General features: G+C 63.0%; 108 protein-coding genes and 1 tRNA gene (2 of these 109 only partly in view). 54 read left to right on the forward strand and 55 right to left on the reverse strand.

Annotated features, from left to right (window positions below; genetic code table 11):
- A protein-coding gene (mutL, locus tag DKW65_RS01780; protein WP_111655641.1) for a DNA mismatch repair endonuclease MutL crosses the window boundary here: on the forward strand, positions 1–293 show its 3' end. Its footprint begins 1,585 nt before the window's first position; the window shows 293 of its 1,878 coding nt (coding positions 1,586–1,878); its start codon lies off the left edge, out of view; its stop codon occupies positions 291–293.
- Here mutL and DKW65_RS01785 read toward each other — a convergent pair.
- Positions 290–1,267 (reverse strand): NAD(P)-dependent alcohol dehydrogenase, encoded by a 978-nt coding sequence (locus tag DKW65_RS01785; RefSeq protein ID WP_111655642.1) that lies wholly within the window; start codon positions 1,265–1,267, stop codon positions 290–292. The two genes, mutL and DKW65_RS01785, sit on opposite strands and share 4 nt — an antisense overlap.
- A gap of 121 nt (positions 1,268–1,388) precedes the next feature.
- Positions 1,389–2,516 (reverse strand): fatty acid desaturase family protein, encoded by a 1,128-nt coding sequence (locus tag DKW65_RS01790; RefSeq protein WP_245932374.1) that lies wholly within the window; start codon positions 2,514–2,516, stop codon positions 1,389–1,391.
- A gap of 276 nt (positions 2,517–2,792) precedes the next feature.
- Between DKW65_RS01790 and DKW65_RS01795 the strand changes: the two genes are divergently transcribed.
- On the forward strand, positions 2,793–3,257 hold the full coding sequence (locus DKW65_RS01795; protein WP_111655644.1) for an AAC(3)-I family aminoglycoside N-acetyltransferase: 465 nt from the start codon (positions 2,793–2,795) through the stop codon (positions 3,255–3,257).
- 44 nt (positions 3,258–3,301) lie between these two features.
- Here DKW65_RS01795 and DKW65_RS01800 read toward each other — a convergent pair whose 3' ends face one another.
- The 4 genes from DKW65_RS01800 to DKW65_RS01815 all read right to left on the reverse strand — a co-directional run bounded on the left by DKW65_RS01800 (position 3,302) and on the right by DKW65_RS01815 (position 8,302).
- Positions 3,302–5,113, reverse strand: a complete 1,812-nt coding sequence (locus tag DKW65_RS01800) for a hypothetical protein (RefSeq protein WP_111655645.1) — start codon at positions 5,111–5,113, stop codon at positions 3,302–3,304.
- 32 nt (positions 5,114–5,145) lie between these two features.
- On the reverse strand, positions 5,146–6,459 hold the full coding sequence (gene traF / locus DKW65_RS01805) for a conjugal transfer protein TraF (RefSeq protein ID WP_111655646.1): 1,314 nt from the start codon (positions 6,457–6,459) through the stop codon (positions 5,146–5,148).
- A 134-nt stretch (positions 6,460–6,593) separates the two neighbouring features.
- Positions 6,594–7,121 carry a phosphatase PAP2 family protein gene (locus tag DKW65_RS01810; protein WP_111655647.1) on the reverse strand — a complete coding sequence of 176 codons (528 nt, stop codon included), beginning with the start codon at positions 7,119–7,121 and terminating at the stop codon, positions 6,594–6,596.
- Positions 7,097–8,302, reverse strand: coding sequence for a glycosyltransferase family 4 protein (locus DKW65_RS01815; protein WP_111655648.1), 1,206 nt, complete (start codon positions 8,300–8,302; stop codon positions 7,097–7,099). Before DKW65_RS01815 ends, DKW65_RS01810 begins: the two co-directional genes overlap by 25 nt.
- 133 nt (positions 8,303–8,435) lie before the next feature.
- On the opposite strand from DKW65_RS01815, the gene miaA reads away from it, so the two are divergent.
- The 10 genes from miaA (at position 8,436) to DKW65_RS01865 (ending at position 19,293) form a co-directional block, all read left to right on the forward strand.
- Entirely contained in the window at positions 8,436–9,419 is a 984-nt protein-coding gene (gene miaA, locus DKW65_RS01820; RefSeq protein ID WP_111655649.1) for a tRNA (adenosine(37)-N6)-dimethylallyltransferase MiaA, read from the forward strand.
- A gap of 237 nt (positions 9,420–9,656) precedes the next feature.
- Positions 9,657–9,935, forward strand: coding sequence for an RNA chaperone Hfq (hfq, locus tag DKW65_RS01825; RefSeq protein WP_111655650.1), 279 nt, complete (start codon positions 9,657–9,659; stop codon positions 9,933–9,935).
- 104 nt (positions 9,936–10,039) lie between these two features.
- Complete coding sequence (gene hflX, locus DKW65_RS01830) at positions 10,040–11,407, forward strand: ribosome rescue GTPase HflX (RefSeq protein ID WP_111657478.1); 1,368 nt, start codon at positions 10,040–10,042, stop codon at positions 11,405–11,407.
- Positions 11,408–11,418: 11 nt separating this feature from the next.
- Positions 11,419–12,606, forward strand: a complete 1,188-nt coding sequence (gene hflK, locus DKW65_RS01835; protein WP_111655651.1) for an FtsH protease activity modulator HflK — start codon at positions 11,419–11,421, stop codon at positions 12,604–12,606.
- The gene (gene hflC / locus DKW65_RS01840) at positions 12,606–13,658 is read left to right on the forward strand and encodes a protease modulator HflC (RefSeq protein WP_245932375.1); all 1,053 of its coding nucleotides are present in this window, start codon (positions 12,606–12,608) and stop codon (positions 13,656–13,658) included. The genes hflK and hflC overlap by 1 nt, the downstream gene beginning before the upstream one ends.
- A 141-nt stretch (positions 13,659–13,799) precedes the next feature.
- Positions 13,800–13,991 carry a DUF2065 domain-containing protein gene (locus tag DKW65_RS01845; protein ID WP_111655653.1) on the forward strand — a complete coding sequence of 64 codons (192 nt, stop codon included), beginning with the start codon at positions 13,800–13,802 and terminating at the stop codon, positions 13,989–13,991.
- Between the two features lie 6 nt (positions 13,992–13,997).
- Positions 13,998–15,194 carry an ATP phosphoribosyltransferase regulatory subunit gene (locus DKW65_RS01850; RefSeq protein ID WP_211315777.1) on the forward strand — a complete coding sequence of 399 codons (1,197 nt, stop codon included), beginning with the start codon at positions 13,998–14,000 and terminating at the stop codon, positions 15,192–15,194.
- Positions 15,194–16,486, forward strand: a complete 1,293-nt coding sequence (locus DKW65_RS01855; RefSeq protein WP_111655655.1) for an adenylosuccinate synthase — start codon at positions 15,194–15,196, stop codon at positions 16,484–16,486. Before DKW65_RS01850 ends, DKW65_RS01855 begins: the two co-directional genes overlap by 1 nt.
- A gap of 146 nt (positions 16,487–16,632) precedes the next feature.
- Entirely contained in the window at positions 16,633–16,791 is a 159-nt protein-coding gene (locus DKW65_RS01860) for a YqaE/Pmp3 family membrane protein (protein WP_111655656.1), read from the forward strand.
- Between the two features lie 54 nt (positions 16,792–16,845).
- Complete coding sequence (locus DKW65_RS01865; RefSeq protein ID WP_111655657.1) at positions 16,846–19,293, forward strand: response regulator; 2,448 nt, start codon at positions 16,846–16,848, stop codon at positions 19,291–19,293.
- 4 nt (positions 19,294–19,297) lie between these two features.
- Here DKW65_RS01865 and DKW65_RS01870 read toward each other — a convergent pair whose 3' ends face one another.
- Entirely contained in the window at positions 19,298–19,573 is a 276-nt protein-coding gene (locus tag DKW65_RS01870; protein ID WP_111655658.1) for a hypothetical protein, read from the reverse strand.
- 235 nt (positions 19,574–19,808) lie between these two features.
- Positions 19,809–19,895, reverse strand: a tRNA-Leu gene (locus tag DKW65_RS01875).
- A 224-nt stretch (positions 19,896–20,119) separates the two neighbouring features.
- Between DKW65_RS01875 and rnr the strand changes: the two genes are divergently transcribed.
- Complete coding sequence (rnr, locus tag DKW65_RS01880; RefSeq protein WP_111655659.1) at positions 20,120–22,612, forward strand: ribonuclease R; 2,493 nt, start codon at positions 20,120–20,122, stop codon at positions 22,610–22,612.
- A 30-nt stretch (positions 22,613–22,642) separates the two neighbouring features.
- A complete protein-coding gene (gene rlmB, locus DKW65_RS01885) occupies positions 22,643–23,398 on the forward strand; it encodes a 23S rRNA (guanosine(2251)-2'-O)-methyltransferase RlmB (protein WP_111655660.1) in 756 nt (251 codons plus the stop codon).
- 5 nt (positions 23,399–23,403) lie between these two features.
- On the opposite strand, the gene DKW65_RS01890 is transcribed toward rlmB, so the two are convergent.
- Both DKW65_RS01890 and DKW65_RS01895 read right to left on the reverse strand, forming a co-directional pair.
- Complete coding sequence (locus DKW65_RS01890; RefSeq protein ID WP_111655661.1) at positions 23,404–23,997, reverse strand: hypothetical protein; 594 nt, start codon at positions 23,995–23,997, stop codon at positions 23,404–23,406.
- Positions 23,972–24,670: a hypothetical protein gene (locus DKW65_RS01895; protein WP_162925648.1), complete on the reverse strand. Its 699-nt coding sequence runs from the start codon at positions 24,668–24,670 to the stop codon at positions 23,972–23,974. Before DKW65_RS01895 ends, DKW65_RS01890 begins: the two co-directional genes overlap by 26 nt.
- A 247-nt stretch (positions 24,671–24,917) precedes the next feature.
- On the opposite strand from DKW65_RS01895, the gene rpsF reads away from it, so the two are divergent.
- The 7 genes from rpsF (at position 24,918) to radA (ending at position 30,276) form a co-directional block, all read left to right on the forward strand.
- Positions 24,918–25,259 (forward strand): 30S ribosomal protein S6, encoded by a 342-nt coding sequence (gene rpsF / locus DKW65_RS01900; protein WP_111655663.1) that lies wholly within the window; start codon positions 24,918–24,920, stop codon positions 25,257–25,259.
- A 23-nt stretch (positions 25,260–25,282) separates the two neighbouring features.
- A complete protein-coding gene (gene priB, locus DKW65_RS01905) occupies positions 25,283–25,570 on the forward strand; it encodes a primosomal replication protein N (protein ID WP_281271666.1) in 288 nt (95 codons plus the stop codon).
- Positions 25,571–25,595: 25 nt separating this feature from the next.
- Positions 25,596–25,826, forward strand: a complete 231-nt coding sequence (gene rpsR, locus DKW65_RS01910; protein WP_111655665.1) for a 30S ribosomal protein S18 — start codon at positions 25,596–25,598, stop codon at positions 25,824–25,826.
- Between the two features lie 28 nt (positions 25,827–25,854).
- Positions 25,855–26,307 (forward strand): 50S ribosomal protein L9, encoded by a 453-nt coding sequence (rplI, locus tag DKW65_RS01915; protein ID WP_111655666.1) that lies wholly within the window; start codon positions 25,855–25,857, stop codon positions 26,305–26,307.
- Between the two features lie 115 nt (positions 26,308–26,422).
- A complete protein-coding gene (gene dnaB, locus DKW65_RS01920; RefSeq protein WP_111655667.1) occupies positions 26,423–27,808 on the forward strand; it encodes a replicative DNA helicase in 1,386 nt (461 codons plus the stop codon).
- Positions 27,809–27,829: 21 nt separating this feature from the next.
- Positions 27,830–28,906, forward strand: coding sequence for an alanine racemase (gene alr, locus DKW65_RS01925; protein ID WP_111655668.1), 1,077 nt, complete (start codon positions 27,830–27,832; stop codon positions 28,904–28,906).
- On the forward strand, positions 28,906–30,276 hold the full coding sequence (radA, locus tag DKW65_RS01930; RefSeq protein WP_111655669.1) for a DNA repair protein RadA: 1,371 nt from the start codon (positions 28,906–28,908) through the stop codon (positions 30,274–30,276). The genes alr and radA overlap by 1 nt, the downstream gene beginning before the upstream one ends.
- A 437-nt stretch (positions 30,277–30,713) precedes the next feature.
- On the opposite strand, the gene DKW65_RS01935 is transcribed toward radA, so the two are convergent.
- Positions 30,714–31,079 (reverse strand): PilZ domain-containing protein, encoded by a 366-nt coding sequence (locus DKW65_RS01935; RefSeq protein WP_111655670.1) that lies wholly within the window; start codon positions 31,077–31,079, stop codon positions 30,714–30,716.
- 7 nt (positions 31,080–31,086) lie between these two features.
- Positions 31,087–32,754 (reverse strand): energy-dependent translational throttle protein EttA, encoded by a 1,668-nt coding sequence (gene ettA / locus DKW65_RS01940; RefSeq protein ID WP_111655671.1) that lies wholly within the window; start codon positions 32,752–32,754, stop codon positions 31,087–31,089.
- Between the two features lie 274 nt (positions 32,755–33,028).
- Between ettA and DKW65_RS01945 the strand changes: the two genes are divergently transcribed.
- Complete coding sequence (locus tag DKW65_RS01945; RefSeq protein WP_111655672.1) at positions 33,029–35,308, forward strand: hypothetical protein; 2,280 nt, start codon at positions 33,029–33,031, stop codon at positions 35,306–35,308.
- 10 nt (positions 35,309–35,318) lie between these two features.
- Entirely contained in the window at positions 35,319–36,383 is a 1,065-nt protein-coding gene (locus tag DKW65_RS01950) for a hypothetical protein (RefSeq protein WP_111655673.1), read from the forward strand.
- 4 nt (positions 36,384–36,387) lie between these two features.
- Here the strand turns inward: DKW65_RS01950 and DKW65_RS01955 are convergent, their stop codons facing one another.
- Complete coding sequence (locus tag DKW65_RS01955; RefSeq protein WP_111655674.1) at positions 36,388–37,389, reverse strand: metal-dependent hydrolase; 1,002 nt, start codon at positions 37,387–37,389, stop codon at positions 36,388–36,390.
- 175 nt (positions 37,390–37,564) lie between these two features.
- Between DKW65_RS01955 and glyA the strand changes: the two genes are divergently transcribed.
- Genes glyA through ribBA form a run of 5 tightly spaced genes read left to right on the forward strand, consistent with a single transcriptional unit; the run spans position 37,565 to position 42,306 of the window.
- A complete protein-coding gene (glyA, locus tag DKW65_RS01960) occupies positions 37,565–38,815 on the forward strand; it encodes a serine hydroxymethyltransferase (protein ID WP_111655675.1) in 1,251 nt (416 codons plus the stop codon).
- Positions 38,816–38,845: 30 nt separating this feature from the next.
- On the forward strand, positions 38,846–39,346 hold the full coding sequence (gene nrdR, locus DKW65_RS01965; RefSeq protein WP_111655676.1) for a transcriptional regulator NrdR: 501 nt from the start codon (positions 38,846–38,848) through the stop codon (positions 39,344–39,346).
- A gap of 41 nt (positions 39,347–39,387) precedes the next feature.
- Complete coding sequence (gene ribD / locus DKW65_RS01970; protein WP_111655677.1) at positions 39,388–40,509, forward strand: bifunctional diaminohydroxyphosphoribosylaminopyrimidine deaminase/5-amino-6-(5-phosphoribosylamino)uracil reductase RibD; 1,122 nt, start codon at positions 39,388–39,390, stop codon at positions 40,507–40,509.
- 17 nt (positions 40,510–40,526) lie between these two features.
- Entirely contained in the window at positions 40,527–41,198 is a 672-nt protein-coding gene (locus tag DKW65_RS01975) for a riboflavin synthase (protein ID WP_111655678.1), read from the forward strand.
- 4 nt (positions 41,199–41,202) lie between these two features.
- Positions 41,203–42,306 carry a bifunctional 3,4-dihydroxy-2-butanone-4-phosphate synthase/GTP cyclohydrolase II gene (gene ribBA / locus DKW65_RS01980; RefSeq protein WP_111655679.1) on the forward strand — a complete coding sequence of 368 codons (1,104 nt, stop codon included), beginning with the start codon at positions 41,203–41,205 and terminating at the stop codon, positions 42,304–42,306.
- Between the two features lie 11 nt (positions 42,307–42,317).
- On the opposite strand, the gene DKW65_RS01985 is transcribed toward ribBA, so the two are convergent.
- The 3 genes from DKW65_RS01985 to DKW65_RS01995 form a co-directional block, all read right to left on the reverse strand.
- Positions 42,318–44,513 carry an Lcl C-terminal domain-containing protein gene (locus DKW65_RS01985; protein WP_111655680.1) on the reverse strand — a complete coding sequence of 732 codons (2,196 nt, stop codon included), beginning with the start codon at positions 44,511–44,513 and terminating at the stop codon, positions 42,318–42,320.
- A gap of 129 nt (positions 44,514–44,642) precedes the next feature.
- Complete coding sequence (locus tag DKW65_RS01990; RefSeq protein WP_162925649.1) at positions 44,643–45,422, reverse strand: hypothetical protein; 780 nt, start codon at positions 45,420–45,422, stop codon at positions 44,643–44,645.
- Positions 45,423–45,532: 110 nt separating this feature from the next.
- The gene (locus DKW65_RS01995) at positions 45,533–46,237 is read right to left on the reverse strand and encodes a hypothetical protein (RefSeq protein WP_111655682.1); all 705 of its coding nucleotides are present in this window, start codon (positions 46,235–46,237) and stop codon (positions 45,533–45,535) included.
- Positions 46,238–46,447: 210 nt separating this feature from the next.
- Between DKW65_RS01995 and ribH the strand changes: the two genes are divergently transcribed.
- From ribH to DKW65_RS02020, 5 genes are all read left to right on the forward strand, one after another.
- Complete coding sequence (gene ribH / locus DKW65_RS02000) at positions 46,448–46,918, forward strand: 6,7-dimethyl-8-ribityllumazine synthase (RefSeq protein ID WP_111655683.1); 471 nt, start codon at positions 46,448–46,450, stop codon at positions 46,916–46,918.
- Position 46,919: 1 nt separating this feature from the next.
- Positions 46,920–47,360 carry a transcription antitermination factor NusB gene (nusB, locus tag DKW65_RS02005; RefSeq protein ID WP_111655684.1) on the forward strand — a complete coding sequence of 147 codons (441 nt, stop codon included), beginning with the start codon at positions 46,920–46,922 and terminating at the stop codon, positions 47,358–47,360.
- A 33-nt stretch (positions 47,361–47,393) separates the two neighbouring features.
- Positions 47,394–48,317, forward strand: a complete 924-nt coding sequence (gene thiL, locus DKW65_RS02010) for a thiamine-phosphate kinase (RefSeq protein WP_111655685.1) — start codon at positions 47,394–47,396, stop codon at positions 48,315–48,317.
- A 12-nt stretch (positions 48,318–48,329) separates the two neighbouring features.
- Positions 48,330–48,830 (forward strand): phosphatidylglycerophosphatase A family protein, encoded by a 501-nt coding sequence (locus DKW65_RS02015; protein WP_111655686.1) that lies wholly within the window; start codon positions 48,330–48,332, stop codon positions 48,828–48,830.
- A gap of 112 nt (positions 48,831–48,942) precedes the next feature.
- Positions 48,943–50,214 (forward strand): GGDEF domain-containing protein, encoded by a 1,272-nt coding sequence (locus DKW65_RS02020; protein WP_162925650.1) that lies wholly within the window; start codon positions 48,943–48,945, stop codon positions 50,212–50,214.
- On the opposite strand, the gene dxs is transcribed toward DKW65_RS02020, so the two are convergent.
- The 4 genes from dxs to DKW65_RS02040 all read right to left on the reverse strand — a co-directional run bounded on the left by dxs (position 50,190) and on the right by DKW65_RS02040 (position 53,985).
- Positions 50,190–52,115, reverse strand: a complete 1,926-nt coding sequence (dxs, locus tag DKW65_RS02025) for a 1-deoxy-D-xylulose-5-phosphate synthase (RefSeq protein ID WP_111655688.1) — start codon at positions 52,113–52,115, stop codon at positions 50,190–50,192. The genes DKW65_RS02020 and dxs overlap by 25 nt on opposite strands.
- Positions 52,116–52,147: 32 nt before the next feature.
- Positions 52,148–53,059, reverse strand: coding sequence for a polyprenyl synthetase family protein (locus tag DKW65_RS02030; RefSeq protein ID WP_342767578.1), 912 nt, complete (start codon positions 53,057–53,059; stop codon positions 52,148–52,150).
- Positions 53,046–53,309 (reverse strand): exodeoxyribonuclease VII small subunit, encoded by a 264-nt coding sequence (locus tag DKW65_RS02035; RefSeq protein WP_111655690.1) that lies wholly within the window; start codon positions 53,307–53,309, stop codon positions 53,046–53,048. The genes DKW65_RS02030 and DKW65_RS02035 overlap by 14 nt, the downstream gene beginning before the upstream one ends.
- Before the next feature lie 226 nt (positions 53,310–53,535).
- On the reverse strand, positions 53,536–53,985 hold the full coding sequence (locus DKW65_RS02040; RefSeq protein ID WP_111655691.1) for an acyl-CoA thioesterase: 450 nt from the start codon (positions 53,983–53,985) through the stop codon (positions 53,536–53,538).
- A 21-nt stretch (positions 53,986–54,006) separates the two neighbouring features.
- Between DKW65_RS02040 and DKW65_RS02045 the strand changes: the two genes are divergently transcribed.
- Positions 54,007–54,945 (forward strand): tRNA dihydrouridine synthase, encoded by a 939-nt coding sequence (locus tag DKW65_RS02045; RefSeq protein ID WP_211315722.1) that lies wholly within the window; start codon positions 54,007–54,009, stop codon positions 54,943–54,945.
- 42 nt (positions 54,946–54,987) lie between these two features.
- Here DKW65_RS02045 and DKW65_RS02050 read toward each other — a convergent pair whose 3' ends face one another.
- The 4 genes from DKW65_RS02050 to DKW65_RS02065 form a co-directional block, all read right to left on the reverse strand.
- Entirely contained in the window at positions 54,988–56,232 is a 1,245-nt protein-coding gene (locus DKW65_RS02050; RefSeq protein WP_111655693.1) for a hypothetical protein, read from the reverse strand.
- A 35-nt stretch (positions 56,233–56,267) separates the two neighbouring features.
- Complete coding sequence (locus DKW65_RS02055; RefSeq protein WP_111655694.1) at positions 56,268–56,777, reverse strand: hypothetical protein; 510 nt, start codon at positions 56,775–56,777, stop codon at positions 56,268–56,270.
- 78 nt (positions 56,778–56,855) lie between these two features.
- Positions 56,856–58,652: a sodium:solute symporter family protein gene (locus DKW65_RS02060; RefSeq protein ID WP_111655695.1), complete on the reverse strand. Its 1,797-nt coding sequence runs from the start codon at positions 58,650–58,652 to the stop codon at positions 56,856–56,858.
- Between the two features lie 6 nt (positions 58,653–58,658).
- Positions 58,659–58,919, reverse strand: coding sequence for a DUF4212 domain-containing protein (locus DKW65_RS02065; RefSeq protein WP_111655696.1), 261 nt, complete (start codon positions 58,917–58,919; stop codon positions 58,659–58,661).
- Positions 58,920–59,161: 242 nt separating this feature from the next.
- On the opposite strand from DKW65_RS02065, the gene DKW65_RS02070 reads away from it, so the two are divergent.
- From DKW65_RS02070 to DKW65_RS02080, 3 genes are read left to right on the forward strand one after another with little or no spacing between them, the layout of a single operon-like run.
- Positions 59,162–60,976: a DUF294 nucleotidyltransferase-like domain-containing protein gene (locus DKW65_RS02070; RefSeq protein WP_111655697.1), complete on the forward strand. Its 1,815-nt coding sequence runs from the start codon at positions 59,162–59,164 to the stop codon at positions 60,974–60,976.
- Between the two features lie 13 nt (positions 60,977–60,989).
- Positions 60,990–61,607, forward strand: a complete 618-nt coding sequence (locus DKW65_RS02075) for a 3'-5' exonuclease (protein ID WP_111655698.1) — start codon at positions 60,990–60,992, stop codon at positions 61,605–61,607.
- Positions 61,608–61,644: 37 nt separating this feature from the next.
- The gene (locus tag DKW65_RS02080; protein WP_111655699.1) at positions 61,645–65,139 is read left to right on the forward strand and encodes a hybrid sensor histidine kinase/response regulator; all 3,495 of its coding nucleotides are present in this window, start codon (positions 61,645–61,647) and stop codon (positions 65,137–65,139) included.
- A gap of 6 nt (positions 65,140–65,145) precedes the next feature.
- Here the strand turns inward: DKW65_RS02080 and DKW65_RS02085 are convergent, their stop codons facing one another.
- Together DKW65_RS02085 and acs are read right to left on the reverse strand one after the other, a co-directional pair.
- A complete protein-coding gene (locus tag DKW65_RS02085; protein WP_111655700.1) occupies positions 65,146–65,796 on the reverse strand; it encodes a response regulator in 651 nt (216 codons plus the stop codon).
- Between the two features lie 192 nt (positions 65,797–65,988).
- Positions 65,989–67,974, reverse strand: a complete 1,986-nt coding sequence (gene acs, locus DKW65_RS02090; protein WP_111655701.1) for an acetate--CoA ligase — start codon at positions 67,972–67,974, stop codon at positions 65,989–65,991.
- 184 nt (positions 67,975–68,158) lie between these two features.
- Here acs and DKW65_RS02095 point away from each other — a divergent pair, with 184 nt between their 5' ends.
- Positions 68,159–69,349, forward strand: coding sequence for a DcaP family trimeric outer membrane transporter (locus DKW65_RS02095; RefSeq protein ID WP_245932376.1), 1,191 nt, complete (start codon positions 68,159–68,161; stop codon positions 69,347–69,349).
- Positions 69,350–69,442: 93 nt separating this feature from the next.
- On the opposite strand, the gene DKW65_RS02100 is transcribed toward DKW65_RS02095, so the two are convergent.
- The 4 genes from DKW65_RS02100 to DKW65_RS02115 form a co-directional block, all read right to left on the reverse strand.
- A complete protein-coding gene (locus DKW65_RS02100; protein ID WP_111655702.1) occupies positions 69,443–69,838 on the reverse strand; it encodes an ectoine synthase in 396 nt (131 codons plus the stop codon).
- Between the two features lie 109 nt (positions 69,839–69,947).
- A complete protein-coding gene (ectB, locus tag DKW65_RS02105) occupies positions 69,948–71,249 on the reverse strand; it encodes a diaminobutyrate--2-oxoglutarate transaminase (protein WP_111655703.1) in 1,302 nt (433 codons plus the stop codon).
- A gap of 49 nt (positions 71,250–71,298) precedes the next feature.
- Positions 71,299–71,835, reverse strand: coding sequence for a diaminobutyrate acetyltransferase (gene ectA / locus DKW65_RS02110; protein ID WP_111655704.1), 537 nt, complete (start codon positions 71,833–71,835; stop codon positions 71,299–71,301).
- A 5-nt stretch (positions 71,836–71,840) separates the two neighbouring features.
- The gene (locus DKW65_RS02115) at positions 71,841–72,404 is read right to left on the reverse strand and encodes a MarR family winged helix-turn-helix transcriptional regulator (RefSeq protein ID WP_111655705.1); all 564 of its coding nucleotides are present in this window, start codon (positions 72,402–72,404) and stop codon (positions 71,841–71,843) included.
- Positions 72,405–72,865: 461 nt separating this feature from the next.
- On the opposite strand from DKW65_RS02115, the gene folE2 reads away from it, so the two are divergent.
- Positions 72,866–73,822 (forward strand): GTP cyclohydrolase FolE2, encoded by a 957-nt coding sequence (gene folE2 / locus DKW65_RS02120; protein ID WP_111655706.1) that lies wholly within the window; start codon positions 72,866–72,868, stop codon positions 73,820–73,822.
- A 350-nt stretch (positions 73,823–74,172) separates the two neighbouring features.
- On the opposite strand, the gene DKW65_RS02125 is transcribed toward folE2, so the two are convergent.
- The 6 genes from DKW65_RS02125 to thrS form a co-directional block, all read right to left on the reverse strand.
- Positions 74,173–74,592 (reverse strand): acyl-CoA thioesterase, encoded by a 420-nt coding sequence (locus tag DKW65_RS02125; RefSeq protein WP_111655707.1) that lies wholly within the window; start codon positions 74,590–74,592, stop codon positions 74,173–74,175.
- Between the two features lie 2 nt (positions 74,593–74,594).
- Positions 74,595–75,137 carry an outer membrane beta-barrel protein gene (locus DKW65_RS02130; RefSeq protein WP_111655708.1) on the reverse strand — a complete coding sequence of 181 codons (543 nt, stop codon included), beginning with the start codon at positions 75,135–75,137 and terminating at the stop codon, positions 74,595–74,597.
- Between the two features lie 84 nt (positions 75,138–75,221).
- Positions 75,222–75,491: a membrane protein insertion efficiency factor YidD gene (gene yidD / locus DKW65_RS02135; RefSeq protein ID WP_111655709.1), complete on the reverse strand. Its 270-nt coding sequence runs from the start codon at positions 75,489–75,491 to the stop codon at positions 75,222–75,224.
- A gap of 10 nt (positions 75,492–75,501) precedes the next feature.
- Positions 75,502–76,884: a cysteine--tRNA ligase gene (cysS, locus tag DKW65_RS02140; RefSeq protein WP_111657480.1), complete on the reverse strand. Its 1,383-nt coding sequence runs from the start codon at positions 76,882–76,884 to the stop codon at positions 75,502–75,504.
- A gap of 7 nt (positions 76,885–76,891) precedes the next feature.
- Positions 76,892–77,329: a phosphoribosyl-AMP cyclohydrolase gene (gene hisI, locus DKW65_RS02145; protein ID WP_111655710.1), complete on the reverse strand. Its 438-nt coding sequence runs from the start codon at positions 77,327–77,329 to the stop codon at positions 76,892–76,894.
- 21 nt (positions 77,330–77,350) lie between these two features.
- Entirely contained in the window at positions 77,351–79,267 is a 1,917-nt protein-coding gene (gene thrS / locus DKW65_RS02150) for a threonine--tRNA ligase (RefSeq protein ID WP_111655711.1), read from the reverse strand.
- A 228-nt stretch (positions 79,268–79,495) separates the two neighbouring features.
- On the opposite strand from thrS, the gene DKW65_RS02155 reads away from it, so the two are divergent.
- The 4 genes from DKW65_RS02155 (at position 79,496) to DKW65_RS02170 (ending at position 83,249) form a co-directional block, all read left to right on the forward strand.
- Positions 79,496–80,905 carry a TonB-dependent receptor gene (locus DKW65_RS02155; RefSeq protein WP_162925651.1) on the forward strand — a complete coding sequence of 470 codons (1,410 nt, stop codon included), beginning with the start codon at positions 79,496–79,498 and terminating at the stop codon, positions 80,903–80,905.
- Between the two features lie 70 nt (positions 80,906–80,975).
- On the forward strand, positions 80,976–81,851 hold the full coding sequence (locus DKW65_RS02160; protein ID WP_111655713.1) for a metal ABC transporter substrate-binding protein: 876 nt from the start codon (positions 80,976–80,978) through the stop codon (positions 81,849–81,851).
- 31 nt (positions 81,852–81,882) lie between these two features.
- Positions 81,883–82,458: an ATP-binding cassette domain-containing protein gene (locus DKW65_RS02165; RefSeq protein WP_111655714.1), complete on the forward strand. Its 576-nt coding sequence runs from the start codon at positions 81,883–81,885 to the stop codon at positions 82,456–82,458.
- Complete coding sequence (locus DKW65_RS02170) at positions 82,458–83,249, forward strand: metal ABC transporter permease (RefSeq protein WP_211315723.1); 792 nt, start codon at positions 82,458–82,460, stop codon at positions 83,247–83,249. The genes DKW65_RS02165 and DKW65_RS02170 overlap by 1 nt, the downstream gene beginning before the upstream one ends.
- Here DKW65_RS02170 and DKW65_RS02175 read toward each other — a convergent pair.
- Genes DKW65_RS02175 through DKW65_RS02185 form a run of 3 tightly spaced genes read right to left on the reverse strand, consistent with a single transcriptional unit; the run spans position 83,246 to position 85,982 of the window.
- Entirely contained in the window at positions 83,246–83,869 is a 624-nt protein-coding gene (locus DKW65_RS02175) for a DedA family protein (protein WP_111655716.1), read from the reverse strand. The two genes, DKW65_RS02170 and DKW65_RS02175, sit on opposite strands and share 4 nt — an antisense overlap.
- A gap of 38 nt (positions 83,870–83,907) precedes the next feature.
- Entirely contained in the window at positions 83,908–84,741 is an 834-nt protein-coding gene (locus DKW65_RS02180; protein ID WP_111655717.1) for a M23 family metallopeptidase, read from the reverse strand.
- The gene (locus DKW65_RS02185; RefSeq protein WP_111655718.1) at positions 84,738–85,982 is read right to left on the reverse strand and encodes a GGDEF domain-containing protein; all 1,245 of its coding nucleotides are present in this window, start codon (positions 85,980–85,982) and stop codon (positions 84,738–84,740) included. The genes DKW65_RS02180 and DKW65_RS02185 overlap by 4 nt, the downstream gene beginning before the upstream one ends.
- Positions 85,983–86,300: 318 nt before the next feature.
- Between DKW65_RS02185 and cqsA the strand changes: the two genes are divergently transcribed.
- The gene (gene cqsA / locus DKW65_RS02190) at positions 86,301–87,554 is read left to right on the forward strand and encodes an alpha-hydroxyketone-type quorum-sensing autoinducer synthase (protein ID WP_111655719.1); all 1,254 of its coding nucleotides are present in this window, start codon (positions 86,301–86,303) and stop codon (positions 87,552–87,554) included.
- A gap of 39 nt (positions 87,555–87,593) precedes the next feature.
- Here the strand turns inward: cqsA and DKW65_RS02195 are convergent, their stop codons facing one another.
- The 3 genes from DKW65_RS02195 to DKW65_RS02205 are packed head-to-tail and all read right to left on the reverse strand — an operon-like array spanning position 87,594 to position 90,260.
- A complete protein-coding gene (locus tag DKW65_RS02195; protein WP_162925652.1) occupies positions 87,594–88,595 on the reverse strand; it encodes a response regulator in 1,002 nt (333 codons plus the stop codon).
- A gap of 5 nt (positions 88,596–88,600) precedes the next feature.
- Positions 88,601–89,911: a sensor histidine kinase gene (locus DKW65_RS02200; protein WP_111655721.1), complete on the reverse strand. Its 1,311-nt coding sequence runs from the start codon at positions 89,909–89,911 to the stop codon at positions 88,601–88,603.
- Between the two features lie 13 nt (positions 89,912–89,924).
- Positions 89,925–90,260, reverse strand: coding sequence for an Arc family DNA-binding protein (locus DKW65_RS02205; RefSeq protein ID WP_111655722.1), 336 nt, complete (start codon positions 90,258–90,260; stop codon positions 89,925–89,927).
- A 190-nt stretch (positions 90,261–90,450) separates the two neighbouring features.
- Between DKW65_RS02205 and DKW65_RS02210 the strand changes: the two genes are divergently transcribed.
- Complete coding sequence (locus DKW65_RS02210; protein ID WP_111655723.1) at positions 90,451–91,401, forward strand: LysR family transcriptional regulator; 951 nt, start codon at positions 90,451–90,453, stop codon at positions 91,399–91,401.
- On the opposite strand, the gene DKW65_RS02215 is transcribed toward DKW65_RS02210, so the two are convergent.
- Positions 91,402–92,268 carry a 6-pyruvoyl trahydropterin synthase family protein gene (locus tag DKW65_RS02215; protein ID WP_111655724.1) on the reverse strand — a complete coding sequence of 289 codons (867 nt, stop codon included), beginning with the start codon at positions 92,266–92,268 and terminating at the stop codon, positions 91,402–91,404.
- A gap of 223 nt (positions 92,269–92,491) precedes the next feature.
- On the opposite strand from DKW65_RS02215, the gene DKW65_RS02220 reads away from it, so the two are divergent.
- Together DKW65_RS02220 and DKW65_RS02225 are read left to right on the forward strand one after the other, a co-directional pair.
- On the forward strand, positions 92,492–92,830 hold the full coding sequence (locus tag DKW65_RS02220) for a histidine triad nucleotide-binding protein (protein WP_111655725.1): 339 nt from the start codon (positions 92,492–92,494) through the stop codon (positions 92,828–92,830).
- Between the two features lie 17 nt (positions 92,831–92,847).
- A complete protein-coding gene (locus DKW65_RS02225) occupies positions 92,848–93,348 on the forward strand; it encodes a DUF4124 domain-containing protein (protein ID WP_111655726.1) in 501 nt (166 codons plus the stop codon).
- 27 nt (positions 93,349–93,375) lie between these two features.
- Here DKW65_RS02225 and DKW65_RS02230 read toward each other — a convergent pair whose 3' ends face one another.
- From DKW65_RS02230 to DKW65_RS02240, 3 genes are read right to left on the reverse strand one after another with little or no spacing between them, the layout of a single operon-like run.
- A complete protein-coding gene (locus DKW65_RS02230) occupies positions 93,376–94,134 on the reverse strand; it encodes an SDR family oxidoreductase (RefSeq protein ID WP_111655727.1) in 759 nt (252 codons plus the stop codon).
- Positions 94,131–95,060 (reverse strand): alpha/beta hydrolase, encoded by a 930-nt coding sequence (locus DKW65_RS02235; protein ID WP_111655728.1) that lies wholly within the window; start codon positions 95,058–95,060, stop codon positions 94,131–94,133. The genes DKW65_RS02230 and DKW65_RS02235 overlap by 4 nt, the downstream gene beginning before the upstream one ends.
- On the reverse strand, positions 95,041–96,495 hold the full coding sequence (locus DKW65_RS02240) for a flavin-containing monooxygenase (RefSeq protein ID WP_111655729.1): 1,455 nt from the start codon (positions 96,493–96,495) through the stop codon (positions 95,041–95,043). The genes DKW65_RS02235 and DKW65_RS02240 overlap by 20 nt, the downstream gene beginning before the upstream one ends.
- A 105-nt stretch (positions 96,496–96,600) precedes the next feature.
- Here DKW65_RS02240 and DKW65_RS02245 point away from each other — a divergent pair, with 105 nt between their 5' ends.
- Together DKW65_RS02245 and DKW65_RS02250 are read left to right on the forward strand one after the other, a co-directional pair.
- Positions 96,601–97,632 (forward strand): AraC family transcriptional regulator, encoded by a 1,032-nt coding sequence (locus DKW65_RS02245; RefSeq protein ID WP_245932377.1) that lies wholly within the window; start codon positions 96,601–96,603, stop codon positions 97,630–97,632.
- A 47-nt stretch (positions 97,633–97,679) separates the two neighbouring features.
- On the forward strand, positions 97,680–98,162 hold the full coding sequence (locus tag DKW65_RS02250; RefSeq protein WP_162925653.1) for a CC0125/CC1285 family lipoprotein: 483 nt from the start codon (positions 97,680–97,682) through the stop codon (positions 98,160–98,162).
- Between the two features lie 20 nt (positions 98,163–98,182).
- Here the strand turns inward: DKW65_RS02250 and DKW65_RS02255 are convergent, their stop codons facing one another.
- The 7 genes from DKW65_RS02255 to DKW65_RS02285 all read right to left on the reverse strand — a co-directional run bounded on the left by DKW65_RS02255 (position 98,183) and on the right by DKW65_RS02285 (position 104,010).
- Positions 98,183–98,659: an LEA/WHy family protein gene (locus DKW65_RS02255; protein ID WP_245932378.1), complete on the reverse strand. Its 477-nt coding sequence runs from the start codon at positions 98,657–98,659 to the stop codon at positions 98,183–98,185.
- 76 nt (positions 98,660–98,735) lie between these two features.
- A complete protein-coding gene (locus DKW65_RS02260; RefSeq protein WP_111655731.1) occupies positions 98,736–100,280 on the reverse strand; it encodes an FAD-binding domain-containing protein in 1,545 nt (514 codons plus the stop codon).
- Between the two features lie 3 nt (positions 100,281–100,283).
- Positions 100,284–101,720 (reverse strand): DASH family cryptochrome, encoded by a 1,437-nt coding sequence (locus tag DKW65_RS02265; RefSeq protein ID WP_162925654.1) that lies wholly within the window; start codon positions 101,718–101,720, stop codon positions 100,284–100,286.
- Positions 101,717–101,869, reverse strand: a complete 153-nt coding sequence (locus DKW65_RS02270; RefSeq protein WP_111655733.1) for a DUF2256 domain-containing protein — start codon at positions 101,867–101,869, stop codon at positions 101,717–101,719. Before DKW65_RS02270 ends, DKW65_RS02265 begins: the two co-directional genes overlap by 4 nt.
- Positions 101,863–102,648, reverse strand: coding sequence for an SDR family NAD(P)-dependent oxidoreductase (locus DKW65_RS02275; RefSeq protein ID WP_111655734.1), 786 nt, complete (start codon positions 102,646–102,648; stop codon positions 101,863–101,865). The genes DKW65_RS02270 and DKW65_RS02275 overlap by 7 nt, the downstream gene beginning before the upstream one ends.
- Before the next feature lie 69 nt (positions 102,649–102,717).
- Positions 102,718–103,776: a phospholipase A gene (locus DKW65_RS02280; RefSeq protein ID WP_111655735.1), complete on the reverse strand. Its 1,059-nt coding sequence runs from the start codon at positions 103,774–103,776 to the stop codon at positions 102,718–102,720.
- Positions 103,777–103,821: 45 nt separating this feature from the next.
- Positions 103,822–104,010 carry a Trm112 family protein gene (locus DKW65_RS02285; RefSeq protein WP_111655736.1) on the reverse strand — a complete coding sequence of 63 codons (189 nt, stop codon included), beginning with the start codon at positions 104,008–104,010 and terminating at the stop codon, positions 103,822–103,824.
- A 249-nt stretch (positions 104,011–104,259) separates the two neighbouring features.
- Here DKW65_RS02285 and DKW65_RS02290 point away from each other — a divergent pair, with 249 nt between their 5' ends.
- The 3 genes from DKW65_RS02290 (at position 104,260) to DKW65_RS02300 (ending at position 109,716) form a co-directional block, all read left to right on the forward strand.
- Complete coding sequence (locus tag DKW65_RS02290; protein ID WP_111655737.1) at positions 104,260–106,056, forward strand: acyl-CoA dehydrogenase C-terminal domain-containing protein; 1,797 nt, start codon at positions 104,260–104,262, stop codon at positions 106,054–106,056.
- 151 nt (positions 106,057–106,207) lie between these two features.
- Positions 106,208–107,779: a DUF945 family protein gene (locus tag DKW65_RS02295; RefSeq protein WP_111655738.1), complete on the forward strand. Its 1,572-nt coding sequence runs from the start codon at positions 106,208–106,210 to the stop codon at positions 107,777–107,779.
- 161 nt (positions 107,780–107,940) lie between these two features.
- A complete protein-coding gene (locus tag DKW65_RS02300) occupies positions 107,941–109,716 on the forward strand; it encodes an acyl-CoA dehydrogenase C-terminal domain-containing protein (protein WP_111655739.1) in 1,776 nt (591 codons plus the stop codon).
- A gap of 21 nt (positions 109,717–109,737) precedes the next feature.
- Here DKW65_RS02300 and DKW65_RS02305 read toward each other — a convergent pair whose 3' ends face one another.
- Entirely contained in the window at positions 109,738–110,379 is a 642-nt protein-coding gene (locus DKW65_RS02305) for an endonuclease (RefSeq protein WP_162925655.1), read from the reverse strand.
- 192 nt (positions 110,380–110,571) lie between these two features.
- Positions 110,572–111,186, reverse strand: coding sequence for a TetR/AcrR family transcriptional regulator (locus tag DKW65_RS02310; RefSeq protein WP_111655741.1), 615 nt, complete (start codon positions 111,184–111,186; stop codon positions 110,572–110,574).
- A gap of 81 nt (positions 111,187–111,267) precedes the next feature.
- Between DKW65_RS02310 and DKW65_RS02315 the strand changes: the two genes are divergently transcribed.
- Both DKW65_RS02315 and DKW65_RS02320 read left to right on the forward strand, forming a co-directional pair.
- Positions 111,268–112,113 (forward strand): SDR family NAD(P)-dependent oxidoreductase, encoded by an 846-nt coding sequence (locus DKW65_RS02315; protein WP_111655742.1) that lies wholly within the window; start codon positions 111,268–111,270, stop codon positions 112,111–112,113.
- 13 nt (positions 112,114–112,126) lie between these two features.
- On the forward strand, positions 112,127–112,817 hold the 5' portion of the coding sequence (locus tag DKW65_RS02320; protein WP_111655743.1) for a ferritin-like domain-containing protein. The gene runs 236 nt beyond the window's last position; only the first 691 of its 927 coding nucleotides appear in the window; it begins with the start codon at positions 112,127–112,129; the stop codon falls past the right edge of the window.

Below are 112,817 nucleotides of genomic sequence, written 5' to 3' on the forward strand. Positions count from 1 at the left end.
TTCCGGCCCTGCTGCGTGGCGCTGATGTGGAGGCCCTGGTGCGTGATGTGCTGTCAGACCTGGTGATGCAAGGTAGCAGCGAACGCATCGAACAGCAGATCGACGAACTGCTCTCCAGCATGGCCTGCCACGGCAGCGTGCGCGCCAACCGGCGCCTGACGGTGGATGAAATGAATGCCCTGCTGCGGGATATGGAAGCCACCGAGCGCAGCGGTCAGTGCAACCACGGCCGCCCCACCTGGATGCAGCTGAGTATGAAAGAACTCGACCGTCTTTTTTTACGCGGTCGTTAGGTGCCCCGGGTGGGCGTATCGCTGCCCACCTGAACAACGATCTTCCCTCTGGCCCGCCCGCTTTTGCTGTGCTGGTAGGCGGCGTCCAGATTCTCCATCGGGTACAGGCTGTCGATGACCGGCGTGATCCGGCCTGCCTCGATCCACTGGGTCAGCGTTTCCAGATCGTGTGTCCAGGACTCCACGATAACCAGCTTGGCCTGCACGCCCCGGCGTAGCAGTTTGCGGCGGGCGACGTTCAGGTAGGCGTGCAGATAACCGCCCGTGGTGACAAAGATGCCATCCGGCTTCAGCAGCGAGGCGCAGGTGTCGGGGCTTTCGTGTGATGTGGCATCGAACACCACATCGAAGTCGTCGTCGCGGCGCAGGTAGTCCTCGGCGGTGTAGTCGATCACGGCGTCTGCGCCGAGTTGACGCACCAGTTCGAGGTTGCGATGGCTGCATACGCCAGTGACTTCTGCGCCCAGCGCTTTGCCAATCTGTATGGCGAAGGTGCCGACGCCGCCCGAGGCGCCAATGATCAGCAGCCGCGTGCCGCTGCCCACCCCGGCCTTGCGGAAGGCCTGCAAGGCGGTCTGGGCGGCCAGTGGCACCGCAGCGGCCTGTTCGTGGCTCAGGTTGGCGGGCTTGTGCGCCACACGGCGCTGGTCAATCACCGCGAACTCGGCACAGGCATTGGTGCGCAGGCGCATGTCCATGCCGTAGACGGCGTCACCGACCTTGAAGCCGGTCACGGCCCGGCCTTTGTCCACGACAATGCCGCTCAGGTCATCGCCGAACAGGTGGGTGCGCAACGCACCGCCCAGCCGTGGCACAACGGCGGCAATGTTGCGGTTGAGTTTCCAGTCCTTCGGGTTGACGGAGGACGCCTGCACGGCCACCAGCAGATCATTGCGGCCAGGCCGGGGGCGCGCGACATCACCGATCACCAGCGGGGCGCGGGGCCCGAGCCCGGACGTGACAATGGCTTTCATGGCCAGCTCCTGACGTGCAGCGGGTCAACAGACCCTTCGAGCGACATCATGGCGCAAGGGGGCAGGGCATGTCGATCAGCGCGTCGCGGTCATGGGCCGGAGCAGGCCGATCTGTGTCCGGTCATGAGGGGCTGAACTGTTTTCCCGGTGGCAGGGCATAGCGGAAAATCTTTCGCCATACGCTGAACAGTTGCGCACCCAGAGGGCGAGCGTTGTAGCGAATCCCGTAGCGCGCACACAGGGCGCGGATTTCCGGGGCAATCTCCTGGTAGCGTCGGCTCGGCATCGAGGGGAACAGGTGGTGCTCGATCTGGCAGCTCAGGTGGCCGCTCATCAGATGCATCCACGGCCCGCACTCGATATTGGCGGAACCCAGAATCTGGCGGATATACCAGCCCGACTTGTCTTCGTCTTCGATGTCGGCTTCCTCGAAATCCTCGACGTCATCGGCGAAGTGCCCACAGAAGATCACGGCATAGGCCCACAGGTTGCGAATCAGGTTGGCGCCCATGTTGGCCAGGAAGACCTGAAGGAACCAGGGGCCAGCCAGCAGCGGGAAAAGCAGATAGTCCGTGCCCAGTGACCTGGCAATCTTGTTTCTCAGTGCGTGCAGCTTGTGCCGGATCGACGCTTTACTGCGTCGGCCGGCGCGCCAGTCTGCCAGTTCGTCGTCATGGATGGCGACGCCCCAGTTGAAGAACAGCGCCATCATCAGGTTGGTCACTGGCTGAAACAGATGCGAGCGTTTCCAGGGCTGCCGTGCACTGACCCGCAATGCCTCATAGCCGAAATCACGGTCGCGACCGATCACGTTGGTCCATTTGTGGTGGATCATGTTGTGGGAGCGCTGCCACTGGCGTGCCGGGCAGACGCCGCCCCATTCCCAGGTGCTGGAATGAATTTTCGGGTCGCCGAGCCAGTTCCATTGCCCATGCAGTACGTTGTGGCCAATTTCCATGTTGTCGAGGATCTTGGCCAGGCCGAGGACGATAGCGCCGACGAAAAAGAAGGCGGGATGAAGAATGCCAGCGAAGATGAGCAGGCGCCCGGAGATTTCGGCTGCGCGGTGCGCGGCCAGCAGTCGGCGGAAGTAGCGCGCGTCCTGTTCGCCCAGGTCGCTCATGACCCGATGGCCGATACGCTTCACTTCGGCGCCGAAGGACTGGATTTGTGCTTCCGAAAGGTGGCGTGCCCCGGCGACGCGGCGTAGCCCGCGGTTGCGCTTCTGGCCTGTAGCTGTCGTGTCCACCCTGTACTCCCTGATTCGCTGATGGGTGGGTCGGAGACTACCGGCCCACCGAAGGGAGAGTGAATCAGGCGTCTGCACCATTCCATTGTCAAAACAGGACGTGGGTGATTGAGCATGGCGCGATGTGCCAACTGGCGGGGCGTTTCAGGCGTTATGGCCCTCGCTGGACCGGTTGCTGACCTGGAGCCAGCCGCCCATCTTTTGCTGATGATCGAACCGTTTTCGGGGTAATGTTGATGGCAGGCTGATGTGGCGATGTGACAAGAGACAGCACTGATGACGAGACGGTATTCCATCAAGCCGCTGGGTGCGGATGATCTGATCCTGATGGGCGACATGCTGGGGTTGTTTGGCAAGGCGTTCGGACAGCCGGACGTCTACGATGAAAAACGTCCTGATGCGGCCTATCTGCGGCGGTTGCTCGGCAGCGACACTTTTGTGGCGCTGGTGGCCGAGCAGGACGGGGTCGTGGTGGGCGGCCTGGCGGCCTATGAACTGGTCAAGTTCGAGCAGGCGCGTAGCGAGATGTATATCTATGATCTCGCTGTAGACGAGTCCTGCCGGCGCCTCGGCATTGCTACAGCTTTGATTGAAGCGTTAAAGGGTATTGCCGCAGATCGCGGTGCCTGGGTTATCTATGTGCAGGCCGATACCGGGCCCGAAGATGAAGCGGCGATAGCCCTTTATTCAAGGTTGGGTGTGCGTGAGGAGGTGTTGCACTTCGATATTCCTGTGTCATGAGGTGGCCCCGGCGGTTGCTTCCGCCGGGGCCTTTGGTGATGGCGTCAGTCCTCGCTGAGCAGCAGTGCGCAGCTGGCATTGTCGCCTTGGGCATGGTTGCCCAGGGACAGCCATTCGCTGGCCACCGGCAGCAGCGCGATGTCCCAGGCATCAAGGCTGCCGGTCAGGTCGAAGCCGATGCTGGTCAGGTTGTTGCTTTCCCCTTGCCCCGACGCTACCTGCGCCCAGTCGAGCTGTAGTACCTGGTGGTATGGTGCGCCCGGCAGCAGGTTCAGGTTCAGTAGCAGACTGTTGTCATTGAGTCGGCTCCACTGGCCGGATACGTACAGCGGGTCGCCGAACAACTGTTGCTGGGGCAGGGTGCCCACTTCTTCGTAACGCAAGCAAGCTTGCAACGTGCCGCCATCGAGCGGCGCGCCGCCGGAGGCCGGGATCAGACGGAGCTGCACGCGACCGTTGCCTTTGGCGGGGTCGTCGTATCGGATATCGATGACGTGGCTGCTCAACCCGACCAGCGTGGCGTCGAAGAAGTCCTTGTCGAGCAGAAAGTCGCCCAGCGACGTGTTTTCCAGGTCGCGATCCAGATCGTTGAGGAAGGCAGCCAGGCGAGCCAGATTGATGGTCTGGTTGTTGTTCTCGGCTTCCTCTGCCAGTGCGATCAGGCTTTCAAGTAGCACATCGAACTCAGCGCTGGTAAAACTGTTGTTCAGGTCTTCGTCGTCTTTCAGTGCATTGATCAGCCACTGTGAGAGCCTGGACAGCGGGTTGTTGACCTGTGGATCCGGATCAGAAAAGAGGTCCTGATTAACGAAGAAGCTGGCTTCGATCAGTTGACTGCGCGTTGCTGCCGAGGTGGTGTCAGTGTTGGGTGGCATCAGGCCCAGCTCGATGGCTGCACTCAAGTACTCGCTGGCCCATTGTGCGATATCGTTCGGGTCAGTGGGCGTGACGCCACCGAGGGTCCTGGTGAGCAGGATGGCCATCTCTTCGAGCGATATGGATTTGTTGGGCGGAAATTTTCCGTCCGTCTGTTCCGCCAGCTTGCCGGCCTTGAAATCAGCGAGATAACCGGCAGACCATAGGTCGCCGCTGATGTCGGGGAAGCTGCCTTGGCTGGGGGGGTCGGTTGGCAGCTTCAGGATTGCTGCCAGAATCTTGCTGACTTCGGCGCGGGTCAGCTTGTCGTCGAGCTCTTTGCTGTCGTCCAGGCCGGTGAAGATGCCTTGCGCAACCAGGGCGTCGAATTTCGCCTGGGCACTGAGCTCGCTGTCTGACATGGAGCGTCCCATGGGGACCAGCATGAAGGGCGCTACATTCTCGATATGCACCTGGTAGAAAGCGTCGATGATGCCGTAAAGGATGTCGAGACTGTCTTCGCTGTCGGCGATGGCGGAGACCATGGCCAGCGCGCCATCCAGGTCCAGGGTGCGGCCGCGCAGGGCATCTACCTGAACATGATAGCGATACACGCTGTCGTTCTGTTGGCCGGTCACCATGTCGACGCCGCCATAATAGAACACCGTGACCTCGTCGGGCAGGTTGTCCAGCGAGGGCAGGCGCAGGCAGTGCTGGCGATGCAGGGGATTATCGCTGCGGCAATAATTGATCCGTGTGATCGGGTTGTAGCCGAAGAAGCCCTGGCTGTCGGTATAACCGATGGGCTCGTCATCGTCGTGGCTGTCGGAGCCGTTCATGTCGACGAAAATCGTGGCGCCTGCCAGGCCGCCATTGATGGTGATGCGCCCCTCGGTGCCCGATGCGCCCTGACGTGAACCGTCCTGGCTGCTGGTGCCACCGCAAGCCGCCAGCGTGACGGCGGCGAGCGAGATCAGTGGCCATTTTATGCTGTTCATCATGTTGCCCCCCTTGCTCAAATTTTTGGTGTTGCTCAGAAACGGGATTGCCAGCCCAGGCTCAGTGCGGCGGTACGTGGCAGGGAACTGCCGTCGATCTCCACTTTTTCGAGGCCGATAAGCGCATCAAGTGTCAGGCGGTTGAACCAGGTCATGCCGACGCTGAGGCTCGACAGTCGGCTGCCGCGCTGGTTGGCGTGATAACCGCCGCGCACCCCCGGCAGCCAGACATTCGGTAACTGATAGCCCGTCACCAGCGACAGCATCTGTTCGCGGTCACCGGTGGGCGTGTTGGCGTCGGTCAGGTCGTAGCTGAAGCCGGCCATGCCGCGCCCGTTGCTGAAGCTGTAGCTGCCATCGACGGTAGCCTGACTGGCCAGCACCCATTTCTCATTGGCAGCGATACGACCCTCCTGCACGAAATAGTCAGCGGTCAGGCAATTGGTCTGTTCCTGCGATCCGGCCTGCAGGGAGGCACAGCCGATGCCGACGGCGCCATAACGCAGTGACGGTTCATTGATGTTTTTCAGGGTCAGGCCGCCGCGCCAGTTGTCCTGTTGAAACGCCACGCCGACATCCAGGCCGAGGGTGGAGCTGGTGCGCTGGTTGGTGTCGTACTGGTCCGAAATGATATCGCCGATGTCGTCGTCGTCATCATTGGTGGCGGCGGCTTTCATGTTGACCACCTGCTTGCTCAGGGCGCCGTGGATCAGGTTGACACGCGCGCCGCCGGTGACCGACCGGTTGTCCTGGCGCCATAGCTCATCGGCCCAGCCCACGCTGACTTTCGTCAGGGCCGCCGATTTCAGGTACAGCGAGGTCCGGGTGCGCAGTTCCTGATTGATGGCGTCGTAAGTGACAGCGTCGTCGAGGATGCTGGCACGCACTTCCAGATCGGCTTCCACGGAGACGCTGAAGACGCCCGCCGCCGTTCTGAACGCAATGGGTGTCAGCGGTGCCTGCAGGCCGGTATTGACGCGCAGGTAGCCATCGCGCCCCAGAATTTCCACCAGTTCATTGGTTTCGTTGGCGAGTGCGATGCCCTCGGCCACGGTCAGGTTTTCGCGCTCCAGGTTGTCCAGTACGTCATCGGCACGATCCAGAAAATTGTCGAGCTTGCCGGCTTCATAGCCCAGACTGAAAGCACCCGCACGGCCCAGGCGGAGTGTGCTGTCTTCGCGGAGGACATGAAGGCCGTGCGCCGGGTTGCCGGAGAGGCTGTGCAGGTTCACGCCATGGCTGTTATGACCGTAGGTGACGTTTGGGCCTTTGCCGACAGTGCCCGGCAGCGCCAACGCAGAGGTCGACGCCGCCGCCACGCAAATGGCCACGATGGATCGTGTGAACATTGTTGATACCCCCAAAAGAGAACGGCTTCATGTTTTTATTGCAGCCAGTATAGGTGGCGCTTCGATTGGCTCACAAGCTAATTCAGGTGTGTCCCCTGAACGAGGGACAGCAGCGGTGCGGGGCGTCTGTTGTTTCAGATCAGGTAGAGGGAGGTGCTCGCGAGCAAGGTGCCGATGGCGAGGGCGGCGAGGACATCGCTGGGATAGTGCAGCCCCAGGAAAACGCGCGACAGGGCGACGCTGATGGCGAACGGCACCAGCAGGATCGCGAGCATCGGGTAATAGGCCAGGGCAACCAGTGTGAAGACCGTGGCGTGCAGGGTGTGCCCGGACGGAAAACTGAATTCATCCAGGGGGGCGACCCAGGCGTGAATGCGACCGTCGTGGGCGAAGGGGCGCGGGCGCCGTGTCCAGCGTTTCAGGGTCTTGTACATCACCAGTGCCACCAGGCCGGTGGCCAGCATATGGGCGGCGGCCATCAGGCCATAAAAACCATCCACCATCACCATGGCGAACATCAGCGTGTACCAGAAGACGCCGTCGCCGAGTCGGCTGACGCTGGCAAAATAGTGGCGCAACAAATGTTTTTCGCACCAGCGGTTGGCGCGCAGACACCAGCCGATGTCGCGCAGCAGAATCACTTCACGGGATAGCGGTTGCATGAGACCTCCTCCTCGCGCGCAGTGGGAGCGGAAAGCCCGCCGAGCAGTGCATCGAATGCCGCAGCGACCTGGTCGGGGTGCAGGCGTTGCATGGCGGCGCTGGCGGCCTGACTCTGGTGCTGGCGTGTCGCGTCATCGGTGGCCAGGGCAATAGCTGCATCAATGAAACCGGTGTCGTCGTCCACGCAGGCACCGTGCAGGCCGCTGCGCAAATGTTCGCGCGCGGCGCCGTAGTTGAAGGCCACTGTGGGCACGCCGCTGGCCATGGCCTCCAGGGTCACGTTGCCGAAGGTTTCGCTGCGGCTCGGGAACAGGAACAGGTCGCCGCTGGCAATATGCCGTGGCAGCGCCTCGCCCTGTTGCAGGCCGCAGAACAGGAAGTCCGGGTTGGCCCGTTCCAGAGCTGTGCGTTGCGGGCCGTCGCCGATCCAGATGAAGCGGGCGTCGGGGCGGCGCTGCTGAAGGGCGCGAAAGGCGCGTATCGCCAGCCCCAGGTTTTTTTCGGCAGCCAGACGGCCCACGTAGATGACGGCCAGGTCGGTGTCGGTCAGTCCCCAGTTGGCGCGCAGGGCGCGATCACGCCAGCGTGGGCTGAAACGGACCGGGTCCACGGCACGCGCCAGATGCACCGGTCGCCGGAAGCCGCGCTGGGCAAGAGCGTCGCGCAGCTCCGCCGTGGGCACCAGCGTGGCGCCGGCGCGATTGTGGAACCAGCGCATCCAGGCAAAGGCCAGGCCGGCGAGGGCGCCCAGCCCGTAGTCGCGCATGTATTCGTCGAAGCGAGTGTGCAGGCCAGTGGCCACCGGGATGCCCAGTTGCAGGGCTGTGCTGACCGCCGACAGTCCCAGCGGACCTTCGGTGGCCACGTACAGGGCCGCCGGCCGGTCGACCCGCCATTGCTGGCGCAGGGTGCCAGCCGCGGGCAGGCCGAACTTGAGGCCCGGGTAGCGGGGCAGGGCCAGGCCGCGTACCAGCGTATCCTGCAGGCCGGGCTCATCCCGCAGGTCGGCGCGTTGCCCGTACGGGCGTAACGTTTCATGATCCTGTCGGGGGCGTACCAGGGATACGCGGTGGCCGCGTCGGGCCAGGCCCCGAGCCAGATTGCGAACCGTCAGGGCGACGCCGTTGATCTCCGGCGGGAAGGTTTCAGTCACGATGGCGTAGTGCTTGGATGTGTTCATACCGCCAAGGGTGCGTGCCGCCGATGACCGCTCTGTGTCAGCTTTGTGACAGTTCATTGACGAGGGGCTGCTGGCCGATACGCCCCCGCCGCCTTACCATGGCGCTCCCTGAGGTCCGTACAAGTCCGTTGCCATGCCCGCTCACCTGCCCCCTGTCCTGTTCCTGATGGGTCCGACCTGCTCCGGCAAGACGGCGCTGGCGGTGGAGCTGGTGCGGCGTCAGCCGCAACTGGCCATCATCAACGTCGATTCCGCACTGGTCTACGAAGGGCTGGAGATCGGTGCTGCCCGCCCGGAGCCGGAGGTGCTGGCGATGGCGCCACACCGCTTGCTCGGTTTTCGCGACCCGGCCATGCCCTATTCCGCGGCGGATTTTCGTGAGGATGCGCTGCGTGAAATCCGCGCGCTGCATGCCGAGGGTCGCATCCCGCTGCTGGTCGGCGGCACCATGTTGTACTTCCGTGCCCTGCTGCAAGGGCTGGCGGAGCTGCCCGCCGCAGACGCCGCCGTGCGCGCGCAACTGGATGCCCGGGCGGCAGCGGAAGGCTGGCCAGCCCTGCATGCCTGGCTGGCCCAGGTGGATCCGGAAGCGGCCGCCCGCCTGAAGCCGAATGACCAGCAACGGGTGCAGCGGGCCCTTGAGGTCTACCTGCTCACCGGTGAGCCCTTGTCCGCGCATCATGCTCGCCAGCAGGGTCGGGAGGGAGGGGGCATTGGTGGCGGCCCGGCCTTCCCTTATAATGTGACGCAGTTCGCACTGATGCCGGGCGACCGGGCCCTGTTACACGCGCGTATCGAGGTGCGTTTCAGAACGATGCTGAATCAGGGGCTGCTGGAGGAAGTGCGGCGGTTGCATGCGCGGGGCGACCTGCACCCCGGGCTCCCGGCCATTCGCGCGGTGGGGTACCGTCAGGTGTGGGGCTATCTGGACGGTGAGTACGATGAGGCGGAGATGGTTCGCCGGGCGATCGTGGCCACCCGGCAGCTGGCCAAGCGGCAGTTGACCTGGTTGCGTGGCTGGCCAGGGCTGATCCCGCTGGAGGCCTCGCATTCCCTTGAAAGCCTCAGCGAATCGGTGTTTAGTAGCCTCCAGGAACCTTTTTACCCTGATGCATGACGAAACAGGCGTGGCGCCCGGCTTGGGGCCACGAAGAAGGCTGCTGCGGCGATGGGGTGCGCGCCGAGGAGGGGGGCTTGAAAATCCGCCTTGAGGACGCATTACAGAGAGCCGTGACAGGTCCGGGCCTTGCCCGGTTATTGCGCTGATTGCCCCGGGGACGATGCGCTGGCGGTTTGCTGGCGACATGTTCTTGTAGGGCGTTACTTTTTACCCAGGACGTCAAGGAGAACCACCATGTCGAAAGGGCACTCGCTACAAGACCCTTTTCTGAATGCACTGAGAAAGGAACGGATTCCCGTTTCCATCTTTCTGGTCAATGGCATCAAGCTTCAGGGTCAGATCGAATCGTTCGACCAGTATGTCGTGCTGCTGAAGAATGCGGTCAGCCAGATGGTTTACAAGCACGCGATATCCACCGTTGTGCCGGCACGCAACCCTCGTGCGGCGGGCCCGGCAGGCGGTAACCCGGCCATGGGTCAGCCCAATGGCGACAGTTTCCCGGGTAATGCCTGACGTCGAACTGGCCATCCCGGCAGCGTTTTGCTGCCGGGATGGTGTTTTCGCCCGCCTTGCCGGTTGACGCCTCACGCAGACCCCCCCATTACAACCGGTATTTCATGGAATTTTTCGAACGCCCCGATAATGCTGATGGTCCCGTAGAGCGGGCCGTACTCGTGCACCTCGAACTTCCTGATGCCGCTGGCCAGGAGGATCTGGACGAGTTCCATCATCTGGTGGTGTCCAGTGGCGTCACGCCGGTGGCAGAAGTGACCGGTCGGCGCGATCGGCCGGAGCCGGCGACCTATGTGGGCGCAGGCAAGGTCGAAGAGATCGCGGCGACAGTGCTGGAACACGAGGCGGACGTGGTGCTGTTCAACCACGCCCTGAGCCCGGCTCAGGAGCGCAATCTCGAGCGCGCCCTGAAGTGCCGGGTGCTGGATCGCACTGGCCTGATTCTGGATATCTTTGCCCAGCGCGCCCGCACCCATGAGGGTCGCCTGCAGGTGGAGCTGGCGCAGCTGCGTCATCTGTCCACCCGGCTGGTGCGTGGCTGGACTCACCTGGAACGGCAGAAGGGCGGTATCGGTCTGCGTGGCCCGGGCGAAACCCAGCTGGAAACCGACCGGCGTCTGGTGCGCGAGCGCATCCGCGCCATCGAGAGTCGTCTGCTCAAGGTGCGCAGCCAGCGTGCTCAGGGGCGCCGTGCCCGCGAGCGTGCCGAAACACCGCTGATTTCGCTGGTGGGCTACACCAATGCCGGCAAGTCGACCCTTTTCAATGTCCTCACGCAGGCCGAGGTATACGTGGCGGACAAGTTGTTCGCCACGCTGGATCCGACCTTGCGTCGGGTGCGGGTGCCGGGGGTCGGGCCGGCGATTCTGGCCGACACGGTGGGCTTCATCCGGCACCTGCCGCACCGGCTGGTGGATGCGTTTCGTGCTACGCTGGAGGAAACGCTGGGGGCCAGTCTGTTGCTGCATGTTACGGACAGTGCGGCTGAGGAGCGCGACCGCAACGTGGCCGCGGTGGACGAAGTGCTGGCAGAAATCAGTGCCGATGAGTTGCCTGTCCTGCACGTCTACAACAAGACGGATCTGGCGGGTGAGGCGCCGCGCATCGAGCGTGACGAGCAGGGCCGCCCCTGGCGGGTCTGGGTGTCGGCGCGCACCGGCGCGGGTCTGGATCTGCTTTACGAGGCCATGGCAGAACGCCTGGCGACGGGTTGGGTGGACCGCTGGGTGCGGCTGCCTGCAGATGCCGGGCGCTTGCGGGCACGTCTGCATGAGGCTGGCGAAGTGCTGTCCGAAGACACGGATACCCAGGGTGGTATGTTGTTGCGGGTGCGGGTCAACCGCATTCATTTTGAACGACTTTTGCGTGGCGAGGGCCTCTGCGAGGCTGATGTGGCCGTCGCCGCGCCGGTTGCAGGGGACGATGCCCCTTCCTACAATCCTTCCCGCCCGCGCGCAACGGGACGAGACTGACGGAGATTTCGATGGCCTGGAACGAACCCGGCGGACAAAAGCCCCGCGACCCCTGGGGGGGCGGCGGTGGTGGCAACAAGAATGATCAGGGACCCCCTGATCTGGACGAGGTAATCCGCAACCTCAAGGACAAGTTGGGTGGCGCCTTTGGTGGCAAGGGCGGCAACAACAGTGGCGGTGGTGGCAGCAGCGCCCCGTCTGGTGGCATCGTGGCGATCGTGATCGCGGTGCTGATCTTCGTGTACGGCTTCTGGGCCTTTTTCCAGGTGGACTCCGCCGAGCAGGGTGTGGTGCTGCGCTTCGGCGAGCTGCATCGCATCGTGGATCCGGGTCTGAACTGGCATCTGCCGCCGTTCGAGGAGTACAGCAAGGTCAATGTGACTCAGGTGAACAGCCACCGCATCAGCGAGGAAATGCTCAGCGGGGACACCAATATCGTCAGTGTGACGCTGGATGTGCAGTATCGCGTGCTGGACCCGGCCGCCTATCTGTTGAAGGTGTCCAACTCCGAGCGTGTGCTGCGCAATGCGACCGAGAGTGCGCTGCGCCACGTGGTGGGTAGCAAGACCATCAACGCGGTACTCAGTTCAGAGCGGGAGGCGCTGCGTTCGGAAGTGCAGCTGCGTTTGCAGGAGTATCTGGATACTTACTCCACCGGTCTGCTGGTGTCCGCCGTGGTGCTGGACAGTACTCAGGCGCCTGCCGCTGTACGCGATGCGTTCCAGGACGTGACGCGTGCCCGAGAGGACGAGGATCGTTTCCAGAAAGAAGCCGAGGCGTATGCCAACGCCGTGATCCCGGAAGCGCGCGGCCGCGCCCAGCGCCTGCGTGAAGAAGCCGAGGCCTATCGGGCCGAGGTGGAGGCCAGGGCGACCGGTGAGGCCAGTCGCTTCAGTGCGTTGCTGACCGAGTACCGTCAGGCACCGGAGGTGACCCGCGAGCGTCTCTATATCGAGACCCTGCAGGAAGTGATCGGCCGCAGCAGCAAGGTGCTGGTGGACGTGCAGGGTGGCGACAGCCTGATCTACCTGCCACTCGACCAGATCATGAAGCAACACCGCGAGCGTGATGCCTCGCCGGACACCAGCAGTGACCGCAGCAGCGGCAACCGCGACAGCGGAAGCAGTGGCAGCGGCAGTGCGTCCGGCGCTAACCAGCAGCCACGCAGTCTCTATGGCCGCACCAGGGAGGTACGCTGATGTCCCCGAGAAGCCTGATGGGTCTGGTAGCCGCCCTGTTCCTGGTCATCGTGGCGCTGGATTCCTATTTCATCGTCAATGAAACCGAGCGCGCGGTACTCAAGCGATTCCAGGAGATTGTGCGCACCGATATTCAGCCCGGTATTCACGGCAAGATGCCGTTTATCGACCAGGTGCTGAAGGTCGATGGTCGTGCGACCGCCTATGAGTTGCCCGCGCAGTCCTACCTGACCTCCGAGCGCAAGCTGATGGATGTCAGTTCCTTCGTGATCTGGCGAGTGGATGATGTCCAGAAGTACGTCACGGTGATCGGCGGTGGGGGAGCCAATAACTCCGAGCGCATGCGCGAAATTGCCCAGCAGCGTCTGAATGCGCGGGTGGCCGAGCGGCTGCGTAATGCGGTGGCCCAGCGCACGGTGCAGCAGGTGGTGGCGGGCCGTCGGGAAGTTATTGTCGACCCGGACAGCCTGGTGGAAGGTAACGGTGGCGCCGGGCCCCGTGAAGTCGGGTTTGGTGACGGCACCGGTGAGGGTGACGAGCCACTGGAAACCATCAGCGCCGAAGAAGCATCACGGCTCGATCCGCAGCAGGATGCGCGTGAGCAGCTGATGGTGGCCGTGCTGGCCGAGGTCAAGGGTGATGCGCTGGAGGATTTCGGTATCGATGTTGTGGATATCCGCCTCAAGCAGGTCGACTGGCCGGATGAGGTGCGCGAGCGGGTGTTCGAGCGGATGCGGGCCGAACGGGCCCGGGATGCTGCCCGGCACCGTTCCGAGGGTCGCGAGGCCGCGGAAATCATCCGCGCCCAGGCTGACCGGCAGCGCACCGTGCTGCTGGCGGATGCCTTCCGTGATGCCGAGCGCACCCGGGGTGAGGGGGATGCCACGGCCGCGCGGATCTACGCGGATGCCTACAACCGTGATCGCGAGTTCTACAGCTTCTACCGCAGCCTGCAGGCTTACCGGGAGACCTTCCGCGATAGCGGTGACGTGATGGTGCTGGAGCCGGATGGCGACTTCTTCCGCTACCTGAAGAGTTCCTCCGGCAACTGACGGGCACGGGCGGGCGGCAATTATGCCGTCCGAAGCGGCCCGGGATGAGTGCCTGGGCCGCGCCAAAGTGCTACCATGCGCAACGCCGAGCCATAATGGCTCGGCGTTTTGCTGTCTGGGTTTCCGCCAGGGCGGGCTGTGATGGACTGGTCTTTGCTGTTCAAGGCGCTGTGTCTGGTGCTGGTGATCGAGGGAATGCTCCTGTTCGCCGCCCCGTCGCGCCTGCGCGAGGCCGCACAGCTGCTGGCCCGGCTGGATGACCGCACGCTGCGACTGATCGGCCTGGTGGCCATGCTCGCTGGCGCCGCCCTGATCAGTCTGTTCCGGATATAGGTAATGATGAATCGCGAAGAACAGTGGCTGTTGCCAGAAGGGGTCGAGGAAGTCCTGCCCGAGCGTGCTGCCGTCATCGAAGGGTTGCGCCGCCGCTTGCTGGACCTGTATGACCGCTGGGGTTACCAGTTGGTGTTTCCGCCCCTGATCGAGTTTCTGGAATCGCTGCTCAATGGCGCTGGTCGTGATCTGGAGCGCGAAACCTTCAAGCTGACCGATCAGCTCAGTGGCCGTTTGATGGGGGTGCGTGCCGACATCACCCCGCAGGTAGCCCGTATGGATGCCCACAGCCTGCGCCGCAGCAGTCCGACCCGGCTGTGTTACTGCAGCACCGCGCTGCGCACCCGTGCGGCCCTGCCGGGCGGATCGCGGATTCCTTACCAGATCGGTGTCGAGCTGTTTGGCCACGATGGCGTGGACAGTGATGCCGAAGTCATCAGCCTGATGCTGACCACCCTGGGCGAGGCCGGGATCAGCGGCATTACCCTGGATCTGGGCAATGTGGCCCTCTACCGTGCGCTGGTGGCTGCGGCAGGACTGAGTGAGGTCGACGAGGCCACCTTGTCGGATATCTATCAGCGCAAGGCACGCACCGAACTGGAGGCGTTCCTGGCGGCCCGTGACCTGCCTGCGCCGATAAGCCGGGCGCTGGCCGCGCTGCCCTGGCTGGCGGGTACGCAGGCGTTTGCCGAGGCGCGCCCGCTGCTGGCCGAGACCGGCGAACAGGTGCTGGCGGCGCTGGCGCAACTGGAGGCGCTGGCCAGCCGCATCCAGACCCTGTTCCCGGCGGTACGCCTGCACCCGGATCTGGGTGAATTGCGCGGTTACCACTATCACACCGGCTGCACCTTCGCGGCCTACCGTGACGGGCAGAGCGAGCCACTGGCCAAGGGCGGCCGCTACGATCATATTGGTGAAGTGTTCGGTCGCGCGCGGCCGGCCACCGGCTTCAGTGCCGATCTCAAGCTGCTGGCCGATTGCCAGCCGCAGCCGCCAGTGCGCGGCATTCTGGCGCCAGCGGGGTCCGATGTGGCCCTGCTGGCGGAAATCGGCCGCCTGCGGGCGGCTGGTGAGCGGGTCGTACAGGCCTTGCCGGGCGTCGATAGCGACCCGGTGGAATTGGGCTGCGACCGGCGCCTGGACGCTGACGGCGATCGCTGGCAGCTTGTGTCTTTCCAACATCGCGGATCAGTAGAGCACTAATGGGCAAGAACGTCGTTATTCTCGGCACCCAGTGGGGTGATGAAGGCAAGGGCAAGATCGTGGATCTGCTCACCGATCAGGTGGGCTGTGTTGCCCGGTTCCAGGGTGGTCACAATGCGGGCCATACGCTGGTGATCGACGGCAAGAAGACGGTGCTGCACCTGATTCCCTCAGGCATCCTGCGCGATGGCGTGCAGTGCCTGATCGGTAATGGTGTGGTGCTGGCGCCGGACGCCTTGCTGCGCGAAATCCGTGGCCTGGAAGACAAGGGCGTGCCGGTGCGTGAGCGCCTGCGCCTGAGTGCCTCCTGCCCGCTGATCCTGCCGGTGCATGTAGCGCTGGATCAGGCCCGCGAGCGCGCCCGGGGTGAGGCCAAGATCGGTACCACCGGTCGTGGTATCGGTCCGGCCTACGAAGACAAGGTCGCGCGCCGTGGCGTGCGTCTGGGCGATCTGTACCAGCGCGAGCGGTTTGCCGCCAAGCTGGGCGAGTTGATGGATTACCACAACTTCGTGCTGCGTAATTACTACAACGCCGAGCCGGTGGACTTCCAGCAGACCCTGGACGAGATGATGGCGTACGCGGAAGAGCTGCGCAGTATGGTCACGGACGTCACCGAAATCCTGCATGCCAAGCGTCGTGCGGGCGAGAGCATCATGTTCGAAGGTGCCCAGGGCACCCTGCTGGATATTGACCACGGCACCTATCCCTATGTGACCTCGTCCAACACCACGGCGGGTGGCACGGCCACCGGTTCCGGTTTCGGGCCCCTGTATCTGGATTACGTGCTGGGGATTACCAAGGCCTATACCACCCGTGTCGGGTCCGGCCCGTTCCCCACCGAGTTGTTCTGTGATGTGGGCGAGCGTCTGGCCGAACGCGGTCATGAGTTCGGCTCCACCACCGGCCGCGCCCGCCGCTGTGGCTGGTTCGATGCGGTGGCGCTCAAGCGCGCCATTGAGATCAGTTCGGTCAGCGGCCTGTGCCTGACCAAGCTGGATGTGCTGGACGGACTCGACACCATCAATATCTGTATCGGTTACAAGGATGCTGACGGCAACAGTTTGTCTGCCGCCTGGGATGCCGATTCCTATGCGCTGATGGAGCCGGTCTACGAGACCCTCCCGGGCTGGAAAGAGTCGACCCTGGGTGCCCGCACCCTGGAGGCACTGCCGGAAAATGCGCGCGCTTACATCCGCCGCATCGAAGAGGTGACTGGCGCGCCGATCGATATCATTTCCACCGGCCCGGACCGCAACGAAACCATTATGCTGCGTCACCCCTTCGCCTGACCTCACCTGGCCGTCACGGGCTCTTGCCGCCCGTGACGGTATCCTCCGAATTTACAAAATAATCCGGTTCTCCGTTGCCGTGCCTGCCGGGCTTCGGTAAAGATGGAGGTACGGCGGCAACGCCGTGCAGCCAGGGAGAACAGGACATGGACATCATCCGTATCATTTTCGCCGTATTGCTGCCGCCACTGGGCGTATTCCTGCAGGTGGGTATCGGTGGCGCCTTCTGGCTCAATATCCTGCTGACATTGCTGGGTTACTTTCCGGGTGTCATCCATGCGGTATATATCATCGGCAAGAAGTAGCGCGCGGCCGCGGGCGCGGCGGCAGTGCACTGAACATCAAGGGGAAGCGCTGGCATGACAGAAGACGCATACGCCGAAAAAATGAAGGCGCTGCGGCTGCAGTACCTGAAGACCCTGCCCGAGCATGCCCGCGTGCTGAACGAGCACTGGCGCCGTTTGCGCCATGTCAGCTGGGAAGCGCAATCGGTACAGGCCATGTACCAGGCGGCTCACAAGCTGGCGGGTAGTGGTGCCACCTTTGGTTTCAGTGACATCACTGACAAAGGGCGTGCACTGGAACAGCTGCTGGTGCCCATGATTGAAACGGGTGAGGTGGCGGCGCCCGCACGGCGGGAGGCCATCCACAATGCCTTGAAGGCACTGATCAGTGCCATGGAAGCCGCCCTGCGGGGTCGCCGCCCGGCTGAGCCGGCCGCACCGGTGGCGGCCGTGCCCGGCGCCGCCGCCCGCGGTGCGCGGATTGCCCTGGTGGAAGATGACGAGATGGTGGCGGGTCAGCTGCGTCTGTGGCTGGAGGAAGCCGGTTACGATGCCATCTGGTTTACCACGCCCGAGGATTTCGAACAGTCACTCAGTCAAGGGCACGTTGACCTGTTGCTGCTGGATGTGAGCTTCCCGGACGCGCCCCTGGGGGGCGTTGACTGGCTGGTGGCGGTACGCGACCGGCTGGGGCAGCGCCTGCCGGTGGTGATGCTGTCGGCGCGCACGGACATGACCTCCCGCCTGCGTGCCATGCGTGCCGGGGCGGCCAGTTACTTGCCCAAGCCGGTGGCGCGCGAAGATCTGGTCTCGCGGGTGCACAGCCTGCTGGAGCATCGCGAAGCGGATCGCCCGCGGGTGTTGCTGGTGGATGATGATGTGGCCCTGTGCAGCTGGATCACCACGGTGCTGGATGAGCAGGGCTTCAGCGTGCGCGCCCTGAATCAGCCGCTGGGCATTCTGGATGCCCTGGAGCGCGCCCGGCCCGATGTGCTGGTGCTGGACTACCAGATGCCGGGCATCAATGGCGTCGAGGTGGCGCGGCTGCTGCGCCAGGATCCGCGCTATCTGGATATTCCGATCCTGTTTGTGTCGGGCGACCCCGAAGCCCTGTCCCGGCAGCACGATTTCAGCATTGTCGGCAATGCCTTCCTGAGCAAGCCGCTGGACCCCGTGCAACTGGGCATGTCCCTGCGCAATCTGCAGCAGCAGGCGCGCCAGGTGTCGAGCCGGATTCGTATGGCCAGTGCCCGGCAGCGGCCGGAGGGGCTGCAGAACCGGGCGTTTTTCCTGTCGGCTCTGAATGAAGCGCTGGGTGCCCAGCGGCTCGCCAGCGGCAGCGGCAGCGGCAGCGGTGAGCTGTTGCTGCACCTTGTGGTGCATAACAGCGATTACCTGCGCCAGCGTCATGGTGTGCTCGGCGCCGCCAGCATTCATGACCGGATCGAGCAAGCGCTGGCAGGACGCCCGGAGGTCGAGGGGCGTGGTTGCATCTGGGGCGAATTCACTTACCTGCTGCGGCTGTCCCTGCCGGAAGGTGAACTGGCGGAGGAATATGCGGAGACCCTGCGTCAGGCCCTGCAGAGCAAGGATTTTGTCGGTGGCGAAGGGCAGAGCGCCGAGTTTTCCGTAGGGGGCGTGGTGCTTGACGGCAGCCATGCCAGCGTCGAGCAGCTGTTGCGCACCGCCGAGAAGGCGTGCGCCGAAGCGCTGCGCGACAAGAGCACCGGCACGGTGCTGGCCGCCACCGACCGCACGGCGGCGCGCAAACCGGCGGATGACGCCCTGCGCCAGGCGATCAAGGCCCGCAACTACCGGCTGATGTTCCAGCCGATCGTCAATCTGGAGAGCAATGAGCCGCTGTTCGAGGCTTCCCTGCGCCTGGAGGACGCGGCGGGCAACAGCTACCTGCCGGCCCAGTTCCTGGAATTCGTGGAGCGCTATGCCGAGGGAGGGCTCACCGGCCTGGATCGCTGGGTCATCGAGCGCACGGTGCAGGAAATGACCCAGTTGCGTGGCAAGGAGGCCGAATCCTGGGCCGTGGTGATCCGCCTGTCGCCGACCGATGAGACGCTGGACAAGCTGTTGCCCTTTATTGCCAACGTGGTGCAGAACTCGCGCCTGAAGGGTTCCCGCCGTGTCTACTTCTCGTTGCCGGAGTCCTTTGTCATGCGCCAGCCTGCCCGGGTGGCCACCCTGTTCGAGCATCTGCGCAAGATGAACTGCGGCGTGATGATCGACGAGGTCGCCGGAGGGAGCAGCACGGAAGGGCTGATGAGCGAGATGCCGGCGCCGGACATGATCAAGCTGGCGGTGGAGTGGAACCAGCACATCCGGCAGCGGGACCAGGCGGGCCCGGTGCTGGCCCGCCTGGCGAGCTATGTCGGCGGCACCGATAACCTGGTGGCGGCCGGTATCGAGGATACGCAGTTGTTTGCGTCCTTCTGGGACGCGGGGATCCGCAACTTTCAGGGCTTCTTCATTCAGGAGCCGTCCGAGGCGCTGGCCTGGGAGGCCCATTGAGCGCTTACTTGCGTCGTTTGATGGTCAGCACCAGAACGATGACGAGCACGATGGCGCCCGCCGGGAAGAACAGCAGTACATTGCGGCGCTTCTCGGCGCGTTCACGCTCGGCGTCGTCGATGGGGCGAATCTCCTGGGGCTGGAACACCGAAGAGGCCTGGGCGGGCGTGGCGACTGGCGGCAGAGAGGCTGTCACCGAGACGGCCAGCACCAGGGCCAGACCGGCAATCAGGCGGCGCAGGGCGCGGGTCAGGCGGGGAACGTGCGCTGTAGCGTGCATGCAAGTACCTCAGAATGGCTGGGTCTCAGAATAGCAGGACCTCAGACGGGTTCAGGCGGTCCGCAGACAAAAAAGGCTCCCATCGGGAGCCTTCCTTATAACTGGTGCCGAGGAGAGGGCAAAAAGCACTGCTTTTTGCGCCTGCGCAGCGACGGGGTATCGCCCGTCGCGTCTCGGCGCTGGCCGGGAGTCCGACCGAGAAACAAGAGAGGCTCCCGTGGGAGCCCTCAATAATTGGTGCCGAGGAGAGGACTTGAACCTCCACGCCCTTTCGAGCACTAGCACCTGAAGCTAGCGTGTCTACCAATTTCACCACCTCGGCAGTCGGGGGTTATTGCCCCCGAGAGCGCGCGTATTCTAGTACACCCGCGTGCCATGTCAAACTTTTCCTGCAAATTTGTGTCCGAGTCAGCGAGTCCCCGATGCGGGCATGGTTGCGCCAGGCGACCGCAAGCCCCACTATTGGGGCACCATTCACTTTTTTGAGGCGGCCGGAAGCCGCATTCAATGCGTCCGAGGGGCGCCTCCTCAGGAAAACCGATTTATATGAGCAAGAAAACCAGAAGTTACCGTGACCCGGAAGAGGCACGGGAAGCTTCGCGTTATGAGCGCCCGGTGGCAAGCCGGGAACTGATACTGCACGTTCTCAACGACCAGGGTCGCCCCCTTACCCGCGACCAGCTGGAAGACCTGCTGGACATCCCCGACCACGATGATGACCGCGAGGCCCTGCGCCGCCGCCTGAAGGCGATGTTGCGCGATGGCCAGCTGGTGCAGAACCGGCGCGGGCAATATGGCGTGGCCGATCGCATGAACCTGATTCCCGGCCGCGTGGTCGGGCACAAGGACGGCTTCGGCTTCGTCGTCACCGACACCCAGGGCGAGGACGACCTGTTCCTGTCACCGCGCCAGATGCAGACGGTGATGGACGGCGACCGGGTCATGGTCAGCGTGGAAGGGCGCAACCGCTTCGGCAAGCTGGAAGCCCGCATCGTCGAGATCATCGAGCGGGCCAGTGCCGAGGTGGTCGGGCGCTTCGTCTTTACTGCTGCGGGGCCGGGCATTGAGCCGGCCAACCGGCGCCAGACCAACGACGTACTGATTACGGACATGAACGGCCTGCGTGTCGAGCCGGGCGACCATGTGCGCGCCGAGATTCTGGGCTATCCCACCGTCAAGGATCCGCACTTGCAGGTCAGGCTGATCGAGGTGATTGCCTCGCCGGACGAGCCGGGCATGGAAGTCGAGGTGGCCCTGCGCAGCCACGATATCCCGTTTGTCTGGCCGCCCGAGGTGGAGGCCGAAGCACGCGGCATCGAAGACACCGTGTCCGAGGCGGCCAAGGGCGGCCGCGTCGACCTGCGCGAGTTCCCGCTGGTCACCATTGATGGTGAAGACGCACGCGATTTCGATGATGCGGTCTATGTGGAGAAACGCCGCTGGCGGCGTGGCTGGCGGCTGATCGTGGCCATCGCCGATGTCTCCCACTATGTCAGGCCGGGTTCGCCGCTGGATACCGAAGCGCATCGCCGGGGCACCTCGGTCTACTTCCCCAACCGGGTGGTGCCGATGCTGCCAGAGAAGCTGTCCAACGGCCTCTGTTCGCTGAATCCGGACGTGGACCGCCTGTGTCTGTTCTGCGAGATGCAGATTTCCGCCAATGGGCGGCTGACCGGCTACAGCTTTGGCGAGGGCGTCATGCGCTCCGTCAAGCGGCTGACCTATACCCAGGTGGGCGCCCTGATCGAGCAACCGGACAGTGAGGCGGCGCAAACCCTGCGTGCTGAGTTGCCGAAGCCGGTGCTGACCGCGCTGACCGAGTTCCACGGCCTGTACCAGGCCCTGCGTGCCCGCCGTGAAGAGCGTGGCGCCATCGACTTCGAAACCGTGGAAACCAAGGTGCTCTTCGATGAGCAGAAGAAGATCAGCGCCATCGAGCCTGCGCATCGCAATGTGGCCCACATGATGATCGAGGAGGCCATGCTGGCCGCCAATATCAGTGCCGCCAAGCTGCTGGAAAAGGCCGCCGTGCCGGCCCTGTTCCGCAACCACGAGCCGCCGAAGAACGAGAAGCTGGAGTCCCTGCGCGAATTCCTCGGGCCGCTGGGCGTCAAGCTGGCCTGGACCGAAAAGGACGGTGCCGCCACGCCTGCCGTCTTCCAGAAGCTGGGCAAGGCGATTGCCAAACGGCCGGACCGGATCCTGATTCAGACGGTGATGCTGCGCTCGCTGACCCAGGCTCGCTACAGCGCCGAAAACAAGGGCCACTTCGGGCTGGCGTACGGCGCCTATACGCACTTTACCTCGCCGATCCGGCGTTACCCGGACCTGCTGGTGCATCGCGCCCTGCGTTACCTGATTCGCAACGGCAAGGAGCCGAAGCACACCCAGAACCCGGGCAAGCTGGCGGCGCTGGACAAGGCGCAGATTCTGCCCTACGACACCAACCATATGGTGGCTCTGGGCGAGCACTGCTCCATGGCCGAGCGGCGCGCGGATGACGCCGCGCGGGATGTGATGCAGTGGCTCAAATGCCAGTACATGCTGCAACACATCGGTGATGTGTTCGAGGGTGTGATCAGTGGCGTGACCGGCTTCGGCCTGTTTGTGCAGATCAATGATCTGTACGTGGATGGCCTGGTGCACGTCGCCAATCTGGACAGCGATTACTATCGCCATGACGAGAAGCGCCATTGTCTGGTAGGCGAGTCGTCCGGGCGCAAGTTCCGTCTGGGCGATGCCGTAAAGGTGCGCGTGGCGGCCGTTCATGTGGAAGATCGCAAGGTCGATCTGCAACTGGCGGACGAGTCGGGCACGCGCGGCCGGGGCCGCAACGACAAGGGGCCGGGCCCGGTACGCAAGGCGCTCGCCGAGGGGCGGATCAATACCGGCGGCGCTGGCAAGAAGGCATCCTCCGGCGGTCGCAAGCCGAAGAAGGCGGCAGCCAAGCCGTCGGGGAGCGCACCGAAGAAAGCGGCGGCCGACAAGACTGGCGCGGAAGGCAAGCGCAGCGGCAGCTCACGCCGTCGGCGGCGTTGAACCGCTAGCGCCTGAACAGGACAGAAACCCATGAGCAAGCCGTTATGGTTTTCCGGTCTGCACGCGGTGGCGGCGATACTGCGCCATCGCCCCGAGGCAGTGCTGGAAATGTATGTGCTGGAGAGCCGCGCCGAACGGGGCGAAGACCGTCTGGAGCGGCTTTGCGTTCAGGCTCGCCGCCAGGGCGTGTCGCCCCGTGCGGTGGGGCGGGACGCGCTGGAGCGCCATGCCGGGCCTCAGCATCAGGGCGTTGCGGTGCGGGCGCGACCGCGCACCCCGGGGGACGACAACAGTCTGCCGGCGCATCTGGAGCGGCTGACGCGGCCGCCGTTGCTGCTGGTGCTGGACGGCGTTACCGACCCGCATAACCTGGGCGCCTGCCTGCGTACCGCTGATGCCGTCGGTGTGGATGGGGTGATTGTGCCGCGCCGCAACGCCTGCGGCCTGACCCCCGTGGCCTGCCGCAGCGCGGCGGGCGCCGCGGAGTCGGTGGCCTATTTCGAGGTGAACAACCTGGCCCGCACGCTGGATGCGCTGCGGGCCGATGGTGTCTGGGTGGTCGGCACCGGCCGTGACAGCGGCAGCCAGCGGCTGCATGATTTCGTGCCCGAGGGTCCGCTGGCCGTGGTCATGGGCGCCGAGGGCGACGGCATGCGCCGCCTGACCCGCGACAAGTGCGACTATCTGCTGGAAATCCCCATGTGCGGTGAGGTTGAAAGCCTCAACGTTTCCGTCGCCTCAGCCGTGGTGCTCTACCATCTGGCCGCCCCCCGCCTGTCATCCTGAACGCACTATCGCAACTGGACCCGCACCGCTGTATCCCTCTCCGGGGTGGGCAGCGGTGGCGGCAGACTGGTGCGCGGAGAAAAACGCTCATCGTCGTCGCCGGGTTGGCGCAGGAGGGGCGGGTGTTGCAGGCCGTCCAGAACGCTTTCCGGCGAGGCATACAGAGCGCCCTCCAGGGCTTCGCTGGCCATGCGTTCGGCGGGCAGGGGGGATAACGGAAAGCTGATGTGGGTCGTGCGGTTGAAGCGGCGCGGTTCCGGGTAGCGCGGCTGCTGGTAGCCGTCGGCATTGCGCACGGCCTGCTCCAGATCTTCCGGGCCGGTCACCTGATGCCAGGGTTTCTCGTAGCGCGCCGTGTCGGAGGGGGCGTCGGTGGTGCCCTGCGCCATGTCTGTGCTGTCACCATACTGGCGCTGCCAGGCCAGCATGTCTGCCACAAAGGCCTGGGTGTCGGCATAGTGGCTGATATCCGGGCGTGGCGGCGGCGCGGCCTGGGCCGTCAGTACCAGCAGCGCCAGAATGCCCGCGATCAGTGTGGCCTGTGCCTGCCCCGGGCGGGCAGGGCGGCGGCGGTCAGCGGTTGCAGTCCGAGCAGGCATAGATGTTGCTCCAGATGCCCAGCACGGCGCCATTGCCGTCGATCAGCATGCGGATGTTGCCGCGCTGGTCGAAGGCCAGTGGCAGAGCGCGTGGATCCTGTGTCTGTTCCCACCGGGCCTGCGTTGCCCGCTCACGATTGGCCTCATCAAGCTGCGCCAGACGGCGCTCGAGATCATCGCCGCGCCAGTCGGCGGGCAGCAGCACATAGGTGCTGCGCGGCAGCGGGCGCGGGGTGTCAGCGAGTTGTGTCAGCAGTCGTGACGACGCCAGTGTCTGGTTGTCCAGATTCGCCATCGGAAAGCTGCGCGAGGTGCTGCGGCCATGCCAGGTGCTGTGGCGTTGGTAGTCGAATGGCGTGCGGCTGTCCGCCTGGGCCACCGCATCGCTGAGGCTCGGCGTGCTGGCGGGCGGGCTCTGGGCCGCTTCCAGGTAGGTGTCAGGGCAGGCTTCGCGGTGGCGCAGTTTCTCGTCCTCAATGCGCTTGAACTGCATGATGTCGACAATGAAGGCGCTGTAGTCGGTGTAATGCTCCAGCAGCGGTCGCTCCGGCAACACGATGGCAGTGTCGCAGTCAGCGGCCAGGGCCGGGGCGCTGCCCAGAGACAGCAGGCCCAGAGGCAGCAGGCCCAGGTGCAGCAGGCGGAGGGCCAGCCGGGTCAGGAAGGTCTTCATGGGGTGTCCCCACTCTTTATTATTGTGATATTCGGGGCGCATCAGGTCGCGCGACTCCAGAATACGGCTTGAGGCCGGGGCTGGCAACGGCCCCGGACAGGCGGTATCGCTTGAGTTTGCCGGGGCTGCGGGCTAGAATCGCGCCCCTTCCCCTGGTCGGCATCTATGTTACCCGGGGACTCCTTGCTTCACCGCACGTTGCCCTGTGGCCTGTGCGGGAGGCTGCCCAATCCGAAAGGAGCATACAATGCGTCACTATGAAATCGTGTTCCTGGTTCATCCGGACCAGAGCGAACAGGTGCCCGCCATGATCGAGCGTTACACCGCGATGATCAAGGAAGCCAAGGGTGCTGTTCACCGTCTTGAAGACTGGGGTCGCCGCCAGTTGGCTTACCCGATCAACAAGATCCACAAGGCACACTACGTGCTGATGAATATCGAGTGCGACGGCGAAACCCTCGCGGAGCTGGAGAACACCTTCCGCTTCAACGACGCCGTGATTCGTAACGCGGTAATCCGCCGCGAAGAAGCTGTTACTGAAGCTTCTCCGCTGGCCAAGTCGAACGAGAAGGAGGAGGTCGCCAGCTGAGCTCCGAGCGTAACAGCTGCGAACTGACCGGCGTCATTCATACACTTGAACGGCCGCGTCTGACCCCCGCCGGGGTCGCCACGAGGAAACTCTGGCTGGAACATCGCTCCCGGCAGGAAGAAGGCGGCGCGCCACGGGAAGTCCAGGCCCGCATGGCCGTGGTACTGACCGGCGAAGCCCTGGTACGGCAGAGCGAGCAGCTCGCCGAAGGGCAGCGCCTCCGGGTGACGGGTTTTCTGGCCCGGGCCGGGTTCAAGGGTGAAGCCCGCGACAGATTGCAGTTACACGCGCAGACGCTGGAAGGTCTCTGACACCGAATATCGAGGAGAAAGTCCCATGGCACGTTTTTTCCGCCGTCGTAAGTTTTGCCGCTTTACTGCGGAAGGTGTAACCCGGATCGACTACAAGGATCTGGACACCCTGAAAGCCTATATCACCGAGACCGGCAAGATTGTCCCGAGCCGTATCACGGGTACCAACGCGCGCTACCAGCGCCAGCTGGCCCAGGCGATCAAACAGGCTCGTTATCTGGCGCTGTTGCCGTACAGCGACTCCCACGACAACTGAGCCCGGACCGGAACAGAGGTAATCGATCATGCAAGTTATTCTGCTGGACAAGATCAAGAATCTGGGCGACCTGGGTGCCGTCGTGGATGTGCGCGCGGGCTATGGCCGCAACTTCCTGATTCCCCAGGGCAAGGCCCTGCCGGCCACCAAGGAAAACCTGGCCGTGGTGGAAGAGCGTCGTGCCGAACTGCAGAAGCAGGCCGAAGAAGCGCTGGCTGCTGCACAGGCCCGTCTCGAGAAGCTGGCTGAAGTTCAGGTCACCATTGGTGCCAAGGCCGGTGACGAAGGCAAGCTGTTCGGCTCTATCGGTACGCGCGACATCGCTGATGCGGTCAGCGCGCAGACCGGCGTCGAGATCGAAAAGGCCGAAGTGAAACTGCCGCTGGGCGCCCTGCGCACCACCGGTGAGTTCGACATCGACCTGCAGCTGCACGCTGAAGTCTCCACCACCGTCAAGGTGGTGATTGTCGCCGAGGCCTGATTCACGCCTGGCGCCATGCCACACCTGGCACTGATTGCCCCTGCGGGGGTGCAGTGCCACAATGCGGGCACTGCCTTCACGGGCAGTGCCCGTTTTGTTTCCGGAATCCCTGCGAATGAATGATGTGACACAGCTGGATCAGCACCTGCCAGAGGCCCTGCGTTTGCCGCCGAATTCGGTGGAGGCGGAACAGGCGGTGCTTGGCGGCCTGATGCTCAACAATGACGCCTGGGACCAGGTCTCGGAGCGCGTCGGTGAGCATGATTTCTACCGCAAGGATCACCGGCTGATCTTCCGTGTCATGGTGCAGCTGGTGGAACAGGACCAGCCGCGCGATCTGGTGACCGTGTCGGAAGCCCTGGAGAACCTGGGCCAGCTGGAGGGCGCCGGTGGCATTGCCTATCTGTCGGAGCTGTCACGCAATACCCCCAGTGCGGCGAATATTTCGGCCTACGCGGATATCGTGCGCGAGCGCTCGATCCTGCGCCAGCTGATCCAGATTTCCCAGAAGGTGGCCGACCGCGCCTTCCGCCCCGAAGGCGCTTCCAGTAGCGAGATTCTTGACCAGGCTGAATCGGCCATCTTCGAGATCGCCGAGCAGCAGAATCGTGGCAGTGGCCCGGAAGGCATCAAGAGCATCCTGAAGAAAGCGGTCGACAAGATCGACGAGCTGTACCGCACCAAGTCGGCGGTGACTGGCCTGTCCACCGGCTTCACCGAACTGGACCGCATGACCTCCGGCATGCAGCCCGCGGACATGATCGTTGTCGCCGCACGGCCCTCCATGGGCAAGACCACCTTCGCGATGAACCTGGTGGAGCATGTGGCGATCAAGGAGGACAAGCCAGTGCTGGTGTTCTCCATGGAGATGCCCTCCGATTCGCTGGTCATGCGGATGCTGTCCTCGCTGGGTCGCATCAATCAGCAGAATGTGCGCTCCGGGCGACTGGATGCGGACGACTGGCCGCGTATCAGTTCGGCCATTCAGCTGTTGTCCGAGCGCAAGTTGTACATCGATGATACGGGCGGCCTGTCGCCCATGGAAATGCGTGCCCGGGCGCGCCGGGTGGCGCGCGAATGCGGTGGCAAGCTGGGCCTCATCATGATCGATTACCTGCAGCTGATGCAGGTGCCGGGCTCCGATAACCGGGTCAACGAAATTTCGGAAATTTCCCGTTCCGTGAAAGGGCTGGCGAAGGAGCTGGAAGTACCGGTAGTGGTGTTGTCGCAGCTGAACCGCTCGCTGGAACAACGCCCCAACAAACGCCCGGTGATGTCTGACCTGCGTGAATCCGGCGCGATCGAGCAGGACGCCGACGTCATCGTGTTCCTGTATCGCGATGAGGTCTACAACAAGGACTCGCAGGAAAAAGGCATTGCCGAAATCATCATCGGCAAGCAACGGAACGGGCCCATCGGCACCATTCGCCTGGCGTTCCGGGGCGAGTTCACCCGCTTCGACGATCTGGCCCCCGAGTACTATCAGGATTACGGCGAATAAGACACCACGGAGAGCAATTCCTTGAGCCGCGGCACCCTGCTTGAAGTACGCCCGGCGGCCCTGGCCGCCAACGCCCGGGAGGCGCGCCGCCGTGCCGGTGGCGCCCGGGTCTACGCCATGGTCAAGGCCAATGCCTACGGGCATGGCATGGCGCTCGCCGCCGAGGCCTTCGCCCCCCATGTAGACGGTTTCGGCGTTGCCGTGCTCGACGAAGCACAGGCCCTGCGCGCGCTGGGCGTGCAGGCGCCGGTCATGCTGCTGGAAGGCCCCTTCGACGCGGCCGAACTGGTTCAGGCCTGCGCCCTGAAGCTGGAACTGGTCATCCACAGCCTCTGGCAGGTGGCACTGCTGGAGGCCGCGCCACAACCGGTCACGGTATGGCTGAAACTGGATACGGGCATGCACCGCGTCGGACTGCCTCTGGACGACGTTGATCCTGCCCTGGCCCGCTTGCAGGCCCTGCCGGGCGTGCAGCTGGCCGGTCTGATGACGCACTTTGCCTGCGCCGACGAACCCCGGGATCCCCTGACGGCACCGCAACGGGCACACCTCACCGCGGTGGCCGCGCGCCACCATCTGCCCTGGACGGCCGCCAACTCCGCCGCCCTGTGCCGCTACCCGGACACCCATGGCGCCCTGGTGCGCCCCGGCATCATGCTCTACGGCGGTTCGCCGCTCGGTGGCACCCCGGCCGCCGAGGTGGGCCTGGCCGTCACCCAGCGCCTGAGCGCCCGCCTGATCGCCATCAATCCGGTGCCCCGGGGCGACAGTGTCGGCTATGGGGCCAGCTGGGTCGCCGAGCGCGACAGCCGCATCGGCGTGGTAGCCATTGGCTATGGCGACGGCTACCCGCGCCATGCACCGGCGGGCACTCCGGTGGCGGTGGCTGGCCAGCGCACCGGTCTGGCGGGCCGTGTGTCCATGGACATGCTGACCATCGACCTGACCGACCTGCCTCGGGTGCAGGTGGGGGATGAGGTGGAGCTGTGGGGCGACACCGTGCCGGTGGATGAGGTCGCCAAAGCCTGCGGCACCATTAGTTACGAGCTTTTTTGCCAGATCACAACGCGCGTCGTACGGCGCGTGGAGAACAGATAATGGCCAAGCGCAAGACCGCCTATGTCTGCACCGAGTGTGGTGCCGATTTCCCCAAATGGTCCGGGCAGTGCGGCGCCTGCGGTGCCTGGAACACCCTGAGCGAATTCGTCACCGATCCCTCCACCCCCGCCAGTACTTCACGCGCACCGGCGCGTACCGGCTTCGCCGGGGAGCTGGCGCCCGTGCAGCGGCTGGACCAGATCGAACTGACCGAAACCCCGCGCATCGGCACCGGCATCGGTGAACTGGACCGGGTGCTGGGCGGCGGCCTGGTGCCGGGCTCTGCGGTCCTTATCGGTGGCCACCCGGGCGCGGGCAAATCGACCCTGCTGTTACAGACCCTGTGCCGACTGGCCGCGCAGCGTTCCTGCCTGTACATCACCGGCGAGGAATCCCCGGCCCAGGTGGCGATGCGTGCCGAACGCCTGCAACTGCCCCGCGACAAGCTGCAACTGGCCGCCGAAACCGATGTCGAGCGCATCCTTGATCTGGCCCGCAAGGAGCGCCCGGCCATTCTCGTGATCGATTCCATCCAGGTGATGTACCTGGCGGCCCTGCAATCTGCGCCGGGTTCCGTAGCCCAGGTGCGTGAGTCCGCCGCTGCCCTGACCCGCTTCGCCAAGCAGACCGGCACCGTGCTGCTGCTGGTCGGGCACGTCACCAAGGACGGCACCCTCGCGGGCCCGAAAGTTCTGGAACACATGATCGACTGCTCGCTGATGCTGGAAGGCTCGTCCGATTCCCGCTTCCGCACCTTGCGCGGTCTGAAGAATCGCTTCGGCGCCGTCAATGAACTGGGCGTCTTCGCCATGACTGGCGAAGGCCTGAAGGAAGTCAAAAATCCCTCGGCCATTTTCCTCAACCGTGCCGAAGAGATCGCCTCCGGTTCCCTGGTGACGGTGGTCTGGGAGGGCACACGCCCGCTGCTGGTCGAACTGCAGGCGCTGGTGGACCAGAGTCATTTCGGCAATCCGCGCCGTGTCTGCGTGGGCCTGGAGCAGAACCGGCTGGCCATGCTGCTGGCGGTGCTGCACCGCCACGGCGGCATCCAGGTGGGCGACCAGGATGTCTTTGCCAACGTGGTGGGCGGCGTCAAGGTCATGGAGACCGGTGCGGATCTGGCCTTGCTGCTGACTATTGTTTCAAGCTTCCGCGATCGGGCGTTGGCGAAAGAGCTGGTGGTGTTCGGCGAGGTGGGGCTGTCCGGTGAAATCCGTCCGGTGCCGCAGGGGCAGGAGCGCCTGGCTGAAGCGGCCAAACACGGGTTTCGTCGTGCGATCATGCCCAAGGGGAACAAGCCCCGGCAGGCGATTCCTGGCATGGAGGTCATCGCGGTCACCACCCTGGCGGAGGCCTTGGAACAGCTCTGACTGGTTTTTGTTGGGCGGTTTCCATTGCTGGTTGGTTAGGTGGTTGTGGCCCTCGGGGGGTGGGTAAGGGGTTTCTGGACACGCTGCAAGTACGTCCATGTAAGCTCTCGTTCGGCATCCATGCCTCTCGAAGGTCCAGAAACCCCTTACCCACCCCCCGAGGGCCGTCACGCGCAGCCCGGATAACAACTTCCAGCCAACCGAAAGGTCTGTTCTTGCGGTGAGCATGCAGCCAGAAGCGGCTTGCGATTGGCACAGAGTGAACGGACACCCCTGAACGTGACGGCCTGCGGGGTGGGGTATGCCTTTTCTGGACTGTCGAGAGGCATGGATGCCGAACGCAAGCCTACAGGGAAGTATTTACGGCGTGTCCAGAAAAGGCATACCCCACCCCGCAGGCCACACCCACCGAACGACAAAGAATGGAACGAGCTTTTCTACTCGGACAACGGCTCTTCCAGCCACAGACGATCCGGGCCTTCGTCGTCGCCAAGGTGCAGGGCCAGGAGGCGGCGCAGGTGCTGCATGGCCTCGACGTCGATGCGCTCGAACGACAGGCCCGCCAGATTGCGGCTGGAACGCACCACCGTGCATTCCAGCGGGATATGGATATCGGAGTCTTCGAGCAGCAGTTTCAGCGTGCAGTGAGCGCCGACAGGCAAAGGGTAGCCTGCCGGCTCATTGACCAGCGCGCCGCGCAGCGACAGGTCCATCACCTCGATGCTGAAGAGATTGCCATCGATGGCGAGGTGCGCCTCACCATCAAACGGCGTGCGCGTATAGCGACGCTTTTCCGTGCTCATGTCTGATTCAGACTCCGATTTTTTTATATTTTGTCCGCTTCGGCTGCAAGGCGTCGTCCCCCAACTTCTTGCGCCGATAGGCTTCGTATTCCGTGTAACTGCCTTCGAACCATTCCACTTCGGAATTGCCTTCAAACGCCAGTATATGCGTCGCGACGCGATCAAGGAACCAGCGATCGTGGGAAATCACCACGGCGCAGCCCGGGAAGGCCAGCAGTGCTTCTTCCAGCGCGCGCAGGGTTTCCACATCCAGATCGTTGGTCGGTTCGTCGAGCAGCAGCACGTTGGCGCCCTGCTTGAGCAGTTTGGCCAGATGCAGCCGGTTGCGTTCACCGCCGGACAGATCCTTGACGCGCTTCTGCTGATCCTGGCCCTTGAAGTTGAAACGGCCAAGATAGGCGCGGGAGGGCACCTCGAAGTTGCCGATCTTGAGGATGTCGGCGCCGCCTGAAATTTCTTCCCACACAGATTTGCTGCCATCCAGGTCTTCGCGGCTCTGATCGACATAGGCCAGCTCGACGGTGTCGCCGATGTCTATCTGGCCGCCGTCCGGTTGCTGTTCGCCGGTGAGGATACGGAACAGCGTGGTCTTGCCCGCGCCGTTGGGGCCGATGATGCCGACAATGGCGCCGCGCGGCACGCTCATGGTCAGGTTTTCATACAGCAACTTGTCGCCAAACTGTTTGCTCACGTTGGTGAGGTCGAACACCTTTTCGCCCAGGCGCGGGCCAGGGGGAATATACAGTTCCTGGGTTTCGTTGCGCTGCTGGAATTCCTGGCTGGCCAGTTCCTCGAAGGCGGCCACTCGGGCCTTGTTCTTGGCGCGGCGGCCTTTCGGGTTCTGGCGTACCCACTCCAGTTCCTTTTCAACGGTCTTGCGGTGCGCGCTTTCGCTTTTGGCCTCACGCTCCAGTCGGGCTTCTTTCTGTTCCAGCCAGGAGGTGTAGTTGCCTTTCCAGGGGATGCCCTCGCCACGGTCGAGTTCCAGAATCCACTCGCAGGAGTTGTCCAGGAAGTAGCGGTCGTGGGTCACGGCGACCACGGTGCCCTGGAAGTCATGCAGGTAGCGTTCCAGCCAGGCCACGGACTCGGCGTCCAGGTGGTTGGTGGGTTCGTCCAGCAGCAGCATGTCCGGGGCTGACAGAATCAGACGGCACAGGGCGACGCGGCGGCGTTCACCGCCAGACAGGTGCTCGACGCTGGCATCCCAGGGCGGCAGGCGCAGGGCATCGGCGGCGATCTCCAGCTTGCGCTCCAGGTTATGCGCGTCGGCGGTTTCGATGATCGCTTCGAGTTTCGCCTGTTCCTCGGCCAACTTGTCGAAGTCGGCATTCTCTTCGGCGTAAGCGGCATAAACCTCTTCCAGTCGCTGCTGTGCGCCGCGGATTTCGCCCAGGGATTCCTCGACGATTTCACGCACGTTCTTGCTGTTGTCCAGCTCCGGTTCCTGCGGCAGGTAACCGATCTTGATGCCCGGCTGGGGGCGCGCCTCGCCGATATAGTCCTTGTCGACCCCGGCCATGATGCGCAACAGGGTGGATTTGCCTGAACCGTTGAGGCCGAGCACGCCGATCTTGGCGCCCGGGAAAAACGACAGGGAAATATCCTTGAGAATATGTTTCTTGGGCGGGACGACCTTGCCGACCCGGTCCATGGTGAAGATGTACTGAGACATTAGCGGGCTGCCATAAGAATCAAAGGGTTATCCGGAATATATTCCGGCTTTCGTCAGGCTGCATACGCTATCCGAAAGCGCGACGTGATGAAAGGCCGGGCGTGCCCTCCCTCATATGGGGGGCGCCGGGTGGCCGGGGCAGGCCTAGTCTGGGGCGCGCGGGTAGCCGCTTCGTCTCCAGCCTCTCAGCTCGAAGGCGTGTGTCCAGAGTGGCCAATGTGGCCATCCAATCAGGGACAGCTTTTCCCTCTATCTTTATACAAGGAGTAGTGTGATGGCCCGTTTAAGCCATTTTCGTTACATGGCCGCCGTGGGGACTGTGGCCCTGGCGGCCATGGTGCTGACCGCGTGCGGCGGCAGTTCTTCATCATCGTCCCGAACCCCTCCGCCGGCCGAGGGCGCGACCCTGGGCGGCGGTGCCGCCAAAGGCATCGTGCGCAATGGGCTGGTTGAGGCCTTTCCGGCAGATGACGCCGAGGCGTCGCCGCTGGCAACCGCCTTTACCGATCCGGTGAATGGCACCTACAGCCTGGCGCTGCCGGTTGGCACCCAGGGCGCCGTGCGGCTGTTGCTGCGAGCGCCGACTTCGGAAGAGCGGGGTGAGCGGGATGCCGCCACCGTGGTTTGTGATGCGCCGATCTGTGTGCCGGCTGTCGGCGAGACGCCGGCTGTGGCGTTCGGTGATACCTATCCGCTGACCTTTGAGATGAGCAGCCTGGTGCAGGTGGATGACACGTCCCTGACGGTCAGCGCCGCCATCACACCGCTGACCACCCTGGTGGAGCGCCACTACGCCGGTCAGCCGACCGGGGCGCGGAATGTGCGCTCATCCAACAACGTGGTGCGCAACCTGCTGGGCCTGGCGCGGGACCCCGCCCTGATGCAGCCGGTGGATCTGACCGTGGCCAACCATCAGGCTGACATTGCCGACGTGCGCGACACCCTGCTGAATGCCTCCTTCGCTGTGCTGGCGGCGCAGGAAGGCGGGAACTTCTCGGCGGTGATTGCGGCGCTGGAAACGGACATTGCGGCAAACAGCCTGCAGCGCGACAGCATTGATCAGCTGGCCGGTGCCATCAGCGATGTGCGTGATGCGGTGAATGTCGAGATCAATGGCCTGGATGTTGCGGCAACGCTGGCGAGCGAGCCGGTGAACGCGGTGCTCGAGAGCTGTGATCCGGGCGCCTGTGTTGCTGATGCCGAGCTGGATATTCCGGAAGATGCGGTGGCAGAAGCGAAACAGTTTGTGGCCCGCCTGCGTGGTGTTGTCGAGGACTTTATCAACACCTATCTGGATAACGACAACCACTTCGAGGTGCGTGACACGGTGCGCGCCCGCCTGGACGATGTCGGGCACATCGCCAATCTGCTGGTGGACGAAGATGATGACCTCAACGGCATGCCGAACGACTTTGGTGAAGCGGCTGTGGCGATGGCGGTGCATCTGCTGATTGGCGATGGCGAGAATATTTCGCTGGAAGAGGCGCTGATCCAGATGTTCGATTTCTTTGAGGATGGTCTGGAAGGCCGGGATATCGACACCGCGGCGGGCACGGTCGTCGTGAGCGCGGATGGCGAGACGGCCACCTTGTCTGCTGGCAGTCTGCGCGGCGCGACGCTCAATATCTCCGTCGGGCTTGCTGATGTGATGGCGGATCTGGATGAGGAACTGGCGACCATCGGGCCGGTCTTCACCGCATCGCTGGGCGGCACCGCGCAGCGCAGTGGCAACCAGTTCGAGGTGGACGACGAGACGCGCTTGTTGATTCGTCTTAACGAGGCACACGCGTTGCCGTTGGGCGACAACGAACTCGAGGGCGATTTTCCGCCAGCCAGTCTGGTGCTCGAAGAAGTCGATTTTCGCGGTGGCCTGACCATTTCGCGGGGCGCGACACCGGGTGTGGAAGCGGGCGCTTTTACGGGTAACTTCCGCTTGCAACTGGTGCGTAATGCCTCACTGGCCGACGCCATCGGTGATGAACTGGATCTCGAGGGTGATGGCGAGGGTGCCACGCTGGCACGTCAGCTGCTGATTGTGCCCCGTGTACTCACGCTGTCCGGTGATTTCCAGGCGGGCGAAACGAATTTCCGCGCCAGCTTTGCACTGCAACTGGACAACATTGGCAGTGTCGAGATCAGCGATCTGGATGACGTGGCAGCCAATGAAAATGCGGATAACTTCCTGGCGGGCACGTTCTCCCTGAACACCTTTGCGCGCCTGGCCAACAATCTGCCTGCGGGCGATATCACCCTGGTAGCCACCCGCTCCGGCTTCCTGGCAGCCGAGTTTTCCCTGACCGCCGTGCTGGGCAGTGACACCATCCGTTTCCGGACCGAACTGGACAGTGATGCCGATTCACTGGGTGACGCGCTGGTCGATGCGGCGTTGCCGTTGATTACCATCGACGATACTCAGGGCATGTCGATCCAGATTGATCCGAACCGGGGTGCCGGTGTGATCATGCGCGACGGGGCCGATCTGGGCACGGTGCGTGATGAAAACGGCACGCTGCTGATCAGCTGGCGCGACGGCAGCATCGAAACGCTCTACTGAAGTCGCTTCGATGATGTTGATCCGAGGGGGCGCCCGCGTACTGGTCATGTTGATGGCCTGCGCGGGCGCTCCCGCTTTTGCCCAGACGATATTTGCAGAGCTGACCTCCCGGGCGGTGGCCGAACCGGTGCCCGTCAAGGCCTTTGCGGGTCAGTGGCAAGCGCCATTGCGTGACGGGCGTCAGGGCTGGACCCGCAACCGGTTATTGCTGGGGGTGCAGTCGGGTTCGATGTCGCTGGCGTATCTCCAGCGCTACGACCATGTCCTGCGTTTTTCGCCGGATACCGCTGACATTTATTGGCGCGACCGCAACGATCAACCGCTGGCAGAGGATCGTGATTACACGCTGTTCCTGGACGCCCGGCATCAACGCAGCCAGGGGCTCAGAATCGGCTGGCATGGGGCCACGTCATCGGGTTTCGGTGTCGATGCCTGGGTCAGTCTGCTGCAGGGCATGGACTTGCAGGAAGGCCGGTTGCAGGGGCAGTTGTCTGCGGACGAAGACCGCTACGCCGGGCAGGCGACGATCGATTATCGCTACAGCCGCGATCTGCTGTTTGATCATCAGGTGCCCGCACCGGATGGCTACGGGGCTGCGCTGGATGTGCGACTGCACTGGCAGGGTGAGCGTCTTGCCCTGGCGCTGGAGATCCAGGATGCCTGGTCCCGGTTGGTGTGGCGCGATGCGCCGTTTACGCGGGGCGGTATCGATAGCGAAGGGCGCAATGATGACGGCTTCAGTTTGCGGCCACTGTTCAGTGGGGTGCGGGGTGTTTCCGGTTTCCATCAACAGTTGCCGCGTTACACGCGCTTTGAAAGCCGCTGGCAGCATGACCGCTGGCAGTGGCGTCTGGATGGGGAATATTTTCTGGAACGGTTATACCTGCGGCCGGGTGTCAGCCTGCAACAGGGTGGCCTTGACGTGTATGCCGGGTACGAAGCCCGTATGGGGCAATGGCACCTGGGTGTCAGTGACCGGCAGCGCCGCCTGGCGCTGCAACTGGGCACCGATGAGCTTGCCGTGCATCGCGCTCACAGTTTGACGGTGCAACTGCAGGCGCGTTTTTCATTCTAGCTATTCATTCCAGTTCTGCGCTCCGCAGGCGCCGCCACAACCAGCCCAGCTGGCCACTGCTGTAGCGGGTTTCCAGTTGGTAGGGGGTGATGGCCTGCCAGCCTGTGTCCTGGTCCTGTGTTGCCAGCGCGAAGCGGAACACGTAGGAATCACGCATGCCCATGCGCAGATCGCTCAGGATCAGGGTGTTGTCCTGTTCGCGCACACTGTAGAAGCCGTGGGTGAAACGGCGCAGCCGATCTACATGGGGGAGCGCATGCAGCGGCTCAAGCTGCTCAGGCGTTTGCACATGCCGGGTGAAGGTGGGCGCCGGGTGGCCGTCAATCAGGGAGTAGAAGCCCTCGTAATAGCCGTCATCATCCATCACCACGATGCGCCAGATCAGCGTGTTGAAGGCACCCGGGGTGGTCAGCACCCGCTCATGGGGCATGTTTTCCCGGGCCAGATACTCGCGCACCACGGTGTCGGTATGCCATTTGGCGCCGCAAGCCCAGGCCAGGTACAGGCAGCTCAGCACCAGCCCCACGGTATTGGCGCGCATGCCCCGGTCAGTATCCCGGGCGAACAGGGCGATCCCGACACCGATCAGCAGCGGCAGGGTATACAGCGGATCAATGATGAAGATGACCGAGCCGCTGACGGGATAATCGCTCAGCGGCCAGAACAACTGGGTGCCATACACGGTGAAGGCATCCAGCAAGACATGGGTGGTCAGCACCAGAAAGATCAGGGCATACCAGCGCCCGCGCAGGTGCGCGGTGTCCGGGTGCAGGCGCCTTGCCAGCCATACCAGCAGGGGCGTGATCGCCGCTATCACCAGCAATGAATGGCTGAAGCCCCGGTGCTCGGTGAAGGCGGCTACGTCGTTGGCGGCTGGCAGGAAGACGTCAAGGTCTGGCAGGGTGCCCAGCAGGGCGCCCCAGAGGGCCGCTCGGCGGCCGATCTGACGGCCCAGCACGGCATGTCCCACGGCGCTGCCAAGGGCGATCTGGGTAATGGAATCCATGAAATACGCCTGTTTCCCCGGGTTTCACCCGCACTCTGGCAGCCTTTGACCATGGCGAGCGTGAAGATGACCGCGGCGCATGCTGGCATGAGGCCTCCGCAAGTGCGCGGCGCGGCGCAGTCGGGTAGAATATGCGCTCCTCGAAACCCACCTCAAGCGACTTCAAGGGCCCCACATGTTCGGCAAAGACATGACCATCGCGGAATTTGATCCGGAACTCCAGCGCGCCATCGACGGCGAAGTTGAGCGTCAGGAAGCGCATATCGAACTGATTGCCTCCGAAAACTATGCCTCGCCCCGGGTCATCGAAGCCCAGGGCACGCTGCTGACCAACAAATACGCAGAAGGGTATCCCGGCAAGCGCTACTACGGCGGCTGCGAGTTTGTGGATCAGGTCGAGCAGATGGCCATTGACCGGGCCTGCGAACTGTTTGGCGCCTCCTTCGCCAACGTTCAGCCGCACTCCGGCTCCCAGGCGAATGGTGCGGTGTTCCTGGGGCTGCTGCAGCCGGGCGATACCGTGCTCGGCATGAGTCTGGCCCATGGGGGCCACCTGACCCACGGTGCCAAACCGAATTTCTCGGGCAAGACCTACAACGCTGTGCAGTATGGTCTGAACCCGGATACCGGCCTGATCGACTATGACGAGGTCGAGGCGCTGGCGGTGGAGCACAAGCCGAAGATGATCATTGCCGGTTTCTCGGCCTACTCCCAGAAGCTGGACTTTCCGCGTTTCCGGGCGATTGCTGACAAGGTCGGTGCCATCCTGATGGTGGACATGGCGCATGTGGCCGGTCTGGTGGCGGCAGGGGCTTACCCGAACCCGGTCCCCTACGCGGACGTGGTGACCACGACGACCCACAAGACCCTGCGTGGCCCCCGTGGCGGCCTGGTGCTGACCAACGACGAAGACATTGCCAAGAAGATCAACTCGGCCGTGTTCCCGGGTGGCCAGGGTGGCCCGCTGATGCACGTCATTGCCGCCAAGGCCGTGTGCTTCAAGGAAGCCATGGGCGAGGACTTCAAGACGTATCAGCAGCAGGTGGTCAGGAACGCCCAGGCGATGGCGCAGGTGTTTGTGGATCGCGGTTTCGATGTCGTCTCCGGCGGTACCGAGAACCACCTGTTCCTGCTCAGCCTGATCAAGCAGGACATTACCGGCAAGGATGCGGACGCTGCCCTGGGCCGTGCCCACATCACCGTGAACAAGAACGCGGTGCCCAATGATCCGCGTTCGCCCTTTGTCACCTCCGGCCTGCGCATCGGCACCCCGGCCATCACCACGCGCGGCTTCAGCGAAGGCGACTGCCGTGAACTGGCGGGCTGGATCTGCGACATTCTCGACAACATGGACGACGAGTCCGTGATTGATCGGGTGCGCGGCCAGGTGGCTGAAATCTGCAAGCGTCTGCCGGTATACGGCTGAACGCACCGCCCCTGGTGACCGGAGGTTCCCATGCATTGTCCTTTCTGCGGCGCAGAGGAAACCAAGGTCATCGATTCGCGCCTGGTCGCCGATGGCGGCCAGGTGCGTCGCCGTCGCCAGTGCCTGAGCTGTGACGAGCGCTTTACCACCTTTGAAACCGCCGAGCTGGTGATGCCAAGGGTGATCAAGTCCGACGGTACCCGTGAACCCTTCAACGAGGCCAAGCTGCGCGCGGGCATGTTGCGTGCGCTGGAAAAGCGGCCGGTGGCGATGGAAGCGCTGGAGGCGTCGATCACCCGTATCGGCCATCGTCTGCGTGCCACGGGCGAGCGGGAACTGCCTGCCCGGGAACTGGGGGAGCTGGTGATGGAAGAGCTGCGTCAGCTGGATGACGTGGCCTATGTGCGGTTTGCATCGGTGTACCGCAGCTTTCAGGATATCTCCGATTTTCGTGCCGAGGTGGAACGGCTGGAAAAGGCGGGCCGTGCCGGCAAGGCGCCCCGCGCTCCGGCCGGCAAGCGCGGCAGCTGAGGTCTGCCGGGCACCGTCTGTCTCTGATCCGAGGCCCTCTTATGTCCGACCTTTCTGATCGTCAGTACATGACACAGGCCCTGCGCCTGGCGCGACAGGGACGCTACACCACCGACCCCAATCCGCGCGTGGGCTGTGTGCTGGTGCGTGACGGGCAGGTGGTCGGCTCCGGCTGGCATGTCCGTGCGGGCGAACCCCATGCCGAGCGGCATGCGCTGGCCGAGGCGGGCGATGCGGCGCGCGGCGCCACCTGTTATGTGACGCTGGAGCCGTGCTCGCACACCGGGCGTACCGGCCCGTGTGCCGATGCCCTGATCGAGGCGGGCGTGGCGCGCGTGGTGGCCGCCATGCAGGATCCGAATCCGCAGGTGGCAGGGCAAGGGTTGACCCGATTGCGTGAGGCGGGAGTTCAGGTGGAATGCGGCCTGCTGGAGGCCGAAGCGCGGGCGCTGAACCCGGGCTTTATCCGCCGTATGGAGACGGGCCGCCCCTGTGTGCGGATCAAGCTGGCGGCCAGCCTGGACGGGCGCACCGCCATGGCCTCGGGCGAGTCGCAATGGATCACCGGCCCGGCGGCGCGCGAAGACGTGCAGCAGTTGCGGGCGGCGAGCAGTGCCATTGTCACCGGTGTCGGCACGGTGCTGGCGGATGCCCCTGCCCTGACCGTGCGCCCGGAAAGCTGGGTGCAGGCGAGCTATCCCGCTTTGCCGGTGCGGCAACCCCTGCGGGTGGTGGCGGATCGGCAGCTGCGCACGCCGGCGGATGCCCCGGTGGTGATCGGGCCGGGTAGTGCCTTGCTGCTGTGCTCGCCGGAGGCTGCAGGGGGTGCCCGGGTCGATGCGTTGCGGCGCGCCGGGGCCGAAGTGCTGGGCGGCGACTGGGATGCCAGGGCCATTGCCCTTGAACTGGGCCGCCGCGGCTGCAATGACATACTGGTGGAAGCCGGGCCGACCCTGGCGGGCGCCTTTCTGGCCGCTGGCTGTGCCGATGAACTGATCGTGTACATGGCCCCGATGTTGCTTGGCGATGCCGCCCGGCCGCTGCTGCACCTGCCGGGTCTGGCGACCATGGCCGACAAGATATCCCTGACGCTGGTGGACCTTCGCCAGGTGGGCGCTGATCTGCGCCTGACCCTGCGGCCGACCAGCGCCGACGCACGCTGATAGCGCGGAGAAGACCTATGTTTACCGGCATTATCGAAGCAAAAGGTGAAGTGCTGGCGCTGACCCCGAAGGGGGGGGACGTGACCTTGCGGCTGGACACCGGGGGGCTTGATCTCGGTGACGTGCAGCTCGGCGATTCCATCGCCGTCAACGGTGTCTGCCTGACGGTCACCAGCCTGCCGGGCAATGGCTTTACTGCAGACGTGTCACTGGAGACCCTGGACAAGACCTCCCTCGGCGCACTGAAGACCGGTTCGCCGGTGAACCTGGAAAAAGCGCTGACCCCCAGCACGCGGCTGGGTGGCCATCTGGTGTCCGGCCACGTGGATGGCGTCGGCAAGGTGGTGGCCATGCGCCCGGATGGCCGTTCCACACGCATCGACATCGAAGCGCCCGCCGGTCTGGCGCGCTATATCGCCCAGAAGGGCTCGATCACCGTGGACGGCATCAGCCTGACGGTGAACGGCGTGGACGGCGCGGTCTTCTCGCTGAACATCATCCCGCATACCCAGGACATGACCACCATCGGCATCTGGAAGGTGGGCACGCGCGTGAATCTGGAAGTTGATATCATTGCCCGCTATCTCGAGCGGCTGCTGCTGGGTGAGCGTGCCGCTGAGCCCGGCGTTGGCACTGACCACGGCATCACGCTGGGCTTTCTGGCCGAGCACGGTTTTCTGAAAAGGTGATTGCATGAAGCTCAATACAGTCCAGGAACTGATCGACGACATCCGTGCCGGACGCATGGTCATTCTCATGGACGATGAGGATCGGGAGAACGAAGGCGACCTGGTCATGGCCGCCGAGCATGTCACCCCCGAGGCGATCAATTTCATGATCCGTCATGCGCGCGGCCTGGTGTGCATGCCCATGAGCCGCCAGCGTTGTGAGCAGCTCGGCCTGCCCTTGATGGTGCAGCGCAACAGCTCCGGTTTCGGTACCAAGTTTACGGTGTCGATCGAAGCCGCCACCGGCGTCAGCACCGGCATTTCACCGGCGGATAGGGCGCGGACCATTCTGGCTGCCGCCGCCCGCGATGCCAGACCCGAAGACATCGTGCAGCCGGGGCATATCTTCCCGCTTATGGCGGAGCCGGGCGGTGTGTTGCACCGTGCCGGGCACACCGAAGCCTCCTGCGATCTGGCGGTGCTGGCCGGTTGCGAGCCCATCGGCGTGATCTGCGAGATCATCAATGAAGATGGCAGCATGGCGCGGCGTCCGGATCTGGAGGTGTTTGCCGAGCAGCATGACCTCAAGATCGGCACCATCGCCGACTTGATCGAATACCGCATGCTCAACGAAAAGACCGTGGAAAAGGTCAGCGAACATATGCTGCCCACCTGGTACGGCGACTTCCGCCTGATCGCCTTCCGCGACACCGTGGACGACATGACCCACGTGGCGCTGGTGAAAGGTGAGCCCACGCCGGAGCAGGTGACCACGGTGCGCGTGCATCAGGTGGACCCGCTGCGCGACCTGATGAGCGCGCAGATCGATGGCAAGACCGGCTGGAACATGCACCGTGTGCTGGAGGAATTGTCTGGCAGTGAGGCCGGGGTCGTCATCATCCTGGGACAGGATTATGTGTCCAACCACATGCAGTCGATGATCGATACCTTCTTCGCCGGGAAGCGTCGGCCACCGCAGGGCGGCAGCCAGGCTTACCGCAATATCGGCACCGGTTCGCAGATCCTGCGCGAACTGGGCGTGCGCCGCATGCGCCTGCTCAGCTCACCGATGAAGTTCAACGCGCTGTCCGGTTTCGACCTGGAGATCGTCGAGTACGTCGAGCCCTGACCGGATATGCCCTAGCGCACGCGTACCCTGACCTCAGCCCATGCGTATTTGAGGCAGTGGTTGGGGTTCTCGTAACTGCAGGCGCCGCTGTTGCCGTTGTCATGTGTCTCGATGCGGAGCAGGTAGTCGCCCTGGCCGGGGGATTCGCTGAAGATCGTGATGGCCTGCAGGAAGCTGGAGGTTGGGGGCAGTGTGCCGAGGTAGCGGTAGTGGTACCCGGGCACCACGGTTTGCAGGTTGCTCATGGCCGGTATCAGCAGCCGGGTCGTGTCTTCCGGATCGCAACCGCCTTCGGCCAGGCAGATAAATTCCACCTCGGTAAACAACCCTCCCGTCCCGGCGTCAGGGTCCTCGATGCCGATGCCTGGCGGGAACACCAACTGACCGGAGGGGGTCACCTCGTATTCACAGTCGAGCCGGGTGTAGCTTGTGGCCACACAGGTGAGGAGGCTCTGCGTCGTGGGCATCAGCCGAGGCGGCTGATTGATGTCGTAGAGCCTGAACTGGTGCTGCACCGGGGGAGACGCCAGCGCGATGTCATCGGCGCTGGTAAAGCGCAACGCCAGGGCGCCCACCTGGGTGCCGGTGGCGCTGGCGGCCAGTTCGGCGTCCGGTGTCCAGCGTGCCTCCCAGGTGTATTCCAGGGCACCATCACTGTTGTAGGGCAACCCGTCCGGCAGCGGCAGGGACAGCGGTAACGCGTCGCAGTCCACGGCCGTACTGTGGCCCTGATGCAGTATCTCGACGGTCACGGTGCCGTCAGTCAGCCCGGCCTCACAGGCCGTGACCTCCGCAAGGCCCAGTGCCGCCCCCGGGCCGATGGCTCGCGCGGTAAACAGATAGGATTCGCTCTGACCGGGCTGGTAGGCGGCGGTCTCCCCGGGCGCGCCCGCCCGCAGTACCAGGGTGTCGCTGCGCGGCGGTGCCAGTCGGGGCGAGCCACCACGAACCCGTAATGAATAGGCGCTGTCGCTGCGTGTGGCGAGTTGGTGCTGGCCGTCCAGTGCGTTCATCTGCCAGGCGTCGGATGACGGGGCAGGGGAGGCGGACCACAGCGGTGCGCCCGGTGCGCCCGGGAACAGCAGCGGTGACAGTGCGGGATCGTAGGCGCAGGTATCGTGTAGCGAGGCCAGTTCGCGAATGTTGGGCAGGCGCCAGTCATCGAAACCGGCATGCGTGTCTGCCTGCGCCTGTTGCAGCGACGTTGCCCAATCCTGCGGCGTGGCCGCGCCCTCTGTGCAATCTTCGCCGGACAGGCCGGTCACGCAGCGTTGCCACATCAGGCCTGTCATCAGATCCACCACGGTGCCGGGGTGTGATGTGTCATAGCGCTGCGGTGGCGTGCTGCTTGGCAGGCCGTCCGCGCAATGCGCCCGGCTTTGTGTGTCTTCGCTGGTCAGGGGCGTGCCTCGGACCAGGCGCAGGGATTGCCCGCTGTCAGGCGACTCCGGACCTGGCAGGGCTGTGTTCATGTCCAGTGTCCAGATGTGATCGCCGCGGGCGTCCGCCGTATTGCTCCACAGGGGGGCGGAGGCGGCATCAGGAAAAAAAGGCATGTCCTGCCATGGCGTTTCCTGTCGCCCGTAATGCACCAGGCTCTGGAGATCATGAAGTCCGGGGAGGCGCCAGTCGTGAAAGCCGCACAGCCCCTCGGCGTTCACCGCGTCCACGTAGGCTTCGGCAGTGCAGGGTTGATCGCCCAGGCTGGCGCCGCACAGGCTGGTGTCGCCCGGGGTGGATACGCTGTAGCGATGGTCGACGAAGCGCGGGCTCAGTTCGCTGGCGTCCTTGAGTTCCCACATCAGGCCGGTGACGTTGTCACGGGTGCAGCCCCACTGCTGCGGGAGGTCACCGCGCAGCGGCTGTGACGGGCAGTCGCCTTCGCCCTCCGGATCACCGTTGTTGCACAGGCGCGAGTAATCGAAGCCAGCCGCCCCGGCACCCGCCTTTTCCAGCGCCTCGTCGGCATCGCGACCGAAGTCGGCGTCTTGACCCGGCGGCTCATTGCCCAGGCATGGGGCGTGGTTGCCGGTATCGGCTGCGCCGCAGAACTGGATGCCGGTGTCGTTGAGTGGGCGAAAATCGATGCCGGGAGGCAGGATGTCATGGCTGGATGATGAGCTGCCGCCGCAGCCCGCCAGGCCTGAGGCAACGCAGGCGGCCAAAGCCAGCCCGGGCAGTTGACGCCGTGAGTAGATGGTATCCATGCCCCCCCCGATGAAAAAATCTACCGGTGTCTTGAGTATGATTTTAGGGGGAGTGGGCGCGTGGCGTATGTCCCCCGACCAGGGGACATACGCTGCCGACACGCCGACGGCATGACGCCGATTTCGAAGCTACTGTTGCGTCATGCCAAGCGCTTCGAGGAACTGCTCCATCGAGTAGAAATGGTGCCAGTGACCGTTCAGATCAACGCTCAGCACTGCGGGTGATACCGCATCGGTGCCAAAGTAGAAGCGATACTTCTCGCCGCCTCGGGCATCCACGACCATGCCTGATTCCGGCATCTCATCCGGCAGCCACTCGCGAGGCTTCATATCGTTGCCACGAAGGGATTTCAGGTAAAGGTTGGCGATTCGGAGTCGCAGTTGATGCTGATCCTGGATCTCCTCGCCGGACATGGATACAGGGTGTGAGAGGGCCGTCGCTGACGCCCACGATTCTGCGGTCAGCGAGTAACTGGAGACGGGGTCCCAGCCCACCAGGCCGATATAGTATCGGCCCGGATCCAGGCCTTCTTCGGCCTCGCAGACGCCATCCTGGCCGGGTTCTGCCCAGTCATAGCAGTCTTCATCATCATTATCGTACATGGCCCAGTCCGGAAAACGCTGCTCGCTGAGCAGCATTTCGACATCACCGGATGAGACCGACAGTGTAATTCTTGCAGCATCGTGCTCAGCCGGTAAATCATAGTAGTAATAACGCCACTGATCTTCCCGGATGGTGCCGCTGGCGGCTTGTCCGCTGATCAGCGCAGTGCCTTTCTCGCCGCCTCCACCACTACTTCCACCACAGGCGGCAAGCAAAGCCGTCAGTAATGCGATTCCCGCACAACCCATGATGTTCCTGGTTTTCTTCGCCCCCGCGTTTTTTTTCATGAAGCTATCCTCGCTCATTGCTTTTTATCCTTGCGCATTTGTTATTGTGAGTGCCGGGTAGTATACCCCCGACTGAATGGTAGCGTGCCGGGTCTGGCGCTGTACATTGTCCGGGGTATTGGATCGCGTCACTGCATTCGCAGGGTTGCCAGTACGTCTTTCAGACGGGCTTCGCTCTCCTCGTCGAAGAAACTCAGCACGATGACGATGGCGTAGCCGTCGCGGAGCAATGCCAGATAGCGCTGCTTCACCAGCTGGGGACCGAACATCGCTTGCGCCTCGAAATAGTCGAATTCGGTGCCGTTGACCTCGTGCTGGCCGCACTGCTCATCAATCTCGTAATTCACTTGCATCATGCGCAGGGCCTGGCGGGCATGGGCCAGATAATCGCAGCCGCTGGCGATGCCGGGGGCCAGGCGGATGTTCTCGGCGGAGCCGAGGATGTTCGGGTTCAGCTTGCCCGGGGTGCCCGGCGGTACTTCGAAGAAACCAAACAGCGGCAGGGTGCTCTCCAGGGCCGAGCGGATCATGGCACGGGTGTTGTCATCACCCATCAGGGCCAGGCTCTGCTGTTGCATGGCCAGCATGTCCTCGGCGTTCTGCGAGAACCAGCCCTCGGGCTTCTCGATATGCAGGCCGAACAGGTCGTTCCGGAACAGCTGGCCGTCCTCGGAGTAGGTCAGTGCCTCGCTGGCGGAGACGGAGGGGCCTTCGCCTCGGGCTTGGGTGGTGACGTCAGCGGGGGCTTCCGTGGTGTTGGTGTCCGGGGTGGGATCGCTGCAGGCGGCGAGGGTCAGCAGGGCGGCGCAGAGCAGCAGGTTTCTTGCGATCACGGGTGGTCTCCTGATTATGCCGGGCGCCGATCTGGCCCGGTTTGGGCGCAACGATACCCGGTTGGCCCGCCGCAAACCATGCCGGGCGTAGCAAAAACCCGGCGCCGCATCGGCCTGAAAGGCAGGCATTCCGCAAGGCAAGTGGGTACAATGTGGCGCTTGCCGGTACCCGGGGCCTGGACCCCGGCCTGATTCAGACAAGGGTTGGATATGAAAGACGTGAAAGTCATCGAAGGCAACTTCACTCAGGTGGGCGGTCGTTACGGCATCGTCGTGGCGCGCTTCAACAGCTTTGTGGTGGAGTCGTTGCTGGAAGGCGCGGTGGACACGCTGCTTCGCCATGGCGTCAAGGCGCAGGACATCAATGTCATCCGGGTGCCGGGCGCCTGGGAACTGCCCGTGGCCGTCAAGCGTATCGCTGACAAGGGCGATTACGATGCCATCATCACGCTGGGCGCCGTGATTCGCGGTGGCACTGCGCATTTCGAGTATGTGGCGGGCGAAGCGGCCAAAGGTATTGCCTCGATCCAGAACAGCACCGGCGTGCCGGTGGCGTTTGGCGTCCTGACGGTGGACAGCATCGAACAGGCCATCGAGCGGGCGGGGACCAAGGCGGGTAACAAGGGCGCTGAAGCGGCCCTCTGTGCGCTGGAAATGGTCAGCTTGCTGAAAGTGCTTTGATATGACCACGACGTCATCCCCCTCGGCGCGACGCAAGGCGCGCCGTTTTGCCTTGCAGGCCCTGTACCAGTGGCAACTGGCGGGGCACCCGGTGCATGAGATCGAAGCCCAGTTCCGGGCCCAGAACGACATGAAGAAGGTGGACCTGCAGTATTTTCATGATCTGCTGCAGGGTGTGTCCGAACGACGCGAAGAGCTGGATGGCTTGATCGCGCCCGCCCTGGACCGCAAGGTGCAGGAGCTGTCCCAGGTGGAGAAGGTGATCCTGCGCCTGGGGGCCTTCGAGCTGCTGGCGCGGCTGGATGTGCCCTACCGGGTGGTGATCAATGAAGGTATCGAACTGGCCAAGCTGTTCGGTGCCGATGATTCTTTCAAGTACGTCAACGGCGTGCTCGACAAGGTGGCACGCCAGTGTCGCCAGGTGGAAATCGTCGCCCGCTGACATTCCCTGGCCCGTTTCGGGCGCGAGGCCGGCATGGATGAATTCGCCCTCATCAATCGTTTCTTCCGCACGGCGGCAAACGCCGCCGGGCCCGGCGTACGTCTGGGGCCCGGCGACGATGCCGCCCTTCTGACGCCGACCCCCGGATGCGACCTGGTGATGTCCATGGACACCCTGGTCGCAGACCGCCATTTTCCCGCGGACATGCCCGCTGCCGATGTGGGCTGGCGCAGTCTGGCCGTCAACCTGTCTGACCTCGCGGCCATGGGCGCCCGTGCACGCTGGGCATTGCTGAGCCTGAGTCTGCCGGAAGCCGATGCGGACTGGGTGGGGGGGTTTGCCCGGGGTTTTGCCAGCCTGGCCGCGTCGGTTGGCTGCACGCTGGTCGGCGGAGATACGGTGCGTGGCCCGCTGTCGATCACGGTGCAGGTCACTGGCGAGGTGCCGACGGGCCAGGCCCTGCTGCGCAGCGGCGCCCGAGCGGGCCAGCGGTTGTGTGTCGGCGGTGTGCCGGGTGAGGCAGCAGCCGGTCTGGCCGCCTGGCAGCGCGGTGAGCGCGACGGGCCGCTGGTGGCGCGCCTGGCGCGACCCCGGCCGCAGCTGGCGCTCGGCGAGCAATTGCGTGGCGTGGCCAGCGCCTGTATTGATATCTCCGATGGCCTGCTGGCGGATCTGGGGCACTTGCTGGCGGAAAGTGCCGTGCCTGGTGCCGACGTACATCTGCCGGCCCTGCCGCTTTCGACAGCCCTGGCCGCGGCCGGGGATGACGCCTCGCGCCAGGCATGGCAACTGGCGGGGGGGGATGACTACCTGTTGCTGTTTGCCCTGCCTGCGGAGCAGGTATTGCCTGCGGACTGCCATGTGATTGGCGCCTTCTCGGCCGAGCCGGGTGTGCGTGTGCTGGATGCGAGCGGGCAGCCGGTGCCCGTGGCCCGGCATGGCTGGAATCATTTTTAAAGGAGCACGAGCATGACCCCTCAGCCCCCCGCCCCGCGGCCCGATATGACCAATCCGGTGCACTTTCTCGCCTTCGGTTTTGGTAGCGGTCTGGCGCCCAAAGCGCCAGGCACCTTCGGGACCCTGGCCGCCATGCCGCTGTGGTATCTGCTCACCTTCCTGCCGCTGTGGGGGTTCCTGCTGGCGACCCTTGTGGTGATTGCGGTCGGGCCCTGGTTATGTGGGCAGACCTCACGGGATCTCGGGGTGCATGATCATGGCGGTATCGTCTGGGATGAATTTGCCGGCCTGCTGGTGACGTTCATTCCTCTGGCGATCCTGGGGGCCGCGCCGACGCTGGCTGTGGCGGTGGTCGGGTTTGCCCTGTTCCGGGTCTTTGATGTGCTCAAGCCCTGGCCGATCGGCTGGCTCGACCAGCGCGTGCATGGCGGCACCGGCATCATGGTCGATGACCTGCTGGCGGGGGTTTACGCCGGTATTCTGCTGTACGTCGCCTTGCCATGGCTGGTCTGAGCGGGGCGGGGGTATACTGACGACAACTTCCCGGGGACCAGCGCGGCCCTTGGCACGAGATGTTCCGGGGCTGAGCTTGTTTGCCGGGGTTGTCCCCGCCTGGAACCGGTTGATGGACGCAGACCCGACGCCTATTGCGGAACACACGCTTGCCCTTCAGGAGCATTCTGCGGGGCATACGGCCCGTGCCCGGCAGGTGCAGCAACTCCTGCGGGCTGGCGGGCTCCGGTTGCGCTTTCCTGCGGTGCTGGAGAGCGAGTTCCGCGCCCATCACGATGATGCGGCCCTGCGCATCTTTCGCGCCAGCCTGACCTGGCTGGCGTTGCTGTATCTGGCCATGGCCGTTTCGGCCCTGACCGTGTTGTCCGGTTCGCATACCGGTGTCTGGCCCCTCATTTTTGCCGGTTTTGCCGTCATCATGGTGATGGCCTGGGGACTGGCCTCGACCCCCCTGATGCGTAGACGCTACCAGCGCACCGTGACGACGCTGGCGGCGCTGATGATGATACTGGCCACCATCAACCCGATGCTGGAGCCGGATGAGGCGTTCCGGACCCTGCTGCACATCGGCACGGTCTTCGTGGTGGTGGTGGTCTATCTGGGGCTGAGCCTGCGCTTGCCCTATGCGTTGCTGGCGGGTTGGGGCGGCGGCTTGCCGCCACTGGGGCTGGCGGCATGGTTCGGGGCGCCCCTGGACTGGACGCTGGTGGTGCCCACCTATGTCGGCGCCAGCCTGCTGTGCATGGTGCTGTGCTTCCGTGATGAGCGGCAGCGGCGGCGGATGTTCCTGCAGGGGGAGCTGCTGCGCGAGGATCAGCGCCGTATCGAGACGCTGGCCCGCGAGCTGAGTCGTCAGGCGCTGGTGGATGGTTTGACGGGGCTGGCCAACCGGCGCCAGTTCGACCAGGCGCTCAAGCGCGAATGGGCCCGTGCCCAGCGTGAGCAGCAACCCCTGGCGCTGGTGTTTGCCGATATCGACTACTTCAAACCCTATAATGATCTGCTGGGCCACCAGGAAGGCGACGATTGTCTGCGCGTGATGGCGGGTATCTTCCGTTCCCAGGCTCGCCGGGCCACGGATCTGGCGGCGCGCTATGGCGGCGAGGAATTCGTGCTGCTGCTGCCGGGGGTGGACATGAACGGGGCCGTACAACGCGCAGAACAGCTGGCCGAGGCGGTGCGCCTGTGCCAGTTGCCGCACCCGCGTTCCGGTTGTGCGTCAGTGGTCACGCTGAGCATTGGTGTGTCGGTGATGATCCCGCAGGCTGACGATGAAAGCCCGGAGGAGCTGGTGCGCCGCGCCGATGCGGCCATGTACCGGGCCAAGGCCGAGGGCCGCAATCGGGTGGTGCAGGCGGATCAGGAGCCGATGGCGGGGGCGTGACGGCTGGCCATCTGGCGTAGCCGCGTGTCGATGCTCTGGCGAATACCGTCCGCATCCAGGCCGTACTCTGCCAGCAGGGCATCACGCTTGCCGTGGTGGATAAAGCTGTCCGGCAGCCCCAGATTGAGCACCGGGACGGTCAGTCCCTGCGCCGCCAGATACTCGTTCACTGCCGAGCCCGCCCCGGTCATGCGCTGGTGATCTTCCACCGTGACCAGCAGCGTGTGGCGGCCCGCCAGGGCGCTGATCAGCGCCTCATCCAGCGGTTTGACCCAGCGCATGTCGATCACCGTGGCATCCAGGGCGTCGCCTGCTTCCAGCGCTGCACTGACCAGGGCGCCGAAGGCCAGAATGGCGACGCCGCGGCCTTCGCGCAGCGGGCGTGCCTTGCCCGGGGGCAGCAGGGTAAAGGTGTCTTCGATTTCGGCGCCGGTGCCGGTGCCGCGCGGATAGCGCACTGCGGCGGGGCCGGGATGCTGATAGGCGGTGTACAACAGCTGCCGGCACTCGTTCTCGTCAGACGGTGCCGCGATAATCATGTTCGGCACGCAACGCAGATAGCCCAGATCGAAGACGCCGCCGTGGGTGGCGCCGTCTTCGCCCACCAGCCCGGCGCGGTCGATGCCGAAGGTCACGTCCAGATCCTGCAGGGCGACATCGTGAATCAGCTGGTCATAGGCGCGCTGCAGAAAGGTGGAATAGATGGCGACCACCGGCTTCTGGCCCTCGCAGGCCAGGCCGCCCGCCAGGGTCAGCGCATGTTGTTCGCAGATGGCGACGTCATGAAAGCGCGCCGGAAAACGCTGACTGAATTCCAGCATGCCGGAGCCTTCGCACATGGCAGGGGTGATGGCCACCAGCTTGCGGTCCTGTGAGGCCATATCGCACAGGAAGCGGCCGAACACGTCCTGATACTTGGGGCCGGCCGGCTTTGCCGGGGTGGCGGGTGCAAGCTTCTTTTTCGGTTCGATCTTGTTGATGGCATGGTAGCCCACCGGGTCGGCTTCTGCCGGGGCGAAGCCCTTGCCCTTGGTGGTATACACATGCAGCAGTTGGGGGCCTTTCAGATCGCGCAGGTTGCCCAGGGTGTCCACCAGCTCATGGATATCGTGACCGTCCATGGGGCCGATGTAGTTGAAGCCGATGGCTTCGAACAGGGCATCCGGGCTGACCATGTTCTTCATGCTTTCTTCGGTGCGGCGCATGAATTCCCAGGCCGCGGGCATCTTGGCCAGCACCTTCTTGCCGCCTTCGCGCAGGGCGATATAGCTCTTTGACGCCCAGATGCGGGCAAAATAATTGGCCAGCCCGCCCACGTTGTGCGAGATCGACATGGTGTTGTCGTTGAGGATCACCAGCAGGTTGGCGTCGGTGTGGGCGGCATGATTGAGCGCCTCGAAGGCCTGCCCTGCCGTCATGGCGCCATCCCCGATGATGGCGACAGCGCGCCGGTCCCGGTCCCCCATTTTCGCACCCAGCGCCATGCCCAGCGCCGCGCTGATGGACGTGGAGGAATGGCCGACGCCGAAGGTGTCGTATTCCGACTCTGTGCGTTTGGGAAAGCCGGACAGCCCGCCCTGTTGCCGGATTGAGGTCATGGCCTCGCGGCGCCCGGTAAGAATCTTGTGCGGGTAGGTCTGGTGCCCCACATCCCACACCAGCCGGTCATCGGGGGTCTCGAACAGGTAATGCAGGGCCACGGTCAGCTCGACCACGCCCAGCCCGGCGCCGAAATGCCCGCCCGCCTGGCCGACGGCGTAGAGCAGATAGGCGCGCAGTTCGTCCACCACCTGAGGCAGCGCCTCACGGGGCAGGGCACGCAGGTCTGCGGGGCGATTGATGCGGTCCAGCAGCGGGGTCTGCGGCCGTGTCAGCGGGATTTCGTCGAAGGTCTTCTGCATGGGGGGCATTATACCTGCCGAGGCGACGGCGGTCAGTGAGTACGTGCCACGATATAAGCGGCGAGGTCCTTGAGCAGGCGCGGATCGACCCCTTCGCCATGGGCATGGGCGTCCAGCAGGGTGCAGGCCTGATGACACAGGTCAGCGGCGCGGGCACGGCTGCCATCGATGCCCAGCAGCCCGGGAAAGGTGCTCTTGCCGTGGCGCAGATCCGAGCCGCTGGGCTTGCCCAGCTCCTCGGTGGCCGCGGTGACATCGAGAATATCGTCCTGAATCTGGAACGCCAGACCAATGGCATCGCCGTAGGCGCGCAGCGTCTGACGCAGCGGCGGCGGGGCTTCGGCGGCGATGGCGCCCAGGGCCAGCGCCGCCGTGATCAACCGGCCCGTCTTCAGATAGTGCACCCGCTCCAGCGCCGCCAGGGTCAGTGCCTGGCCATTGGCCTCCATATCCTGCATCTGCCCGGCGGCCATGCCCTCGGCACCGGCGGCCTGACTCAACTGGCGGACCATGCTGATACGCTGGTTATCGGTGTAGTCGCCGACATTGGCCAACAGCTCGAAGGCCAGCGTATGCAGCGTATCCCCGGCGAGAATGGCGGTGGCCTCATCGAAGGCAATATGGGTCGTGGGGCGGCCACGGCGCAGCGCGTCATCGTCCATGGCGGGCAGATCGTCGTGAACCAGGGAATAGGCGTGGATCAGCTCGATGACCACGGCGGGCAGGTCGGCGTCTTCCATGCGGCCACCGGCCAGCAGGCAGCTGCCGTAGACCAGTACCGGGCGAATCCGCTTGCCGCCCCCCAGGGCCGCATAGCGCATGGCGTCGGCCAGACGCGGCGCGGGGCTGTGCTGGTCGGGCAGATAGCGCAGCATCTGGGCATCCACCCGTTCCCGGCACGCCGCCATGAAGCGGGTGAGGGTACTGAAATCAGTGGTCGTCATGGTTGCCATCGTCCCCGTTGGCAGCGGTAAACGGCGCCGGGGTGGCATCTGTGCTCTGCTCCAGCAGCACGCGGACCTTCTGTTCGGCCTGTTGCAGGGCCTGCTGGCATTCGCGGGTCAGGCGCACCCCGTCCTCAAAGGCCTTGAGCGACTCTTCCAGGGACAGTTCCCCGGATTCCATGCGCTCTACCAGGGTTTCCAGGGTGCTGAGGGCGTCTTCCAGACGGGTGTGCTTCGGTTTTGCGGCCATGACAGGCTTCCGGCGGCGTCTCGGGGGCAAGGCGGGCAAACACTAAAAGAGTGTTGCGAGCGAGTCAATCGAGAGCGCAAAGTAAGTGTGCGCTTACAATCATTGCGGACATTCCAAAACGGCATAAGCCCGCGGTTTCCCGGCTCCCCCTGTGGCGCTATAGTGGGGGGCCTCGTCGGCGGCCCAGGCGTTCAGGATTCCCGAGATCTCCTAAGCCCTTCGGTATTCACGTCTGCGGCATGTCCGGCGGGGGTTCTTCATGCCCCGAATGCCCCCCCGTCACCCCATTCTCATAGTGCTTCATCAGCGCTGTGCGCACGGTGTCGGGAATCGGCACCGCCCGACGCTGCACCGGATCGAAGTTGACCAGCGTGGCCAGGCTGCGGGCCGTGTCGCGGCCATCCTGGCTCAACCGGTGGCACAGCACGAAAGAACTGTTGCCGAGGCGCCGCACGGTGGTGGTGATGGTGACCGGACTGCCGAAACGGGTTTCGCCCAGGTAGTCGATTTCAGTGCGTACCAGCGCGATGCCGCCGCGCTGCAGATCCATGTCCGGATTGAACAGACGCAGAATGGGTTCGCGCGCTTCCAGGAACCACACCGGCATGACCGTGTTGTTGATGTGGCCGAGCGCATCGGTGTCGCAAAAACGGGGATTGATGGTGTGTGTCAGCATGCGCTGAGTGTAAGGGTTAGAATGACGACAATGAAGCTGATACTTGCACCGATGGAAGGCCTGGCGGATTTCTGGATTCGTCAGGCGCTGACAGACATTGGCGGCTACGACTGGTGTGTCACCGAGTTCGTGCGCGTCAACGGCCTGCTGTTACCCCCGAAAGTATTCTATCGCTGGTGCCCGGAACTGCGCACCGGCGCGCGCACGCGCAGCGGTACCCCGGTGCATGTGCAACTGCTCGGGTCCGACCCGGCCTGTATGGCCGATAACGCCGCCCAGGCGGTCGCCCTGGGCGCGCCCGCCATTGATCTGAATTTTGGTTGCCCCGCGAAAACCGTTAACCGGCATCGAGGTGGCGCCGTGCTGCTGGATGAACCGGAACTGGTGCATCAGGTGGTGTCTGCGGTGCGTGCGGCCGTGCCAGCGTCGATTCCTGTATCCGCCAAGATGCGGTTGGGCAATCTGGATGATGCGCTGGCGCTGGAGAACGCCCGGGCGGTGGCGGCGGCGGGCGCGAGCTGGCTGACCGTGCACGGGCGCACCAAGGTGCAGGGCTATCGCCCACCGGCCTATTGGGACCGTATCGGCGCGGTACGCGAGGCGGTGTCATTGCCGGTGATTGCCAACGGTGAAATCTGGACGCCCGAAGACGCTGCGCGTTGTCAGCGTGAAAGTGGTTGCGATGCCATCATGCTGGGGCGTGGCGCTGTCAGCGATCCGTATCTGGCCCGCGCGGTGCGCTCCGGCGAGCGGGCGCAGTGGCCACAGGTGCGGGCTCAACTGGAAACCTTCATGCAAACCCTTGTCGGCACGGGCAAACCGGCTCAGGAAGCGGGTCGCGTCAAGCAATGGCTGAATTACTTGCGGCGGCAGTGGCCCGAGGCTGAGGTGCTCCATCAGCAATTGCGGCGTGAGCGGACGTTGCAGGGGATGTTTGGCCTGTTGGAGCGTTTGGTCTGATTTTGGCGGGGCTTCGTAGCACACCCTCAGCAACAAATCACTTCAGAAAGGCCAGTGCAACTGCACATTTCCCCCACCAAACGCCGCACGGTGCAACCGCAAGGTAGGATTGATCGTGAGCACAGCCCCCGTGGCCTCTTCCAGCGTGTAGCGGAACGGCAGGTTCACCTTGCCCAGCCAGCGGTTCTCTTCCTCATTGAGGGGGTCGCCCAGACCATTATCGGAAACCTGTTCCTGAATCATGCTGGTATGCCCGGCATAGATCGTGGGTTCCCAGAACCACCGCTCGCCCAACTGCTGACGAATGCCCGCGAACGCATAGGTCTCCTCGCGACTTTCTCGTCCCGAGACACCGAGATTGTCTCCAAACCAGCCTGATTCATGCAGCCGTAAATGATACAGACCGAAGGACGGCGTCAGGTGCGCGCGAGTGTGCGTCGCCATCAGTCGCACGCTGTGCATGCGTCGGCGGAAGAAATCATCGTCAGGCTCGTCGCTGCGCGTAAAGCCGAAACTGCGGCTGGTGCGCTCACCTTCCAGTCGCAGTTGCGGGCGCAAGGCGCCCAGTGCGGGCGCCGTGGCCTCGATCATGGCCCGGGTCTGGTTGCCACTGGCGTCCAGACCCAGGTCGCGATCAATGACCCGCGCGGGCGGGGAGTAAGTGATCGCGGTCTGCAGCCCCCAGCCAGGGGCACCGTAGAGGCTGCCGCCCAGACGGGTATGGGCAAAGTAGCTCACTGGCGTGTCACGGTATTCGGCATCGCGCGGCGTCTTGTCGTTGAAGTAAGCGTCCGGAAGGATTATCGCCACGCGGGCGAGGCGCCGGTCGTCCGGCTGCCACTGGGCCTCGAACTGCACATCGGTTTCTGCCTTGTCGCCGCGCACATCACCGGCAACGGCCAGCCGGTAATCGCCAAGCCGGTGTCCGAAGCCGATGATCTGCCGGTCAAAGCGGCCGTCGAAATCCTCCGAGCGTTGCATGCGCACGAAGGCTTCGTTGCGGCCATTATCATCACGCAGGGTCTTTTGCAGGAACATGTCGAGGTACAGCTCGTCGCTGCGTGAACTGCCCGCGGTACCGCTGAGGCCGTCCGCGTCGGACCAGGGTTGCTCGGAAAGCTGCCGGAAACTCAGGCGATGCAGGAAGGATTCGCTGTTGTAGTTGAACTGGCGCCCTTCGAGCAACGCATCGCGGCGCAGGGGGGCAGGCTCAGTCCAGATGTCGGCAAGCACACTTACGGGTAACAGGGTCAGCAGCCCGGTGAAGATGCGGCTCAGATGCCCCATTCCGATGGTCCTCATGCTCAGGTGGAAGCATGAGGCTACCTGACGCAGACCGTCCGGTACAATGCCGAGGAGCGTGATATGACCTGCAAGGCCTCGGTGTCAGGCCGGTTTTCGCTGGCCAGCGGCACCAGTTCGGCCGTGGCGCAGTTCATCAGATAACGTTGATGGTTCAGGCGTTCGATGTATTCGCGCTCGAAGCGGTAGAAGATGAATTCCACCAGCGGCTGGTCGTTGACGGTGCGGGACACTATGCTGTCGCGATCAATCACGCTGAACGCCACGGTCATGGGGAAGGCATAGGTCCAGGGGCGCCAGAGCATGCTTTCCTGCTCGCTGCTGATGATGTCTGCGGTGGCGGGCAGTTGCTGGCGTTTGTGTTCGAACCAGGTGTATTCGAAGTGGATCTGGTAGGCCAGCATGCCGAGACCGGCGAAGACCGGGATGATCCAGCGTGGCAGCCGCTTGCCGCTGATCATACGCAGTACCAGTGCGATGCCGGCGGCGCCGAGGGCGGCAAAGATGGCGGCAACAAGATGCCAGATCATGAATCACCTTTTCGTGGGGTTGGCGTCAAGACAAACGGGCTTCCCGAGGGAAGCCCGTTGCGGTCAGTGCATTATTGCCTAGTGGCTGACGGCCATGCCAGCGCCCTTCGGATAACGGACGCTTTCCACCAGCTCCTGGATTTCCACCGGCGGCGGTGCCGTGGCGCGTGAAACCGCGAAGGCGACGGCGAAGTTGGCCAGTGCGCCGATCGGGCCGAAACCGAGCGGTGAAATACCGAACAACCAGTTCTCCGGGGTGTTGGCCAGCATGTTGGTGCCCGGAATGAAGAACCAGCCCAGATAGGTGAACAGGTACAGCAGGGTGGTGACCAGGCCGGCCAGCATGCCGCTGATGGCGCCTGCGCTGTTCATGCGGGTGGAGAAGATGCCCATCATCAATACCGGGAACAGGGTGGCGGCGGCTATCCCGAAGGCCAGCGCCACGGTCTGTGCCGCAAACCCGGGCGGATTGAGCCCCAGATAAGTAGCCAGCAGGATGGCCCCGGCCATGGAGATTCGCGCGGCCCGCATCTCGCCCTTCTCGGTGATGTTGGGGTTGATGGTCTTCTTGATCAGGTCATGGCTGATGGCGGACGAGATAGCCAGCAGCAGACCGGCAGCCGTGGACAGGGCCGCAGCGATGCCGCCCGCAGCAATCAGGCCGATCACCCACGGTGGCAGGTTGGCAATCTCCGGGTTCGCCAGCACCATGATGTCATTGTTGACCACCAGTTCGTTACCGGCCCAGCCACGCTCTGCCTCGGTGCCGGCAAAATCGGGGTTGGTGTCGTTGTAGAACTGGATGCGGCCATCGTTGTTGTGGTCGGTGAAGGTGATCAGCCCGGTATCCTCCCACGAGCGAATCCAGTCCGGCCGGTCTTCATAGCGGATCGGATTGGCGGCGGCGGCCTCGTAATCGTCCACCTGGCCGGTCATTTCCGGATAGATGGTGGTCATCAGATTCAGGCGTGCCATGGAGGCGACCGCCGGGGCTGTCAGGTAGAGCAGGGCAATGAAGACCAGTGCCCAGCCTGCAGACCAGCGTGCATCAGCCACCTTCGGCACAGTGAAGAAACGGATGATGACGTGCGGCAGGCCAGCCGTACCGATCATCAGCGACAGGGTCAGCAGGAACATGTTCATCTTGCCGCCGTTATCGCCGGTGTAGCTCTGGAAGCCCAATGCGCGCACCACGTCGTCCAGCTTCTGCAGCAAGGGGATGCCGGATTCGGTATGGGTGCTGAACATGCCGAACATCGGAATCGGGTTACCGGTGAGCTGCAGGGCAATGAACACTGCCGGAATCGTGTAGGCGATGATCAGCACCACATACTGGGCAACCTGGGTGTAGGTAATGCCCTTCATGCCGCCGAATACGGCGTACAGGAAAACGATGGCGGCGGCGATCCAGATGCCCACGCTGCTGGGGACTTCGAGGAAGCGCGAGAAGGCCACACCGGCGCCGGTCATCTGACCGATCACGTAGGTGACCGAGGCGACAATCAGACAGACCACGGCAATCACGCGTGCGGTCCGGCTGTAGAAGCGATCACCGATGAAATCCGGCACCGTGAACTTGCCGAACTTGCGCAGATAGGGCGCCAGCAGCATGGCCAGAATCACGTAGCCGCCGGTCCACCCCATCAGGAAGGTAGAGGCGCCGTAGCCGCCCGCAGCGATCAGGCCCGCCATGGAAATGAAGGACGCCGCAGACATCCAGTCGGCTGCGGTGGCCATGCCGTTGGTGATCGGGTGCACGCCACCGCCGGCCACATAGAATTCCTTGGTGGAGCCGGCACGCGCCCAGACAGCGATACCGATATAGAGCGCGAAGGAGGCGCCGACAAATAGCAGATTAATGGCAAACTGGCTCATGCTGGTCTACTCCCCCAGGCCAAACTGGCGATCGATCCGGTTCATCCGCCAGGCGTAGAAAAAGATCAGACCGATAAAGGTCAGAATGGAGCCCTGCTGGGCGAACCAGAAGCCGAGGTCCGTGCCGCCGACGGGGATGCCTGACAGTAGAGGTCTGAGGAGGATGGCGCAGCCGTAGGACACGAAAGCCCAGACGATCATGCAGCCGATGATGAGGCGAAGATTCGCCTTCCAGTACGCCGCAGCGTTGGTCTTGTCATCTGCCATGAGTTGCTCTCCAGTTGTTTTTCGGGTTTGCGAGGTCGACTCATCCTCATACTGGTCAAGAACGCGGGCAAAGAAATCCCAGACTTTGGTCTGATGAAGGTGGCAGCCTGGGAAGCGCCCTTTAATGCCCTTGTAAATCAGTGCTTTGCAAAGAAATAGGACGAAGGTCTAGTGCCTGGACCATTGGGCTTTTATATAGATCGTGGTTTGCTTGGAGAAACCTGAGCGAACCGGCCCGAACCATGGTGGATCTCGACCTGACACAACTGCCTTTTGCCCTGCTGGACGATACGTCCCTGGAGCAATTGCGTGCGGCGGCGGACCTGAGTTACTTCGACAAGGGCGAAGTGATTCTGGATGCCGGTCAGGCAGGCAACTGGGTCTATCTGATTCACAAGGGCGCGGTGACCGAACTGGATGTACAGGCCCCCAGTGCCCGTGCACGCATCGGGCTATACACGGCGGGCGATCTGTTCGGCGCCATCAGTGTGCTGAACGGCAAGAGCCGTTACCGGTTTGTGGCTGACCAGCAGACCCTCTGTTACCTGATTCCGGGGCAGCTGTTCCAGCGGTTGTGCAACCACAACAGCGCCTTTGCCGACTATTTTCGCCAGCGCCTGGCGGAGAAGAGCCGTTTGCTGGCCGAGCAGCGTGAGGGCGGCGTGACCCTGGCCGGGTTCATGCTGGCGCGTATCCGTGACTGCATGCGGGTGCCGTTGATCATGCAGGCGGACATCAGCATCCATGATGCGGTCACGGCGCTGAAGACCCACAGGGCGGACAGCCTGCTGGTCCAGCGTGGCAACGATGTCGGTATCGTGACCAAGACAGACCTGCTCAATGCGCTGGTGCTGGATGGCCGGGGCAGCGGTGATCCGGCGGCCAGTGTCGCCAGTTTCGATCTGGTGACGGCGCGCCCGGACGAGTTCCTGTTTGCGGCGCTGGTCAGCATGACCCGGCATGAAGTGGCCCGGGTGGTGGTCATGCGCCACGAGCGGGCCGTCGGGGTGGTCGAGCTGACCGATGTGCTGAGCTACTTCTCCAGCCGCTCCTACGTGGTGGGCCTGGAGATCGAGAAGGCTGACGATCTGGATGCGCTGGCGCTGGCCAGTGCGCGCTTGCCGGAGCTGGTGCGGGCGCTGATGGCGCAGGGTGTGAAGCTGCGATTTGCCATGGACCTGCTGGCGGCGCTGAACGGGCGCCTGATGGCCAAGACGTGGCAGTTCACGGTGCCGGAAGCGCATCAGCAGCATGGTTGCCTGATCGTGATGGGCAGTGAAGGGCGTGGTGAACAGATACTGAAGACCGATCAGGACAACGGGCTGATTCTGGACGACGGAGCGGTGTGGCCGGGGCAGAGCGAGTCCATGAGCCGTTTCACCGAAAACCTGTTGCGGCTCGGTTACCCGCCCTGTCCCGGCAATGTCATGGTCTCGAACCCCGAGTGGACGGGCAGCCTGTCCCGCTGGCGCGAGCGTATTCGTCGCTGGGCTGACGACGGCGGCGGTGATGCCATGCTCAAGTTGTCCATCCTGGCCGATGCCCACTCGCTGGCGGGCAATCCCCGTTTGCTGGAGGCGCTGCGCGATGCGCTGTTCGAGCGGTGCAGTGACGACCAGCTGCTGATGTCCCGCTTTGCCCGGGGGGTGCTGCGTTTCTCCACGCCGTTGACGGTGTTCGGCACCCTGAAAAAACCCGAACACGGTATCGATATCAAGAAGGGCGGCATCTTTCCCATCGTGCACGGTGTGCGTGCCTTGGCGCTGTCGCAACGCATTCGTGACACCTCGACGTTCGATCGTCTTGATGAGCTGGCGGCACGTGGCATTACCGATAGAGACCTGGCAGAAGACCTGAGTGAAGCGCTGTCACTGTTTTCCGAATTGCGACTCAAGCGCCAGCTTGCCGCACTGGAAGCTGGCGACGCGCATGCGGACGGGAATCATATCGTGGTACAGGAACTGAGCTCTCTGGAACGTGACATGCTGCGTGATGCGCTGCATGCCGTGAATGAATTCAAGCAGCGCCTGTCGTGGCGCTTTCATCTGGAATACTGATCAGGAGGTCATCATGCTTCGCACGTTACGCCGCGTGGCCGATCGCCGCCGCCATGGAGAGGGCGACTACGCCCATCTGTTTCAGCCCTATCATGGCAGCGATGTGATAGCGCTGGATTGCGAGACCACCAGCGCCGATGCCCGTCAGGCCGAACTGGTGTCCATCGCCGCTGTGCCGGTGCGCCATGGCCGTGTGCTCACCAGCGAGGCGCTGGATCTGACGCTGCGCCGCCCGCACGGGCTGCAACGTGATTCCATTCGCATCCATGGCCTGCGCCCCGATGATCTGGTGGATGGCTGTACTCTGGATGACGCGCTTGAGCGGCTCCTGGATTTCATCGGCAATCGCCCGATCGTGGGCTGGTGTATCGATTTTGATCTGGCCGTCATCAATCGTCATCTGCGCCCGCGTGCCGGTTTCGAGTTGCCCAACCGCAGTATCGAGCTGACCCGCCTGTACCAGCGCCGCTTGCGCCGGAGTCAGCCGGATCTGGCGCCGCATGTCGGGTTTGAAGCCATGGCACGCAGCCTGGATGTGCCGGTCATCGGTCGGCACACCGCCCTGGGGGACGCCACCACGGCCGCATTGATGTATCTTCGACTCATGAAGCCGGAGCCGGCGGCCGCCTGACGGCGCACGGCGCGGGCGAGGTCGACGGGGAGCCTTCATGTTCACACTCTGGCAGCTTGGCAGCCTCGCTCTGCTGTATGTGCTGATCCTTTTCGTGATTGCCTGGTGGGGCGATCGCGCTGCCCGACGCGGTTCGCGGCTGGTCAATAACCCGTGGACCTACAGCCTGGCGCTCGGCGTCTACTGCACCTCCTGGACCTTCTTCGGCGCCGTGGGCGAAGCCGCCAATCATGGCTGGAGCTACCTGCCCATCTATCTGGGCCCGATCGTGCTGGTGGTGTTCGGCGGCGCCATCATTCTCAAGATCGTCACGCTGGGCAAACAGCAGCGTATTACCTCCATCGCGGACTTCATCGCCGCCCGGTACGGCAAGTCCCAGCGGCTGGCCATGCTGGTGACGATGATCGCGCTGGTGGGCGTACTGCCCTATATCGCGTTGCAACTGAAAGCCGTGACCCTGGCGTTTGATGTGCTGACCCCGGGTGAGGGTCATATGGCAGCCAACATGGACAGCGCCTTCGTCGTGGCGCTGCTGATGGCGGCCTTCACCCTGTTGTTTGGCACCCGCCATCTGGATGCCACCGAGCACCAGTCCGGCCTGATGCTGGCGGTGGCTTTCGAGTCGTTCGTCAAACTGGTGGCGTTTATCGCGGTCGGTCTGTTCTGCCTGTTCTATGTCTTTGATGGTGCGCTCGGTTTCTTCAATGAAGAGGCGGTGGGCGAGGTGGCCAGCGACCTGTTTGCCGGTGGCTGGGGCGAGCAGGATTTTGCCGCCCAGTTCCTGCTCGCTATGGCGGCCATCATCTGTCTGCCGCGACAGTTTCATGCCGCAGTGGTCGAGAATAACGATCTGCGTCATTTGCGCACGGCGCGCTGGGTGCTGCCGTTGTACCTGGGCATCTTCGCGGTACTGGTATTGCCCATCGTACTGGCCGGGTTGGTGCTTCAGCCCGAATTTGCCGGTCAGGCGGATATCTATGTGCTCACCTTGCCGATGCTGGAAGGGCCGGCCTGGTTGACGTTGCTGGTGTTTCTCGGTGGCATCGCTGCGGCCACCGGTATGGTCATTGTGGCGACCATTGCGGTGGCCATCATGCTGACCAACGAAGTGCTGTTGCCGCTGTGGCTGCGCCGACGCGTCAACCTGCGCAACGACCTGGGTGCGCTGGGCGCCAATGTGCGCAGTCTGCGCCGCGTCGCCATTGTGGTGGTGTTGTTGCTGGCGTTTCTGTTCCACCAGCTGATGCTGGACTTCACCCGTCTGACCAGTATCGGTCTGCTGTCGTTTGCGGCAGTGGCCCAGTTTGCCCCGGCGCTGTTCGGGGGGCTCTACTGGCGCGGCGGGCATGCGCGCGGGGCGGCCATCGGTCTGGCGATCGGCTTTGTGGTGTGGGCGTTCTGTCTGCTGCTTCCCGGGCTGGCATCGCCGGAATGGCTGGCGCGTGCCAATCAGGACGGGGTGTTTGGTCTCGGCATGTTGCGCCCACAACGGCTGTTCGGGCTGGATGGGCTGTCGCCGCTGGCTCATGGTGTCGTCTGGAGCCTCGGGCTGAATATCCTCGCTTATGTCTGCTTCTCGAAATGGGCCAGACCTTCGGCGCTGGACCGCTCCCAGGCGACCCTGTTCGTGGACATGCCGCTGGACTGGTGGCGCGACGCCGGCACCTCCGGGCTGGTCAGCCAGGGCGAACTGCTGGAGCTGGCCGGGCGCTGCATCGGCCAGGGGCGTGCCGAGTTGTTGTTCCGTGAGCACGCCGAAAAGCAGCAGTTCTTCTGGCAACCGGAGCTGCCTGCCCCCCTGCATCTGGTGCGCTTGACCGAACGCTTGCTGGCGGGGGCCATGGGCGCCAGCTCGGCGCGTATCCTGCTGGGTACGCTGCTGACCAAGCAGGAGGCAGATCGCCATGAAGTGGCGCGCATCATGGATGAAGCGTCGCAGGTCATCCAGTTCAACCATCAATTGCTGCGCACCACCATCGAAACCATCAACCAGGGCATTTGCGTGGTGGACCGCGATCTGAATATCGTCGCCTGGAACCGCGCCTATGAGCGTCTGTTCGAGTATCCCGAAGGCCTGATTCGTCTGGGGCGCCCGATTGCCGACGTTTACCGCTACAACGCCCGGCAGGGGATCTATGGCGACGGTGATCTGCATGAACAGGTCAGTCGCCGTGTGAATCTGCTGCGCGAGGGTTCGGCACACAGTTTCGAACGAGTGCTGCCCAGCGGCACCGTGATCGAAGTGTCAGGCATGCCCATGCCGGGCGGGGGCTTTGTCAGTACCTTCCTGGACATCACGGCGCGCAAACGGGATGAATGGGCGCTGCGCGAGATCAACGAGAATCTGGAACAAATGGTGGCGGATCGCACACGCCGTCTGTCGGAAGTGAACACACGCCTGCAGCAGGCGATTGCCGAAGCACAGCGCGCCAATCAGGGCAAGACACTGTTTCTGGCGGCGGCCGGGCATGATCTGATGCAGCCGCTGAATGCTGCGCATCTGTTCTGTTCATCGTTGCAACAGAAGTTGCAGACCGGCGGCCTCAGTGATGTGGAGCGGGCCCAGGAAATGCTCGGCAACATCAGTGGCGCGCTGGAAGCGGCCGAGAGTTTGATCAGTGATCTGCTGGACATCAGCCGCCTGGATACCGGCGCCATGCCGGTGGATCAGCGGCCGGTACCGTTGCGCCGCATGCTGCACAATCTGGCCAGTGAATTCGGTGCCATGGCCGATGCACGGGGGCTGCGTCTGCGCTGGCGGCCGGCGGATGTCCTGGTGCAGACGGATGAAAAACTGCTGCGCCGCGTGTTGCAGAATCTGCTGGGCAATGCGGTGCGTTATACCAGTGAGGGCAGTGTGCTGCTTGGCTGCCGCAAGGCGCCCGGTGCGGTGCGTATCGAGGTCTGGGATACCGGTACCGGGATTACCGAGGAAGAGCAAAAGGAAATTTTCCGCGAGTTCAAGCGCCTGCCCAGCAGTGAGCAGCATGGCAAGGGGCTGGGGCTCGGGCTGGCGATTGCTGAGCGGATCTGCAAGCTCTTGGGTCACCGTATTACCGTGCGCTCATGGCCCGGTCGCGGCACGGTGTTCAGCGTGACGGTGCCGCTGGCGGCTGACGGCGTGGTGCCGGAGGTCGTGGAAGAAGCGACGATGTTTGCGCCACGACGGCTGGACGGCCTGACGGTGCTGTGTGTGGATAACGATGCCACCATTCTGGCTGGTCTGGCGGCCCTGCTGGATGACTGGGGCTGCCGGGTCATTCAGGCGCGCTCCGAAGCCGAGGCCCACGCCAGGCTTGATCCTGACACGGTGCCGGATGTCATGCTGGTGGATTATCAGCTGGATGATGACGAAAACGGTTTCGATGTGATTACGGCACTGGACGGGCGTTGGGACGATGCCGTGCCGGCGATCCTGATGACGGCCAATCATGATCCGGCAGTACGCCAGCGGGCGATCAGTGAGGGGCTGGTGTTCCTGCAAAAGCCTGTGGATGCGCGCACCCTGTACGACACCCTGACCAATCTCTGAGGTGTGTCAGGAGGTCGGGGCCTCAATGGCGATATCACGCAGCAGCAAAACGGCCTGAGTACGGTTGCGCACGCCCAGTTTGCGCAGGATAGCGGTCATGTGCGCTTTCACTGTGGCCTCCGACACATTCAGCTCGATGGCGATGACCTTGTTGGCCATGCCTTCCAGCAGCATGCCCAGTACCCGAAACTGTTGTGGCGTGAGGCTGCTGATACGCCGAGCCAGTTCCTGCTCACTGGCGGACGCCGGGATGGCGCTGCTGGTGCGCGCCGCAGGCGGCAGCCAGGTGTCCCCGGCCAGCACCTGATTCAGGGCATCGACCATGGTGTCCAGGCTGGCGGATTTGGGAATAAAACCGTTGGCGCCAAAACCGATTGCGCGTTGCATCACGTCGGCTTCGTCGCTGGCAGAAATCACCACCAGTGGTGTATCACGATAGTGGTCGCGCAAGTAGATCACGGCGGAAAAACCGTGCGTGCCGGGCATATGCAGGTCCAGCAACAGCAGGCTGTACTGTTTCTGCTGTTCCACCAGTGTCTGCAGGGCGGGCAGGGAGTCCGCCTCTTCTATCGGCGTGTCCGGGAAGGCCGCACTGACAGCCTGGCGCAGGGCAGCGCGAAAAAGCGGATGATCGTCTGCAATCAGTATAGGGTCCATGGCGGCATTCATGGCTCTGCTGTGATGAGTAGGCTCCCCTGACGATGCCACAAAATGCAGTCCAGGGAAAAAGAAAACGCCACCGGCCAGGGAGATGACCGGCAGCGCAAAAGTCCCGGAGGCGTTACGGGTGAGTCGCGATCCGGGGGCGCCCCGTACAGGTGGGGCGTTTGCAGCGTGACAGGTGTGCGATCATGCCGGCGGCCGGTTCATGCGTGTCTCGACCAGCGCGGGCACCACCGCCGGATCGGCCAGCGTCGAGACATCTCCGAGACTGTCGTGCTCGTTGGCGGCAATCTTGCGCAAGATCCGGCGCATGATCTTGCCGGAACGGGTTTTCGGCAGCCCCGGCGCCCAGTGGATCAGGTCCGGTGTGGCAATGGGGCCGATTTCCTTGCGCACCCAGGCACGCAGCTCGGCGCGCAAGGTGTCGCTGGGTTCGCTGTCGTGGGTCAGGGTGAGGTAGACGTAAATGCCCTGGCCCTTGATGTCATGCGGGTAGCCCACCACGGCGGCCTCGGCCACTTTCGGGTGGGCCACCAGTGCGGACTCGATTTCGGCGGTGCCCATGCGGTGCCCGGAGACATTCAGGACGTCGTCGACCCGTCCGGTGATCCAGTAATCCCCGTCGACATCCCGTCGTGCGCCATCGCCAGTGCAGTACATGCCCGGGAAGGTGGTGAAGTAGGCTTCGCGGAAGCGCTCATGGTCACCCCACAGGGTGCGCATCTGCCCCGGCCAGCTGTCCAGAATGACGAGATTGCCTTCGCCGGGGCCGTCTATCAGCGCCCCCTCATTGTTCACCAGTGCGGGCTGGATGCCGAAGAAAGGTTTCATGGCCGCGCCGGGTTTGGTGGCGGTGGCGCCGGGCAGCGGTGCAATCATCACGCCGCCGGTTTCCGTTTGCCACCAGGTGTCCACCACGGCGCATTGCTCCAGCCCCACCTGATCGTGGAACCAGTGCCAGGCGGCCGGGTTGATCGGTTCGCCAGCGGTGGCCAGCAGCTTCAGGCTGTGCCGTTGGCTGGCGGCCAGCGGCGTATCGCCGTCGGCCATCAGTGCCCGGATCGCGGTGGGCGCGGTATAGACGATGTTGACGTTGAACTTGTCGATGATCTGTCCCAAGCGACCCGCGTCGGGGTAGTTCGGCAGCCCCTCGCTCATGACACTGGTGGCGCCGTTGGCCAGAGGACCGTAGACCAGATAGGTATGGCCGGTAATCCAGCCGACATCAGCAGTACACCAGTAAACGTCGCCCGGATGGTAGTCGAACACCATCTGGTGGGTGAGCGAGGCATAGGTGAGGTAGCCGCCGCTGGTGTGCAGCACGCCCTTGGGTTTGCCGGTGGAGCCCGAGGTATACAGGATAAAGAGCGGGTCTTCGGCGTTCATGCTTTCCGGCGGGCAGACTTCACTGGCCTCGGCCATGGCGTCTTCAAAGCGCACATCGCGGCCGGTTTCCCAGTTGATGTGCGTGCCGGTATGCGAGATCACGAGGACCTTCTCCACGATGCAGGCTTCCGGGCGTTGCAGGGCCTGATCGACATTGTCCTTCAGGGGTACCGTACGGCCACCGCGCAATCCCGCATCGGCCGTAATCACCACACGGCTGCCGCAATCGGCGATGCGACCGGCCAGCGCCTCGGGCGAGAAGCCACCAAAGACGACGGAATGAATGGCGCCGATACGGGCGCAGGCGAGCATGGCAAACACCGCTTCCGGGATCATCGGCAGGTACAGGGTGACGCGTTCGCCGCGGCGCACCCCCAGGCCCTTGAGGACATTGGCCAGGCGGCACACTTCCCGGTGCAGGGTAGCGTAGGTAATGGTGCGATGGGCGCCGGGGCTGTCGGGCTCCCAGATGATCGCTGGCGTGTTCGCGCGCTCCGGCAAGTGACGATCTATGCAGTTGGCGCTGACATTCAGCTGGCCGTCTGCGAACCAGCGGATATGCAGATCGTTACGGTCAAAGGAGACGTCCCGGATGTCGGTGGGCATCTTGTCCCAGGTCAGCCGCCCGGCCTGTTCGCGCCAGAATGCCTCGGGCGCTTCGATGCTGCGCGCATAAAGGGCCTGATATTCGGCCTCGCCGACCCAGGCATGGTGCTGGAAATGGGGTTTGACGGGCACGGCGTGGTGGATGGTGTCGCCGGCGGTCGCGGTTCCCTGAGCAGGCATGTCAGCGGCTCCTCCTGATGGACGGGTCTGGGATTGAACAGGTCTTCGCCGAGTCTGCGCCTGCGTCTGCGGGGGCTGAATTAGACTTTGGTCGTTCGACCTCTGTGCTTAGACCTTTTGCCAATAGCCCGGCGGGCCTTCACGGCGTGACGCTTGGTCAGGACAACTCAGGAGGACTTGGATAATGAAAACAATGTTCCCACGCGCTGCCTTGGCAGCTTCCATTGCCCTGACCGCCACGGCGGCATCAGCCCAGACGCTGGAAGAGCGCATAACAGCGCTCGAAACGCGAGTGGCCAGCACGACCCAGGTGCAGTTCGGCGGCTACATCAAGGCGGATGCCCAGGTAACCCGCTACAACCGTGACGGCAGCAACGTGCCACAGATTGGCCGGGATTTTCTCGTTCCGAGCACCATTCCCACCGCCGGTGATGGCGGTGGCGCGACCACGGATTTCCACGCCAAGGAAAGCCGCTTCTGGATGCGTACCCGTACAGACACCGGGCAGGGCCTGCTGGGGACCTACATCGAGCTGGATTTCCTGACCCATGGCATGGGCGATGAGCGCATTACCAACAGTTATGCGCCGCGCATTCGCCACGCCTTTGCCACGTGGGGGGATGTCCTGTTTGGCCAGACCTGGTCGACGTTCTTTGATGTGGGGGCGCTGCCGGAACTGCTGGACTTTGTCGGGCCGGTGGGCACCACCCTGGTTCGTCAGGCACAGGTACGTTACAGCCCGGGGCAGTGGGATATTGCGCTGGAAAACCCGTCCTCGACGCTCTATGACGCCAACGGTCTTATTGGCAATCCGGCGACGATCGACGACAACCGCTACCCCGATCTCATCGTGCGTTACCGTATCCCGCTGGACAACGGCAGCCTGAGCGTCGCAGCCATGGGTCGTGAGCTGTCCTACCGTGACGGTGCCAACCGCGAGAGCGAATACGGCTACGGCGTCAGTATTGCCGGCAAGTTCATGCTGGGTGACACCGGCAACGACATTCGTGCGCAGCTGGTGGGCGGCAATGCCGTGGGCCGCTACCTGGGTCTGAATGCGTTCCGTTCCGGTGAGATCGAGGCTGATGGCAGCATTGAACTGATTGATACCTGGAGTGCCATGCTGGCCTATCGCCACCTGTGGAGCGACCAGTGGCGTTCCAGTGTGGCGGTGTCTTACGCCGAGGCCGACAATCCCGATACGCTGCCGGGCACCACGGCCAAGGCGTACCGGACGAGCCACGTCAACCTGATCTACTCACCCGTGCCACGGCTCGATTTCGGTGGCGAGGTGATCTGGGGTCAGCGTGAAAACGAGGACGGCCAGCGCGGCGAGATCGGACGAGTCCAGCTTTCGGCGAAGCTGGCGTTCTGATTCCTGCCTCGATAAAAAAAGCGGAGCCTGAGGCTCCGCTTTTTTTTGGGGTGCGACTCTGTTTTCAGGTGCGACCCTGTATGGCGCCGGGCGTCAGTCCAGATCGGCGGGATAAACGCCATGCTCGTCGTGAACCTCGCGTCCGCTCAGTGGCGGATCAAAGACACACGCCACGACCATGTCCTCGTCGCCACCGTACAGATAATGCTCGTCATGCTCGTTGAGCAGATAGACGGTGCCCGGCTTGAGATCATACATCTTGCCGTCGGACAGGGTTTCCACCCGGCCGTTACCGGAAATCACATACACCGTTTCCAGATGGTTCTTGTAGTGGATATGCGTTTTGGTGCCTTTGAAGATGGTCGTGATGTTGAAGGAATGACCCATCCTGTCTTCCTTCAGCGACAGACGGACAGACTGCCAGTTCCCGTTTTCAGCGCGCACTAGGCGTTCGCTGCCCAGGGCATCCTCCAGCGTACGGACGATCATCGGGGTGGTTCTCCTGAATGAATAAAGAGGGGCCCCTCCCGGGAGATGTAACCCGGGCCGTAACACAGGGTTACGGGAGGGGCATGTAACGCAGGGGCAACAAGGGCGATCAGGCGATGGCAGACAGGTTGCTGCGGACGCCCTGCTTGACCTTGTCCTTCATCACGGTCGCCACGCTCTCCTCAACGATATCCAGACCACGATGCAGGTCTTCCTCGGAGATGGTCAGCGGGCACAGGGTCTTGATGACCTGATCGTCAGCGCCGGACGTTTCAATGATCAGCTTGCGCTTGAACGCTTCGCTGGTGATCTCGCCCGCCAGCTCGCCACTCTGGCATACCAGGCCCTGCATCATGCCGCGACCGGTCAGGTGGAAATAGTGATCGTCATAACGATCCGCAATGGCGCGGAAGCGATCCGTGATGATATCGCCCTTCTTCTTGATTTCCGTCGAGAAGGTGTTGTCTCTCCAGAAATGATCCAGCGCGGCGGCCGCCGTCACGAAGGCCGGATTATGGCCCCGGAAAGTGCCGTTGTGCTCGCCGGGTTTCCACTGATCCAGCTCCGGGCGCATCAGCACCACCGCGAAGGGCAGGCCATAGCCGCTGAGCGACTTGGACAGCGTAATGATGTCCGGCTGGATACCGGCTTCATCAAAGCTGAAGAACGTACCTGTACGGCCACAGCCGGCCTGGATATCGTCGACAATCATCAGCATGTCGTGTTTGCGGCATACCTTTTCCAGGTTGCGCAACCACTCGAAGCTGGCCGCGTTGATGCCGCCTTCGCCCTGGACGGTTTCCACGATCACTGCTGCAGGGTGGTCGATGCCGGACGAGCTGTCGGACAGCTGCTTGTCGATGTACTCGGTGGTGTCGAAGCCATTACCCATGTAGCCGTCATAGGGCATCACGGTGGCGCCGCTCATTTCCACCCCGGCAGCGCCGCGATGGTGGCTGTTGCCGGTCACGGCCAGCGAGCCCAGCGACACGCCATGGAAGCCGTTGGTGAACGTGATGACGTTGGAGCGCCCCTTCACGTTACGGGCGATTTTCAGCGCGGCTTCGACGGCATTGGTGCCGGTCGGGCCGGTGAACTGGACGATGTATTCCATGTTGCGCGGCTTGAAAATCACGTCATCCAGCATGTTGAGAAAATTGCGCTTGGCCACCGTGTGCAGATCCAGGCCATGGACGATGTAGTCCTCGGTCAGGTAAGCGACCAGCTTTTCCTTCAGGACCGGGTTGTTGTGCCCATAGTTGAGCGTGCCCGCACCGGCCAGGAAGTCCAGATAGGCTTCACCGTCTTCGTCGTACAGGTAAGAGCCCTTGGCCTTGCTGAACAGCACCGGAAAGCTCCGGGCATAACTTTGTACTTCAGATTCAATGCGGTCAAAAATTCGGGTATCCATAAGTCGCACCTCCCAATGCGTTGTGTGTCTGGAGTCGGAGATCGGCAAATCAGGCGTTATCGCGATTGAACGGACCGATCCTGAGCAGATGCTCATCTTTGTGCTCGCCGGCAAAATGCAGGCGGCTGTCGAAGAAAATGAATTCTTCGGTCGGCATGCGCCGTGCATAGGCGAAGCTGCGGAACATGCCCCAGGACGCCTCGTTGTCCGGCGTGATGGTGGTCTCGATAAACTGGACGGTGGCGCATTCGTCCCGCTCCAGTATTTCGGCCAGCATGCGTTTGGCCAGGCCCTTGCCACGAGCTTTCTCGTGTACCGCTACCTGCCAGACAAAAAGCACATTCTGCTGCTTGGGCGGGATATAGCCGGAGATGAACCCGACCAGATCACCGTCCATCTCTGCCGCGACGCAGGTGTCTGCGAAGTGGGTGCACTGCAGCAGGTTGCAGTAGGTCGAGTTCTCGTCCAGCGGCTTGCACTCACTGATCAGCTTGTGCAGGCGCGCGCCGTCCTGGCTTTCCGGTTTGCGCAGGGTGATGTCGTCAGCCTGAGCCTGGGGTGTCGTGTCCTTCTTCTCTGCAAGCATAGTGGTTACTTTCTGGTCGCTTCGGGGAAAGGGGTGCCGGTGTCCGGGGCGCTGCCAGGTTCATCACGACGTCGAGTCTGGATGTCTGTAGCGGGCTGGGCGCGATCCATGGCACCCAGATCAAGCACCGGCGATGCGTCAATGGCATCGGCGTTCATCATGGCGGCAACACGCTGCAGGGAGCTGAGAATCAGCGACTGTTCCCAATCACTGAGCCCGGCAAAGCGGGCGATGAATTCCTCCTGCAGCGGCGTCGGCGCGCGTTCGAGCAAGGTCTTGCCTTCGTCCGTCAGGCGGGCATAGACCCGGCGCTTGTCAGTGGAGCCGCGCAGTCGCTGGATCAGCTCACGCTTTTCCAGGCGATCAAGAATCGTCGTGATGGTCGCCTGACTCAGCGACACCTCGTCAGCAATATCGCCCATGGTCATTTCGTCACGGGCGGCAATGGCCTGCATGACCAGCAGCTGCGGGGCGGTCAGCCCTGCCACCTTGCTGAGTCGGCGCGAATACATATCTGTCGCGCGAATGATGCGGCGCAATGCGATCAACACTTCGTCATGCCTCGCCATGGTTGCTGCGGCTCTCCTGATGGAATCATTTCGTCATATAACCTTGGCAAACGGCATTCGGTGCGGTCTGCCTCGATGAATGAACGGAAATAACCTTAGCAGCCGAAACTTTAGATGTCAAAATATTAGGGGTCTTAACGCATCGCTCGCTGGCAGTGCAGCCGATCAGCACGATCATATGCTTTGATGGTAATGATAGCTCCCGGCTGTCGCCTCGCCTGTAAGCCCCATGAATAGGGGGTTTTGATGTTTTCAGCGCCGTGGCCGGTGCTGGGGCGGGGCTTGAAAGGTGGGGGCGCCGGCCTGATTCTCCGCCCTGAGCCGGGCGCCTGTACCGAAGAGAAGCCCGCAATGATTGTCGGTCAATTTACCGTCACTTTTCTGGTAGACTGCCCGGCCCCGAGCGACCCGCACCGGTTCTGAACCGGCTGCCGGCCTGCCCGTGACAGACGGAGACCCAGATGAAACGCGAAGACGGTGCCCTTGTGCACACCATGCCTGATGTCGCCAGTACGGCGCCCCGCAAGATCCGCTCTCGGCTGGATTGGGTGGGCATGAGCGAAATTCACCTGCCGGCGCAGGTCAGCGACAGCGTGCACGGCCAGCGTCCGGTCAGCACCTCCATCCAGGCGTATGTGAACCTGGAAGATGTGAATGCCCGCGGCATTCATATGTCCCGGCTTTATCTGATGCTGGAGGAAACCTTCGGTGACCATGCCGTCAGCGCCGCCTCCATCGAGACGCTGCTGCGCAACTTCCTGACGACCCACGAAGGTCTCAGTTCCCGGGCGTTCGTCAAACTGGATTTTGAATACTCCGTACGTCGTCCGTCGCTGAAGAGCAACTATGCGGGCTGGAAGAGCTACCCGGTCTCCCTGACGGGCACGCTGTGCGACAAGGGTCTGACTATCGAGTTGTCGGTGGAGGTGCCTTACTCCTCTACCTGTCCCTGTTCGGCTGCGCTGTCGCGCCAGTTGATTCAGGATGCTTTCCGTGAGCGCTTTGGCGATGTCGGTACTATCAGTGCCGAGGATGCGGCGGAGTGGCTGGGCACGGAGCAGGGTATCGTGGCGACGCCGCACAGCCAGCGTTCCATTGCCCAGGTGCGGGTGCTGCTGGACCATGCCGAGGACCGTGCCTTCCCGATCACGGCGCTGATCGACCTGATTGAGGGTGCCTTGAAAACGCCGGTACAGACGGCGGTGAAGCGGGAAGATGAGCAGGAGTTTGCGCGCCTGAATGGCCAGAACCTGATGTTCTGCGAAGACGCGGCGCGTCGTTTGCAGCAGGCGCTGGACGCCGAGGGCGAGTACACCGACTTCTGGCTGCGGGTCAATCACCTGGAAAGCCTGCATGCGCACAACGCGGTGGCCATCGTGACCAAGAACGTCGAGGGTGGTTATCTGCCGATTCCCTGATCTGGTCCCGGTTGCGTTATCAAACCAAAAGCCCGCGTTCTTCGCGGGTTTTTTTGTGTCATCGGGGGGGCTTCGTAGTGCGGCCACGGTGAGGGGGGAGTCCCTTCCAGAAGCCGCCGTGAACCCGTCCCTGGGGGCTTGCGTTCGGCATCCTGCCTCACACACTTCTGGAAGGGACTCCCCCCTCACCGTGGCCTCGGATCAGCAGTCGCTGCAAGCTCAACACTTCGTAGCTTGATGCAAGAACCAGACTTTCGGTTGGCTGGTGGTTTGTTAGCCGGGCTGCGCGTGACGCCCCCCGAGGGCCATAACCACCATAGCCTCGAAGCATGGAACCCAGCCCAAAGACCTCAGCCAGGCAGCTTGTCGAGCAGGGAACGCGGCAGGGGGTGGGACTGGTGGGTGCCAGGTTGGGCGCAGACCCAGATGATTTCGCCCCGGCTGAGGCAGGCGTCTTCGCCCTGGCGAAATACCGCCAGTTCCCAGGTCAGGCTGGAGTTGCCGATGCGGGCCGGACGTACGGCGATATCGATGACCTCGTCGAAACGGATCGGGCCCAGGTATTCCACCGTGGATTTCACCAGATGAAAATCCAGACCTTCTTCCGCCACCATCGCGTGATAGTCGAACGCGAGCTCGCGCAGGTACTCGTTCAGCGCCACATCGAAGAACGTCAGGTAATGGGCATTGAAGACCACGCCCTGCGCGTCGATTTCAGAGTAACGAACGCGCAGAGGGTGGCTGTAGGGAAAGTCGCTGCGTTGGGTCATGCTCAGAAGCGGCCGCCGATGCCTACCGTCAGATTGCTGACTTCGGAGCTGTTGCGGTCAACCGCACGCAGGTACTCCAGGCTCAGGAAGATATTGCTGTCCAGATCCACTTCGACGCCCAGGCCCAGCGAGATATCGCTGTAGCGGCGACTGCGGCTGGAGGTCAGGCGCTCGGTGGTTTCCACCAGGGTGGTGCCAAAAAGACCGTAGGGGCGAATCGGTACGGTGTTCGGGAACTGGGCGCGCAGGTAGGCCCCGTAGTAGCGGTCGATTTCAACCCGTCGACGTGTGGCGTCGGTGAAGGTGATGGTGTCGTTACCCACACCCAGAGCGATACGGCCTTCGGCGCCGAATGTCTGCTGGGCGTTGAGCCAGCCGCCGAACGCGAACTGCAGGGCATTGACGCTGGCGTCGTTGTTGGAATGGCGAGGCTCCAGACTGCCGAACACGTAACCCAGGGAGGCGTAACCGGTGCCTTGTGCCATGGTCGGGCCGGCCACAGCCAGCAGGGAAACTATCAGGGCGCCACGCAGAAGAGCTTTCATAGGAACTCCGGGTTTCAGTATTGTCGGTGCCTCGCAGGGCGCCGTTATTGTAACGGACTTTGCCGTGAGCGGCGACGCAAGGTGTCAGGGGGTGTTGTCTTCACGCTCGCAGCAGTCATGGGCGTCGTCAGGCAGCGGCACGCCGGGTACCGGGTCGAAGCCGCCCGGGTGCCAGGGGTGGCATTTGCACACCCGTTTGACCGCCAGGAAGCTGCCCCTGGCGCTACCGTGGTGGATGATGGCCTGCTTCGCATATTCGGAGCAGGTGGGGTAGAAACGGCACTGGTTGCCGACCCAGGGGCTGAGCAGGAACTGATAGCCCCGGATCAGGGCCAGCAGCAGTCGCTTGATCATGCGCGCCTCCTCACTTGCGAGACCAGCGGGTGCCCTCGCGGGTGTCTTCAAGGACCACGCCCGCGGCGTCGAGTTCGGCGCGGATGGCGTCGGCGCGGGCAAAGTCCTTCGCTTTCTTGGCGGCGGTGCGCTCGGCAATCAGAGTGTCGATGGCGCTGCTGTCGAGAGCGCTGCTGTCGCGGCTGCGCTGGAACCACGCAGACGGGTCTTCGGCCAGCAGGCCAAGCATGTCGGCGCCCGCCAGCAGTTCGGCTTTCAGCCGTGGCTTGTCTGCCGGGTCGGCCTTGTTGAGGGCGCCCGCGATGCGGTGCAGGGCGCTGATGGCTTCCGGGGTGTTTAGGTCATCGCACAGTGCGGTGAGTACCGGGTGATCACTTGGCAGGGTGTATCCGGCCTCTGGCGTGATCGCGGCGTCGCGGCCCAGGGCAGCGTAATACAGGCTGTCCAGGGTGCTGCTCGCCTGTTCCAGCAAGTCTTCGCTGAAGTTCAGCGGCGAACGGTAGTGGGCCGACAGCAGCGCAAAGCGCAGCACTTCGCCGGGATAGCGCTTGAGCAACTCGCGCACCAGGCGGAAGTTGCCCAGTGACTTGGACATTTTCTCGCCGTCGATATTGATGTAGCCGTTGTGCAGCCAGTAGCGCACGTATTCGGTGCCGTGGGCGCAGCAGCCCTGGGCAATCTCGTTCTCATGGTGCGGGAAGATCAGGTCCTGGCCGCCGCCGTGGATATCGATCACCGGGCCGAGGTGGCGGGCGATCATGGCGGAGCATTCGATGTGCCAGCCGGGACGGCCTCGACCCCACGGGGAGTCCCAGCCGGGCTGGTCGTCGCTGCTCGGTTTCCACAGCACGAAGTCGCCGGGATATTGCTTGTAGGGGGCCACTTCGACACGGGCGCCAGCCAGCATGTCGTCCAGCGAGCGCTTCGACAGCTTGCCGTAGTCCGCCATGCTCTGCACGGCGAACAGCACATGGCCTTCGGCGGCATAGGCGTGCCCCTTGGCGATCAGGGTCTCGATCATGGCGATCATGTCGCCGACGTGATCGGTGGCGTAGGGCACGATGGTCGGGGTCAGGGCGTGCAGGGCGGCCATGTCTTCTTCGAAGGCGCGGCTGAAGCGATCGGTGATGGCGCTGATCGGCTCGCCGTTTTCGGCGGCGGCCTTCATGATCTTGTCGTCGATGTCGGTGATGTTGCGGGCGTAGATGACGTTCGGGTACAGCCGCTGCAGTACGCGATACAGGACATCAAAGGCCACCACGGGCCGGGCATTGCCGATATGCACATAGTTGTAGACCGTCGGCCCGCAGACGTACAGCGTCACGCGCTCGGGGTCCAGCGGGGTGAAGGTGTCCTTTTGCCCGGTCAGGGTGTTGTGCAGGGTCAGTGCCATGATCAACTCAGCGTGTCTTGTTCGGGTACAGCGTCGCCGGATCTACCAGTGGCGCCTTGTCCAGTACCAGGGTGTCGCCGTCGGCGCGCCAGAAAAAGCAGTCGCGACGGCCGGTGTGGCAAGCCGGGCCGGTCTGTTCGACCTTGACCAGCACCACATCGCCATCGCAATCAATGCGCAATTCCACCAGCTTCTGGGTCTGGCCGGACGATTCACCCTTGCGCCACAGGGTCTGGCGTGAGCGTGAGTAGTAGCACACGCGGCCGGTGTCCAGGGTTTCTTGCAATGCGGCCCGGTTCATCCAGGCCACCATCAGTATTTCACCCGTATCGTGTTGCTGGGCAACGGCGGGCACCAGGCCGTCGGCGTTCCAGGCCAGATGGTCCAGCGCCTCGGTGAGTGGCAGCGTAAAGCCTGGTGCCTGTTGCTCGTTGTCCTTGAACATGATGCCCTCGGTTGTGTGGTGTCAGGCGGGCAGTCGTGTGGCGGCCGCCAGTTGTGCCACCGCCTCATCCAGCGACAGTGTTTCGGTGTCGCGGCTGCCCAGGCGGCGAATGGCCACCTTGCGTTCACCGGCTTCCTGCTCACCCAGCACGAAAATCACCGGCACCTTGGTGCTGGAGTGCTCGCGAACCTTGTAGCCGATCTTCTCGTTACGCAGATCCAGCTCGGCGTGCACGCCAGCCGCTTCCAGCGCGGTCATGACCTCGCGGGCATAGTCGTCCACCGCGTTGGTAATGGTGCACACCGCCACCGGCAACGGTGCCAGCCAGAGCGGCAGGTGGCCGGCGGTCGATTCGATGACGATGCCCAGGAAGCGCTCCAGTGAGCCCAGTACGGCGCGGTGCAGCATCACCGGACGGCGGCGACTGCTGTCTTCGGCAACGTACTCGGCATCGAGTCGTTCCGGCAACACGAAATCCACCTGCAAGGTGCCGCACTGCCAGTCGCGGCCGATGGCGTCACGCAACACGAACTCCAGCTTCGGGCCGTAAAAGGCCCCTTCGCCGGGGTTCAGTGTGTAGTCCAGCCCAACGCTCTGCACCGCTTCCTTCAATGCGGCCTCGGCCTTGTCCCAGGTCTCGTCGGAACCGGCACGGTTGTCCGGGCGGTCAGAAAACTTCACGCGCACATCGTGGAAACCGAAGTCCGCATAGACTTCGCGCAACATGCGAATGAACGCGGCGGTTTCTTCGTTCACCTGTTCTTCGGTGCAGAAGATATGCGCATCGTCCTGGCCGAAGGTGCGGGCGCGCATCAGGCCGTGCAGCGCGCCGTGAGCCTCGTTGCGAAACAGGGTGGTGAACTCGCCCAGCCGGATCGGCAGATCGCGGTAGCTTTTCAGACCCTGGTTGAAAATCTGCACATGCCCCGGGCAGTTCATCGGCTTGATCGCCATGTCCCGATGGTCGTGGGTGCAGACGGTAAACATGTCGTCGCCGTACTTGTCCCAGTGGCCCGAGGCTTCCCACAGCTTGCGGTCCATCATCTGCGGGGTGGAGACTTCCTGGTAGCCGTTCTTTTCCATCTTCACGCGGATGTAGTTTTCCAGCGTGCGGCGCAGGCGCCAGCCTTTCGGGTGCCAGAACATGCTGCCCACCGCTTCTTCCTGCTGGTGGAACAGGCCCATTTCGCGGCCCAGTTTGCGGTGGTCGCGTTTCTCGGCTTCCTCGATCTGCTTCAGGTAGGCCGCCAGTTCCTGCTTGTCGCGCCAGGCCGTGCCGTAGATGCGCTGCAACTGCGGGTTGTTGCTGTCGCCACGCCAGTAGGCGCCGGCCACCTTGGTCAGCTTGAAGCCGTCACCGAGCTTGCTGGTGGAGGGCAGGTGCGGTCCCCGGCACAGATCAATGAAGTTACCCTGGCGGTACAGGCTCACTTCCTCGCCAGCGGGCAGGTCGCGGATGATCTCGGCCTTGAAGGTCTCGCCCTGATCCAGGAAGAAGCGGATGGCCTCGTCGCGGTCCCAGACCTCGCGGCGGATGTCCTCGTTGCGGCGCACGATCTCCTGCATGCGTTTCTCGATCGCTTTCAGATCGTCCGGCGTAAACGGCTGCTCCCGGTGAAAATCGTAATAGAAGCCGTTTTCGATGGTTGGCCCGATGGTCACCTGGGTGCCGGGGAACAGCTCCTGCACGGCTTCAGCCATCACATGGGCGGCATCATGACGGATCAGCTCCAGCGCGTCGTCGTCGTCCCGGGTCACGATTTCCACGGCCGCACCGTCCGGCACCGTCAGGTAGATGTCGGTGAGCTTGCCGTTCACGCGCAGGGCCAGGGCCTGTTTGGCCAGTTTCTTGCTGATGCGCTCGGCGATGTCCAGGCCGGTGGCCGGCGCGTCGAAGATCATGTCTGCCCCGTCGGGCAAGCGATACGAAATGCTCATGGGGTGCGAAGGGTCCGCTGGTTGCGTAAATAAAGGACGGGATTGTCCCACACATGGGAAAGGGTAGGAACTCGCTATTCCCGCTGCAAGGCAAACAGGCCAGGCCGAACGCGCTGGCAGGGCACTCCCGATTGGACTGCGAAGATGTTATATGATAACAATATGCGCCGCAAAACAATCTACCCCAAAAACAACCGGCTCCGGAGTTATCCGGCCAGAGGGATCATCGTGAACAGAAAATCCGTATTGGCTGTGGCCGTTGCTGCTGCAGCGGCAACCTTTTCCGCGCCATTGCTGGCGCAGACTGATGAGCAGGCCCCCGGCGCGGCGCTGGGGACCACGGGTATCGACCGTGCGCGTCTCACCTCCGGTACCCAGTTCAACCCCCAGATTTCCGTGATTCTCGACGGCGTCTACTACGGCGCTTCGCGTGAAGTGCATGGGCCGGCGGGCTTCGACGATGGCCATGACCACGGCCACAGCCACGGCGATGCCCACGGCCTGGAGGAGGGTTTCAACCTGCGTGAAACCGAGATCACCATGACCGCCTCCATCGATAACTACCTGGATGGCGTGGTGACTCTGGCGCTGGAAGGCAGCAGCGGTATCGAGGTCGAGGAAGCCTACCTGCTGACCCGGACGCTGCCAGCCGGCCTGCAGATCAAGGCCGGGCGCTTCCTGTCGGATATCGGCTATATCAACCGCCAGCATCCGCATGACTGGCTGTTTGTGGATCGCCCGCTGGTGAGCGAACTGCTGTTCGGCGATCACGGCTTGCAGGACAACGGTCTGCAGCTGTCCTGGCTGGCGCCGACGCCGTTCTTCAGCCGTTTTGGTGTTGAGGTGCTGCAGGGTGAGGGTGGCATTGCCAGCCAGGTCGGTGAAGAAGACTTCACTATCGTGACCTATGATGGCGACACGACTGGCGCACCCGATCGGGTCCGCTGGCGCGCCAGTAATGAGCTGGAGGACAGGTCAGGTCCGCAGCTCTACACGGCCTTTGCCAAGGTCTCGCCAGATCTCGGCTTCAATCATGCTGCCCAGTTCGGCGTATCCGGCGGCTACTCAAACAGCTTCCAGGCGCAGGAAGCGCATTCCTCCGGTCGTCTGGAAACCTGGCAGGGCGATGGCTGGTTCGCCGGTGTGGACGCCGTCTACAAGTACGATGCCGGCCGCAGCTTCGGGCATGGCAACTGGGTTGTGCAGGGCGAGTACTTCTTCCGCGAGATCGAAGCGGACTACGCCAGCCGTGTCTTCGCTGACGGCAGCACGCTGGTGCCTTCCATGGCTGGCGGTACCGATGATGTCTTCCGCAGCCGCTCTCGCCAGGATGGCCTCTATGTGCAGGCAGTGTACGGTTTTGCCCCGCGCTGGAATGCCGGTCTGCGTGCCGAGGCTGTGGGCCTGACCAACAAGAGCCTGGAAGCCAACAGCAACCGCAGCAACTTCGAGAGCTTCGATGCGTCCTATCGCTATGCGGCTCAGGTGTCCTTTGCGCCGACCGAATTCTCGCGTCTGCGTATGCAGGTCAACCTGAACGACTATGCCCATGACGATGGCGATCACGCCCACGATGCCTGGGAAGTCATGCTGCAATACAACGTGAGCCTCGGCTCGCACGGCGCCCATCAGTTCTGAGGCGCTGCCAGTGTGCCGCCCCGGCGACGGTGCCGGGGCGGCCATTTTTTCGCTGCACGGAGGTGTCTTGATGTTGCGTAGTCTGATGCTGCTGGCGTTGCTGGTGCTGTCGCCGCTGGCCAGTGCACTCAATGTCGTCGCCACCACCACCAATATGGCCATGCTGTCTGCAGCGGTGGGCGGTGAGCATGCGTCGGTCACCGTGCTGGCGCCACCGGACCGGGACACCCATTATCTGGAGTTGCGGCCGAACATGATGGTCGCGTTGCGCCGGGCCGATCTGCTGGTGTCTGTCGGTGCCGAGCTGGAAGTGGGCTGGTTGCCGCCTGCCATTCAGGGCGCCGGTAATCGGCGTCTCAATCCGGGCCAGCCGGGCTACTTCGAGGCGGCGGCACAGGTCGAACTGATCGATCAGGTGCCCGACGCCAATCGCTCGATGGGCGATGTGCATCCGATGGGTAACCCGCATGTGTACATGGACCCGGTGCGCATGGCCGATATCGCCCGGACCCTGGCAGAGCACATGGGACGTATCGAGCCAGAGCATGCCGAGGTATTTCGTGCCAACGCGCAGGCGTTTGCCGAGCGCATGGAGGCGTTGCTGAAGCGTCTGGCAGCACGGCTCGACACGCCGCCGGGTGTCTTGCTGTATCACAAGGATGCGGATTATCTGATGCGGCGCCTTGATGTGCCGGTGCTGGGTTATCTGGAACCCGTTCCCGGTGTGCCGCCCACGGGCCGCCATCTGAATGCCCTGGCCAGTGAGCTCCGCGGGCGCGAAGGTGTTATGATCGCCAATCCATGGCAAAGCCGCCGCGGCCCGGACTTTATCGGTCGCGAGCTCGGTTTTCCGGTGCATGTGTTGCCCACGAATGTGCCTGTGGGTGGCGATGTGGCGGATTACGAAGCCCTGCTTGAGCAGTGGGTGGATGCGGCAACACCCTGACGTAGCGATACCCCAGCGGCGAGATCAGTGAATGTCGGACCCCGTGCTGCTTCAGGTCACTGATCTGGAAGCAGGATACCAGCGGCCTCTTGTGGGGCCGCTGTCGTTTACGCTGCATGCCGGGCGGGTGCTGGTATTGCAAGGGGCCAATGGCGCCGGCAAGAGCACCGTGTTGCGCGCCCTGACCGGCGAGGCGCGCTGCTTCGCGGGTCACATCGAGCGCCCGGGCAATGCCCGTCTGGCCTGTCAGCCACAGCACAGCCCGCTCCCCGTTGAATTGCCGATGACGGTACGTGAATACCTGCGCCTGGCGGATGCCCGCCCGGAGACACTGGGCGGCTTGCCTGCCCGGCTGGCGGTGCTCATGGATGCTCGCCTGGATCACCTCAGTGGCGGCCAATGGCAACTGCTGCGGGTGTTTGCCACCTTGTGCCAGCCTGCGCCGCTGATTCTGCTGGATGAACCCACCAATAATCTGGACCCGGACGGCGAAGCCTTGCTGGTGACCTTGCTCGGAGCGCTGGCGCCGGAGCGTGCCGTGCTGCTGGTCTGCCATGAGGCCGATTTTGTCGCCAATGTGGCCCGCGAACAGGTGGAGATCGGTTGATGGATCTGCTGTTCGAGCCCATGTTCCGGGTGCCCTTTGTGACCGGGCTGTTGCTGGCACTACTGGTGCCGGTGATCGGCGTGCTGGCCCGGCTGCGCGATGAATGGCTGGCGGCGTTGGGGTTTGCCCACCTGGCTGGCGCCGGCGGCGCGCTCGGCAGCGCCCTGAGCCTGCCGGTGCTGCCCGCTGCCCTCGGGCTGGCGATGCTCGGCGTCATCGCCCGCGCGCTGTGGCGTCGCCAGGGTAATGATCTGTACGCGCTACTGATACTGGCGGGCTGGGCCACCATGATGCTGACGGCGGCGGTATCCCGGCATGCCAGTACCCTGGGCCAGATGCTGGTGGATGGGCAGCTCTATTTCGTGCGCCCACCGCACCTGGTAGCGGCTGCGGTCCTGCTGGGAGTCAGCGTGCCGTTGCTGCCCAGGCTGATGCGCCTGTTGCTGCGGCTTACGCTGCTGCCGCATCAGGATCAGGCCAACGGTATTCGCGTGCAGCGCTATCTGTTGTTGTTCAATCTGATACTGGCCATCAGTGTGGCGCTCAGTGCCATCACGCTGGGCGTGATGACGGCGTTTGCGTTGTTGTATCTGCCGGCCTGGATTGCCTATGGCCTGGCCCGCAGTTGGCGGACCACCTGGATGCTGGCCGCAGGCATTGGCGTGGCAGCGTACCTCGTTGCCTTTGTGGCGGCGTTGCTGATTGATCTGCCCTTCGGGCCGGTGATGGTGGCCACCCTGTGCCTGTCGGCGTGCCTGCGCTTTCTGCCCGGTGTTGCGGTGCGGCTCTAGTCCACGCGTCCGCGCCGCCATCGGTCCATGCTGATGGCGCCTATCGCCACCACCAGGGATACCAGCAGCAGTGCGCCGGAGATGGTCACCGCCTGTTCGGCGTTGAAGCCGGATGTCGCGGTCATGACCGCACCGCCGCCCATCCACATCAGTACCCACAGTATCCCGGCAGCGGCGTTGAAGGCGCGAAAGCGTGCGACCGGCATTTCCAGCATGCCGGCGACGGCCGGAATGGTGGGCCGCAGAGGTTTGCTGAAACGTCCCAGCAGGATGCTCTTGCCGCCGTGCCGCTCGATAAACACCTGGCTACGGGTCAGCAGGGTCGGGTAGCGACTGAATGGCCAGGTGTCCGGCAGCCGCTCACTGAGGTGTTTGCCGAGGCGGTAATTTGCCTCGCCGCCGAGAATGGCGCCAGCAAAGGCGCCAGCAAAGGCGGGCACCGGACCCGCGACGCCGGACCCGACCAATGCACCGACAGACAGCAGCACGGTGGCTGCGGGCAGGAAGTAACCGATGCCCACGATGGCCTCGGCAAACAGCAGCAAGAAAAGGATCACGGCGATGTAGCCGGCATTGTCGGTAATAAAGGCAGCAATACTGGCGGGGTCGAGGGGATTCATGGGCGCAAGGGTAGCATGTCCCCCTCTGCGGGGCAGCTCTACATGTCGCCGGTCAGGCTGCGGGGGTCGAGTCGCTCCTGATACCAGTTCAGGCGCCAGCACAGATGCGGGCCCGTGGCGCGGCCTGTGGCGCCGACCTTGCCGATGATATCCCCCTGCGCCACGACGTCCCCTTCGGCCACCAGAATCTCGCTCATATGGAGATAGGTTGAAGACACACCCAGGCCATGATCGATGATCAGGGTGCCGCCAGAGTAGAACATATCGTCATGCACCAGTGTGACCTGGCCGCTGGCGGGTGCCTGGATGGGTGTGCCGGTGGGGGCGGCGATATCGACACCGTAATGTGGCCGACGTGGCTCGCCATTGAAGATGCGCTGGCTGCCGTACACGCCGGTAATGCGGCCGCGTACCGGCCAGATGAAATCCTCGCGGAAGCCGGTGAGTGTGCTGTCGGTGTTGCGCGCCGCGGTGACCTGCCCGGCTTCCCGGCTGATCCGTGCCAGTGCCTCGGCGGGTGGCGTCACGGTACGTTGCGGCACCCCCTCGATACGCTGGATATCCCATTGGCGTGCCGCCAGCGTGATCTCGTAGGTGCTGCTGTCGTCGTTCCGGCGCAGGTGCAGGGAGGCAGGGCCTTCATCGTCCCGGCCAAAGCCGAAGACGAAATATCCGTCCCCGGTGACGGTAAGTCGCCTGCCATCCAGGCGCACTTCGGTGCCGGGGATCGTCTCACCGATCAGCAGTGCGCCGGGCGCGGGTTCGCCGCGCAAGGCCTTGAGCAGACCTCCGGGCGCCTCACTGGCCTGGGCAGGAGACAGTAACCAGGCCAGCAGCAACAGTGAGAGGGCAGGCAAGCGGGTGCTTTTCATGATGTCATGACTCGCAGGGTGCCGTCGTCTTCCACGCAGGCGACGCAGTTGCGGCCTGCGCCCTTGGCCTGGTAGAGGGCCTGATCGGCCTGATGAATGAGTTGTGCGCTGTCAGTGGCGCCAGCGGTCGTGCAGGCGACGCCGACACTGATGGTGACGACGGCGCGCGGTGACTTGCTGTGCGGCAGGCCCAGGCGCTCCACCCGTGAGCGCATGCGTTCGGCAAACACGAGGGCATCGCGCAGCCGTGTGCCGCCCAGCACGACAACAAATTCCTCGCCGCCGTAGCGGGCCACAAAGTCGGTAGCCCGTTGCACCATGGTCTTGGGAACATCGGCCACCTGGCGCAGGGTATCGTCGCCAGCCTGGTGGCCATAGGTGTCGTTGTATTGCTTGAAGTAGTCGATGTCGAACAGCAGTACCGCAATGCTGTCCGGCGCGCCGCGGGCCTGATGGCGCATCTTGTGCAGCAGGCTGTCGAGGCGCTGGTCCATGCCGCGTCGGTTGATGGTGCCGGTCAGGCCGTCCTCGGTCGCCTGACTTTCCAGCGACAGGTTGGCGGCCCGCAGTTCGCTGCGATGCAGGTTGAGCACCCGGTCAGACAAAAACAGCCGCCGTTCGAGGCGTTCGAAGAAGTACTGGCCAAACAGGCTCATGATGGCGCCGCTGAGGGTGAACGACCAGATCACCAGGGATTCGGCGTGACTGAAGCGACTGAAGCCGAACAGCGCCACGGCCAGGGCCACAAGAATGACCAGGCTGGTGGGCAGGGCCCAGTGAAGCTGGATACGAAACAGGCTGCCCATCAGCAGAATGGCCAGAAAACAGATATAGAAGTAGGTGTTTGCTAACGCATGATCCACGGTCAGGCCGAGGAAGATATGCACGCCGGCCATGGTCAGCGCCATGACGGCGACAGCCGGTTGCACAAAGGGCCGCCAGGGCGCGCCCATCCGCGTCAGGGCCCATACCGCTACCGTGGCCATGATGGCCAGCAGGCGCGGCCGCCAGGTCGCTGCGGTGGCCTGAGGGTCGACCAGATGTTCCACGGCGAAGGCCACCAGATACACAGTGATCATCAGGACAGTGGCCCCGGGGATCAGCCGCGCACAGGTGTCCCGGAACTGCTGGCCAAAGGCGACCTCCAGGCTGTCCGGCAGGCGCAGATGCCAGGCGAGCGACAGGTCCCGGCCAGACGGCAATGTCTGGGAATCCGGAGACGGTGCGTGCTGAGTGTTCATCAATGCCCCTGACCCTGAATGAAAGCCGACCGTGCCCGGCCGGTATTCCCTTGAATATCAATAGACTACCACCGTTTCATGGAAAAGACACAGGGGGGTTCCCGGCCCGTCGACGGGGCGAACGCGATGAAGTTAAGGCTGCTTTAATATTTTTTATGATGGCACTTTGACATCATTTTTTTAAAAAAATAAATATTTTTCATAAAGCATTTATGCCGATAAAAGCGGCATTCCCTTTGCTCTATCTTAAATGGCACGGCTGTCTCTATCTGGGAGGGGTCGTTCGTTTTATTCCGTATTGAGCAAAGGAGATAAGATATGAACATTAAAGTGGGTCTTGTTCAGGATGACGTTAACAGAAAAAAATATCCTGAATACCTCAGTGGCCGTATAGATGCTTTCTATAGTGAGCGCTGGGGAGCCTTGTGGGGTGGCAAGCATCTGCTGCGCGGGTTGATTCCCGGTGACAGCGCCATACAGATGATCAGCAATGATTATCTTGATGTCGCCAATCATCCGGAGGTCATCGCGGCACAGATCGATTGCCTGAAAAACGGACCGCAGAGTCTGATGATGTCGGGTTCGCTATTGCGTGGTGATACACCACAGCGCCGCTTCGAAAAACGGATGGCAGATTATTGCGGGTATCAGTCCGCGATACTGTGTCAATCCGGCTATGCGGCGAATGTCGGCCTGATACAGAGTGTCGTGCAGGAAGGTACGCCGGTTTATATGGATATGAACGCCCACGCTTCATTGTGGGAAGGCGTACGCAGTGGTGGCGCAGAAGTGAAGCCGTTCCGGCATAACGACATGCAGCATCTGGAGCGGCAGATGGCGCGCTATGGTCAGGGTCTGGTGTGTGTTGACTCAATCTACAGCACCATGGGCAGTGTCTGCGATCTGATGGCGGTCATAACCCTGGCAGAAAAATATCAGTGCATGATACTGGTGGATGAATCCCATTCGCTGGGAACACATGGTCCAGCGGGTGCCGGACTTGTCAGCGAAATGGGGCTGCAGGATCGGGTTCACTTTGTCACGGCCAGTCTTGCCAAGGCATTCTGCGGGCGAGCTGGCCTGATCCTGTGCCCGAAGCAGTTCGCCGATTACTTCTGGATGACGTCGCTGCCAGCGATATTCAGCTCATGTCTGCTGCCCAGCGAAATTGCCGGGCTTGAGGCAACCATGGATATCATTATTCGTGATGACTGGCGTCGTGAGGCACTGCATGCCAATGCGGATTACCTGCGTCATGGCCTGGCTGAACTGGGTTACAACGTGACGGCCAGTGGTTCGCAGATTATCTCGCTTGAGGCGGGTCCTGAAGATGCGACGTTAAGACTGCGCGAAGCGCTGGAGGAGCGGGATGTGTTTGGCTCCGTATTCTGCGCACCTGCGACGGCGAAAAGCCGTTCCATGATCCGGTTTAGCGTCAATGCCGGGTTGAGCAAGGCGGCGCTGGACAGGGTGCTTGGTGTATGTCGTGACATCCGCGATGAGGTGGGCATGGCTTCCTGGCCATCCACGTTGCGCTTGCAGCGGGATCAGCGCCGGTTCAATCACGATTGAAGAAGGAGGGAGTATGGAGCGGGGCATGATGCCCCGCTCTCACTCTGTATCCAGACTTTCGAGATAATTGATATAGCTGGATGTTGCACTGTCGTATTCAATGTCGGCCGGCGGGCTGTCAACGAGCGCACAGTACCAGGTCTGCACCCCATCTATCCGTATCGCATCATGAACATGTTCATTCCACGGGAATATCTCGCCGTCGTCATAGTCTTCCGGCGTGGACCATAGCCAGGGCAGGGCCTTGCCATGGGTTACGCGACGAATGAGTGATGCCGGTGCATTATGGCGTTTCAGAGTAAAAAGGTGGCGCTCAAGGTCGCTGGCGTTGTTGATGACCAGGCGATACAGGTGGCCCTGCATGCTGACCAGCAGGAAACCATGTGGATCCTCGACATAGTAGTATTCGACGATATTTCTTGATGACGTCAACGTGAAGAAATACTCGATAAAGGCCGGATCATAGATGAAGTCGGGTGGTTCCAGTGCCAGCGTGTTCTGGATCATCATGGATACTTCCTGGAAGTATCGGCGCTGAAGGTCCTGAATGGTGCTGTTGATGCGCTGGGTGATATGTGGATCATTCTTGAGCATGAACTGGTCAATAATGCCCTCATTGAAGGCGCGCACGGCGATCTTTTCGTCCGCCACGCCGGTAAGCAGTATCTTCTTGATGCGTGTGCCGCGGAGCCGCTCACAGAACTGAACGCCATTCATTTCCGGCATGTCATAGTCCACCACCACAACCGAGATATCGCGGAAACGTTCGGCATTGCTGATTTCCTGTTCGATCAGAGTGAGATCCAGACGAATTACCCGGTCAGCCTGCCCGGGGGAGGGCCGGGTATAGTAGGAAAAGCAGCGTTGATCGAGCGTTATGCGTGGGCTGCGGCTTTTTATCATCTCAAGGCACTGGACTGGCGAGGAGTAGAAAAGACAGGCCAGGGACTCATCGAGTTGCAGGCTGAAGTTCTCCAGAAAACGCTGATTATCATCCAGCATGACGATGGTTGTGGGGTGAAAATAGGGCTGTATCTGCATGCTCATCATGAAGTTGCCTGGGGAAAAGACATTTCAAACAGGGTGTATTCGTTGAGTCGGGAGTCGCAGCGGATGCGCCCGTTCAGGCTTTCCATGACCAGCTTGCAGAATGAAAGTCCAAGGCCGCTGCCCTGATCGATGGTTTTGGAGCTGAAGAAGTAGTCGAAAACATGTTTGACCCGTGACGGGTCGATGCCGGGCCCGGTGTCCAGAACGCTCAGACGGTTGAACTGCTTTCCGGGAAGCGTGGTAATCCGTATGGTGCCCTGTCCGGAATTGAGCACGCTGTGCAGGGCGTTCTTGACCAGATTGAAGACCACATGCATTACCAGCAGGTCAGAGCCGAAATAGACGAAGTCTTCGCCGCGGTCCCAGGACACCAGGTCGCGTTCATGCTCGGATTTGAACGGGAAGCGTTGCAGGGCGCGTTCGATGGTATCGTTCATCGAGTGCAGCGCAAAGCTGTCTTTCTTGATGGTGGTCTGATTGGCGCTGAGTAACAGCATGTCAATGATCGTGTTGGCATAGTCGATCTCCTCCTCGATCCGGTCTGACGCTTCACGCAGTCGCTCCAGTCGAGTGGCTCTTATGCTGCGTACGGGAAGCCCTGAAAGCATGGCTTGCTGATGGGCGTCAACGAGGTGGGGAAGATAATGAGACAGGCCGGAGGTGGCCGCCTTCATGCCCAGCAGAGGTGTGCGTAGCTCATGAGCAATGTTGCGGCCGACGGCAGCATGGGCATTGAGCTTTTCCTCTTTCACGAGTTGCGCATTGTAGTTGAAGATGCTGCCGCCAATGATGACAAAGGCGTAAATCGGCAATTGCTGAATATACAGGGTTGCCAGCGCTACGGTGTCGGCGTCCGATGTCATGAGAAAGGCTGCCCAGCCCAGCAGAGAGCCAAGCAGGGCCACAAGGATGACCAGTAACCAGTCATACAGCGCGAGGACAAGAAAGAACAGTGCTGCCATGGTCGACATACTCCATATCATGGAGAGATCGTTGCGCAGCAGCATGTAGGTAAAGAAGAAAGGCAGCGTATATAGCAGGAACAGTATCCAGTACGCCGGAAAGTACGGTGCCAGCTTCTTGGGCCATCGCCCATAGAGTAGCAAGGGTACGCAGATGATCATGCCGATCAGCCGCAGGGGCAGGTTCTCGTACGCCTGCGGAAACAGATACAGCCAGACATAGTAATACAGCGGGAAGGTGATCACGCCGAGCACGCCGATCATTGGCGCGTTATAGCGAGAGTAATGGATGCTCTCGTTCAGTGAACGCCGCAGTCGCTCTTTGACAATATGCAGGTAGCTCAACCGGCACCAGATCTCAGCGCAGAAGTTCCAGCAGGGCTCGCCGATGGGTCATGCTCATGGCGCGGAAGCGCTCCAGCAACTGGTCTTCCTGCGTAATGATCACGGGATCACCGCCTCCGCTCTGGGGGGCTTCGGCACTGACGGCGTAAAGGTGCGGCGCGGATTCTGCAACGCCCTCCACGTTCACGGTCAGCCCCAGGCTCTCTTCCAGACGGGCAACGATCTCGGCGTTCATGCTTCGTTTATTGTATTTGGCGAGTTCGCAGATTCGACCGCGAATGCCTTTTGGCAAGCGCACGACGAATTTCTCGACCTCCTGACGGTTTTCGGCAGCCGCTTTCTTGTCCATTGTTCAGGCATCCTCATAACTGGGATTGTGGCGGAACAGGCGCAAAGGCTCATGGTACACAGGATTGGACGCATTCTCACCTGCGAATCCGCCGAGCCGGCCGGCCATGCTTTGCGCGCAGGGCCACGGTTCAGTATTCATCGTGCTTATGCTGTGATGCTATGATATTGCATCTGTTTATGGTGATCTGATGAATATTGGTCGCGTTGATCTCAACTTGTTGAAATATCTGGATGTTTTGCTCAGGGAGCTGAGTGTGACCCGGGCTGCTGATCAATTGGGTATCTCCCAGCCTGCGATGAGCAATGGGCTCAAGCGGCTGCGGGAGCTGTTCAATGACCCACTGCTGATCCGGACCTCGGGGGGAATGAACCCCACCGAGCGGGCGCTGGAGCTGCAGCCGCTGGTACGCCAGGTCCTGATGCAGACGGAAGCGATGCTGACGCCGGACGAAGCGTTTGTGCCGGAGGCCAGTCGGCGGGTATTCCGGATCATGACCAGTGACTATGCCGAGGCGACGCTGGTGCCGCACCTGGTGCGCCGTTTACGGGAAGATGCGCCCCATGTAGTGCTGGACTTCGTCACGCCGTCGGATGTGAGCTACGCCGACATGGAGCAGGGCCGGGTGGACCTGGCGGTCAACCGCTTTAACGAGATCCCGCGTTCGTTCCATCAGGTCACCCTGTGGAAGGATTCGTTCTCCTGCCTGCTGAATCGCAGCAACCCGCTGGCGCGGGACTTCAATCTGGAGAGCTATCTGAGTGCGCAGCATATCTGGGTGTCAAAGACAGGCTTCGGGGTCGGGTTCGGCATGAATCCGGAGAAGCTGGGCGGGCTGGGCTGGATTGATCAGGCGTTGGCGCGCATCGGCAAGACCCGGAAGATCTCCATTTTTACGCGGCACTACCAGATGCCCGCCTTGCTGGCGATGAACAATGATCTGGTGGCCACGTTGCCCAGCCGGGTGGCGCGGATGCAGACGCAGAACCCGCGCCTGGCCATCAAGGACCCGCCGTTCGTGATCCCGCGCTTTGAGCTGAAAATGGCCTGGTCGCCGCTGCTGCACCATAACCCGGCGCATCGCTGGTTGCGCCGGTTGATTCAGGAAGAGGCGGAAACCATTCTGCGCGAGGAGCCCTGATCAGGCACGCATGGTACCGGCTTCGGCCAGAGCGCCCTTGCCGACCCCTTCGAAGGCCCGTACACGGAAGTGCTTGCCGAGCGCTTCGTCAGCCAGTTCGGCGGCAATGTGCGCGGCCAGGTATTCCACGGTGGAGTCGGTGGGAATCAGGTAACAGTGATCCTCGGGGATCACCAGTTCGAACAGGCCCTGCGGGGCTTCATAGCGGAAGCGATGGTGCGGCACCTCGTCGATGAAGTAGGTGCCCTCCAGGTCCTCCTCCGAGCCGATGTAGATGTCTTCCCAGCGGTCGGCCCAGAGTTTCTCCCAGTACCGGCTGCGGCGACCGTTCTCGAAAATCTCGATACGTGAGCGGTGGCCGTGGGCGATGCGCTGGCAGTTGCCATCGTGCTTTTTCAGGCCGTGGGAATAGTGGTAGGAGGGGAATGTCCCGGTGTCCTCCTCACGCAAAGTGAGCACCAGCTCACTCACGTTCGCAGGCAGAATGCGGTACAGCACTTCCATCAGGTAGAGGGTGACGCTGCTCTTGGTCACCTCGGTGCCGGGGATGAAGACCGTGGAACAGGTCGGTGCTTTCATGCGGATGACGCCGCCCTGGTAAGCCCAGTCCAGGTTGACGCTGCCTTCGGCGGGTAGCCGGCTGAGGCAGTCGCTGTCGTCGGGCACCACAAGCTTGTGGTCCACTTCTTCGTCCAGGGCCTGTTTGACGGCCTTCTTGATGCGGCCGAAATCAAGCACCATGCCCATATCGTCCAGGTCGCCGGTCAGTTCGAGATCGACGATCCAGGATTCGCCGACCATGCCGCGCTTGGCATGCAGATAGGAGAAGTCCAGCACTGTGAGGTTGTCAACGAAGAGAGTGGCCATGGTTGCCTGCTATGATTGTCATGTGTTGCCGTCGGCGGCGCCATTATGACAGTTGCGGCGCGGATGCTCACCCTGCCGTTGAGCGAATGTCCGGCGGTGCCCGGTCCAGATGTGAACGGGCGCACGTTGGCGGCAGGAATGGGCCGCTTGGGTGAACAGGGCGCGACGTGTGTCGCGGAGCTTTCCGGGGGTTCCGGGGTCAAATGCAACAGATGGAGCAGGTATGAGCGAGACGATTTTTTCGAAGATCATAGCCCGGGAGATTCCGGCGGACATTATTTTCGAGGATGACGAGTGTCTGGCGTTCCGCGATATCAACCCGCAGGCGCCGACACACTTCCTGGTGATCCCGAAGAAGCCGATTCCCAAACTGTCGGACGCGACTTCGGAAGACCAGACGCTGCTCGGGCATCTGCTGCTGGTGGCGAGCCAGGTGGCCGCTGACGAGGGGCTGACGGATTTTCGTCTCAACGTGAACAACGGCGCCGGGGCCAGCCAGACCGTCTTCCATCTGCATGTACATGTGCTGGGTGGGCGGTCGTTCAGCTGGCCGCCGGGCTGACGACGGAGGTGGTGGGCATGAAGCGTGACATGATGTGCCGTTATGGGCTGTCGGCAGTATTGCTGCTGGCATTGGGCTGGGCGTCGCCCGTGTTCGCCGGGGCCGATGAGCAGGCCGAGGCGTTGCCGGAGCGTGGCGCCATGTTTCGCCATGTGGACGCGGATGGCCGGGTCTATTTCTCCGATCAGCCGGGCGAAGGTGGTGAGCGCGTCGAATTGCCCCAGGGTAATCGTTTCGAGGGTCGCCAGGCCTCCGAGCGGGCCCGTTCTGCGTCGGAGCAGCGTTCCCGGCGAGATCTGGAACGGCCACAGCAGGTAGACGAGAGCGTGGCCCGGGAGCAGGAGGCGGCGCGTGACGAGGCCGCGTTGCTTGAACAGCGCATCCGTGAGTGCGAACAGAGCAACATCGCGGATTGCTCACGGGAAACGGTCAAGCGCCGGCTGGAAGAGGAGCGCTACCGGCAGACGCCGGAGGGCCGGCGTCAGCAGCAGGCCGTGGGGAACCGCGCGAACCCCTGACCTTCCCCGCTAGCGACGCCTGCTCCGCTAGCGGCTCAGGAAACTCATCAGGCGCCGCGTAAACGCACGCGGCGCCAGTTTTTCCAGCAGCATGGTGCCGGCGAACTGCAGCCCGATGGGGTGATGAACGGCCGGCTTCTTCAGGGCCTTCCAGGCCGCTTCAGCGATATCTTCCGCACTCAGGTGCACACCCAGCCTGTCGACCACCGGGGCGCGGAAGGGCTGATCGCGGACCATCGGGGTATTGACGAACGGCGGCATCAGGTCGCAAACACGGATGCCATGGCGGCGCCACTCGATATCCAGCGCTTCGGTCAGACCGCGTACTGCAAACTTGGAAGCGGAATAGCTGGCCAGATGCGGTACGCCGTATAGCGCCGAGGCCGAACTCATGTTGATGACCAGCGGCTCCCGGGCCCCTTGCAGCCAGGGCAGGGCGGCCAGCGTCATGTTGATGACGCCCTGGACATTGATGCCGATGATGCGCGCATGCGCGGCAGCGCTGATGTCTTCAAAGTGCCCGACCTGCAGCACCCCCGCACAATTGAACAGGACGCGCAGTCCCCCGGCGCTGTGGGCGAAATCGTTGACCGCCTGTTGCGCGGCTTCGGCATCACGCACATCCAGCGGCTGATGCCAGGCATTGCCGAGTTCTGACGCCAGGGTGGCGAGGGCATCGGCGCTGATGTCCAGCAGCCCGACCTGCCAGCCCCGTTGATGGAACAGCCGCGCTGTGGCGGCGCCGATGCCTGAAGCGGCGCCGGTAATCAGGATGGTGTGGTTCACAGGTTTGCCTTTGTGCGAATGAAGTCGGCCATTTGCAAAATGGCGTGGTCGGCGGTATCGAGCACCCCGGCGTGGGCGGGGAAGACATGCCACATACCGGTGTACAGCAACAGGTCGACCTGACCGCCCGCTGCGTCCAGTGCCGCCTCCAGTGCCTCGGAATCGCCCAGCAGGATTTCGTCTGTGCCGGTGATGATCAGTGATGACGGCAGGGCATGCAGCGTGCCGTGCAGTGGCGAGGCGCGCACGTCGCGGCGCTGGTCAGCGCAATACAGCTCTGCCGCTTTCTCCAGGGCGGCCCACTGGAGCATGGCTTCGCCCGATACGGGGGTGCCGGCCCGGGGATGGGTGAGGTCCACCCAGGGTGACAGCATAATCAGCCCGGCGGGTGCGGGCTGGCCCGCATCACGCAGCGCCAGCGCTGTGGCCAGGGTCAGGCCACCGCCGGCGGAGTCACCGGCAATGATGATCTGGTCCGGCATCACGCCTTCTTCCAGCAGTGCCTGGTAAGCGCTGAGGGCGTCGTCCAGGGCGGCAGGGCAGGGATGCTCCGGTGCCAGGCGGTAGTCGACCACCAGCACCGTTGCCCCGCTGGCGCGACTCAGATGGCTGGTCAGGCTGCGATGGGTGGCGGGGCTGCCCACGCAGTAGGCGCCGCCGTGCAGATACAACACAACGGCCTCGGAGGCGCCGCTGGCGGGTCGCCAACGTTCTGCCGTTACGCCGCCGAGGCTGACACTGTCACGGTGGACGCCACGTGCAGGCAAGGTTGTGGCGGCCACCGCGCGCAACCCGGTGCGCATCACCGGCACCGGTGTGCGGCCATTGAACAGGGGCTTTACCAGCAGCTTCAGGCTGGTGCGCAGGACGCTGGCCAACAGCTGTTGGCTACGGCGCGCGGGAATTTCAGGAAAACTGATAGTCATCGCGGTTCACGTTCCGGGTCAGCTGCCGGTAGTTGAAGGTAAACCCCGGCCAGTTATTGGTGTTCTTGCCGCTGGCGGTCTTGTACCAGCTGGTGCAGCCGCGCCCCCAGACGGTGTGCTGCAACTGCTCTTGCAGTCGACGGTTGAACGTAGCCTGCACATCATGCCGCACTTCAATCGCGGCAGCATCCTGTTCCTTGGCCTCGTGCATGCAGGCCAGCACGTGGCGGATCTGGCTTTCCAGCATGTAGACGATCGAGCTGTGGCCCAGATTCGTGTTGGGCCCGTAGAGCATGAACAGGTTGGGGAAGCCGTGTACGGTGATACCCAGATAGGCTTCGGCTCCGTCACGCCAGGCGGTGTTCAGGTCCTGGCCATCGCGGCCGGTGATCTGCATGGGGGCCAGAAAGTCGGTGGCCTGAAAACCGGTGCCGTAGATCACCACGTCGGCCTCATGGTGTGTGCCATCGGCGGTGCGCAGGCCCCGGCGCTCGAAACGTTCCAGCGGGGAGGTCACGACCTGCACATTGTCGCGGGCCAGCGCCGGATAATAATCATTGGAGATCAGGATGCGTTTGCAGCCAATCGGATAATCCGGTGTCAGGGCCGCGCGCAGGGCAGGGTCCTTGATGTGCCGGTACATATGCCGTTTGGCCAGCCATTCATAGGGCTTCAGGATCTGCTGCAACCGGGTAAAGCCGAGCACACGGCTCTCCAGCAACGCGTAGATGCGCGCCCGGTCCAGCGTATGCAGCCACGGCATGCGCGCCATCAGTGCGCGCGACAGGCCGCTGTAGGCGCGATCCGGTTTGGCGATCACCCAGGGCGCTGAGCGCTGGAACAGCGTGAGTTGTGCCACCTGCGGCGCGATTTGCGGTACGAACTGGATGGCACTGGCGCCGGTGCCGACCACGGCCACCTTCTTGCCGCGCAGATCCAGATCATGACGCCAGCGGGCCGAATGGAAGCGCTCGCCCTCGAAGCGGTCGGCGCCCTCGATATGCAGCCACTGCGGGCGGTTCAGCTGCCCGGTCGCGGTGACCAGAAATCGGGCCGTGAACACGGCGCCGTCGGCGGCCGTGACATGCCATTGCTTCAGACGGTCATCAAACCGCGCCCCGGTCACCTCCGTGTTGAAGCGAATGTGCGGTCGTACCCGGTACTTGTCCGCGCAGTGACGCAGGTAAGCGAAAATGTCCGGCTGGGCAGCGAAGCGGCGCGGCCAGTCATGACGAGGCTCGAACGAAAACGAGTACAGGTGCGACGGCACATCGCAGGCCGCCCCCGGATAGCGGTTATCGCGCCAGGTGCCACCGACGTCGTCGGCCTTCTCCAGAACCAGTAACGACTGCTCGCCGCGGGCCTTGAGCTCGATGGCCATCCCCAGTCCGCCAAAGCCGCTGCCGATAATCACCGTGTTGTAATGCGTTGTCATGGTGTGATGCTCCCTGTTCTGTCTGCATGCTACCTAGAGGGCGCAGGCTTGTTTATAGGGCGACAGGACATTAGATTGATATTTTCGGACAGGATCGGTGACGCCATGATGCTCACACCCTCGGCCGCGCTCACCGGCAATCGCCGCAGTACGGTCAGTATTCGCCTGCTTTGCGCCCTGGGTGAGGAATTCGGGGTGCCGCAGGCCCGTTGCCTGGCGGGCAGCGGGGTGGGGGCCGCCGAGCTGGAAGACCCGCAGGCGGAGGTCAGTGCCGCGCAGGAGATGAAGGTGATCGCCAATCTGCTGGCGGCGGCCGGTGAGGTGCCGGGCCTGGGGGTGCTGGCCGGGCAGCGTTACCACCTGACCAGCTACGGGATATGGGGCTTTGCGCTGGTCAGCAGCCCGACACTGCGCAGTGCCACGGAGCTGGGCATCCGCTACCTGGATCTGACGTTTGCCTTTGCCCGGGTGACGCTGGAGGAAGAGGGCGGTCACGCACGCCTGTATTTCCATGTAGACCATTTGCCTGCCGCGTTGCAACCGTTTCTGGTCGAGAGGGATATGGCCGCCGTTGCCCTGTTGCAGCGTGAGTTGTTCGGCGTCGAGCCGTCGCGCCGCACTGTGGGTTTCCGCCATGCGGCGCCGCCGGATCTGACCGCCCATGAGGCGCACTTCGGTGTGCGGCCGCTGTTCGGCGCCACGCACAATTACGTGGGTTTCGATGCCGCCTTGCTGGATACGTCCCTGCCGCAGGCCAACGACCATACCCGACGCCTGTGTGAAGTGCAGTGCCAGACATTGTTGCAGCGCCGGCAGGCCAATGAGGGCGTGGCCGGCCAGGTCCGCAGCCTGTTGCTGGCGGAGCCGTCGTGTATGCCGGATATGGAGCAGGTGGCCGCGCGGCTGAACATGACGTCGCGCACCTTGCGTCGCCGTCTGGCTGACGAAGCGGCAGCGTTCCGTGGCTTGCAGGATGAGGTGCGTCAGACCCTGGCGCAGGAATGGCTCGCCGGGGGCATGCTCAGTGTCGAGCAGGTGGCGGAGCGGCTGGGCTACACCGAAGCCGCCAGTTTTATCCATGCCTTTCGCCGCTGGACCGGTACCACCCCCGGACGCTGGGGACGAGGTGAGCGCTGACCTGCGCTATCATGCTGCTTTGCGGATGCTTTGACAGGAAGGGATGCATGTTGAAACCACGAGGTATGACGGGCGCACTGTGCGCGCTGGCGGGCATGATGATGCTGGCGGGCTGCCAGAGTGCCTATCGGGCGGCTGACGGGCAGGAACCCCGTGGCTATCGGGAGGTGCAGGTCAGCACCGATCACTTTGAAGTGTCATACGAAAGCTGGCGTGGCCGCGAGCGTGACCGACTGGAGCAGTGGGCCCGTTATCGGGCGGCAGAGCTGGGAAGCCAGTTGGGTTATGGCTACATGCTTGTCGGTGAGGTCAGGCACGAGGTGGTTGCCGATGTTGCCCGCCAGCCCGACAGTGCGATGCCGGTGAGTTCGGGATCGGGGGAGTACGCAGGCAGTCACATCGTCTGGGTGCCGATGGCGGACAGGGTCAAGGCGGTGCATCGTGTGACCCTGCCGGTCATCTATGCTGAAGAGCCGGGTCCGGAGCATGTCCGCCTGCAGGCGGTATTGGGCGAAGGGCTGCCCCGTTGATCATGACTCGCTGATCATCACTACAAGGCCGGCATCACGAATTCGCCCCGGCGATCGAACGGCAGCGCGAACGGGACATTGCCCACCCGGGCGTTGCCGCTGATGCGATAACGCACGGGCTTGCCCGGCGTGTAATCCATGGCCTGGAACTGGCGCAAGGTGTCGAACAGGCTGGTGGTGATCCGGGTCTTGACCAGGGCATCGCCCATGGCGGGCAGAGAGACGGCCTCGTTGCTCAGCCCCCGCGCGAAGGGCCGGTCTTCCACCATGATCTGATAATCCAGCGTGCGCAGGTTCAAGGCATGGTCATTCGGATTGCGGGTGCGCAACGTGAGCTCCCATTCCTGTTCGAACATCGTGACGCCGACCAGAGCAATGTCGGCAACGGAGACTTCCGGAGGTAGCGTGTCGCGACGCAGGCCGGTGCAGGCAGTGGTGAGCAGGATGCCGACCAGCAGCACAAACGGATAGAGGCGTCGGCGGTGCATGACGTGCATGGCGATCTCCGGGCAGACAGGTAGAGGCGGGATTGCAGCGGGATTGAACGATAGGACCGCGTCGCTGGCGAGCGGTTCAGTCGCCCGGATCAAGGTCCATGCTCAGTTGGCGGCTATTGGCCCCCGCAGATGATCGCGGGCGACCGGGAGTGCGGCGGCGACTGGCATGGCGCTGAACGATGGCGGCCTCGGTACGTTTCAGGGTTTCCGGGTCGTGGGCGGTGCGATGAGCCAGCACCGCTTGTCGTGCCGCCCGGGCCGCGCTGTCCGGGTCCACCACCGGCGCCGGATAATCATGTCCGATCACGACCCCCGCGCGCTGCTGCAAGGATCGCGGCATGGACCACGGGCAATGAATCCAGTCGCCGGGGATCGCGGCCAGCTCGGGAAGCCAGCGACGGATGAAATCGCCTTCGGGGTCCTGATCGCGCGACTGCTTCACCGGGTTGTACAGGCGCAAGGCATGAATGCCGGTGGTGCCGGCCTGCATCTGGATCTGCGGGTAATGAATGCCGGGCTCGTAGTCTGTGAACAGTCGCGCCAGATGCAAGGCCGGTTCGCGCCAGTGCAACCACAGATGATAGCTGGCGAAGGCCACCAGCATGGCGCGCATGCGGAAGTTGATCCAGCCGTCGTGATGCAGCATGCGCATGCAGGCATCAATGAACGGAATGCCGGTGCAGCCTTCTGCCCAGGCAGCAAATCGTGCGCGGTCGACATCATCCTCGCGCATGCCATCGTAACCGGGATGCAGGTTACGCCATTCCATGTCCGGTTGATCCTCCAGCTTCTGGATAAAGTGGCAGTGCCAGTGCAGCCGGCTTTCAAAACTTCGCAGCGATTGTTGCCAGTGTGTGGTGCTGTGGGCCGGGTCGGCCTGCGCTTCTGCAAGCGCATGCAGGACCTCGCGTATGGACACGGTGCCATGGGCCAGATGGGGCGACAGACGACTGCAGGCCAGCGGTGCGGTGCGCGGGCTGGACATCGCAACACGGTATCGCTGCCCGCGTTGCGCAAAAAAACTGGTGAGCAACGCCAGGGCGTGTGTGCGCCCGCCGGGCTGACGACCCGGGCAGGGGCGCTGATCGAAGCCCAGATTTTCCGGTAACTGCCGGGCCGCCGGCGGCGGGGCGGGTAATGCAGGATATAGCGATGACGGTGCGGGCAAAGGGGTAGACGCCATCCGGGTTTGCCAGTGCCGCGCCCAGTGATCGCGATGCCGCAGACGGCGGACCACGGCATTGGCGGGGTATTCATGGAAGGGAATCGTGTGCTGCGCGCACCAGGCCCGCACGGCGATATCGCGCTGGAAGCTCCAGTGGTTTCCGGTTTCTTCATGGGCATGGAGGGCCGTGATGCCGTGGCGCCGACGCAGTGTGTCGAGCACTGTCAGTATGTCGCCCCGCGCCACGTACAAGGGCGCCCCGCGTTGACGCAGGGCCCGGTCCAGATCCAGCAGGCTGTCGCGCACAAACTGCCAGTGGCGCAAGGCTGAATCCGGTTGCTGCCAGGCTTGCGGCTCGACCACATAAAGGGGCACCAGTGCCCCCGCCCTGGCGGCAGCACACAGGGGCGCGTGATCATGCACCCTGAGGTCGCGCTTGAACCAGACCACTTGCACGGTTCAGGCCTTGCGCTGCTGCGGCCGGGTGTTCAGATCATTGTGCCAGCCGCGCGGCGGCGGGATGACCAGATCTGGCAGGCCCAGTGCCGTTCGCTGGTGTGTGGGTAACAGGAACGGGGTGTGGCGATGGCTTGCCTCAAGCGTTTCGAGTTCCGGTATCCAGTGACAGACATAGTCGCCCTGCGGGTCATATCGCTGGGCCTGGTTCAGCACATTGAACCAGCGGCCCTGGCGAGGATCGGTGCCCGCGCCAGCGATATAGGCCCAGTTGCCCCAGTTGCTGGCGACGTCATAGTCGATCAGTTGCTGTTCAAACCAGGCGGCGCCCAGACGCCAGTCCATCGCCAGATCATGAATCAGAAAGCTGGCCACGTTCTGTCGGCCCCGGTTGGACATGAAGCCGGTGGCGTTGAGCTCATGCATGTTGGCATCGACGAACGGCAGGCCGGTGCGCCCCTCGCACCAGCGCTGGAAGCGCTCGGCGTTGAAGGGCGGCTCAGGAAGGCGCCGCTCGCTGATGCCATTGAACCCAAACAGGCGCGTCCCGGACCGCCCGGCGACCCAGCGAAAGTATTCGCGCCAGAGCACCTCGAAAATCAGCCAGTAGGTGCTGTCGTTGGCGATCACTTCGCGCTCGAAGCGCCGTACTTCGCTGACCAGGCGCCGGGGTGACAGGCAGCCCAGTGCCAGCCAGGGGGAAAGCTTCGAAGAGTAATCCGCGCCCAGCAGGCCATTGCGGGTCTGCTTGTAATCACGGAGGGCTTCACTGTCCCATAAATAATGCCGCAAGCGAGCGCGCCCGGCCTGTTCGCCGCCCTGAAAGTGGAAGGCAGCGCGCGGATCAAGGTCTGCGGTGGGCCGTTCGGGTAATCCCTGATCGAAAGCGCTGGCTGTGGCCGGAATCGGCGGCAGCTTTTCGGGCGCCAGCAGTGGCGGGTCCATGTCGACGTTTTCTTCGACGCTTTTGCGAAAACGGGTAAAGGTGCCCGGCAAGCGCGCCAGAGGAAACGGTAACTGGGCGCGTCGGAACAGGCCGTCGTTTTCCACCTCATCGACAGGCAGATGGCCCATCGCCTGACGCACGGCTTCGACCTGCGCCGCTTCTTCTGTGCCGGGTTGCTGTGTGGTGACCAGGCGCCGGGCGCCGGTCGCGTCGGCCAGACGCGGCAAGGCCTGTTCCGGGGGCTCGTTCACCACAACCAGGTCGCTGCCGCAGGCGCGCAAAGCCGAGCGAAGATCATGCAGTGCTTCAAGCAGAAAGCGGCGCCGGTGTGCTCCGCACCGTGCCAGCGATACGCCTGTGTCGTACAGCGGTCCGGTATCGGTCACAGGCGTCAGGCAATACACCGGAATCACCGGGCCGTCTGCACACGCCCGCCACAGCGCCGGATGATCATCCAGGCGCAGATCCTGACGGAACCACAGCAGTGTGGTCATGAGGGGCTGCCTCTTCGGTTGCGGCGGCAGCGCTCGGAGCAGTAGCGCACCTCGTCCCAGACGGCGGCCCATTTGCGGCGCCAGGTAAAGGGCTTGCCACATACCGCGCAGGTGCGTGTGGGCAGGTCGCCCTTGCGGCGCATCACCATGGGATGTCCTGGCCGTCCCAGGCCATGAACCGGCCCGAGTCCCGGGGGGTTGCCGTCATCATGTGCCGCAGCAGGCGTTCGGCGACGAAGTCGGGCTCGAACAGCTTGTCTTCCGGCACGTTTTTCTGGAAGGGACGTGACAGCCTGGTATTGGTGGTGCCCGGATGTAACGCCAGGACCACCAGTTGCGGCGCGCGGCGGCGCATCTCGATCGCAAAGGTGCGCGTGAACTGGTTCAGTGCGGCCTTGCTGGCCCGGTAGGTGTACCAGCCGCCCATATGATTGTCGCTGATGCTGCCCACGCGGGCGGACACGCTGGCGAACACCGCCGCCTGGTCATGCATCAGCAGCGGGGCGAAGTGTCGGGCCATCAGCATCGGGCCGAAGGTGTTGACGCGAAATACGGCCTCCAGCGCCGCGCTGCTGAGCTGCTCCACGCGCTTCTCCGGGCGCAGGCGCAAGGCGGGCTCGTGCAGCAGACCGGCGCAGTTGATCAGGCCGTGCAGGGCGGCGTGCTGGCTGCGCACCTCGTTGGCCGCCCGGGCCACGTCGTCTTCGCGGGTCACGTCCAGTGGCAAACAGGTCAGTTTACCCGGGTGCTGGTTTGTCAGGGCCGCGAGTGCTTCGCTGCGCTCCGGTTGCCGGCTGGTGGCGTATACGTGCGCCACGGTCTTGACCTGCAACAAGCGCGCAGCCAGGGCCAGGCCTATGCCTCGGCTGGCCCCCTGAACCAGTACGATCTGGTGTGCCGGGGCAGGTCTGCCCGCAGAGGAAGTCATCGCTATGCCCGTGTCGCTGTCCAGTAGGGCAAGCGTGCGCGCGGGCTGGCGAAAAAGGCGTGAAGCGGGCTACAGGGTGTCGGTCAGCAGAATCCCCAGACTCACCCGGTTCTGGTAGTCGTCATAGTTGATCAGTGAGTCGCCGTAACCGCTGAACACCTGGAAGATGCCCTTGAAGCGGCTGGTCAGCGGGAAGGTGTAATCCAGCTGCACAGCGCCCTTGTTGTCCCCCCGGCGCAGATTGTTGCGCACCATGATTTCGGCCACCTGATTGCCAAACGGGCGGGCAATGGTCAGATCGAAATTACCCATGTACTTCTCGATGTCGGGGTTGTCGTCACCGCGTGGCGAGTCCGGGGCGGGCTTGCTGCTCTCTGGCAGCCGGTACCAGGTACGCAGGCCCATGTAGAATTCGCCCGAGCGCGCAACGTAGCTGGCGAAAAGGCGGTCCCAGCCACGCGACGTCGGCACGTCGCGGCCATTGGACTGGTGGATGAAGCCGAAGGCGATCAGTTCCGAGTCCAGCGGGCCCAGCTGCCAATCCACGGCGCGAGACACAAAGAGCTCCGGGGCATAGTTGGTTTCCCGGAAGGGGCGCGACTGTTCCTTGTTGTAGGCCTGGAAGAAGCTGGTCTGGGTATAGGCAAAATAGACGTTGTAGAAGTTGAACACCTCGGTGGCCAGGGGCACCTTGATGGACAACTGGAACTTCACTTCCAGCGAATCCAGATTGTCATCGCTCTTGTCCGGGTCATTCCATTCCGGGTTGGACCAGTAACTGGCCGGCATGATGTAGTTGCGCCGGTGCGGCGTCATCACAAAGGGATTGAACTGGGAGGATTCCTCCAGGGCCAGACGCGCGCGCAAGGCATCGACATTGCGCTGGCGGTTGTCCGGGCCCCCGTTTTCACACCAGGCCCGCACCTCACTGGCGGTCATCTCCGCCGGGGCGTCGCGCAGTGCGCGCGCCAGGCAAGCCTGCAGGTCACCGCCCCGGGTGGTACGTGCTGCCGGGGCGTCGTCCTGGTCGTCCGGGGCAGGGGCCAGCAGGATCTGGGCATGGCTGGCCAGTGGCAGGATCAGGCTCACGGCAAGAGCCAGAGTCGGCAGCAGGCGGGGCAGGTACATGGCAACTCCGTGTCGCAGGGCGTTTGCAGGGTGGATTCGCGAGCCTCAGAGCTTACGCAGTTCCTCGTCACTCAGGGTTCGGGCTTCTTCTTCCAGCAAAACGGGGATGCCATCACGCACCGGGTAAGCCAGGCCGCTGGCCTTGCATTGAAGCTCACAGGTGGTTTCGATCCAGAGCAGAGGGGTCTTGCTGACCGGGCACACCAGAATATCGAGCAGTTCTCTGTCCAGCATAGTCAGGTCCTTCAGGGCCGGCTCGTCACCGGCTGTTCACCGTGGTGCGGGAAGTATACGCCAGTTACCGGGTAAACGTTGGTTTCAAACGCTTGTTTGACTGCCGGGTCACAAATACTGGTGGGAGCAAGCAGGGCACGGCGCTACCATTGTGCCCCACCACGGACTGGTCGTTTTTTATACGCGTGCCGCCTTGCAGGCGGACCAGCCACTGAATCGATTTGCAAAGAGAATTTCTCGGAGGTCGAGATGCCGGATTACAAAGCCCCCGTGCGCGATATGCGCTTCGTTCTGCATGAGCTGCTGAAGCTGGATGACCACTATGCCGCGCTGGGCCTGGATGAGGTCAACGGCGAGCTGATTGACGCGTTTCTGGAAGAAGGCGCCAAGTTTGCCGCCAATGAACTGTCGCCGCTGAACCGTTCCGGTGACGAGGAAGGATGTCACTTCGACAATGGCGTCGTGACCACGCCGAAAGGCTTCAAGGAAGCCTACAAGAAGTATGTTGAAGGTGGCTGGCCGGCCATGGGCGGCGACGTCGAGTACGGCGGCCAGGGTCTGCCGACGTCTGCGGGCATTGCCATTTCCGAAATGACCGGTACCGCCAACTGGTCCTGGAGCATGTACCCGGGCCTGTCCCACGGCGCCGTCGCCACGATCGAAGAGCACGGCACCCCGGAGCAGAAAAGCACCTACCTGCCGAAACTGATCAGCGGCGAGTGGACCGGCACCATGTGTCTGACCGAGCCGCATTGCGGGTCTGACCTGGGCACCCTGAAGACCAAGGCCGAGCCGCAGGCAGATGGCAGCTACAAGCTGACCGGCACCAAGATCTTCATCTCCGCTGGCGAGCATGACATGGCCGACAACATCGTCCACATCGTGCTGGCACGCCTGCCGGATGCCCCGGCGGGCACCAAGGGGATTTCGCTGTTCATCGTGCCGAAGTTCCTGGTCAACGGTGACGGCAGCCAGGGTGAGCGAAATGGCGTGGTCTGTGGCTCCATCGAGCACAAGATGGGCATCAAGGCTTCTGCTACCTGCGTCATGAACTTCGATGGCGCCACCGGCTACCTGATTGGCCCGGAAAACAAGGGCCTGAACTGCATGTTCACCTTCATGAACTTCGCCCGCCTGGGCACCGCCATCCAGGGTGTTGCCCACGCTGAGCTGGGCTTCCAGGGCGGCCTGACCTATGCCCGTGAGCGTCTGGCGATGCGTGCCCTGTCCGGCCCGAAAAATCCGGACGGCCCGGCCGACCCGATCATCGTGCATCCGGACGTGCGCCGCATGCTGATGACCATGAAGGCCTTTGCTGAAGGCGGTCGTGCGCTGGTGTATTACACCGCCGTGCTGGGTGACATTGTCAACCTGGGCAAGACCGAAGAAGACCGCAAGCAGGCCGACGACCTGATGGCCCTGCTGACTCCGATCGCCAAGGCGTTCCTGACCGAAGTCGGTCTGGAAGCGGCCAACCACGGCGTGCAGATTTACGGTGGTCACGGCTTCATTCGTGAGTGGGGCATGGAGCAGAACGTGCGTGACGCGCGGATCTCCACCCTGTACGAAGGCACCACCGGTATCCAGGCGCTCGACCTGCTGGGCCGTAAAGTGCTGCAGACCCAGGGTGCCGCACTGCGCAACTGGACCAAGGTCATCCACAAGTTCTGTGAAGCCCAGGCGGATAACGCCGAGCTGAAGGAATTTGTCGAGCCGCTGGCACGCCTGAACAAGGAGTGGGGCGACATGACCATGGCCTTGGGTGCTCAGGCCATGCAGAACATCGAGAATGTCGGTGCTGCCTCCGTGGATTACCTGATGTACGCGGGCTATGTGACGCTGGGTTATCTGTGGGCCGCCATGGCACAGACCGCGCAGGAGAAACTCGCTGCAGGGACGGCCGAGGAAGATTTCTACAAGGCCAAGCTGGCGACGGCGCGTTTCTACTTCAAGCGCATTCTGCCGCGTACTGCCGGGCACAAGGGCGCCATCGAGGGTGGTCTCGACTGCCTGATGGAGCTGGATGAAGCGCACTTCGCGTTCTGATAGCTGACCTCTTGCGGGCACATCCTGTGTGCCCGCTCCCGAAAACCCGCCTTCTGGCGGGTTTTTTTATGCGTGTAGGAAATCGCTTACAGCCTTGCGTCCCGGAGGCGGCTATATTGTCGAGCTTCTAAAAAAAGGTTTGGGGGAAACAATGAAGAAAGTGCTGGTGGGGATCGTGGTCCTGGCGCTTGCCTGGGTGGGCAGCAGTTGGCTGATCGGCGCGCGGGTTGAGGCCGCCTATCGCGAATGGCTGGCCGGGCAGGAGCTGGTTCCGGGCTATGACAGTCTGCGTTTCGAGATCGTCGACTATCGTCGCTCTGTTTTTTCATCACAGGTGCGCAGCTGCCTGCAGTTCGATCCGACGCTGATCGTGCTGCACGACTTTTCCGACATGCTCTGTGACGAGACCCGCGTGCTGCACGGGCCCTTACTGTGGACCTCTTCCGGTCCTTGGCTCGGGTTGGGCTACAGTCGTGGCGAGCTGGATATCCAGGCGCTGCCCGAGGACGTGCGCAGCGTGATTGCCGAGTACACCAAGGGAGCCTCGCCCCTGACCGGTGAATCCTGGTGGGGGTTCGATCGCAGCCTGCGTGGCCGGGTGATGGTGCCCTCCCTGGATGCAACCGGTGATCTCGGCAGCCTCAGGTTGGGGAGCCTGGTGGTCTGGCTGGACTATGAAGACCTGGCGAAAGAGGTGGGCCGTACCCAGCTGTTGATTGATGACTTCGCGCTGGAAACCGACAGCATGGCGTTGCGGATCGAGTCACTGGATCTGCTGGTGACGGTGACGGACATGATCGAGGGGCTGTTGCCGCTGCTGACTGCGACGCTGCATGTCGAGGGTGTCGAGGCCTTTGCCGCGGCCAGGGACTGGGGGCAGGAAGACAGAGAGGTCGGGTTTGACCTGGTGTTTGAAGGCAGCAGCGAGCGCCATGGCAATCTGCTGGCGGCCGAAATGCGTCTGTGGCTCGACAATATTGTCAGTTCCGCGAACGACCTGTTGCCGATGGATGCGGCTTACACCCGCATTCGTGTGGAGGGGCTTGATACGAATGCCCTGGTGCGTTTGCAGGCCATCAGCAACGAACTGGAGGCGCTGCAGACCGACATGATGATGGCGGTGTTTGGCAGTTTCGGCGAGGCCATGGATGAGGCGGCGCCGGCACTGGACTTCGAAGCCCTGCTGGCTGATATGGAGCGCCTTACTCAGGAACGGATGCGTCTGCTGGTGGAGCGACTGCCGCAGCCTGGCCGTACGGCGTTGCATCTGGAGAGCCTGCTGGATCAGGGGGATACCCGCTTGCTGGGGCTGACCGGCACACTGGATTACCAGGGCATCAATGGCGAGAACCCGGCTCTGGAGCAGTTCGAGACCCTGTTGAGCGAGCGGGCGTTGATGCAGCTGTTTGGCCTGAATCTGTCTTTGATACTGGCCGAGGTCCTGCCGGAAGAGATGCAGGAGATGGCACATGCTCTGGTCGAGGCCGGTGTGCTGCGCGAGGAAGCAGGCCAGTTCAGCATGACCCTGACCCTGAAAGAAGGGTTGGGGGAACTCAATGGTGAGCCGGTGACGGCGGAAGAACTGCTGGAACGGTTGCCGCAGTCCGCCGGGGCGGAAATGGGCGTCGAGGACCTGGTTGCGGCGGGTTGTTTCAACGAGTACGACGATATCGACGACTTTCCCGACGTGTGCTGGGAATACGGTATTTATCCCGAGTTCTGACGTCTGTCCTGCCTGTCATATGAAGGGGTCTGCGGACCCCTTCACGCGTTGTTTCGCCAATTCAAACGACTGTATGAACGGTGGGTCACAAATAGCCCTGTCACCGGGGTGCTGACCTGCTTAAAATTTGCGCCCCCGGCCAGAACTGTGGAGAAGTGCACATGGCGACGTACAAGGCCCCGCTGGACGACATGAAGTTCGTTCTGAATGACGTATTCAATGCCGAGCAACTGTGGGCATCCATGCCGGCGACCGCCGAGGTGAGTCGTGATCTGGCTGACGCGATCCTCGAAGAGGCCGGCAAGATGGTGGAAGGCGTGATGTTGCCGCTGAACCGCTCCGGTGATGAAGAAGGCTGCCACTTCGACCAGGGCGTAGTGACCACGCCGAAGGGTTTTCGGGAAGCGTACCGCACGATCGCCGAGAACGGCTGGACGGCGTTGTCCGGCAATCCTGAGTACGGCGGCCAGGGCATGCCCAAGATGCTGGCGGTCCTGTTCGAGGAAATGATTCACAGCGCCAACAGTTCACTGGCGTTGTACCCGCTGCTGTCCAACGGCGCGACCCTGTGTCTGGACGCGCATGCGTCCGAGGAACTGAAGCAGACCTACCTGCCGAAAATCTACTCTGGCGAATGGGCGGGCACCATGTGCCTGACCGAGCCGCATTGCGGTACCGACCTGGGCATCATGCGCACCCGGGCCGAGCCGCAGGCTGATGGCAGCTATCGGGTGTCCGGCACCAAGATTTTTATCACCGGCGGCGAGCATGATCTGACCGACAACATCATCCACCTGGTGCTGGCGAAACTGCCGGACGCCCCGGCGGGCAGCAAGGGTATTTCGCTGTTTCTGGTGCCCAAGTTCCTGGTCAATGAAGACGGCAGCGTGGGTGAGCGCAACGGGGTCGCCTGTGGTTCCATCGAGCACAAGATGGGCATCAAGGGCTCGGCGACCTGCGTGATGAATTTCGATGCCGCCAAAGGCTGGCTGGTGGGTGAGGTGAATCAGGGGCTGGCCGCCATGTTCACCATGATGAACTACGAGCGCGTGTCCATTGGCCTGCAAGGTCTGGGCCTCGGTGAAATCAGTTACCAGAGCGCGGTGGACTATGCCCGCGAGCGGGTCCAGGGTCGTGCCGCCACGGGTGCGGTGAACCCGCAAGGCAACGCTGATCCAATTATCGTGCACGGTGATGTGCGTCGTATGCTGCTGACCATGCGTGCGTTGAACGAGGGGGGGCGTGCTCTGTCGGCGTATCTCGGCATGCAGCTGGATATCGCCAAGTTTTCCGACGATGCCGAAGCACGCAAGCTGGCAGATGACCGCGTGGCATTACTGACCCCGGTGGCCAAAGCCTTCTTTACCGATCGGGGCCTGGAAACCTGCATCATCGGTCAGCAGGTCTTCGGTGGTCATGGCTATGTGCGCGAGTGGGGCATGGAGCAGTTCGTGCGCGATGCACGTATCGCCCAGATCTATGAAGGCACCAACGGTATCCAGGCGCTGGATCTGGCGGGCCGCAAGGTGGTGCGTAATGGCGGCGCTTCGGCCGAACGCTTTATCGCGGAAGTGCGCGACTGGCTGGCAGCAGCGGCTCAGGATGCTGCGGTACAGCCGGTGGCCGCGCAGCTCGAGGAAGCGCTGGCGTTGCTGGAGAAGGCGACAGCACAACTGCTGGAGCGAGCGAAACAGGACGCTGATGCGGTCAATGCGTCGGCGGTGGAGTATCTGGACCTGTTCGGCCTGGTGACCTATGCCTGGCTCTGGGCGCGCATGATGCAGGCAGCATCAGGGCGCGATGACCAGTTGGGCCAGAGCAAGCAGCACGTTGGTTGCTTCTATTTCCAGCGTGTTTTGCCTCGCGCCCGCAGTCTGGTGGCGCAACTGGAAGCCGGTAGTGACCTGATTATGGGGCTGCCTGCCGAAGCCTTCTGATGGCCTTGTCCGGCGCCGGCGTCAGAACAGCGCCGGTGCCGGGACCTCGCGCATGCTGGCCGGGTCATCGATAAACGGATTGCGGCGGCCGGTGAGTTCGCTGATGCGCGCGTTACGTGCCCGCTCTGCCTCGTCCGGGGGGGTGGTCTCGTTCCAGCGTTGCAGCATTTCATAGGTGCCCACCAGGGGCAGCCCGTGCTGTACGTGCATGTACATCATGGCGCGTGCTACCGCACCCTTGGCGGCATCACCAGGCTCGAACGTCTGAAAACCCAACCGGTAGTCGCAGCGCTGGCTTGTGGGCACGCCTGAACGTAATTCGCCAAACAGGGTGGCGCGCCGGTCGATCTCCGATTGTCGTTCAATCGGGAACATCTGGTGCAGGTCATCCCGGGCTGCGGCGTAACCGGGGTCATTCTGGCAAATGCGGTTGGAGCTGCACCCGAACTCCTGTTGCAACTGTCGGTCAGGATAGATGCGGTCGATGCGCACCCGATCCCCGGGCATGAACGACGTGCCGCAATAGAGGGTATGGCCGCCGTCGGCGTAAACCTCGTTGATCAGTTGGTCTTCGGCGCTGTCTGCGCTGACGGATGAGACGGCCAGGGTCAGCCCCAGTGCGGCCAGTGCGTGTGCGGTATTCCTGATAGCCAGTGTGTGCATGATCTTGTTCTGCCTTATCGTTGACTCAGCCGAGTCGCCCATACACAAGTGTCTCTCCTCCCTATAATGTGCTTTGCATCACATAAATTCCACTTCTCCGCCCGTGCAGGTGACGTCACGAAGGGGTGGCTTGCCGACGAAGTGGCTGTTATTGCAGACCAGCGGTTACGGCGTCGGCACAGAGGATGCCGTTCACGAGTGGGCAGAGACCAGTTCCTGGGTCACATAGTGCCCGACCATATCGGCAAGCCCCTCCGACAGCGCCTCGAAAGAAATGGCCGGGCTGTCTTCTGACAGGTGACGGATGACCGCAAAGACACCGCCATTGATGAAGATATAGATCATCGCCGGGATGTTGCGCACCCGGGCCAGTTCCGGGTTGTGCATCAGGTGCTGCATGACGATGTCCACCAGCACCTTGTGCACCGGATCCAGATATTCCTCGAAGTCCATGGTGAAGGCGTGTCGCGCGCATTTCAGGTACAGCTCGTTGTTCTCCTGCAGGAAAACCCGGAAGTGGGCGAGCAATTCGAGGATCGTTTCGCGTATGGGTTTCCGAACAAGCTCGGGCACCAGAGGCTGGATCATGGCCACGGTGTCGGCCACGAAGCGCTCGCTCATGGCTTTGAAGATGGCCTCCTTGTTGGTGAAGTACTCATACAGTGAGCCGACACTGATTCCTGCTATATCAGCAACTTGGCGCGTTGTGGCTCCGGTGGGGCCGTGGGTGGCGACGGCGATGAAGCCGGCTTCCACGATGGCATTGACGGTGGCCCTGGAGCGGGCCTGACGGGGCTTTCTGGCCATAAGGTTTCCGAATTGAATCCGAACAAGCATTCGCTTTATCGTGACATCATGTAATGTCATGGTCAACGAGCGAATAGCCCTATGCCGCAACTGCCTTTTCTTGCACGCGAACGCGTCAGCCGTAATGCCCACGCCGTCGTCACCGGGGCCGGTTCCGGCATCGGCCGCGCCTTTGCCCTGGAGATCGCCCGCCGAGGCGGTGCCGTGGTGGTCTCGGATATCAACCTGGCCACCGCGCAGGAAACGGCCGAGCTGGTCCGGGCTGCTGGCGGCCGCGCCTGGGCCTTGCAGTGCGACGTGACGCAGTTCGAAGCGGTGCAGGCCATGGCGGATGAGGCGGAGCGTCTGCTCGACGCGCCGGTGGACCTGGTGATCAATAACGCCGGGGTAGGCGTTGGCGGTCGGCCGGTGGGCGAGATCCCTCTGGAAGACTGGGAGTGGACGGTGGGCATCAACATGTGGGGCGTGGTCTACGGCTGCCATATCTTCGCGCCGAAACTGAAGGCCCTGGGCCGTGGCGGCATCATCAATGTCTGCTCCACGGCCAGCTTTGCCGCCGCGCCCATGATGGGCCCCTACAACCTGACCAAGGCGGCCGTCCTGGCACTGTCGGAAACGCTCGCGGCGGAAACGGCCGGCAGTGGCGTCAAAGTGACCGCGCTGTGTCCGACCGTAGTCAAGACGAATATTTTTACCTCGGGTCGCATTGATGCCTCGGTGACGCCGCTGATGGACAAGTTGGTGGCCCTGACGGGCGTATCTGCTGATGGCGTGGTCCGTACCACCCTGAATGCACTCGACAAGGGCCAGCTTTACGTACTGCCGCAATTCGATGCGCGCATGATCTGGCGCGCCAAACGCTACATTCCTTCCACTTACGCACGCGGTGCCGGCCTGCTGGGCCGATTTGCTGCGACACGACGCTGACGGAGATACGCTCATGGCTTCTATTGATCTGGAAAAGATGCTGGTCAAGATCAAGAACACCCAGTGGTCCCTGGCGGACATCGACTGGGAGGCCCCCGGCGCCGAGCTGATCACGGAAGAACAGTGGCCCAAGCTGAAGGAATTCATGTCAGACCTGATGTGGATCGAACACGTCGGTGCGCGGGCGTTTGCCGCCATGGCAAAAAAAGCACCCAACGACACGCTGCGCGAGATCTACAACTATTTCCATGCCGAGGAGCAGCGCCACGCCAATGCAGAAATGGCGCTGATGAAACGCTGGGGCATGCTCGAAGGTGATGAGATTCCCGAGCCGAACATCAATCTGCGGCTGGTGATCGAGTGGCTGGACCGTTATGCCGACGAGATGCCGGTGTATGTGCTGGGCACGGTGGTGCCGATGCTGGAGATTGCGCTGGACGGTGCCCTGTGTACCTTCCTGCTGGAAACGGTGGATGACCCGGTGTGTCATCAGGCGTTCGAGAAGATCAATGACGACGAATCGCGTCACCTGGGGGTGGGCTTTACCGTGATGGAAATGCAGGGCCACGGGAAAACCTACATCAAGGCAGCAAAGATGCTGGCGCCGCTGCTGGATCCCCGTCTGCTGCTGGGGATTGCTTCCTACTTCCCGCTGCTGAACAAGATGCGTGACAACGTGATTGCCATGGGGCTGCCGGAAGAAA

It is taken from the genome of Isoalcanivorax indicus, assembly GCF_003259185.1.
Taxonomy (GTDB): Bacteria; Pseudomonadota; Gammaproteobacteria; order Pseudomonadales; family Alcanivoracaceae; genus Isoalcanivorax; species Isoalcanivorax indicus.

Coding starts and splice junctions, on each gene's coding strand:
- ribBA (WP_111655679.1), top strand. CDS start 41,203: ATGAAGCTCAATACAGTCCAGGAACTGATCGACGACATCCGTGCCGGA.
- DKW65_RS02265 (WP_162925654.1), bottom strand. CDS start 101,720: ATGACCACACTGCTGTGGTTCCGTCAGGATCTGCGCCTGGATGATCAT.
- DKW65_RS02040 (WP_111655691.1), bottom strand. CDS start 53,985: ATGCTGACACACACCATCAATCCCCGTTTTTGCGACACCGATGCGCTC.
- rpsR (WP_111655665.1), top strand. CDS start 25,596: ATGGCACGTTTTTTCCGCCGTCGTAAGTTTTGCCGCTTTACTGCGGAA.
- DKW65_RS02215 (WP_111655724.1), bottom strand. CDS start 92,268: ATGGCCACTCTCTTCGTTGACAACCTCACAGTGCTGGACTTCTCCTAT.
- DKW65_RS02235 (WP_111655728.1), bottom strand. CDS start 95,060: ATGACTATCAGTTTTCCTGAAATTCCCGCGCGCCGTAGCCAACAGCTG.
- DKW65_RS02170 (WP_211315723.1), top strand. CDS start 82,458: ATGGATCTGCTGTTCGAGCCCATGTTCCGGGTGCCCTTTGTGACCGGG.
- DKW65_RS01945 (WP_111655672.1), top strand. CDS start 33,029: ATGGCCCGTTTAAGCCATTTTCGTTACATGGCCGCCGTGGGGACTGTG.
- ribH (WP_111655683.1), top strand. CDS start 46,448: ATGAAAGACGTGAAAGTCATCGAAGGCAACTTCACTCAGGTGGGCGGT.
- thrS (WP_111655711.1), bottom strand. CDS start 79,267: ATGAGCATTTCGTATCGCTTGCCCGACGGGGCAGACATGATCTTCGAC.
- DKW65_RS02160 (WP_111655713.1), top strand. CDS start 80,976: ATGTTGCGTAGTCTGATGCTGCTGGCGTTGCTGGTGCTGTCGCCGCTG.
- ribD (WP_111655677.1), top strand. CDS start 39,388: ATGTCCGACCTTTCTGATCGTCAGTACATGACACAGGCCCTGCGCCTG.
- DKW65_RS02275 (WP_111655734.1), bottom strand. CDS start 102,648: ATGACTTCCTCTGCGGGCAGACCTGCCCCGGCACACCAGATCGTACTG.
- DKW65_RS01795 (WP_111655644.1), top strand. CDS start 2,793: ATGACGAGACGGTATTCCATCAAGCCGCTGGGTGCGGATGATCTGATC.
- DKW65_RS01870 (WP_111655658.1), bottom strand. CDS start 19,573: ATGCACGCTACAGCGCACGTTCCCCGCCTGACCCGCGCCCTGCGCCGC.
- DKW65_RS02270 (WP_111655733.1), bottom strand. CDS start 101,869: ATGGTGATGCGCCGCAAGGGCGACCTGCCCACACGCACCTGCGCGGTA.
- hflX (WP_111657478.1), top strand. CDS start 10,040: ATGGAATTTTTCGAACGCCCCGATAATGCTGATGGTCCCGTAGAGCGG.
- DKW65_RS01860 (WP_111655656.1), top strand. CDS start 16,633: ATGGACATCATCCGTATCATTTTCGCCGTATTGCTGCCGCCACTGGGC.
- DKW65_RS02255 (WP_245932378.1), bottom strand. CDS start 98,659: ATGCACGTCATGCACCGCCGACGCCTCTATCCGTTTGTGCTGCTGGTC.
- hflK (WP_111655651.1), top strand. CDS start 11,419: ATGGCCTGGAACGAACCCGGCGGACAAAAGCCCCGCGACCCCTGGGGG.
- rlmB (WP_111655660.1), top strand. CDS start 22,643: ATGAGCAAGCCGTTATGGTTTTCCGGTCTGCACGCGGTGGCGGCGATA.
- DKW65_RS02085 (WP_111655700.1), bottom strand. CDS start 65,796: ATGGACCCTATACTGATTGCAGACGATCATCCGCTTTTTCGCGCTGCC.
- DKW65_RS02210 (WP_111655723.1), top strand. CDS start 90,451: ATGAATATTGGTCGCGTTGATCTCAACTTGTTGAAATATCTGGATGTT.
- nusB (WP_111655684.1), top strand. CDS start 46,920: ATGACCACGACGTCATCCCCCTCGGCGCGACGCAAGGCGCGCCGTTTT.
- ettA (WP_111655671.1), bottom strand. CDS start 32,754: ATGTCTCAGTACATCTTCACCATGGACCGGGTCGGCAAGGTCGTCCCG.
- DKW65_RS02245 (WP_245932377.1), top strand. CDS start 96,601: ATGATGCTCACACCCTCGGCCGCGCTCACCGGCAATCGCCGCAGTACG.
- DKW65_RS01865 (WP_111655657.1), top strand. CDS start 16,846: ATGACAGAAGACGCATACGCCGAAAAAATGAAGGCGCTGCGGCTGCAG.
- DKW65_RS02250 (WP_162925653.1), top strand. CDS start 97,680: ATGTTGAAACCACGAGGTATGACGGGCGCACTGTGCGCGCTGGCGGGC.
- DKW65_RS02185 (WP_111655718.1), bottom strand. CDS start 85,982: ATGAACACTCAGCACGCACCGTCTCCGGATTCCCAGACATTGCCGTCT.
- DKW65_RS02220 (WP_111655725.1), top strand. CDS start 92,492: ATGAGCGAGACGATTTTTTCGAAGATCATAGCCCGGGAGATTCCGGCG.
- thiL (WP_111655685.1), top strand. CDS start 47,394: ATGGATGAATTCGCCCTCATCAATCGTTTCTTCCGCACGGCGGCAAAC.
- DKW65_RS02015 (WP_111655686.1), top strand. CDS start 48,330: ATGACCCCTCAGCCCCCCGCCCCGCGGCCCGATATGACCAATCCGGTG.
- DKW65_RS01990 (WP_162925649.1), bottom strand. CDS start 45,422: ATGAGCGAGGATAGCTTCATGAAAAAAAACGCGGGGGCGAAGAAAACC.
- DKW65_RS01985 (WP_111655680.1), bottom strand. CDS start 44,513: ATGGATACCATCTACTCACGGCGTCAACTGCCCGGGCTGGCTTTGGCC.
- DKW65_RS02130 (WP_111655708.1), bottom strand. CDS start 75,137: ATGAAAGCTCTTCTGCGTGGCGCCCTGATAGTTTCCCTGCTGGCTGTG.
- glyA (WP_111655675.1), top strand. CDS start 37,565: ATGTTCGGCAAAGACATGACCATCGCGGAATTTGATCCGGAACTCCAG.
- DKW65_RS02280 (WP_111655735.1), bottom strand. CDS start 103,776: ATGTACCTGCCCCGCCTGCTGCCGACTCTGGCTCTTGCCGTGAGCCTG.
- DKW65_RS02095 (WP_245932376.1), top strand. CDS start 68,159: ATGAAAACAATGTTCCCACGCGCTGCCTTGGCAGCTTCCATTGCCCTG.
- DKW65_RS02065 (WP_111655696.1), bottom strand. CDS start 58,919: ATGGCAGATGACAAGACCAACGCTGCGGCGTACTGGAAGGCGAATCTT.
- traF (WP_111655646.1), bottom strand. CDS start 6,459: ATGTTCACACGATCCATCGTGGCCATTTGCGTGGCGGCGGCGTCGACC.
- DKW65_RS02195 (WP_162925652.1), bottom strand. CDS start 88,595: ATGCAGATACAGCCCTATTTTCACCCCACAACCATCGTCATGCTGGAT.
- hfq (WP_111655650.1), top strand. CDS start 9,657: ATGTCGAAAGGGCACTCGCTACAAGACCCTTTTCTGAATGCACTGAGA.
- hisI (WP_111655710.1), bottom strand. CDS start 77,329: ATGTTCAAGGACAACGAGCAACAGGCACCAGGCTTTACGCTGCCACTC.
- DKW65_RS02310 (WP_111655741.1), bottom strand. CDS start 111,186: ATGGCCAGAAAGCCCCGTCAGGCCCGCTCCAGGGCCACCGTCAATGCC.
- DKW65_RS01975 (WP_111655678.1), top strand. CDS start 40,527: ATGTTTACCGGCATTATCGAAGCAAAAGGTGAAGTGCTGGCGCTGACC.
- yidD (WP_111655709.1), bottom strand. CDS start 75,491: ATGATCAAGCGACTGCTGCTGGCCCTGATCCGGGGCTATCAGTTCCTG.
- DKW65_RS02115 (WP_111655705.1), bottom strand. CDS start 72,404: ATGGCGAGGCATGACGAAGTGTTGATCGCATTGCGCCGCATCATTCGC.
- DKW65_RS02300 (WP_111655739.1), top strand. CDS start 107,941: ATGGCGACGTACAAGGCCCCGCTGGACGACATGAAGTTCGTTCTGAAT.
- DKW65_RS02315 (WP_111655742.1), top strand. CDS start 111,268: ATGCCGCAACTGCCTTTTCTTGCACGCGAACGCGTCAGCCGTAATGCC.
- DKW65_RS02175 (WP_111655716.1), bottom strand. CDS start 83,869: ATGAATCCCCTCGACCCCGCCAGTATTGCTGCCTTTATTACCGACAAT.
- cqsA (WP_111655719.1), top strand. CDS start 86,301: ATGAACATTAAAGTGGGTCTTGTTCAGGATGACGTTAACAGAAAAAAA.
- DKW65_RS01855 (WP_111655655.1), top strand. CDS start 15,194: ATGGGCAAGAACGTCGTTATTCTCGGCACCCAGTGGGGTGATGAAGGC.
- DKW65_RS01850 (WP_211315777.1), top strand. CDS start 13,998: ATGAATCGCGAAGAACAGTGGCTGTTGCCAGAAGGGGTCGAGGAAGTC.
- DKW65_RS01815 (WP_111655648.1), bottom strand. CDS start 8,302: ATGAACACATCCAAGCACTACGCCATCGTGACTGAAACCTTCCCGCCG.
- DKW65_RS02055 (WP_111655694.1), bottom strand. CDS start 56,777: ATGATCTGGCATCTTGTTGCCGCCATCTTTGCCGCCCTCGGCGCCGCC.
- DKW65_RS01935 (WP_111655670.1), bottom strand. CDS start 31,079: ATGAGCACGGAAAAGCGTCGCTATACGCGCACGCCGTTTGATGGTGAG.
- dxs (WP_111655688.1), bottom strand. CDS start 52,115: ATGCAGAAGACCTTCGACGAAATCCCGCTGACACGGCCGCAGACCCCG.
- DKW65_RS01955 (WP_111655674.1), bottom strand. CDS start 37,389: ATGGATTCCATTACCCAGATCGCCCTTGGCAGCGCCGTGGGACATGCC.
- DKW65_RS02125 (WP_111655707.1), bottom strand. CDS start 74,592: ATGACCCAACGCAGCGACTTTCCCTACAGCCACCCTCTGCGCGTTCGT.
- DKW65_RS02290 (WP_111655737.1), top strand. CDS start 104,260: ATGCCGGATTACAAAGCCCCCGTGCGCGATATGCGCTTCGTTCTGCAT.
- DKW65_RS02070 (WP_111655697.1), top strand. CDS start 59,162: ATGGTGGATCTCGACCTGACACAACTGCCTTTTGCCCTGCTGGACGAT.
- DKW65_RS01785 (WP_111655642.1), bottom strand. CDS start 1,267: ATGAAAGCCATTGTCACGTCCGGGCTCGGGCCCCGCGCCCCGCTGGTG.
- DKW65_RS02205 (WP_111655722.1), bottom strand. CDS start 90,260: ATGGACAAGAAAGCGGCTGCCGAAAACCGTCAGGAGGTCGAGAAATTC.
- DKW65_RS01800 (WP_111655645.1), bottom strand. CDS start 5,113: ATGATGAACAGCATAAAATGGCCACTGATCTCGCTCGCCGCCGTCACG.
- rpsF (WP_111655663.1), top strand. CDS start 24,918: ATGCGTCACTATGAAATCGTGTTCCTGGTTCATCCGGACCAGAGCGAA.
- DKW65_RS02050 (WP_111655693.1), bottom strand. CDS start 56,232: ATGGGGCATCTGAGCCGCATCTTCACCGGGCTGCTGACCCTGTTACCC.
- hflC (WP_245932375.1), top strand. CDS start 12,606: ATGTCCCCGAGAAGCCTGATGGGTCTGGTAGCCGCCCTGTTCCTGGTC.
- DKW65_RS02305 (WP_162925655.1), bottom strand. CDS start 110,379: ATGCACACACTGGCTATCAGGAATACCGCACACGCACTGGCCGCACTG.
- rplI (WP_111655666.1), top strand. CDS start 25,855: ATGCAAGTTATTCTGCTGGACAAGATCAAGAATCTGGGCGACCTGGGT.
- folE2 (WP_111655706.1), top strand. CDS start 72,866: ATGAAACGCGAAGACGGTGCCCTTGTGCACACCATGCCTGATGTCGCC.
- DKW65_RS02080 (WP_111655699.1), top strand. CDS start 61,645: ATGTTCACACTCTGGCAGCTTGGCAGCCTCGCTCTGCTGTATGTGCTG.
- DKW65_RS02020 (WP_162925650.1), top strand. CDS start 48,943: ATGGACGCAGACCCGACGCCTATTGCGGAACACACGCTTGCCCTTCAG.
- DKW65_RS02295 (WP_111655738.1), top strand. CDS start 106,208: ATGAAGAAAGTGCTGGTGGGGATCGTGGTCCTGGCGCTTGCCTGGGTG.
- DKW65_RS02285 (WP_111655736.1), bottom strand. CDS start 104,010: ATGCTGGACAGAGAACTGCTCGATATTCTGGTGTGCCCGGTCAGCAAG.
- acs (WP_111655701.1), bottom strand. CDS start 67,974: ATGCCTGCTCAGGGAACCGCGACCGCCGGCGACACCATCCACCACGCC.
- DKW65_RS02045 (WP_211315722.1), top strand. CDS start 54,007: ATGACGACAATGAAGCTGATACTTGCACCGATGGAAGGCCTGGCGGAT.
- DKW65_RS01810 (WP_111655647.1), bottom strand. CDS start 7,121: ATGCAACCGCTATCCCGTGAAGTGATTCTGCTGCGCGACATCGGCTGG.
- dnaB (WP_111655667.1), top strand. CDS start 26,423: ATGAATGATGTGACACAGCTGGATCAGCACCTGCCAGAGGCCCTGCGT.
- DKW65_RS02075 (WP_111655698.1), top strand. CDS start 60,990: ATGCTTCGCACGTTACGCCGCGTGGCCGATCGCCGCCGCCATGGAGAG.
- DKW65_RS01895 (WP_162925648.1), bottom strand. CDS start 24,670: ATGAAGACCTTCCTGACCCGGCTGGCCCTCCGCCTGCTGCACCTGGGC.
- miaA (WP_111655649.1), top strand. CDS start 8,436: ATGCCCGCTCACCTGCCCCCTGTCCTGTTCCTGATGGGTCCGACCTGC.
- DKW65_RS02100 (WP_111655702.1), bottom strand. CDS start 69,838: ATGATCGTCCGTACGCTGGAGGATGCCCTGGGCAGCGAACGCCTAGTG.
- DKW65_RS02165 (WP_111655714.1), top strand. CDS start 81,883: ATGTCGGACCCCGTGCTGCTTCAGGTCACTGATCTGGAAGCAGGATAC.
- DKW65_RS01845 (WP_111655653.1), top strand. CDS start 13,800: ATGGACTGGTCTTTGCTGTTCAAGGCGCTGTGTCTGGTGCTGGTGATC.
- ectA (WP_111655704.1), bottom strand. CDS start 71,835: ATGCTTGCAGAGAAGAAGGACACGACACCCCAGGCTCAGGCTGACGAC.
- DKW65_RS02060 (WP_111655695.1), bottom strand. CDS start 58,652: ATGAGCCAGTTTGCCATTAATCTGCTATTTGTCGGCGCCTCCTTCGCG.
- cysS (WP_111657480.1), bottom strand. CDS start 76,884: ATGGCACTGACCCTGCACAACACCCTGACCGGGCAAAAGGACACCTTC.
- DKW65_RS02030 (WP_342767578.1), bottom strand. CDS start 53,059: ATGACGACCACTGATTTCAGTACCCTCACCCGCTTCATGGCGGCGTGC.
- DKW65_RS02035 (WP_111655690.1), bottom strand. CDS start 53,309: ATGGCCGCAAAACCGAAGCACACCCGTCTGGAAGACGCCCTCAGCACC.
- ectB (WP_111655703.1), bottom strand. CDS start 71,249: ATGGATACCCGAATTTTTGACCGCATTGAATCTGAAGTACAAAGTTAT.
- DKW65_RS02240 (WP_111655729.1), bottom strand. CDS start 96,495: ATGACAACGCATTACAACACGGTGATTATCGGCAGCGGCTTTGGCGGA.
- DKW65_RS02180 (WP_111655717.1), bottom strand. CDS start 84,741: ATGAAAAGCACCCGCTTGCCTGCCCTCTCACTGTTGCTGCTGGCCTGG.
- DKW65_RS02225 (WP_111655726.1), top strand. CDS start 92,848: ATGAAGCGTGACATGATGTGCCGTTATGGGCTGTCGGCAGTATTGCTG.
- DKW65_RS01950 (WP_111655673.1), top strand. CDS start 35,319: ATGATGTTGATCCGAGGGGGCGCCCGCGTACTGGTCATGTTGATGGCC.
- nrdR (WP_111655676.1), top strand. CDS start 38,846: ATGCATTGTCCTTTCTGCGGCGCAGAGGAAACCAAGGTCATCGATTCG.
- rnr (WP_111655659.1), top strand. CDS start 20,120: ATGAGCAAGAAAACCAGAAGTTACCGTGACCCGGAAGAGGCACGGGAA.
- radA (WP_111655669.1), top strand. CDS start 28,906: ATGGCCAAGCGCAAGACCGCCTATGTCTGCACCGAGTGTGGTGCCGAT.
- DKW65_RS01890 (WP_111655661.1), bottom strand. CDS start 23,997: ATGCCTGCTCGGACTGCAACCGCTGACCGCCGCCGCCCTGCCCGCCCG.